This window comes from Myxococcus xanthus (genome assembly GCF_006402735.1).
Lineage (GTDB): Bacteria > Myxococcota > Myxococcia > Myxococcales > Myxococcaceae > Myxococcus > Myxococcus xanthus_A.
On the sequence record NZ_CP017174.1, the window covers coordinates 3108581 to 3222733 of the forward strand.

Genomic DNA, 114153 nt, shown 5'->3' on the forward strand with positions numbered 1-114153 from the left:
CCAGGGAGGGCGCCGGACGCCCACGAATCGGAAATCCTTTTCCCTTCAGGGCGTGTGAGCCCCCCACTTTTTACCGTCAGGGGGTACGGAGGCGCCGCGCAACCCCGCTCAACTCCTAAGAAACAGCTCCTGGCCAGGCACTTGCTACCGGCATCCGGCACGGGTGGCGGAAGGGGCGAATGGGGACTCTCGATTACTACGCGGCGATCGCTCGACTTGCACCAGGTGGACTGGCGCGCAGCGCTGTGCGGCGTGTCCAAGGTGTGGCGCGGCAGGCGCTCTATCGTCGGCGCGAGCGCGCGGACGAGGTGCAGCTCCTCGAGTGCTACGGCGCGACGGATGGCGTGGAGCTGGTGGAGCTGGCGCTGGGCCAGCGCAGCTCACGCATCTGGTGTGAAGTCTCTCAGCGTGCGTCGGTGCTGGAGGCGCTCGCCGCGGTGCCCGGCGGCCTGGAGCGCGCGCGGGCCCGTGCCCAGGCCGCGCTTCGCCAGGAGTGGGACGTCTTCGGCACCCCGGTGGTTTTCGGCGAGGGCCGTCCCGTGGACTGGTCCCTGGATCCGGTGAGTGGTCACCGCTATCCGGTGGAGCCCGTGGAGCGCCTGTCGCTCGCGGTGACGGGGAGCGACCCGAAGTACCCGTGGGTGATGGGCCGGCTCGACAGCGTCGTGGCGCTGGGCCAGGGCTACTGGGTGGAGACGGCCAGTGACGTGCGCGCGCGGCTGGCGGATGCCTTCGTGGCGCAGGTGTTGGACTTCCTCCAGGCGAACCCCGTGGGGCAGGGCGTGCACTGGACGTGCGCCATGGAGGTAGCGCTGCGCGCCGCGAACCTGGCGCAAGCGCTGGCCATGTTCTCCGCCGCGCCCGCGGTGGCCCGGCCGGACTTCCTGGTGCCGGTGCTGAGCGCGCTGGCCGAGCACACCGCCTGGGTGGAGGCCCACCTGGAGGATCGCGGCGCGGTGCCCAACAACCACCTGGTCTCCAACTACGTGGGCCTGTTGGTGGTGGGCCTGCTCTTCCCGGAGCTGCCGGGCGCGCCGCAGCAGGTGTCGCTGGCGGTGGGGGGGCTGCGCGAACAGATGGAGAAGCAGGTGCACCTCGAGGGCACGTCCTTCGAGGGCTCCATTCCCTATCATCGCCTGTCGGTGGAGCTGTTCACCCTGGCGTACCTCGCCGCGCGGGGCGCGGGTGTGCCATTGGGGCCCAAGTACGAGTCCCGGCTGCGCCGCATGTTCCACGCCGTGCGCGCGTGGTGTTCCGAGCAGGGATTGGCGCCACAGATTGGCGACAACGATTCCGGCCGTGTCTTCCCGCTGCGCGATCGCGAGGACAACGCGCACGGCTATCTGGTGGGCCTGGGCGCGGCGCTCTTCGGCGATGCGGGCCTGGGTGGTGGCGAGTTCGTGGACGAGGCCGCGTGGCTGCTGGGCCGCGCCGGGCAGGCGCGTTTCGCCGCGCTCGCGCCCGCGCCGGAGCCCGTGTCGGTGAGCTTTCCGGAGGGTGGCTTTCACATCTTGCGCGGCGCGGGTGTCGTTATCACTGTCAGCGCCGGCAGGCAGGGACAAGGCGGAGTCGGGGGACACAGCCACAACGACAAACTCTCTTTCGAGCTCCACGTCGACGGGCGTCCCGTCATCGTGGATCCGGGCACCGGCACCTATACGCGAGAGCCCGCGCTGCGGAACTGGTTCCGCGGAACGGCCGCGCACAACACGGTGCAGGTGGACGGCGCGGAGCAGGCGCCCCTGGATTCGGCGCGGTTGTTCGCGCTGCCGGAGGAGGCTCGGGCGCGGGTGGTGGCCTTCCTGCCGGGGAAGTCGGTGGACAGGCTGTTGGTGCGGCATGACGGCTACCGCCGGCTGCCCGCGCCCGTGGGAATCGAGCGCACGTTCCGGCTGGACCGGGGCGAGCGCGCTCTGGCCGGACGTGACCGCTTCGTGGGCACGGGCCGGCATGACGTGGTGGGCAGATTCCATCTGCCAGATGAACAGGCGCGAGTGGTGTCGCCTCAAGTGCAGGTCCTGTCACGCGCGGGTCGTGTGATGGAGGAGCCGGTGTCGTTCGAGCCGCTCGTGGTGGAGCTGGGGCCGGAAGGGGCCCCGCTCGCCTGGGTGGTGCTGGAGAAGGGACTGACGGCGCGGTTGGTGCCGTCGAAGTATTCGCCAGGGTACGGGCGGGTCGTGCCGTCGCTGGCGGTGGAGTTCCGGGGGCAGGTGACGCCTCCGGCGTGGCTGAGGTGGGTGGTCGTTTTCCGCTGAGTGTCGGGTCGGGACGTGACCGTCTTAACGGCACGTCGCATCAGGAGAGGTGAGGACGATGAGGGTGATGGTGAGCAGCCCGCTTCTGGATCGCATCAAGAAGCGGGACGCGAGGGTGGGTGTTGTCGGGCTTGGTTACGTCGGTCTTCCGCTGGGCATGGCTTTCGCGGAGGCGGGCTTCCCCGTCATGGGGCTCGACATCGACAAGCGGAAGATCGACAAGATTGAGAAGGGGGAGAGCTACATCAAGCACATTCCCAGCGCTCCGCTGGCGGAGCTGAGCAAGTCGGGCAAGCTGAAGGCCACCACGGACTTCGCCAAGGCGAAGGACATGGACTGCGTCATCATCTGCGTGCCCACGCCGCTCACCGCGTCGCGTGAGCCGGACATGAGCTACATCATCCAGACGGGGGAGGCGCTCGCGCCGCACGTGCGGCGTGGACAGCTGTTCATCCTGGAGTCCACCACGTATCCGGGGACGACGGAGGAGGTGCTCAAGCCGCTGCTGGAGAAGAACGGCCTCAAGGCGGGCGAGGACTTCTACCTGGCCTTCAGCCCCGAGCGTGAAGACCCGGGCAACAAGAGCTTCAACACCAAGACGATTCCGAAAATCGTCGGTGGCTACTCTCCCGCGTGTTCCGAGGTGGCCGCTGCCCTCTACGGCAGCGCGTTGAAGGAAGTGGTGCCGGTGTCCTCCACCCGCGTGGCGGAGCTGACCAAGCTGCTGGAGAACATCTTCCGCTGCGTCAACATCGCCATGGTCAATGAGATGAAGATGCTCTGCGACCGAATGAACGTGGACGTGTGGGAGGCCATCCAGGCGGCGAGCACGAAGCCCTTCGGCTTCATGCCCTTCTTCCCGGGCCCGGGCCTCGGTGGGCACTGCATCCCCATTGACCCGTTCTACCTGACGTGGAAGGCGCGCGAGTACGAGTTCCACACCAAGTTCATCGAGCTGGCCGGCGAGGTGAACTGGCAGATGCCGTACTACGTGGTGCAGCGCACGATGGAGGCGCTGAACAAGAACAAGCAGACGCTCAACGGCGCGAAGGTCCTCTGCCTGGGGGCGGCGTACAAGAAGGACATCGACGACATGCGTGAGAGTCCGTCGTTGCGCGTCATGACGCTGCTGGCGGAGAAGGGCGCGGAGCTGTCGTACCACGACCCGTACGTCCCCGAACTGCACAAGGGCCACGGCTTCAACATGGAGATGAAGTCCGTGCCGCTGAAGCCGGAGACGCTGGGCCAGTACGACGCGGTCCTCATCCTCACGGACCACTCCGACATCGACTACGCCATGTTGGTGGACCGCGCGAAGGTCGTCGTCGACACGCGCAACGCCACCAAGGGTGTCAGCAAGGGTCGTGAGAAAGTGACGAAGGCCTGACAGTCATACGCCGCCCGCCCGGAAACCGACCCTCCGGGCGGGGGGCCCCTCGCTCACGGATTCCGCCTTCGCGGCATCCGTGAGCGTGGAGCTGCTCGTATCGTGGAAGGGATGGGCTAGTGTCGGGGCCGTGCAATCCCTCCTTCGAACCGTGTTTCCCCTGCTGGCACTCTCGGCGCTGCTGACGGCGGCGGCGCCCGTGCCGGATGCGCGCGTGAAGCTGCTCGAGGCGATGTCCGCAGAGCTGGCGCGCAACCACCAGCAGCTGAAGATGCAGAACCACGAACCCCCGTATTTCATGAGCTACCAGCTCAAGGACTACGAACAGCACGCGATTTCCGCGCGCTATGGGGCGCTGTTCATGGACGACGGCTACCGCGAGCGGAAGCTGTACGTCGACGTGCGCGTCGGTGACTACGACTTCGACAGCTCGGTGGCGGAGGGGCTGGAGTTCAGCTTTTCGACCAAGGGCACCAGCTATGTGTCGCGCAAGGAAGGCCCGCTGGACGACTCGCCGCTGGCGCTGCGCACCTCGCTGTGGCTCATCACCGATGAGAAGTACAAGTCCGCGCTGTTCCAGTACCTGAAGAAGAAGGGCGAGGACGTCTACGCGGTGGAGGACCCGAAGCGTCCGCCGTCCTTCACGCGTGAGAAGCCGGTGAAGCACGTGGAGCCGCCGGTGGAGGCTCCGTTCGACCGCGAGCGCTGGGTGAAGGTGGCCCGCGACGTGTCGGCGCGCTTCAACGCGCACCCGGAGCTTTTCGACTCGGAGGTGCGCGTCACCAAGGACAAGGTGACGCGGCTGTTCGTGTCCTCGGAAGGCAGCCGCATCATCACCGAGGAGACGCTGTACGGCCTGCATGTCTCCGCCGTCACCCGGGCGCCGGACGGGCAGCTGCTGGACAACTCGCGCAACTTCTATGTGCCCGCCGAAGCGGGGCTGCCGGACGTGGCGCGCCTGAACAAGGCGGCGGATGACGTCATCCAAGAGCTGCTGGCCCTGCGCGCGGCGCCCGCCATCGACCCGTACACGGGGCCCGCCATCCTCGCGCCGGAAGCGGCCGGGGTGCTCTTCCACGAAGCGGTGGGGCACCGGCTGGAGGGAGACCGGCAGGAAGGTGACAACGAGGGCAAGACGTTCAAGGGCCAGGTGGGCAAGCAGGTGCTGCCGTCGTTCATCTCCATCCACGACGACCCGACGCGGCGCGTGCTCCAGAGCGAGCCGCTCAACGGCTACTACCTCTTCGACGAGGAGGGCGTACGCGGGCAGCGGGTGACGCTGGTGGAGAAGGGCGTGCTGCGCAACTACCTCCAGGGGCGCCGGCCGGTGGAAGGCTTCCTCCAGTCGAACGGCCATGGCCGCAGCCAGGGCAACCTGAAGCCGGTGGCGCGCATGGCGAACCTGATGGTGGAGAGCACGAACGGCGTGAGCGACGCGGAGCTGAAGAAGCGCCTGATTGCCGAGGCGAAGCGTCAAGGCAAGCCGTTTGGCCTCATCATCCGCGACATCACCGGGGGCAACACCAACACGTCTGGCTACGGCTACCAGGCCTTCAAGGGCGTGCCGCGCATGGTGTACCGGGTGGACGTGAAGACGGGGAAGGAGACGCTGGTGCGCGGCGTGGAAATCGTGGGCACGCCTCTGTCGGCGGTGAACCGCATCCTCGCCTCGGGGCAGAAGCCCGGCATCTTCAACGGCTTCTGCGGCGCGGAGAGTGGCAATGTCCCGGTGTCCACCGTGGCGCCGGCCATGCTGCTGCAGGAGCTGGAGCTCCAGCGCACCATGGAGGGGAAGGACCGCCCGCCGATTCTCACCAGCCCGGCGGCGCTGGAGTCCCCGGCGGCGAAGCCGTAGCCGCGCGCCTCAGTGCCCCAGCCGCTCGTGGGCGGTTTCCAGCACGCCGTGGAACCGCTGGGAGAGTCCGATATGCACTTTTGAAAGATGCAGGGGCGCAGCAGCGCCTTACTGAGGGGGAGGCGAGGGGGCGATAGGCATGGGGCTCGCGGGCCGGGGGCGCGCCGGGTGGAGCTGCCTGGCGCCCTTGAAGCCGCGCAGGCGCACGTATCGGCGGAAGTCCTGGAGGAAGCTCTCCTGGGTGACGCCCACGGCACGCTGGAAGGCGCTGTCGAAGTCCGGGCCCTGGCTCATTCCGCGCAGCACCTTCCGGATGGTGTCCTCGCCATAGCGGCGCGCCAGGAAGGTGAAGGCGTGGTGGGCGGCGCCATACACGACGCCGCTCTCGGACTGGTAGAGCGCGTCGGCTTGCGACAAGGGGTCGGCGTTGGGGTGCTGGCGCCAGTAGTGCTCCAGGTCGTCCAGGCTGGAGACGCGGTAGCCCTGTTCGGCGGTGTAGGAGGCCATGCCTTCGCGGAACCAGAGGGGAATCCGCTTGCGCGTCCAGCCGAGCCGGTCCGAGGCCACCTGGTACATGAGGCTGTGCGTGAGCTCGTGCAGCAGCAGCTCGTCCACCTGGCCCTGGCTGGCGCCTCGGGACGTCCAGGTACGAGGGCTCTGCAGCTCGATTTGCTCGTAGCGCGCCCAGGCGCGGAGGAAGTCATGCCCCGGGCGGTTGGCGGCGCGCTCCAGTGCCGCGTGGTTGGGGTGGACGACGATGGTGACGGTGTCGTCGAAGGTGCCCCAGCGCTGGAGACGGGGAATGGCGCGTTCGACAGCGAGCTTCACCTGCACGGCCGCTTCGGTGTCGCGAGGCTGGTATTCGACGTCGATGCCGGCGCCGGTGCCCTTGCCGACGAGCACGCGGGCGCTCTGGGAGGCGTAGCAGCCGGAGAGCAGACCCAGGACGAGCAGCACGGCTGCCCAGCCGGGGCTGTCGCGACGGCACTTTGTTGCTGGTGACTCCTGACTCACTCCGCACCCAACCAGCGAACCACAGCGCGTCCGACATCGGCCACGGTGGAGAAGGACTCCACCTCGGGCGCGGGCGGGCCGAAGTAGAGCACGGGCACGGGGTGAAGCGTGTGTCCCCGAGTGGAGAGGTCTTCCACGTTTCCGTGGTCGCTGCAGACCAGCACCCGGGCCTGGGCGGGGCGCGTGGCCACCAACGCGCGGGTGAAGGCGTCGAACGCGTCCAGCGCGGCCAGGGCGGCCGTCCAGTCCTGGGCGTGGCCGGCCTCGTCCGCCAGGTAGTGCTCGAAGAAGGTGAAGTCCGCGCCTGAAGCAATGTCCCAGAAGACGGCGGCGGCTTCCTCGGGCGAGCGCTCCGGCGCGGGCAGTCCGTAGGCACGGGCGCTGGCGCCGGTGATGTCGTGGGTGAGGCCGTCCCCGGCGCGGGCGTCATCGAGCGTCCGCAGGGGGATGCCCCCCGCGGCGAAGGCCAACTTGGAGGCGGAGGGCTTCACCTTGCGGCGCGACTCCGGGGACAGGACGAACTCCGGCGGGGAGGTGCTGGGCCGGCGGGGTACCCCCAGCGCGTCCAGATAGGGGGCGGGATAGGCGTTGGCGAAGGTGGCGGTGCGGCCCGCCGCGCCCAGCCGCCGGATGATGGAGCGGTCCGCCATCAACCCCCGCAGCGGCGCGTTGGGGTAGCCGAGGACGTGGCGGCCCAGCAGCACGGGGGCCGGGTCCCCCGTCAGGATGGCCGTCTGGTTGGACGCGGACTGGGGCCGGCCGGGGACGCCGAAGGTGGTGTCCGTGGGGATGCAGCGGCCGCCGTAGGGGAGGGGCGGGCTGGGGGTGTCCTCGAAGTGGGATAGCAGGTGTTCCCGGTGGGCGAGCGGATTCACGGCCGGGTCCTTCCGGCCAATGCCCACACCATCGATGAACAGGAGCGCGACGCGCACGGCTGGGGACTGTATCCTCGAATCCGACACGCATGGCCCTCCACGGCGACCTCTTCAGTTATCCGCTCCCCGAGTTCCTTCAATGGCTGGACAGCTCCCGCAAGACGGGAACGCTCCAGCTCTCCTGGGAGGCCGGCGAGCGCAAACTCTTCCTGCTCTCCGGCCAGGTGGGTGCCACCGCGGCCGAAGGACTGCGCGGACGCGTCGCGCGGCTGCTCACCCTGTCCAAGTTGGCATCGGGGACGAAGGTGCTGGCTGGCTTCGACGAGCTGGCGCGCACGCCGGACGTGGACGCCGCGTTCGACATCCACGGCATCCAGGCGCGGTGGATTCGGGACCTGGGCCGTGAGGAGCTGTTCGCCGCGATGACGGACCTGACCATCGCCGGCCGCGGCACCTTTCACTGGACGGAGGACGCGGACCGCTCCGGTGAGGACTGGGTGCCGTCCGACATGGGCATCCGCGAGCTGCTCTTCGAATCGCTCCGGTGGGTGGATGAGCAGCCCGACGTGGACAAGGCGCTGCCCATCGACGCGCTCAGCGTGCGCGCGCTGGCGCCGCCGAGCCCGAGTCAGCCCCTGATGCACCGGATCATCCTGGGGCTGTGCACGTCGCCGCAGAATCTGGGACGGCTGCGCCTGTCCATGGGCGTGTCCCGCTCCTCGGTGACGCGGCGGGTGCACGAGCTGTTGCGGTCGAAGCTGGTGGAGGTGGATGGGGCGCCGCAGGTGGAAGCGGATCCGGTGGCGGAGATGCTGGAGAAGGGCGCGGTGTTGATGCGCGAGGGCCAGTACGACGCCGCGGGCATCGTCTGCGCGTCCCTGTTGGCCAGCGACCCGGCGGACCGGCGCGTGCGCGAATTTGCCCGGCTGGTGCAGCGCGAGCACGTGGCGGCGCTCTACTCGGACATGCCGCCCCTGATGGTGCCCCTCATGATTCACGACCCGCAGGGGCAGGCGCTGCTCAAGCCCGAGGAGCGGCAGATTGCCGGGCTGGTGAATGGCACCTGGGACGTGTCCACGCTGGTGCTGGCCAGTCCAGCGCGAGAGCTGGAGACGCTGAAGACGCTGGCGAAGCTGCAGCGCATGGGGCTGCTGCAGCTCGTCTTCCCTCGCTGAGCGGGGCGGAGGCTACTCCCCGTTGGGCAGGCCCACCGCGTTGAGGCGGATGAAGACCTGCATCATCACGTACAGGGAGAAGGCGGCGTCATCCACGCGCAGGTGCTGCTGCGTGGCCAGTCCCTGGAGCCGGAGCAGATCGGCGCCGTCCACGCGGAGCAGGAAGGCCTGCTGCCCCAGGGAACCCTCGCCCGCGAAGGCCAGCGCGCGCCGGATGGCGTCGGTGCAGGCGGTGACGCAGGTGGTGTAGTCCCCCGTCATGAACGCAGCCTCGGCGGCGCGGGCGTGGTCGAACATGTCGCCCGGTGCCAGGGCGCTGGCGGCGCCCAGCAGCTTGGGTCCGGGCTGGGGCGCGGGGATGGGAGCCGGCTCCACGCGCGGCGGCGGTACCACTGCCACCGGGGCCACTCGAGGCACCGGGCCGCCTCCCTGCATCGGCTGGGGCGCGGGCGCGATGGTGCCGGGCTGCTGCCGGTGCTGCAGATGCTGGGTGAGCTGGGCCTCCAGGCCCGCGGGCTGTGCGCCGGCGGTAGGGCGGGGCGGCGGGACGATGCGCTTGGCGCGCAGGTCCTTGATGACCAGCCGGGTGATGGCCTTGAGCGTGTCGAGCACCCCGCGGCCATTGGCGGCGGACGTCTCCAGCTCCGGGACGCCTCGGGGATTGAGCTCCTTGCGGAGCACCTCCACCGGCAGCACGCCGTCCAGGTCCCGCTTGTTCCACTGCATCACCAGGGGGAAGCGGTCCAGGCGGATGCCGTGCTCGAAGAGGTTCTCCTCCAGGTTGGCCAGGGACTCGCGGTTGGCGTCCATGGCCTCCGGCTGCGAGTCCGCCACGAACACCACGCCGTCGGCGCCCTGGAGCACCAGCTTGCGGGTGGCGTTGTAGAAGACCTGGCCCGGCACGGTGTAGAGCGCCAGTCGCACGGAGCAGTCGCCCACGCGCTCCACCTTCACGGGGAGGAAGTCGAAGAAGAGCGTCCGGTCTCCCTCCGTGGCGATGGACATCATCTCGCCGCGGTGTGCGGGGCGGACCGTCTCGTAGATCTTCCTCAGCGAGGTCGTCTTCCCGGACAAACCCGGTCCGTAGAAGACGATTTTCGCGGCCACTTCACGGGCCATCAGATTGACGCTGCTCACGGTGTCAGCTTACCTAGTCCGACTTGACACCTCGCGCCAGTCGACGGCGAGACATTCGCCCCGGGTCCGCGAGGCTCAGCGCTGGAGGTGAGGCCACGGGCTCAAGGCAGGCTCGCCAGGATGCGCGCCCGCAAAGCATCCGCGACGGCTCACACCGCTTCCCTGAAGAGGAATACGGCACGAACCGCACGAATGGCGGCCAATACGTCATGCCACCGGCGAACCACCGCGCTGCTCGACAATCAAGCAGGGATGCGGCGTCCGCACGGAATGAAACCGCTCGTGGGGGGCAGTCGCGGTGGTGAGACGCGCGTCATGCCCTCCCTCGAGCGAGAGGACCTCAAGCGGCCTTCGTCACCTTGCCCGCCTTGATGCAGCGGGTGCACGCGAGAACGCGCTGGGTGCTGCCCTGAACGCTGGCCCGGATCTTCTGGAGATTCGGCAGGGTCCGCTTCTTGGTCTTGTTGTTCGCGTGGCTGACGTTGTTACCCACCAGCGGACGCTTGCCACACAAGTCACACTTCCACGCCATGACCTCTAACTCCTTGAAAACTGGGGCGTTGGACGCCTGCCGATTAAAAGAGCGGCGGAACCTGCCAGATAACGGCCCGGAAATCCAGCCTTAGATCCAGGATCAGCCCTTGAGCGGATCCTTCTTCTTCAACATGTCCTGCACCAGCCGCGCGGCCCGGATGCCCGCGAGCAGCTCGCCTTCCAGCCCCAGACCGGGGAGGACCTCGCGGTTGGCGAGCAGGATGTTCTTGGCCGGCGTGCGCTGGGTCAAACCCGTGACGCCCAGGACGGCTTCCGACTCGAAGCTGAACAATGGGTGCGGCATCAGCCGGCTGCCACGGACTCCGTCGGCGTCCAGGTAGGGGGCCGAGCGCAGCACGCGGTGCTGGGCGGTGAAGGGCATCAGCGCGTCCAGGTGCTCGTCGATGCGCGTCGCCAGGCCCTGGAGGTGTTCCTCGCCCAGATCCCGCGCCGAGGCCGGGACGAAGGCGCCCGCGCACACCACGCGCAGCCCTTCCGTCGCTTTGGCCTCCTTGCCGCCGTGCGCCGGCGCCGCGCGCGCGGGGTGGACCTGGATCAGCACGGGCCCCAGCTCCGCGTCGCCCGTGTCCAGCAGGGCCAGCTCACCCAGGCCGCGGGGCAGCGCCGACTCCGGCACCACCCAGTTCACGGTGAAGAGCAGGGCCTTGGTGTTGGACTGGTCCAGGTGCTCCAGCAGACCGCGGTGGTGCTTCTTGTCCGTCACCAGCCGTCGCAGCGCGCCCGCGTCCGTGGCCGCCACCAGGCAGGACGCGCGGTACATGGTGTCCGAGCGCATCAGCTTCATGCCCGCGAACTTGCTGCCGTCGAAGGCCAGCTCCTCCACGATGAAGCCCGCCGGGTTGTCGCGCCCGAGCACATCTCCGCCCAGCTCCGCCACGCGGCGGGCGAGCAGCTCGCGCAGGCCCTCATTCCCCCCGGGGAAGAAGGAGGGCGTTGACAGCACCTGTGACATGGCCCGAGTCAGCGCCAGGTGCGCCTCCGGACGGTCCAGGTGGGTGACGAAAGGCAGTAGCCCCCGCACCAGGGACACCGAAGCGCTGTCTCCCGTGAGCCGGGGCGGCGCCTCCAGGCCGGGATGGGCCCGGATGAGCTTCTTCAGGCCCCATCCCTCGAAGAATCCGTCCGGTGGCAGGGCGGGGCCCGCCTTGAAGAAGGCATCACTGGCTTCGTGCTGCGCGGCGGCGCCGGCCAGGGCGCCCAGCAGGGATTCGCCTTCCTCGCCCAGCTCCCGCGTCACCTCGGCCTTGCGGCGGGCGGCGTCGCCGTGGAGGTCCAGGCGGTTGCGGGGCATGAGGAGCTGCAGCTCCGGTGCGTGGGGCCGCAGCGTGCGCTGGACGTTGGCGTTGAGGCCCAGCTCCGTGAGGGCCTCCTCCACCGCGGGCATGGCCTTGAGCGGCGGAGCGACGAAGGGGGCATAGGGGAGCACGTAGCCGCCGTGCTCGTAACCGGGCCCCATGCCGTCGTGCTCCACCAGCAGGACGCGGTGGTTGCGCTTCGCCAGGAGTGCCGCCGCGAGCGCACCGCCCAGCTGACTGCCGAGCACGATGACGTCGTAGACATGCCGGGACGGCCCGGCGGGAAGCTTGAGCTTGGCAGAGGACGTCGCCATGAGGCGGGCAACACTACACAACGTGCCCGCCGCTGGCGCCCTTTTCACCACGGCGCGCCCGCGGAGGGCGGATCAGCGGGCCTGGGCGCTGAAGAGGCGCTGCTCCAACTCGGGGGGCAGCTGGATGAAGTCCTGGACCACCCAGTGCGCGCCGGCCTTGCGGAGGTCGGCTTCCGGCGCGGCGGTGGTCAATCCCACCACCGTCATGCCGGCTTCGCGGGCGGACATGATGCCCAGGACGGCGTCCTCGAAGGCGAGGCACTCGGTGGGGGCCACGCCCAGCGCCTTGGCGGCGGCCAGGAAGATGTCCGGGGCGGGCTTGCCGCGCGTCACCTGTTCGGCGCCGACGATGCTCGCGAAGAGGGGACGGATGCCGAGCCCGTCCAGCACCAGCTCGCGGTTGCCCTGGGGCGCGGCGGTGGCGATGGCCGCCGGGACGTGGGCCTCCCTCAGGCGCTGGATGAAGGCCTCCGCGCCCCGGTGCAGTTTCATGTGCGGCCGGTACAGGGTGCGGTAGTGATTCTCCTTCTCCTCGGCGATGCGCTCCACTTCGTCCGGGGCCACCGGGCGGCCGAGCAGTTCGGGGATGATCTCCTCGTTCTTCCTGCCGGCGAAGTGGCTCTGGAAGTCGTCGGCGGTCAGCGTCAAGCCCAGCTTCCGGGCGAACGAGACCCAGGCCTCGTTGTGGAACTGCATGTTGTCGACGAGGGTGCCGTCCATGTCGAAGACGACGGCACGCAGGGGGGCCAGTGCGGAGGTCATGCGTTCCCCATAGCGCGTCTGCCCCCGCGGTGGGCCAATGAATCCACCCAAGGGACTGCTCGCCTGATATCCCCGGCGCCATGACGGACGACCTTCTGCTCGAGACGCGTGGCGCGGTAGGCGTGATTACCCTGAACCGGCCCAAGGCCCTGAACGCGCTGAACCTCGGGATGTGCCGCAAGCTGCACCCGGCGCTCGACGCCTGGGCGGCGGACCCGGCCATTCAGGCCGTGGTCATCCGGGGAGCTGGTGGCCGAGCCTTCTGCGCGGGCGGAGATGTGCGCGCGGTGGCGCTGTCGGTGGGGGCCGCGTCCGTCAACGAGAAGGAGCGGGTGTCTCGCGAGTTCTTCCGCGCGGAGTACGGGCTGAACCACCGCATCCACTATTTCGGCAAGCCGTTCATCGCGCTGGTGGACGGCGTCTGCATGGGCGGTGGGCTGGGCCTGTCGATTCACGGCACCCACCGGGTCGTCACCGAGAAGCTGGTGCTGGCCATGCCGGAGACGGCCATCGGGCTCTTCCCGGATGTGGGCGGCGGCTGGTTCCTGCCGCGCTTCCCGGGTGAGTCGGGCACGTACCTGGGCCTCACGGGGGCCCGATGCAGCGCGGCGGACGCGATGTGGCTGGGCTACGCCACGCACCACGTGGAGTCCGCGCGGCTGGAGGCGGTGCTGGACGCGTTGGTAGGCGCGCCCTGGGGCACCGGCGCGGCGAGCACGGTGGTGGACACGGTGCTGGCAGGCTTCCACGCGGACGCGGGCACGTCGCCGCTGGGCGTGCAGCACGCCGCCATCGACCGGTGCTTCGCGGCCGAGCGCGTGGACGACATCCAGCAGGCGCTGGAGGTGGAGGGCACGCCGTGGGCCCAGGAGACGTGGGCCACGTTGCTTCACATGTGTCCGGCCAGCTTGAAGGTGACGCTGCGCCAGCTCCGGATGGGGCGCACCCGCGACTACGACGAGATGGCCAACGTGGAGTACCGGCTCAGCCAGTCGATGACGGTGCGGCCGGACTTCCGTGAGGGCATTCGCGCGGTGCTCGTCGATAAGGACAACAAGCCGCGCTGGCAGCCCACGACGCTGGCGGAGGTCACCGAAGACATGGTGGAGGCGCTCTTCGCGCCGCTGTCTCACGACACGTGGACGGTGCCGGCGCGCGGGTAGGGGCCGTCGCTAGAGGTCCTCGTCACTGAGGACGGTGATGCCCTTGGCGCGAAGCAGCGCCGTGGTGATGCCTTCGCCCGTGCGGAGCTGGCCGGACTCGTAGACCCGCTGGCTGCCGCACGACGGGCTCTTCTCCTTCAGCAGCGCCACCGTCGCGCCGAAGCGTTGAGCCGCTTCGAGCGCGAGCCGGGCGCCCTGCTGGAAGGCTTCCGTCCGGTCGATGCCCGCGTCGCGCTCCACTGCGACGGCTCGCCCGGCCCAGACGTCCACCCCCGTGCCTCCGCGCAGGTCGACGGGAGGACGCGGTACGGGCAGGCCCGAGGCCACTTCCGGGCACACGGGGATGACGTCCTTGTCCGCCAGCGCCGCGAGGACGCGCTCGGAGCGCTGGGAGCGGCCGTCGTACCGGCAGGCCTCGCCCAGTAGACAGGCGCTGACCAGCACCACGCGGGCTTCCTGGACCGCGGTGACTCGTTCGGCCTGCGAGGGCAGGGCGGTTGAGCCTTGCCCGTCTCGTGGCTGCGCAGGGCCGCTCATGGGCCCGGTGGACTGGCGCTCGTCGGTCAGCCCTTCGTTGCTCAGCCCCAAGGCGGCCTCCGTTGGATGGACAGCGCCAGCATCTCCCGAGGAGACGCCGGGGCGCGCCGGCTCTTGGTCAAGCGCCTTCGGTCCGCTCACGCCGATTCGACCGTCGCGCCGGGATTCCGAAGCGCCAACTCACCCTCCGTGGCCCGCGCCTCCACGCGCGTCCGCGCCGCGTCCAGGGTGACCTTGCCCGTCACGGCGAGCCGCACGGCCAGCGGATAGAGCCGGTGCTCCTCCGCGAGGATTCGCGAGCTCAGCGCCTTCTCGTCGTCGTCCGGCAGCACCGGCACGGCCGCCTGCGCGATGATGGGCCCCGTGTCGGTGCCCGCGTCCACGAAGTGCACCGTGCACCCGGCCACCTTCACGCCGCGCTCCAGCGCCTGTCGCTGCGCATGCAGGCCCGGGAAGGCGGGCAGCAGCGACGGGTGGATGTTCAGCACCCGCCCCGCGTAGTGGCCCAGGAAGTCCGCGCTCAGCAGGCGCATGAACCCCGCCAGGCACACCCACTCCACGTTCGCCGCGCGCAGCGTGTCCAGCAGGGCCTTCTCGAAGTCCGCCTTCGCGGCGTGGGCCTTGTGGTCCACCACCTTGGCCGTCACGCCCGCCTTGCGCGCCCGCTCCAGCGCGAACGCGGTGGGGACGTTGGACACCACGCAGGCCACCTCGGCGGGGAAGTCCTCCCGCGCGCAGGCGTCCAGCAGCGCCTGGAGGTTGCTCCCGCTGCCGGACACGAGCACGCCCAGGCGGACCCGCTGGCCGCTCATGGGGCGATGACCGCCGTGGCCTCGCCCTGGCCTGCTTCCACGCGGCCGACCTCGAAGGCCTGCACGCCCCGGCCGCTCAGCACGCTCAGCGCCTGGGCGACGTCTTCCTGCGCCACGACGAGGATGAGCCCCAGGCCCATGTTGAACGTGCTGAACATCTCGTCGCGGGCCACGCTCCCCAGCTTCGCGATGAGGTCGAAGATGGGCGGCTTGGGCCACGTCTTCTCGCTCAGCACCGCGCGCGTGCCGTCCGGCAGGCAGCGGGGCAGGTTGCCCGGAATGCCGCTGCCGGTGATGTGCGCCAGGCCCTTCACCTTCACCGCCTGGAGCAGCGCCAGCACGTCCTTCACGTAGATGCGCGTGGGCTCCAGCAGCGCGTCCACGAGCGGCCGGTCCAGGCCCTCGGGCGTCGAGTCCAGGGCCAGCTTCCCGTCGTCCAGCAGCACCTTGCGCGCAAGCGAGTAGCCGTTGCTGTGCAGGCCAGAGGAGGGGAGCCCGATGAGCGCGTCACCCGGCTTCACGCTCTTGCCGTCGATGATGGCCGCGCGCTCCACCACGCCCACGCAGAAGCCCGCGAGGTCGTATTCGCCGCGCGCGTAGAAGCCCGGCATCTCCGCTGTCTCGCCGCCCAGCAGGGCGCACCCGGCCTGCTCGCAGCCCAGGGCGATGCCCTTCACCACCTCGGCGGCGTCGTCGACCTCCAGGCGCCCGGTGGCGAAGTAGTCGAGGAAGAAGAGGGGCTCGGCGCCGCAGGTGAGGATGTCGTTCACCGACATGGCCACCAGGTCGATGCCCACCGTCCCATGGCGTCCCGCGGCAAAGGCCACCTTCAGCTTGGTGCCCACGCCGTCCGTGCCGGCCACCAGCACCGGCTGCTGGTACTTGCCTGGCGGCAGGGCGAACAGGCCGCCGAATCCACCCACTCCGCCCATGACTTCAGGGCGCATGGTGCGCGCGGCATGGGGCTTGATGCGCTCGACGAACGCGTCGCCGGCCTCGATGTCTACTCCGGACTGCTTGTAGGTCGTTCCCACGGGCGGCCTTCTACCCGGCCCCCGCGCCGGTGTCTCGCGTGGCGTGGCGGCTGTCCCACCGTCGCGCACAGAAAAGGGAATTTGACCGGGCGAGTGTGGGCTGATTGACTCCTTTGCAGGATGGGCGCCGAGGAAACCCTCTTTCAACGTTTCGGCAAGGAGTTCCCCCAGGGCACCGAGCTCTTCCGCGAGGGAGAAGCCGGCAAGGAGATGTTCGTCATCCAGGCAGGACGGGTGGCCATCTCCAAGCGGGTCCGTGACGTCGAGAAGGTTCTCGCCGTCCTGGGCCCCGGTGAATTCTTCGGGGAGATGGCCATTATTTCCAACAAGCCGCGCAATGCGTCGGCCACGGTCAACGAGGACGCGAGGCTGCTGGTCATCGACCCCAAGACGTTCGAGGGGATGATCCGCGGCAATGCGGAGATCGCCGTCCGGATGATCAAGAAGCTGGCCGAACGCCTCTCCGAGGCGGACGCCCAGATCGAGAACCTGCTGCACAACGACCCGGCCAGCCGGGTGGTGCACCAGATCATCCATGCCTGCCAGCACCGGGGCCGTCCCCTGGACGAGGGCGTGGAGTTCGACTTCGCGGTGCGGGAACTGCCGCGCCAGATTGGTGTGGGCGAGCCCGCGGTCCGCGCCGTGGTGGACCGGCTGGAGCGTTCCGGTCTGGTCGAGCGGAACGGGGACCGGATGACCGTGCCGGACACGGCCAGGCTGCACGACTTCCTCCAATACCTGGAGATGAAGTGGAAGTTCGGAGACCTCTAGCGTGAAGCTGCGAGTCCTCGGCTGCCACGGCGGCGAGCTACCCAACTGCAAGAGCACCTGCTTCCTCGTCGATGACGTGCTGGCGCTCGATGCGGGGGCGCTCACGGGGACGTTGTCGCTGGATGAGCTGTGCCGCGTGGACCATGTCCTGGTGGGGCACAGCCACTTCGACCATGTGAAGGACCTGCCGCTGATGGCGGACCTGGTCATCGGCCGGCGCGACACCCCGGTCACCATCCACGCCTCGCGCGAGTGCGCCCGGGCCCTGCGCGACAACATGTTCAACAACGCGCTCTGGCCGGACTTCACCCGCATCCCGACGAAGCGGCAGCCCGTGCTGCAGATCAAGACGTTCCGGGCCGGGAGCACCTTCCAGGTGGGCCCCTACACCGTACGAAGCGTGCCGGTGAGCCACCCCGTGGAGTCGTGCGGCTTCATCATCTCCAACGGCAAGAGCGCCCTGGCGATGAGCGGCGACACCGGCCCCACGGACAAGCTGTGGAAGGCGCTGAACGAGACGAAGAACCTCAAGGCGCTGCTGCTGGAGACGTCCTTCCCCAACAAGCTCCAGTCGCTGGCCGACATCTCCGGCCATCTCACGCCGCACACGCTGAGCCTGGAACTCCAGAAGTTCGAGCGCAACGGCGCCTCGGTGCTGCTGTATCACCTCAAGCCCGCCTTCGTGTCGCAGCTCAAGAAGGAGCTGGCCGAGCTGCCGGTGGAAGTGCTGGAGCTGGGCGATACCTTCGAGCTGTAGACGCGTCGCGCCATACGGAGGGGTTGACGGCCGAAAGCGGCCGGATTAACCCCGCCCACCCCATGGCCTGGTTTTCGAAGAAGCCGCGCATCGCTGTCGACACCGAACCGCAAGCCGAGCCCCGCCCGTCCCGCATGGAGGGCCTGTGGGCGAAGTGCGAGACGTGCGACGAAATCATCTACCGCCAGGAGCTGGAGAAGAACTGGATGGTGTGCCCGCACTGCGAGCACCACCACTACTGGACGGCTCGCGCTCGGCTGGCGGCGCTGCTGGACCCCGACAGCTTCGAGGAGTTCGACAAGGAGCTGGAGCCGCAGGATCCGCTCGGGTTCAGTGACTCGAAGAAGTACAAGGACCGGCTGAAGTCCTCCCGGAAGAGCCTGGGCGAGCCGGACGCCTTCATCTCCGGCGTGGGCCGCATCCAGGGCCACCAGGTGTCAGTGGGCTGCTTCGTCTTCGAGTTCATGGGCGGCTCCATGGGCTCGGTGGTGGGCGAGAAGGTGGCCCGCGTCTTCGAGCGCGCGCACGAGCTGAAGTGCTCCGCCATCGTCTTCTCCGCGTCGGGCGGCGCGCGCATGCAGGAGGGCATCTTCTCCCTCATGCAGATGGCCAAGACGTCGGCGGCCATCGCCCGCTTCCGCACCGGCACGCGGCCGTACATCTCCGTGCTGCTCAACCCCACCACCGGCGGCGTCGCGGCGTCCTTCTCGTGGCTGGGCGACGTTATTCTCGCCGAGCCCAAGGCCCTCATCGGGTTCGCCGGTCCGCGCGTCATCGAGCAGACCATCCGCCAGAAGCTGCCGGAAGGCTTCCAGCGCTCCGAGTTCCTGCTGGACCATGGGATGATTGACGCCATCGTCCACCGCAAGGACCTGCGCGCGAAGCTTGGCCAGATTCTAGGGCTGCTGGGCTGAGCCCGCCCCGGACAGCTGAGGAGGCGCTGGCCTTCTTCACGAAGCTCAACCCCTCCGGCATCAAGCTGGGGTTGGAGCGCGTGCAGGAGGCCCTGGCCGCGCTGGGACATCCGGAGCGGCGGTACCCGGCGCTCCACGTCGCCGGGACGAACGGGAAGGGCAGCACCTGTGCCATGACGGCGGCGTCGCTTCATGCCGCCGGGCACCGCGTGGGCCTCTACACGTCTCCGCACCTGGTGCGCGTCAACGAGCGCATCCGTGTGGACAGCGAGGACATCTCCGACGCGGACTTCGGTTTGCGCATCCTGGAGGTGTTGGAGCGCTACCCCAGCGCCGTGTCCTCACCCATGACGTACTTCGAGTTCGGCACTGTCGTGGCCTTGTGGCACTTCGCCCAGGTCTGCGTGGACGTGGCCGTTCTGGAGACGGGCCTGGGCGGCCGGCTGGACGCGACCACCGCCGCCAGCCCGGTGGTGACGGCGATTACCCCCGTGTCCTTCGACCACATGGAGTACCTGGGCGACACGCTGGCGGCCATCGCCGGCGAGAAGGCGGGCATCCTCAAGCCCGGCGTGCCGTGTGTCGTCGCGCGGCAGGCTCCGGAGGCCCTGGAGGCCATCCTCCGCAAGGCCGAGGAAGTCGGGGCCCCGGTGCGGCTGGAGGGGCGCGACTTCGTGGGCGAGCGTCAGCCAGATGGCGCGCTGTCGTACCGCGGGGCGACCTGGTCCCTGGATGGGCTGTCCGTCGCGCTGCGGGGGGCCCATCAGCGGCAGAACGCGGCGGTGGCGCTCGCCTGCCTGGAGGCCTTGCAGGAGCGCCGCGTCACCGTGCCTCCCGAGGCCGCGCGTGCGGGCCTGGCGTCGGCGTGCTGGCCAGGGCGTCTGGAGGAGGTGGGGCAGCAGCCCATCCTCCTGCTGGATGGCGCACACAACCCGGCGGGCGTGGAGGTGCTGCTCGCGTCGCTGAAGGACCTCTACCCGGAGCGTCGCATCCACCTCGTCTTCGGGGTGGTGGGGGACAAGGACCGGGAACCGATGATGCGAGCGCTGTTTCCCGCGTGCGCCTCGGTGCAGCTCACGCCTTTGGAGACGCCTCGCTCGCTGTCTCCCGAGGCCTACCTGGCAGAGGCGCGCGCGCTGTGCGCGGACGTGACTGCCTGGCCGGATGCGGACGCGGCCCTTGCCGCGGCGCGCAAGCGGGCAGCCGCGAACGACCTCGTCCTTTGTACAGGTTCACTGTTCCTTGTCGGGATGATGAAGGCTCGCATGTATCGAAACCTTGGCGCGATGCATCAGCCGCCGTAGATTCAAGACATGCGCCTGCCGGACTGGAGAGCCGCCGCGACATCGGGGCCGCCCATCCCCTCCATCGACGAAGTCGATTTCAGGGCGCTTTATTCGAAGACGAAGTACGTCGTGGAGACGGCGGACGGCTGGTCGCTGGTCATCACCCGCTACCGTCCGGTGAAGCAGCCTTTTCCGCAACCGTTGTTTGGTGAGCCCCTGCTGCTGGTGCACGGTTTCTCACAGAACCGGCACACCTGGACCAGCGGGCAGTTCGTCAAGAACCTGCTCTTCTTCGGGGTGGACATCCACATCCTGGAGCTGCGTGGCCATGGCAAGAGCTCCATCGCGTTCCAGAAGGAGCGCACCGAGCGCTTCAAGCGCCCCCTGCCGCCGGACATCGACTACGGCTGGGATATCGACAGCTACTTCCTCTACGACCTGCCAGCGGCTGTCTCCGGCGTGAAGCGCATCACCCGGCGCGAGCGCATCTTCTATTGCGGCCACTCCATGGGCGGGATGCTGGGCTACGGCTACGCCGGCATCCACAATGACTTCGAAGGCCTCATCACCATCGGCTCCCCGGCGGACCTGGGACGCGGCTTCATGCTGCTGCGCCTGCTGGCGCACGGCGCGCCCATGCTGGCCGGGATGATCGACCTGACGCTCGCCAGCCTCAACGTGGGCGGCAAGGTGGAGGGGGCGGGGCGCTCGCTGCTCGCGCGGGGCGTGGGCGTGTTGAACAAGGGCCTGGGACGCCGGCTGTCACCCCAAGCGCGGCGGACGCTGCGCTTCGACGCTGTTCCAGTGGACATCATCCTCAAGACGCTGGAGCGACAGCTCGCGAAGGCCGAGGACTCACCGCTGTATCAACAGCTCACCACGCGGTTGAACCGTCTCATCAATCCGGAGCGGGTGAGCGCGGATGACATCCGCTGGTTGCTCCGCGAAGGCGGGGAGCGGGAGCCGCGCCGGGTGCTGGAGCAGTTCGCGCGGTGGATTCGCCGGGGAGAGATGGTCTGCTACCGCACCGGCTTCGACTTCAAGCGGGGCTTTGGTCGCATCGAGGTTCCCATGGCCATCATCTTCGGAGACCTGGACCCGCTGGCCTCGCTGGAGTCGACGCGCAGCGTGTATCGCGCCGCCAAGAGTGAGTATCTGCTCTGGCGTCCGGTGAAGGGGAACAGCCACATCGAGCTGACGATGGGGCATGACATCCGGCAGATCTGCTACGACATCAAGAACCTCATCGAGTACGCGCGGACCCACCGGTATCGCTCGCCGAGCCTTCCGCGGCTCCGCTAGACGCGTCTGGACGGAAAGTTGGAGGCACGTTGGTGCGTGATAGCCTCCACGCTCTTTTGTCAACGTGAAGGGGTGTGGTCGATGAAGCCGTTTGCCGCGTGGCTGCTCGGTGTGGTGCTCGTGCCCTTCGTGGCGCTCGCGCAGGCGCCGGCCACGAACCTGAACACCATCACCGCGGTACAGGTGAACGGTGGGACGGTGACCATCTCCGGCTCGCAGAAGGCCAACTTCACCACGTTCACCATGACGGACCCGCCGCGGCTCGTCATCGACATCTCCGAGGCGGTCTTCTCCGACGTGCCCGAGGAGATCCAGGTGGGCAATGGCACGGTGACGGCCATCCGCACCGCCAGCTATGGCTCCGAGGCGTCCTCCATCGCTCGCGTGCTCATCGGTTACGAGCGCGAGGCGGAGGCGGACATCCAGGCCAATGGCAACCAGCTCGTCGTCCGCGTCGCGGGCGGCGGAGGCCCGGCCGTGGCGCAGGCGCCGGGCACCGAGCAGCCCCAGGCGGGAAGCAGCGCCGCGGATGCCGCCGCTGCCGCCGCGGCGGAGCGTCAGGCCCAGGAGAAGGCCGCCGCGGATGCCGCCGCCGCGGCTCGCGCCGAGCGTGAGGCCCAGGAGAAGGCCGCCGCGGATGCCGCCGCCGCCGCGAAGCGTGACGCGGAGGCCGATGCGAAGCGTCAGGAGGAGGCTCGGGCAGCCGTTCAGCGCCAGCAGGAGGAGCAGGCTCGGGCCGAGGCGGACCGCAAGCGCCAGGAGGAGGCTTCGCGTGCCTCGGCGCAGGCCGCCGCCGACGAGAAGCGGCGCCAGGAAGAGTCGGCGAAGGCGTCCGCTCAGGCCGCTGCGGAGGAGAAGCGGCGCCAGGAGGAGGTCGCGCAGTCCGCCGCCGACGAGCGCCGGGCCCAGCAGCAGGCCGCCGCCGAGGAGCAGGATCGGCGCAAGGCCGCGGCCCGGGCCGAGGCCGAGCAGCGGAAGGCCGCTCAGCAGTCCGCCGCCGAGGAGCGTCGTGCCGCCGCGCAGGCCGCGGCGGAGGAGCGCCGGGCCCAGCAGGAGGCCGCCGCCGAGGAGCGCCGTCAGCGTCAGGCCGAGGCTCGTGCGTCTCGGGAGAGCCGTCAGAAGCAGGCGGTGGAGCCCTCCCGGCCGAGCAGCTCCGGCTCGGAGGCCTCGGTGTCCTCGCGTCGCAAGACGCTGACGCTGGTGGGTTTCCAGCAGCAGTCGGGGGCCTCGCGCGTGTTCATCCGCACCAACGAGCCGGTCAGCTACTCCGTGTCGGAGCGGGGCCGCTCCGTGGTGCTGGAGCTGGAGAACACCCGCGTGGACGCCAGCAACAACACGCTGCCGCTGGACACGTCCTACTTCGCGACGCCGGTGCTCCGGGTGGACCCGAGCGCGTCCGGGCGGGATGTGCGCATCACCATCCAGCTCCGGCAGTCCGCGCCGTTCCAGGCCCGCCAGGAGGGCAACGTCATTTCATTGGACTTCCAGCGTACAGGCCGGTGAAAAGGGCGGGCCGCTCGGCCTGGGCGCGGCATACCCTGCACCCCTGAATGAGCTTCCTGGTTCCGCTCGCCGCCGCGCTGCTGGTCTCCACGTCGCAGGTGCCACTCGCCACCCCGCTGGCTCTGCCCAACGGTGAGACGGCGCAGCTGGCTGCGGACCTGGTCGTCTACGAAGCGGACACGAAGGTCGTCACCGCGCGCGGCAACGCCGTGCTGCGCACGGAGACGATGCAGCTTCGCGCCGACGAGGTGACGTACGACGAGGGGAACCAGCTCGTCACCGCCTCGGGCGGTGTCATGTTCGTGGGCCCCAGCGGCCTGGCCGCGGTCGCCGACACCGTGAAGATGGATGTGCGCACCTACGAGGCGAACCTCGAGGGCGGCCTCTTCATGCAGAAGCAGGGCGTTACGCAGGAGTCCCTGTTCACGGCGAAGACGCCCCAGGAGCTGCGGGCCATGGGGGAGACGCCCCTCCTCATGAGCGGCTCGCGCATCCGCCGGACGGGGGAGAACACCTTCCTCGTGGAGGACCTGGCCTTCACACCGTGCAACTGCAGCCCGGGGGAGCCCGGCTGGCGCATGGAGGCCTCGTCGGCCACCGTCATCCTGGGCGAGCGCGCCACGATGACGCTGCCCGTGGTGTACGTGAAGTCCGTGCCCGTGTTCGCGCTGCCGTGGCTCTACATGCCGCTGTCACAGCGGCGCACCGGCCTGCTGATTCCCAAGCCCACCATCTCCGCGCTCAACGGCTTCTCCCTGGAGCAGCCCCTCTTCATCACGCTGGGGCCGAGCTACGACGTGACGCTCACGCCGGGGTACTTCAGCGGCGGCACGGACGAAGTTCACCGGGTGCACAATGGTGCTACCAGTCTGGACGAGGACGTTCGTGAGCCTCGCTACCTGGGCGTGAAAGGACCCCGGTTGCTCACTGAGTTCCGCTATGCGCCCAGCGAGCGGACCCGGGGACGGGCCACGCTGGGGTTCCTCTACGACTTCCGGCCCATCCGAGACCCTCGTTCCGGCGCGTTCTTTCGGCGGACGGTGGACGGTATTGCCACGACGGAGTTCGTCGACGAGCGGCGAGGACTCCGGGGCGAGGCCTCCTGGCAGCACACCCAGGACATGGGGGGAGGGTGGCACAACCGGGTCGACGCCTCGTTCGTCTCCGATGGCTTCTACACCCGCGACCTCACGGCGGACCTGGTTACTCGCGAGTTCACCTACCTGCGCAGCACGGGCACGGTGTTCCAGCGCCAGGACGACCTCTATGCGGGGCTCGACGTGGCGCTGCGCCAGGACATCCGGTGGGGGTACCGCTTCTTCCAGGACAACCGCGTCCCCGCGGCCACGGACCCAGCGCGCCCGGACCTGAAGGGCCCCACCACGTTCCAGCGCTTGCCGGCCATCACCCTGGCCCTGCCGGAGCGGCCCGTGCTGGGCGGAATCATGGGGGGCCTGTCGGTGCAGTACCTGCGGCTCGCGCCCCTGCGAGGCGGGTACGGCGACGAGGGCACCGACGGCATCTTCCGGCCTGGGGGGGACTACCTCCCGTTCGGCTCCTCCGAGTGGCCGAAGCCCGTGGACACCACGCAGTCCGACGGCATCTTCAATTCGAACGACCGTGAAGCCCGCGACCGGGTGGACTTCTTCCCCCGCCTGTCGACGTCCTTCGGCCTGGGCAGCCTGATGCGCGTGTCGCCCTCGCTGGGCCTGCGCCAGGACGTGTGGCTGGGCGAGGTGTCGGGCCGGACGTGGCAGCGGGGCTATCCCATCGCCGGGCTGCTGCTTGAAAGCCAGGTGGCGCGCGTCTTCGAGGGCCGTGAGACGAGCTTCCGCCATGCCATCACCCCTTCGCTGGAGCTGCGCTACGTGCCGGGCGGGTGGGGCCGGCTTCCCTCGGCCGGGGGCTCCAGGGAGGACCTGGCCCGCCCCTATGACGAAGTGGACGCCGCGGTGCCGTTCCAGGCCGACGGCCGCACCCGGGGCTTTCTCCACGCGGTGCTCGCCGTGGACCAGACGCTGCGCTTCAAGCTCGGCAACGACATCCGCGAGCCGCTGCGCCTGCGCATCGGACAGGGCTTCGACCTCACCCGGCACGTGCCCGCGGCGGGGAAGGTGGACGACCCGGGGCCCGTGCTGCGCGACACCTTCGCCCGCCTCAGCGCCACCGCTGGAATCTTCACGGCCGCGGGCACCGTTCGCTACGACCCCAACGCGGGCCGCATCTCCGGGCTCTCCGCGGAGGTGAACGTCGACAACGGCAAGGGGCACGCCGTGTACGCGCGCTTCGACGACCTGCTGTGGGCCGGGGGAGATGCGCTCAACCGCGGCGCGGATCCCCGTTCCGTGGGCCCAGATGTGCTCCGCCGCTCGCTGGATACCTTGGTAGGCGGACTATCCCGAGTAGAGCCCGGCTTCCCTCCGGCCGAACGGGCTCAAGCCCTCATCGCGGGTACGCGTTTGAAGCTCGGATTTGGGCTGGGAGTGCGGTACGAAGCAATTGTGCAACCGCTTTACCAGGATCTAGTAACTCAAGAAAATCGCCCTCTTGCGCAGCAGACATTCGGCCTCTCGTATGGGCCTGCATGCGACTGCTGGCGGGTAGAGGGGGTGGTGACGTTGCGGCGAGAGTTGGGGCTGGAATTCTCCGGCATCAACCTCATCGTGGCGGATTTCGGATCCTTTGGTTCCGGAGGCTAGGAATCACCAGCGGTGGGTGGTGGTTCCTCCAACCCCGAAACAGCCAGGAGAAGTACTTCGTGTCGGACCTCGGAAAACGAATTGGGCAGCGCATCCGCGAGCTTCGGACACAGCGGCCGGAGCGCTGGACGCAGGAAGAGCTCGCGGAGCGGGCGCAGATCAGCGTGTCGTTCCTTTCCATGATCGAGCGTGGCGAGCGCGTCCCCCATGTGGAGACGCTGGCGGCCCTCGCCAACGCCCTGGGCGTGAGTCTGGGCGAGCTCTTCACGGGAACGGAGCAGACCCTTGCTCAGACGGAGGACCTCCTGCGGCCCCTGTCTGACTTCGCGCGCGCCCGTGGCCTCACCGCCCGGGACGTGGACCGTCTACTGGGTGTGGCCCGGGTGATGTTCAGCGGCACCGCCGCCTGACGTGACCCCCTGGGATTCCAGGCCCTGGACGCAAGAGGGCTCCGGTCCACCTGTCCTGTCCTTGACTGGACGGTAGGTGGCCCGGGAAGATGCGGAAGATGCGCTGTGCGCTGCTCGCGTACAGCCCGCTTCCTTCATCGCCTTCAAGGAGTTTCCACTGATGCGTCCGGGTCTGGCCCCGTGGGTGGCCTTCGCGAGCTTGCTGTTCGTTGCATGCTCGCCGTCGGCCCCCGCCACACTTGAATTCGTGGACCAGTCACCGGCTCAGCCGCGACTGGGAGAAATCACCACGCTGCGCTTCCGCGCGGTGGACTCCCGTGGCCAGCCGCAGGCCGGTACCCCGGTGTCCTTCACGCTGGAGTCCCCGGTTCCGGGCGTCGAGCTGTCGCCCACCGAGGGTGTCACCAACACGGGTGACGGCATCGTGTCCGTGCAGATGACCGCGCGCGGCGGCCGGGTGGCCTCCGCCGTCGTCATCGCCACCGCCGGCACGGGTGCCGAGATGAAGCGGGCCGTCTCGCCGGTGGTCAGCTTCGCGGGCACCAACTCGAACTCCCGTCAGTTCACCTTCCAGTGCGGTTCGTTCTCCGGTAACGGCTCCGGTCTGCACCACGCCGTTGGCGCCTGGGACGAGACGCGCGCCCTCATCGCGGGCGTGAAGGTCCGGTGCATCGCCCACGTGGGTGATCGTAACGGTGACGGCGTGGTGGGCGCCCAGGTGTCCTTCCTCACCGAGGCGGGCACCATCGGTCCCAGCGCCGTGTCCGTCACCGACGTGGTGGGCAACGCGGAGGTCCTCTACAAGACGTCCCTGCCGCTGCCGCAGGACGTGGAGCCGGGCATCTTCAGCTGGAATCCGCAGAAGGACGCGACCCACACGGGCGAGTACCTGGCGCCGCTGTGGATGCACCCCTTCCTCTGGGACGAGAACCCCATTGCCGCCTACGGCAACGCCGCGCAGCCCCAGCAGGACCGTCCGGAGCCGCGCCGTCCGGACCCCATCCGCCCCGGCATCGTCCTCAACCCGCGTGACAACCTGGTCTCGCTGATCGCCATCACCAGCGGTGAGGAGGCCTTCGACGACCTCAACAACAACGGCGTCTGGGACACGGGCGAGCCGTTCGAGGACCTGACCGAGCCCTTCGTCGACAACAACGACAACGGCACGTGGGATCCGGGTGAGCGCTACGTGGACACCAACGGCGACGGCCGCTGGACGGGCAAGAATGGCCAGCACGACGCCAGCACGCTCATCTGGGTGCAGGAGCGCATCCTCTGGACGGGCATGCCCCACGGGCTGGACAAGGACCAGACGCAGCGGCAGCTCGACCCGCCGCCCAACGCGCCGCCGCCGCTCATCAGCCACTTCGGCGGCATCTCGATTTCGTTCATCGTCTCCGACCCCTGGTACAACCGCATGGCGCAGAACAGCGGCAATGACGGTTGCAGTGGCGGCGCGTCCGGCCCCGTCACGGTGTCCCCGGCCAACACGGGCATCGCGTTGACCTACCCGTCCTTCAACTTCGAGACGTACCTGGTCCGCGATGCGCACGAGCCGCCCACCGAAGGCCCCCCGCCGCCGGTCTTCAACCCTCCGGTTGATTGGCGGGTGACGCCCATCTGCAAGTACACCGCGGCACAGCTGGAGGGCCACGAGGCCATCGTCCAGGGGCCCGTCGTCCGGGGCACCGTGGAGTAAGTCGTCGTCGTTTCGCCGGGCGGGCCCACGAAGGCATTGACCCCAGGGCCCGCCCTCCGTAGGTTCTCCACTGGTTGACTGGCGAATCACCCGCCGGTGGAGGACAACCGTGGGTCAGCAGAGCAAGCCGGCGGCGGAGAGTGGCACGCGCGAAAGCGAGCGCCGCCGCACCATCCTCCGCGCGGCCATCGACGTGTTCGCGCGCAAGGGCTACCACGGCTGCCGCATCGCGGACGTGGCGAAAGAGGCCGGCGTCGCATACGGGCTCGTCTACCACTACTTCAAGAACAAGGATGAGCTGCTCGAGACGGTGTTCGACACCGGCTGGAGCGGCTTCGTCACGCGCGTGCGCGCGGTGGTGGAGGGCGAAGGCTCGCTGGCGGAGAAGGTCCGCGGCATCGTCGAGGTGGCCTTCGAGGCCTACCGGGTGGACCCGCGCGCGGTGAAGGTGCTCATCCTGGAGATTGCGCGCAGTCCGGCGGGCTCGCGCATCAACCGGCAGACGGCCTTCGTGGATGCCATCCGGCTCAGCTCGGCGCTCTTCAACGCCGCGCAGGAGCGGGGCGAGCTGCGGCCGGGGTTGGACCCGCACCTGGCCTCCGCGCTCCTCTTCGGCAACATCGAAATGGCGCTCACCGCCTTCGTCGTGGGGCTGGCCGACGCGCGCGACCCCGACGCCCTGGAGCGGGCGAAGTCGCAGATTGCCGACTCCTTCCTTTACGGCGTCCTCACGGGTGCCCAGGCAGCGGAGGTGTCCGAATGGAAGCCGGAGAAGTCCGCTACGAAGTCCAAGGCCCCCAAGCGCTCCTGACCATTGACCGGCCCAAGGCCCGCAACGCCTTGTCCCCGGGCGTGGTGCGCGAGCTGATGGCCGCGCTGGAGCGGGCCGAATCCGACGCCGCGGTGCGCGTGGTGGTGCTGACGGGCGCCGGTGAGAAGGTCTTCTGCGCGGGCGGGGACCTGGGAACCATGGCTGGTGACGAGGGCTTCCTGTCCACGCACGAGGGCCGCCGTTCCTACGGGAAGCTGCTGGCGCGCTTCCAGGAACTGCGCAAGCCCACCGTGGCGCGCGTCAACGGGCACGCGCTGGCGGGAGGCCTGGGGCTGGTGCTCGCGTGTGATTTGGCCGTCGCCGTGGAGGGCGCGGACCTGGGCACGCCCGAAATCGACGTGGGCCTCTTCCCGATGATGATGATGGCGCTGCTCCAGCGTCACCTGGGCCGCAAGCGCGCGCTGGAGCTGGTGCTCACCGGAGACCGGCTGCCCGCGCGCGAGGCGCTGACGTTGGGGCTGCTCAACCGCGTGGTGCCGGCCGCGGAACTGGACGCCGCGGTGGGCGCGCTCGCGGGAAAGCTGGCGGGGAAGAGCCAGGCGGTGCTGGCGCTGGGGCGCCGTGCCTTCTTCACCGCCGAGGACCTGCCGCTGCCCGCCGCGCTGGAGTACCTGGCCTCGCAGCTGTCGCTGAACGTGCTGGCGGACGACGCGGGGGAGGGCATCTCCGCGTTCCTGGAGAAGCGTCCCCCGAAGTGGAACGACCGCTGACGCCGGCTACTGCGTGCCCAGCTCGGCGTTGCCGCCCTGGGCGACGCTGGGCGGCAGGTGCGGGAAGAAGTCCAGCTTCAGCAGGCGCTCTCCGTCCACCCACAGCCCGTCCACCTTCACGCCCCAGTGCAGGTGCGGGCCGGTGACGCGGCCGGTGCTGCCCACCTTGCCCAGCAGCTGGCCCTGCTTCACCTGTGTGCCCGTCTTCACGTCGATGCGCGACAGGTGGAAGTACGCCGTGTAGAGCCCCGCGCCGTGGTGCACCAGCACGGTGTTGCCCGCCGCGTAGTTGTCGCGCGCCATCACCACCGTGCCGTCGTTGGCGGCCTGCACTGGCGTGCCCGGGTCCCCGTCGATGTCCACGCCGAAGTGCTGACTGGACAGCTTTCCGTTGAAGGTGCGGCGGTCGCCGAAGGGCGCGGTGATGCGGTCCGCCCTGGGCCACGCGAAGTTCTGCGAGAAGTGCGGCGCGCTGAAGTCCTGGGCGAAGGCTTCAGCGAAGGCGCGGCGGTCCGCGGCCATGCGCTTGCGCACCGACGCGGGCGGCTTCACGTACTTGCCGGCCACGCGCAGCTCGCGCGACGGGTAGCCGGACTCCACGACGTCCAGCGTGCCCGTCAGCTCCACCTGCGGCGCGCCCGGCGTGACGGGGCCCATGGCCGTCACCTGCGCGGTGCCCGGCGTCATCTCCACCGGCAGGCCGGAAACGGCCAGATAGCCATCGCCCCAAGGGAAGAAGCGCAGCGCGCGTCCGGCGAGCGTGCCGGTGGGAGGCGCCGTCATGCCGCTCACCGTCACCAGCACCGGGTCTCCCGGCTTGGCTGCGCCGGGCTGCAGCGTCAGCTGGGGAGGGGCCTCCAGGGAAGCGTCCTCTCTGGACGCGCGCACGGGCACCGAGGCGGTTTCGGTCGCACCGGCCTTCGCTCCAAGTGCGAGCAGGGCGAGTAGCAGGAAAGGGGACTTGGAATACTTCCGGCCGGGTGCGTGCGAAGGCATGGGCCGTTTTTACACCACGTCGCGCGCAACTCTTCCCGGAGTGTGGTGTCGGTCCGCCGCATGCTTGCTCCGCCCCTCGAAAGCGCTTGGCTCGTCGCCTGGGTGGGAGAATGGCCGCACGCCTCCTCTGCGCGAAGCCGACCCCAGAGGTTGTCGGTACTTGGACGACGCATCTTGTCCGCATGCCGCCTGCCTGTCCGCAGGGCAGGCGGGCCACCAGGGCACATTCCGTCAAGGCGTACCCGGGGGACTGGGGGCTTCCTAGCTTCTGAACGGACTCGTTGATTGGGAGATTCGCGGATGCCTCGTCCCTATAGCTTTGACCACTACCAGGTTCCGAAGACGCTGCCGGCGCCGAAGCGAAGCCTGCGTCGGCAGGACAAGGCGCGGCTGGCCCATTCCAAGGCGCATCCCGAGGCCATGGAGAGCCACGAGGGCGTTCACTACGGCAAGCGCTTCGCGGAGACGGAAGAACTCTACATCGCGCATCAGATGGAGGCGCAGCTGGAGGAACTGGCGCGGCCCGAGCCCGACGCCAAGTTCTCCCACGGCCCGGAATTCAAGGCGGCACGTGGCACGTCGAAGGGCAAGGCGCGCCCGACCTCCGCGCCCGTCGTGGGAGGAACGGCGCCGATTGGCGCGCTGCCACCCACGCGCGAGCAGCCGCCGCGCGGGCGGCTGCCGGAGATTCGCGACGAGGTGGAGCACCAGCTCCAGGCCCTGCGGGGTGGACTGGGCGACGCCGTCAAGGCCGTGTCCCGGCTCATCCTGCTGCCCGTCACGGTCGTCCGCATGGCCGCGGGCCGCATCCTTCCTCTGTCCTGATTGGGTGAGCGACGCGCGTGGAGCTGAGGCTCGTTTCGTACAACATCCATAGTGGTATCGGAACGGACGGCCGCTTCGACCTGGGCCGCGTGGGCGCGGTGCTCCGCGAAGTGGGCGCGGACATCGTCGCTCTCCAGGAGGTAGGCGACTTTCGCGCGGTGACGCCTCGGGAGGACCAGCCCGAACACCTGGCGGACATGCTCGGGCTGCACATGGCCTTTGGTCCCAATGTCGTGCGCAACGGCCGGCGCTACGGCAACGCCATCCTGTCGCGGCTGCCCATCCTCAAGTCGAAGAACTACGACTTGAGCGTGGGCCGCCGCGAGCCTCGCGGCGCGCTGCGCTGCGACCTGGACATCGGGGGCGGGCAGCAGCTCCACGTCTTCTCCCTCCACCTGGGCCTGCGCCTGGGGGAGCGGCGCAGGCAGGAGGCGTTGCTGTTGTCCTCGGACATCCTCCGCGATGCCGCGCGGAAGGCCCCGTTGGTGGTGTGTGGAGATTTCAACTACTGGGGCAATGGCCCGGTGCCCTCGCTGGTGCGCCAGGCCATCCACGACGCGGCGCTGGAGCTCGGCGCGCCCGCTCGCACGTATCCCACGCGACTGCCCCTGCTGCGGCTGGACCGCATCTTCGTGGACGCGGGCGTGCGCCCGCTGTCCATCCACCCTCACCGCACGGAGTTGAGCCGGGTGGCGTCTGACCACCTGCCCCTCGTGCTGCGCTTCGAGGCCCCCATCGCCGTGGAGCCTTCCGTCTCTCCTCCGGTGCAGCTCATCGGGTAGACTGGGCGGATGGGCCGACGCGCGCGTTCACTGGCCGACGCTTGCGTGCGCCGGACAAAAACTCCGTGACGTGGTTGTCGCGGAACAGGTGCATGCCTAGGTTGGCCCGCACCTGAGAGGCCGTATGCGTCGGCCGGAGAGCGCATGCACGTGGGAAGTGAACAGGCAGAGCGCGGGATTTCCGCGCTCGTCGGGCGCATGGCCGACGGCTTCAGCCGGCTGGTGACGCAGCACCTGCAGCTGGCGCGCATGGAGCTGGCCGAGGATGTCAAGGCCACGGGCCTGGACGTGGCGATGATCGTGGCCTTCGTGCCCTTCATCCTCGTGGGTTATGGCTTCGTGTGCGCGGCGCTGGCGGCGTGGCTTTCCACGTGGTTGGGATGGTCCGGAGCGCTGGCTGGAATCGGCCTGCTGAATCTGGTGGGAGGCGCGGGCGGCGCGATGTGGGCGGTGAACCGGCTGAAGGCGCGCCGGATGATGGACGATACGTCGCAGGAGCTCTCGCTCAGCGTGGCCGCGCTCACCAACGCCGTCCCCAACGCGTCCGTGAACGCGCTCCAGGGGACGAACCGTGAAATCTTCAAGGAGCCCCCGCATGGCCGGTAGCAATGGACAGCCCAAGGCCTACAGCCCCCGCAGCAGCGCGGACCTGCGTGCCGAAATCGAGCGCACGCGCGCCGAGCTGGCCACGTCGGTGAGTGCCCTTCGCGAAGAAGTGGCAGTGGCCGCAGACTGGCGCCAGTGGGTGAGCCGCAATCCCTACGCGTGTGTAGGCGCGGCGTTCGTGGTGGGCCTGTGGTTGGGCTCGCGCGACTGACGACTGCCGTAGTACCCCCAATTGAGGAGATGGCTTCGATGGAGATGAATCCGCAGCAGATGGCCGACAAGGCGCGTGAGTTCCAGGACCGCGTGGTGCCGCAGATCGACGAGGCCCGTCAGAACATCGTGGACCTGAACAACCGCGTGGTGAGCTTCATCCGCGCCAATCCGGGCACGTGCCTGCTGGGCGCCGTGGCCGTGGGTTTCCTCGTCGGACGCATTGCCTCGCGCCGCTGAAGACGCGCGCTGGAACCACACGAGAGGGTGAACGCATGACGACGTTTCCAGGTGCATCGGGCAATGGCACGCCGCAGGACCCGCAGGGCGGCGGCTTCGGGCAGCGAGTGGACCACATTGGCAGCGACGCGCAGCAGCTCTGGTCCGACGCGCGCGGCGCGGTGACGGACTTGGGGCAGACGCTGGACCTGCGGGGGCGCGTGGAGCGCAACCCGTACGGGATGATGGCGGCCGCCGTGGGCGTCGGCTATCTGCTGGGCGGCGGGCTCTTCACGCCGCTGACGGCGCGCATCCTCCGGCTCGGCGTGCGCCTCGCGGCGCTGCCACTGGTCAAGGATGAACTGTTGGGCATGGCGGAAGCGGCCTTCCAGGGCTATCAAACTGGACGTGGTATGGCTGGTCCGGGCCCGCAGGGCTCCGCCTCGGCGAACGCCACTTCCGCAGGCACTCCTCGCCCGCCGACGTACTGAGGCCGGGCTTTCCTCCACCCCACAACCCCCGGAGTCTCAAATGGTGAACTTCAACAACCTCAAGAAGCTGGACAAGGACGACCTGCTGCACCTGGTGGGCCTGGAGACGCGTCGGGACACGGTGGACACGCTCCTGCCCGTCGTGGGCGCCTTCGCCGCGGGCATCCTCGTGGGCGCGGGCCTGGGCCTGCTGCTGGCGCCCAAGCCGGGCAATCAGTTGCGCGATGACCTCCGTCAGCGCCTGCACAGCGGCCAGGAGTACCTGTCCAACGCGGTGGGCCGCTCCTCCGAGGGCGCGGCGCAGACGGGCCCGCAGGGCACCGTGTCCCGCACCGCCTGATTCGCGGCATCCGCCGCACACGGCCCCGGACGGGGCCAGGGGCCTCCATTCGCGCCGGCAACGGCCGCGGGTGGGGGCCTTCCCGTTTGGAGCCGGTTAGAGTCCACGGCCGTGAGTGAGACGACGCAGGGTGGGATGGTGAAGCACGCCGGGGCCAGCGAGGGCGTGAGCCCGGACGCGGCGCTGGCGCGGCTGCGCGCGCTGGAGACGCTGGAGTCCGGGTATGAGGCGTGGCTGGAGCTCCAGGTGGAGCACGCGGCGTCGCGACTGCGCTTCCGTGAGGAGCGCGAGCGGCTGGAGCAACAGGGCTCGTTCCTGTTGGGCGCGGTGCGCGCCGCGGGGCTGACACCTGCGTCGGGCGCCGAGCCCGCGCTGGTGACTCCGCCCGCCGCTCCAGGGGATTTCCTGCGGGAAGCGGAGGACAAGCTGACGCAGGCCCGCGACGCGCTTGCCCGGCGAGAGGCGGAGAGCGAGGCGAAGCATGCCGAGGCCTTCGCGGAGATTCGTGCCACGCTCAAGGATCGCGTCCAGCGCTACCTGAGCGCGAGCCGTCCGTCCCTGACGTTGCTGCTGCGCCGTGTGGGGACGGAGCGCGCGATTCTCCATCTGGAGCGCGTGTCCGGAGACACGCCCGTGCTGCTGTGCTTCCTGTTCGCGGCCAGGATTCCGTCCCGGTACGGCTTCCTGCTGGATGACGCGACCGAGGACGTGTCACTGCCGCCCGCGCCGCTCTATGCAGACGCGGGCGTGGCCGCGGACGAAGTGCGTCCGGACGCGGTGGGGTTGGAGTCGCGCGTACGGGGGGGAGGGGAGGTAGTGCCGCTGAAGGGCTTCCTCCCCGTGTTCGTTCCACGCCCTTCGGGAGGCGAGGACTTCTTCCGGCTGCTTCAGCGGGGCGTGGTGCTGGAGGTGGAGGTCGCGGACGGGACGGCCTTCCGCAACGTCCTCTCCCGCGAGGAGTCCGAGCGCTTCGCGGGGCACCTGCTGCGCCTCAAGCTGGAAGGGCGCATCGGGCTGGACATCGAAGTGGGCTGACTCGCCTCGCGTCGGCAGATCCGTCCTAGCGCGTGCGCACCACGCCCACCTCGGCGGTGCCCGCCAGCAGCGCGCTGCCGAGGAACAGGTTGCCGGATTCGGCGCCGCCCATTCGCACGGCATGGAAGATGACCAGGTAGGTCTGCTCGCGCTGGGGGAAGGCGGTGCCCGGAATCGTCACGCGGGCCTCACGGTACGGGCCCGGCAGGCCCACCAGTTGGAGGAACTGGACCGGCGTGGAGGGCAGGTTGGTGTACGTCGGCTCGCCCTGCGCGCCCTCGGCGCTCAGGGGCACGACGGTGACGAAGCCGAGCGTGCGGTCCGTATTCGCCGGGGGCGCCGGCCGGTCGAAGGACAGGGGCGTGCTCGCGTCGATGCGCAGGAAGCCTTCGGGCGGGTGCAGCGCGGCGATGGTCTCCTTCATCGGCGCGTTGTCCACCTGGCCCACGTAGCGCGTGCCACCCCGGTTCGCGATGAACTGGTAGGTGGCACCGGGCTGGTAGGTGAAGTCGGAGGCGCCCACGCTGGTGCGGCGGTAGTTGCCGGAGCCCTCGTCCGCGAGCGCCGTGGCCTGGCCACCCACCGGCTGCACCGTGATTTCGGCCCCCGCCAGGCCGGAGGGCTGCGAGTTCTCACCCGTCCGGCTGCCAAGGAAGACGATGGCGGCCGTCTGCGCGGGCAGGGCGAGCACGTCGCCACCGTCCGGGCTGAAGGTGCCCGCGTCATAGCCGGCCAACGCGGAAGCGGAGACCTCCACCTCCGGGGTGGAGAGCAGCGTGCCCACCATGACGTGGTCGGCGGTGAGCTGGTCCAGGTCGCAAGCCAGGAAGGCGAGGGAGGAGGCGGCGAGCGCCGCGGACACCAGGGTGCGTTTCATGGGAACACGAGCATAGCAGGCACCCCCGCAACGACGACCGCGCTCGGGCCCATCTCGGGGTATCCTCCGGGCCACCCGTGCAAGGTCACCGTGTTCACTCCGCAGGCCGGCGCTTCCTGAAGCGGCTTGGCGTCTCCCTGTTGATGGCCCTCCTCTTCGGAGGCGTGCTGGGGCTGCTCGTGTACCTGCGCCCCACCAGCATCGTGCCGCCCAAGGACCCGCCGTCGGCCTGGGTCCCCTCCGCGGCGGTGGATGCCGCACAGGCCTGGCTGGAAGGCTGGGAGCGTGTCACCTACGACTGGCGCGTGCGGGAGCTGGGGGAGCGCTCCGAGCGCCCCGACGAGGCCGTCGTCATCGCCATCGACGACGAGACGCTGGCCGAGGCCCGCCAGGACGTGCGCCCCGGCGTCGCCACGCAGCCCTGGCCGCGCCAGCTCGTGGGCCGCATGGTGCACCGGCTGGTCCAGGAGGGGGCGCTGCTGGTGCTCGTGGACTTGCCCTTCACGGACCTGAGCCCCAACGCCTGTGCCGAAGCCTCGTCCGCGTCGGCCTCGTCGCTCTCCTGCGACGACGCGGCCTTCGCCGCGCAGCTGGCGAAAGATCCGGGCCGGGCGCTGCTGTCGTTCACCTGGGAAGCGCAGGGGCCCCGGGTGCTGCCCCCCGCCAGCCGCCTGTGGCCGTACCGCGTGAAGCTGGGCGTCTATGACGCGTCCGAGGCGGCCTCCCTGCGCGCGCAGGCCGTGCTCGCGGCGCAGCGCCCGGCCTTCATCATCCCCGCGGGCAGCCAGGTAGAGGTCTGGGGCGGCGCCATGGACGAAGCGGACGGCAAGGCGCTGGGCTCGCGCCTGGGAGCCACCGCGCATGTCCTCGAGGAGCGCCGCGCAGCGGACGACAGCTACCGCGTGGGCCCCACGGAGCTCTTCATCTCGCTGGCGGAGGTCCAGGTGGAGGGACTGGACGCGGCGAATCTCATCGAGCTGCGCCAGGTTCAGCACCCCGTGGTGCCGCTGTTGAGCGGAAGCGCGGGCTTCGGTGCGTCCACGCTCGTGGCGGGCCAGGACGGACGCGTGCGCGCCGTGGCGCACCTCATGAGCTACACCGTGCGCGGCAAGCGCCACATCCTGCCGTCGCTGCCCCTGGCCGCGGCCATGCGGTTGGCCGGTACGCGCTCGCTCCGCTACGAGGGCGGCAAGCTGCACGTGGGGGACCAGTACGCGTTCCCGATGAGCGCCTCGGGACTGAGCCTGCTGCGCTGGGATGCGCCCAACGCGGGCCGGGGCTCACGCGGCTCGCTGGCGCGCTCCATCCGCGCGTGGAACGTGCTCCTCAACGTCTTCGACGTGGCGGACGAGCGCCCCGCGCGCTTCGAGAATGACCTGGAAGGCCGCACCGTCGTCCTCACGCGGACCGCCGGCGAGTCCGCGCACCTGCGTTCCACGCCCCTGGGGCCGGAGACGCCGGGGGGCGCGATTCTGGGGCAGGCGCTGGCCAACATCCTCCGCTCGGAGGGCATCACCCGTGCGGCGCCCGATTTGGACCTGCTCCTCACGCTGGGGCTGGCCTTCCTCGGCGCCTTCCTGGCGCTGTCGCTCAGCTTCCTGCTGCGCTCGGTGCGCGGCGCCGTGCTCTACGTGGGCTTCCTGGTGGCGGCGGGCGCGGGCTACGCCTTCGGAGCCGCATACGTCTTCGTCGAACAGCGGCTGTGGGTGGCCATGGCCGGGCCGCTGCTGGCCATGGTGGGCGCCTTCGTCGCCACCATTCGCTACGCCTACGGCACGGAGCGGCAGATTCGCGACTTCGTGCACAACGCGCTCGGCCGCTACGTCAGCCCGGACGTGGCCCGGCTGGTGGCGCGGGACTTGAGCCTGATGCGCCCCGAGCGCCGGCAGATGTCCGTGTACGTCTGCGACATCGAAGGCTTCACGCGGCTGTCGGAGGGCCTGCCGCCCGAGCAGCTGGTAGGCCTCTTCAACGCGTACCTCACGGAGATTTCCGCGGTGGTGCGGTCCACGGCGGGGCAGGTGGACAAGTACATCGGCGACTCGGTGATGGCCTTCTGGGGCGCGCCGGTGCGCACGGACCGCCACGCGCACCTGGCCTGCGAGGCGGCGCTGAAGATGCGGGAGGTGCTGACCGAGCGTCAGTCCGCCTGGGAGAAGAAGTATGGCCACCGCCTCAGCTTCCGCGCGGCCGTGGACACCGGGGAGCTGGTGGTGGGCGACCTGGGCAGCGAGATGAAGTCCAACTACACCGTGCTCGGAGACGCGGTGGGGTTGGCCTCGCGGCTGGAGGCCATCAACAAGGTGTACGGCACCTACGTGCTGGCCGGGGACACCACCGCGCAGCTCGCCAGCGGCAGCTACGTCTTCCGTGTGGTGGACCTGGTGCGCTTCAAGGGCCGCCCGCAGCCGGTGCGCGTGCATGAGTTGGTGGCGCGCCGCGGAGAACTCACGCCCCGCATGCAGGAGCAGCTCGCGCTCCACGAGCAGGCCCTCACCGCCTACCACCAGCGCCGCTTCGCGGAGGCGCATGCCCTCTTCGAGCGTGCTTCACACGAGTACCAGGACACCGTCGCCGCGCTCTACGCCGGCCGCTGCGCCCGCTTCCTCGTCACGCCGCCGCCCGCGGACTGGGACGGCGTGCACGGCATGGAGGAGGGCGAGCCCACCGCCGCGGCGGCGTGAGTCACTCCTCGCCGTCGTCCGAGTCCGGCTGGCCGAAGAGCTCCTTCACGGGGGCGTCCTTCGCGATGTGCTCCGCCACCACGCGGCGCATCTTCTCCGCCGTCATCGCCGAGTAGTACACCTCTCCTGGCCAGCCCATGAGCTGGTAGTCCTCGGGAGAGAGCGGATCTCTCTTGCGGCCGGTGTCCTCGCGGACGACGACGTTCGGCCCCATGTGGCAGAAGCCGTAGCAGCCGCCGCGGTACAGCTCGCAGCGCGGCACCAGCCCCTGGCCGGAGAGGGTGTCCCGGGCCTCGGCGTAGACGGCGTCCGCGCCGCCCGCCTTGCAGCTGGAGCCCTTGCACACCGACAAGCGGTAGCGCTTCACGGTGGCGTCTCCTGGAGGCCGCCATCAAGCGTATTGAAGAGGTTCAGCTTCACCACCAGCCCCCTGAAAAAGCGCCGGCCCGCCTTCCGCTTCAACGCGGGAGTGCGGGCCGGGAATCCGGGTGAGGCCGATACGGCCTCACTGGGAATCTGGATTCACTTGATGAACTTCGTCACCTGGATGGGGCCCTGCTGCGTGACGACCGTCTGGTGGCCCGCATGGGCCCCCGCGGGCAGCGCCTTGCCGTGGCCGCCGTGCTCGCCGTGCGGCAGCTTGAGCTCCACCAGGCCCTCGCCGATGCGCGTGTGCGCTTCCTTGTGGACGTGGTGCGGCTCCTCGGAGCCCTCGCGCTTGTTCCACGGGTCCGACGGGTGGGACACCGGCGCGCCCTTGAGCAGCTTCGGGATGTCGTAGACGAAGTTCTGCCGCGTGTACTCGGGCGGGGTGTGCGTGTAGGTGTCCATGCGGATGGCGTCCTTGGGGCACGCATCCACGCAGAGGCCGCACACGATGCACCGCAGCTCGTCGATGACGAACTGGGTGGGGTACTTCTCGATGACGCGGTCCTCGGAGTCCGAGGCTTCGTCCTCGTACTCACCCGCCTCGATGTAGATGCACTGCGCCGGGCAGATGGTGGCGCACATGTAGCAAGCCACGCAGCGCGGCTTGCCGTCCTCGCGCGGAACCAGCCGGTGCAGGCCGCGGTAGCCCTCGGGGTAGATGGGCTTCTCCTCGGGGTACGCCACCGTCGTCATCAGGCTGGCGCCGGTGCGGTCCACCACCTGCGTGTTGGTGTCACGCGTCCCGAAGAGGTTGCGGAAGAAGTGCTTCGCGGTGATGCCCAGGCCGCGGAGCAGGTTGGGCACATAGGTTCGCTCGCGGATGTCCGTGCGAGGGTCCTTGCTTACCTTGTAGGCCATGATGGTTCTCGATTCCCGGATGCTGGGGCCGAAAGGTGCGGCCTAGTGGGTGGACGCCGGGGCCGCGCCGTGGGCGTGCGCCGGCAGGTCATGGGCACCGTGCCCACCGTGGGCGTGGCCATGTCCGTGGTCGTGACCATGGCCGGCGTGCGCCCCGTGCGCACCGCCTGCGGGGACCTTCGTCGTCGTGGTCAACACCACCAGGAAGCCAATCTCCGCGATGCCGAGGACCGCCAGCGCCCGCAGGGACGGATCCCAGAGGACCAGCGCACCGGTCACGAAGATGTTCACCAAGCCGAGGGGGAGGAGGATCTTCCAGCCCAGCGACTGAATCTGGTCGTAGCGGAAGCGGGGGAACGTCCAGCGGATGAGCAGCTGCACCCAGATGAGGAACAGCACCTTCAGCCAGAACACCGTGCCCAGGATGGTGCCCAGCAGCCAGCCGTGCTCCTGCATGATGGGCAGGTTGGCCAGCCACTCGTTGCCGAAGGGCAGGTGGTAGCCGCCGAAGAAGAACGCCGTCGTCACGCCGGCCAGCACCACGACCTCCACGAACTCGGAGATCATGAAGAGGCCGAACTTCATGCCGGAGTACTCAACGAAGTAGCCGATGATCTCCGACTCGCCTTCCGGCAGGTCGAACGGGGCGCGCTTGGTCTCCGCGAAGGACGCGGCGAAGAAGAGCAGGAAGCCCAGCGGTTGGATGAAGATGCCCCACGCGGGCAGCCCCAGGTCGAAGGCGCCGTCCGTGCGCCACAGGTAGCGGCCCTGGCCGGTGCCGCCGGTGAGCGCGTTGCCGATGTCACCAATGATGGCCGGGAACTGCACCGAGGAGAAGGTGAGGAAGATGCCGACCAGGGACAGGCCGAGCGCGACCTCGTAGGCGATCATCTGCGAGGTGGCGCGCACGCCGCCCAGCAGTCCGAACTTGTTGTTGGAGGCCCAGCCGGCCAGCGCGGTGCCGTAGACGGCCAGCGAGGCGATGGCGAGCACGTAGAGGGCGCCGAAGTCCGGCGTGGCCACCACCATGTCCACGTTGCGGCCGAACACCTGCACCGACGGACCGGCGGGCACCACGGCGAACAGGGCGAAGGTGGGGGCGAAGGCCAGGATGGGGCCCAGGTTGAACATGAACCGGTTCGCGGCGGCCGGAATCAGGTCTTCCTTGGTCAGCATCTTCAGCACGTCCGTGAGGATGTGCGGAAGGCCGCCCAGCGGGCGGTTCTTCAGGCCGGGCAGGGCGATGCGGGCGCGGTTGGGACCCATGCGGTCCTGGATGAACGCGCTCCACTTGCGCTCCGCCATGGTCAGCAGCGTGGCGATGACCATCACGAAGATGAGGACGAGGAACAGCACGTTGGTCAGCCGGCTCGCGCCAGTGAACCAGTGCTCCTCCACCAGGCCACCCACGAGGTAGGCCGACGCCATGCCACCCGCCATCAGGAAGACGATGGTGAACATGGCGACGAGAATCGTCAGTACGCGGCTCATGACTAGATACCCCTCACCCGAGGCGTGCCGAACTCACGGTACCCCGCGGGGCGACCGTCGGCACCTGCCGGCAGCGGATTGATGCCCGGCTTCTCCCGGTCCGCCGGAGACGCCTTCTCCCAGTTGAACTCCGCGAACTCGGCCACCTTGCCAGCCAGCTCGCGCCACACGTCGACGGCGCGCTTCCAGGTGGACTCGCCACCCAGCTCGCGCGTCAGCTCCCTGACCCACTCCCAGCCCGGGACGACGTCGCCCTTGGGCGGGTACGCCTTGCGGAAGCGCTGGATGATGCCGTCCTGCTGCACGAACGAGCCCTCGTCCTCGACGGGGACGGAGGCCGGCAGCAGCACCGTGGCCTGCGCGGTGATGGCGGACTCTGTGAAGGCCTGCGCCACGAACACGTCCAGGTGACCGGCGGCCTCCGCGAAGGTGTCCACGTCGCCCGGCACCTCGGTGCCGATGGCGTAGAGCGCCTTCACCGTTCCCGCCTTCATCACGGTGGTGAGCGCGTCGAAGGTCTCCAGCTTGAGGCCCAGCGCCTTCGCGATGAACTCCAGGCCCTTGCGGTTGGGGTTCTTGTCCGCCGTCATCAGGAAGTGGTCGGCGGGGCCCGAAGCGCGGCCGCCCACGTACACGGTGGACACGCCCAGCGTGGTCTTGGCGAAGTTCAGCCCGGCCAGCAGGTCCTCGTTGGAGGCCAGAGGCGAGGCCAGCACCGCCAGCTGCTTGCTGCCCTGCACCGAGCGCAGCGCCTTGGCCGCGGCCTGGACCGCTTCCTTGCGCGTGGTGACGGGCACCGCCTCACCGGCGCGGTTCGCGCGGCGGCCCACCTGCGCCTGCAGCACGCGGCCCAGGTTCAGGTACTTGTAGGTGAGCCGGCCCTCGTCGCACATCCAACTCTTGTTGATGGCCTCGTTCTCCCGCGGGCGGTAGCGGTACGAGTCCTGCGACATCCAGTCCACGTAGGTGGAGCAGCCGCGCGAGCAGCCGGTGCACACCGACGGGGTGGCGGACAGGAACCACGCGCGCGCCTTGAAGCGGAAGTCGCGGCTGAGCAGCGCGCCCACCGGGCACACGTCCACGGTGTTGAGCGAGTAGTTGCTGTTCAGCTCGCTGCCCGGGAACACGTCGATGCGCTCGTGGCTGCCGCGGCCGAACACGCCCAGCTGCGGCTCCTTGGCCACCTCGTTCATCACGCGCACGCAGCGGGTGCACATGATGCAGCGCTCCTGGTCAATGACGACGCGGGGCCCCAGCACCTTGCGCTTGTTCTTGAGGGCCTTGGTGCCCTCCAGGCGCGAGGGCCGGTAATCGTACTTCATGTAGTAGTCCTGCAGCTTGCACTCACCGGCCTGGTCGCAGATGGAGCAGTCGACCGGGTGGTTCAGCAGCAGGAACTCCATCACCGCGCGCTGCTGCTCCTTCACCTTGGGCGTGGTGGTCTTGATGGCCTGGCCTTCGGCCATGGGCGTCTGGCACGCGGGCACCATCTTGGGCGCGTTGGACGCCTCGATGAGGCAGATGCGGCAGTTGGCCGCGATGGAGAGGCGCGGGTGGTAGCAGTAGTAGGGGATGTCCGAGCCGACCGCCTTGGCCGCCTCGATCATGTTCGTCCCCGGCTTCACCACGACTTCCTTGCCGTCGATGGTGGCGGTGATGAACCCCGGGTTCTTCGGCGCCGGCTTGGGCGGCGGGCCGGAGGGCGGCTTGGGCGGCGGCGTCCCCGTAGGGCCGCTGGCGGCGGCGGGCGGGTTGTCCAGCTTCGCGCCGGCGGGCGGGTTGGACGGCTCCGGGCCAATCTTGGCCGCGGGCGTGTCCGTGGGCGCCCCCTTCGGAGGCGGCTGCGCATCACCGGTGGGCTTCTTCGTGTCGTTGTCGCTCACTGCTCGACCTCGCCGCCGATCATGTTGATGGTGTCAAACGTAGGGATGAGGTCCGCCAACATCTTGCCTTCGATGATGTGGGGGACGGCCGCGAGCACGGGGAAGCCCGGCGCGCGAACGTGGACCTTGTACGGACGGCCGCGGCCGTCGCTCACCAGGTACCAGCCCAGCTCGCCGTTGGAGGCCTCGGTGGCGTCGTACACCTCGCCGGCGGGCACCTGGATGCCCTCCATCACCAGCTTGAAGTGCGACATCACGCCTTCGATGGTGCCGTAGACCTCGGGCTTGGGTGGCAGCGCGATGCGCCAGTCATCCACAATGATGGGGCCCGCGGGGATGGTGTCCATGGCCTGGCGCAGGATGCGGATGGACTGACGCATCTCCTCGAGCCGGACCAGGTAGCGGTCGTAGTTGTCGCCGTGCTCGCCCAGCGGGATGTCGAAGTCGAACCGGTCGTAGACCCAGTACGGCTTCGTCTTGCGGATGTCGTAGTCCACGCCGCACGCGCGCAGGGCGGGGCCGGTGTAGCCGTACTCGATGGCGTCCTCGGCGCTGATGACTCCCGTGCCCTTCGTGCGGTCCACGAAGATGCGGTTGTTCGTCAGCAGGCCTTCCATCTCGTCGAGCAGCGCCAGGCCCTGGTCCAGCGTCTTGTGGACGCGGGCAACCCAGCCCTCGGGCAGGTCGCGGTTGCTGCCGCCCACGCGCCCGAAGCTGGTCGTGAGGCGCGCGCCCGTCAGCTCGGCGGTGCGGTCATGGAGCAGCTCGCGGAACTCCATGGCGAGGAGGAACGGCGCGAAGCCGCCCATCTCCAGGCCGGTGGCGCCCACGCACGTCAGGTGGTCCGTCAGCCGGTGCAGCTCGGAGCCGATGACGCGGATGTACTGGGCGCGCTCGGGAATCTCCAGGCCGATGAGCTTCTCCACGGCGTTGAGGAACCCGAAGTTGTTCATCATCGCGGACAGGTAGTTGAGCCGGTCCGTGTAGGGCAGGCACTGCGTCCACGTGACGTTCTCGCAGCTCTTCTGGAAGCCGCGGTGCAGGAAGCCGATCTCAGGGTCGATCTTGACGATCGTCTCACCCTCGAGCTCCACCTTCAGCCGCACGGTGCCGTGCGTGGCCGGGTGGGAGGGGCCCATGTTGATGACCATCCGCTTGGTCTGCAGATGGGCTTCCAGCTCCGACTCGTGGGCGTACGCGTCGGTATCGGGGTTCGGCGCTTCGGGCTTGAGGGTGTCAGCCATGGATGTCCTCGCTCAGGAGAGCCCGCTAGTGCCGGGGCCGCGGAAGATGTCCTTGATGGGGCGCTCGGGGATGAGCGGCTGCCGGTCGCGCAGCGCGTAGTCCTTGCGCAGCGGATGCCCCTCGAACTCGTCGTAGAGGAGGATGCGGCGCAGGTCCGGGTGCCCGTCGAAGCGGATGCCGTAGAAGTCGAAGGTCAGCCGCTCCCACCAGTTGGCGCCGCGGAAGAGCGGCACCAGGGTGGGGACCACCGGGTTGGCTTCGCTCACCCGCACCTTGAGCCGCACGTGCTCGTGCCGCTTGAGGGAGTAGAGGAAGTAGACGACCTCGAAGCGAGGGTCGTTCTCCGCCAGGTGCAGCCGATCCACGGCGTCGATGGAGCCGAACAGCTTGAACTCCAGCTCCGGGTCGTTCTTCAGGAACGCGGCGACCTTCGGGAGCGAGTCTGCATGGATGACGGCCCAGGCGCCTCCGGTCCGATCCACGTAGCGATCCGCCACCGCCTCTGGGAGCTGGGCGGAGACCCTGTCCAACGCGAAAGTGCTCAAGGGGGCCCCAATGACTAAGGGAGAAGAATCCGCGGCTTTATAAGGAGCCCTCGGCGGGTGCGTCAACGTAAACCCTCAACCATGTAGCCCACTTAGGAGGCCCAGAAGCGGGCGTTGCGCGAAACCGGGTGGGAGGGTGGGCAGCGGCCCGGACAGGGGGTGGATCAGCCGACTGCGAGCGCGACCCCGGGTTGTCCTACACTCGGTGCAAAGGTAGCCACGGGCAGTCGCTTGCCGGGCACCAAGGTGGGGTTCACCGGCACCCAGGCGAAGGCCTCGGCGCAGTGCTCGCGGGTGGCCTGGGAGGCGAGGACGGCGACGCCGGCCACCTTGGTGAGCTGCTCGATGCGGGCCGCCACGTTCACCGTATCTCCAATGGCGGTGTACTCCAGACGGCGGGTGGTGGAGCCGATGTTCCCCAGAACGACGGGACCGGTGTGGACGCCCACCCCCATGCGCAGGACGGGAGCACCCCGGGCGGCCCGGTCGGCGTTGACGGCGTCCAGCTCCACCACCATGTCCAGCGCGCAGCGCACCGCGCGGAGGGGGTGCTCCGCGTCTTCCAGCGGCGCGCCGAAGTACACCATGAGTGCGTCCCCGATGAACTTGTCGAGCGTTCCACCGTGGCGGAACACCACCTCCACCATGCGGCCGTAATACTCGTTGAGGACCTCCACCACCTGGCCCGGCGGCATGCGCTCGCTCAGCGCGGTGAAGTCCCGGAGGTCGGCGAACAGCACCGTGACTTCCCGCAGCTCCGGCGCCATCGAGGTCTGTCGTTGTAGTCGTTCTGCTACTGAGGGCGAGAAGTAGCGGCCCAGGCGGGCGCGCTTGAGCTCCTCCCGGGAGACGGCGACGGTGAGGGCGCGGATGCGACCGAGCAGGTGGTGGGCGCCGGCCGCCATGATGCCCAGGAGGACGACCGCGGCCACCTGGGCGCCCATGCCGATGCCCGCCTCGTGCTGCAGCCGGACCAAGCCGATGGCGGCGACCGTCATGACCACCGCGGTGACGGAGCGGCGCAGCGACAGGGCCGCCAGCAGCACCAGCACGGTGTAGATGCCCAGCGTGAAGCCGGCCACGCCGCCCGGGGAGGGCGACACCGGAATGGCCAGGTGCTGCATCCAGTAGACGGCGGGTGCGTCCACGAAGGCCAGCGTCAGTCCGGCCCATAAGGCACTTTGCCGCCAGCGTGACACCGCGACCCGTCCGGCCACGGTGCACAGCCAGTAGATGCCCAGGGGCGCGAGGTAGACCTTCCAGTCCGCCATGTCCCGCGCGACGCCTTGATACAGCGCGACGCCCAGCAGCAGGGTGACAGCCACCAGCCGCAACCGCGCCATCTGCCGTGCGTTGTGATGGCGTTCGACATCCAGCGCCCGGTTCACCAGGTCCTGGCTGTCATCGGGATGGGCGCCGTGCGGTGATGCAGGGGCCTCGCTGGCTGCCAGTCGAGGCGGAGTCAAGGCCATCGATTCTGCAATGCCCTCGCGCGGAGCGCACGTTGGCGGGGGTCGGTCGTCCGGCCGGCACACGCCTGTTTCAATCGGGTATAGAAGAGGAGGTCATGCCCGAATCCCCCCCTTCCGGCATTCTCCGTTCCTGGTGGCCGCGCCTGCTCGCGGGGGCCGTGCTGGGTGTGTTGCTGTTCGCCGCCGAGTCGTGGCTGCTGCTGCGCTCGGGTGTCGTGGGCATGGACATCCCGGTGGATGGCCCCTACGCCGCGTTGATGGCGGCCGTGCGGCCTGTCATCCCAGGCCTGCTGTTGAGAGTGGCGGCCGTGTACGCCGTGGCCGGCATGGTGCTGGCCGTGGCGGGGACATTGCTGGCGCGTGCCTGGGGACGGGGCGGCGCCTGGGCGACGTTGGGGCAGGGGCTGCTGCTGTTCGTGCTGCTGGCGTGGGACCGGGCCATCGCGCGTCCGGCCCTCTTCGATGACCTGCCCGCGCTCCGGTCGCTGCTGGCCTGGCTGGTGGCACATGGCGAGCCCTGGCATCCACGCGCGGTGCTGGTGGCCTGGCTGGTGGCGCACGCCGCGGTGTGGGTGGTGCGCTCGCGGCAGTGGCGGCTCGCGCTGTGGGGCGGCGCGGCCCTGGCGGGCGTGGCGGGGCTGTTGGTGGTGGGAAAGGGGATGGCTGGACGCGGCGCGCCTGGGCATCCGCTGGTGGTGGTCATCGGCATCGATGCCTTCCGGCCGGACCGGCTGAAGTCGCAGGGAGGCTCGGGCGAGGTGGCGCCCCACGTGGAGCGCCTTTTGGAGGACGCCACGCTCTTCACCCGCGCGTACACGCCCATCGCCCAGACGGAGCCCGCGTGGCGTTCGCTGCTCACCGCGCGGTGGCCGCACGAGACGGGCGTGCGCTACTCGCTGACGTCCGACTCGCGGATGCAACTCCAGCGCACCTTCGCGGAGTCCTTCGCGCAGGCGGGGTGGCGCACGGTGTTCTCCACCGACTGCTCACGCTTCCACGCGGAAGGGCCCGCATCCGGCTTCGAGACGCGCCTGCAGCCGCCGCGCGGGGCGGTGAACTTCCTCCTGGAGAAGCTGCGCTACCGCGCGCTGGGCCTGTTCGCCGACCACGCGCTGGGCGCCGCCTGGTTGCCCGAGTTCATCGACAACCGAGCGCTGGCCGGCATCCATGACCCCATGGGCTACGCGGAGCGGCTGGCTTCGCGGCTGGTGGACGAGGCGAGCCAGGGCCCCACGCTGTTCGCCTTCCATGCGACGGCGGCGCACTTCCCGGGCGACCCGGTGCATCCCTTCTACCGTCGCTTCGTGCCGGCCTCGGAGCCGCTGGAGCGCCGGCTGCGCATGCACTTCGCCCCGGTGTCTCCAGGCGCGAAGGGCGGCTGGAACCGGGCGGGCGCGGAGGCGCTCTACGACGAGCTGATTGCACAGGCGGACGCGCAGGTGGGGATGCTGCTGGACGCGCTGCGCCGCTCGGGGCGCTATGACGACGCGCTCATCCTCCTGCTGTCGGACCATGGCGAGAGCTTCCACGCGGACCGCGCGGACCTCGCGGGCGCCACGCCGGTGCATGGCGCGCGGCTGTCGGAGGAGGAGAACCGCATCCTCCTGGCGGTGAAGCCGCCCAAGGGGCGGGGGACGGCGCCAGCCCTGGTGGATTCGCTGGTGCGGTTGGTGGACGCGGGGCCCACGCTGCTGGAGTTGTCCGGGCTGCCGCGGCTGTCGGATGTGGACGGCGTGTCGCTGGCGCCGCTGCTGCGCGGCGAGGACCTGGGGCCGCTGTCGCTGTACGCGGAGACGGGCTTCACCCATGTGCTGCCGGAGGTGTTCGACCCGGGGCACTGGCCTGGGGCGCCTCGCTCGTTCGACGCGTACCGCATCCGTCCGGATGGCGTGGTGGAGATGGGGCCCGCGGCCCACACCCGCATCCTCCAGGAGAAGGACGTGGGCGCCTTCGACGGCCAGCGCTGGTGGGTGGACCGGCCCCAGGCCAACAGCACGGTGCTGCGCGCCTGCCAGGGCGACTGTGAAGGGCCGGACGCCCTCGCGCTGGAGGCGTGGTTCGACGGCGTGCAGGGCCGGACGGCGGCGGGAGGCTGGCGTAAGGTGGCCGGCCATGTCGATGACTCCGGACACCCCGAGCCTTCAGGAACGCTACGCTCCCCAAAACAGCTGCTTCGGCTGCGGCCCGGCCAACGCCCAGGGCCTGCGCATCCGCAGCCGCGTGGAGGGTGATGCCGTCGTCGCGGAGTGGACGCCGCAAGAACACCACCACGCCTTCGAAGGCGTGCTCAGCGGCGGCATCGTCGGCACGCTGCTGGACTGTCACTGCAACTGGACGGCGGCGTACCACCTGATGCGCGCGCAGGGCGGGGACGCGCCGCCGTGCACTGTCACCGCCGAGTACGCCATCACCCTGAAGCGTCCCACGCCCATGGCCGGGCCCCTGCGCCTGGAGGCGAAGCCGGTGGAAATCCAGGGGGACCGCGCCATCATCGAAGGCACGCTGACCGCAGGCGGGAAGGTGACGGCCACCTGTCGGGGCACCTTCGTCGCCGTGAAGCCGGGCCACCCCGCGTACCATCGCTGGTAGCAGCGCCAGAAATACCAAGGCCCCGGCGCTTCCACCGACTGAGGCGGGAAGCGGGCGGGGCCCTGGCGGTACCGCGCGTGGGGCGCGTTACTTGTTCATGGACAGCAGCAGGTTGTGCCGCGCGGCCGTGGGGTTGGCCTCCTCGCGGTCCGCGATGCGGTGGACCTGGTTGCCAATCTTGTCCTGCAGCAGCATCAGGCCGTCCAGCACCTGCTCCGGGCGCGGCGGGCAGCCGGGGATGTAGACGTCCACCGGGATGATGCGGTCGATGCCCTGGAGCACCGCGTAGTTGTCGTAGAAGCCGCCCGAGGACGCGCACACGCCGAAGGCCACGACCCACTTGGGCTCGGCCATCTGCTCATAGACGCGCTTGAGGATGGGGGCCTGCTTCAGGTTGATGGTGCCCACCACCATCAGCAGGTCCGCCTGGCGCGGCGAGAAGCGGGGGAACTCCGCGCCGAAGCGGGAGATGTCGTGCCGGCTGGCGGCCACGGACATGTACTCCATGCCGCAGCAGGCCGTGGCGTACGGATAGGTGAAGAGCGAGTACTTGCGCGCCCAACCCAGGCCCTTGGAGACGATGGACTGGAGCCAGCCCATGGAGTCGTCACGGCGGGTCGTCACGATGTTTGCGAGGTCTGCGTCAGCCATGATGTCTCAGCTCTCCCAGTCCAGGGCGCCCTTCTTCCAGATGTAGATAAGGCCGACCACCAGCGTCACCGCAAAAACCAGCATCTCCACGTACCCGAACCAGCCGAGCGCCTGGAAGTTCACCGCCCAGGGGTACAGGAACACTGCTTCCACGTCGAACACGATGAACAACAGGGCCACGACGTAGAACTTCACCGCGAAGCGCTGCCGTGCCGGGCCGCTCGACTCGGAGCCGGCTTCGAAGCTGGTCGCCTTGATGGCGCTCGGGCGGCGAGGACCCAGCCGCGTGGTGATCTGGGGAATGAGCATCGCCATGCCACCCGCCAGCAGCAGGACGACGGCCAGCGGCAGGTATGGCGTGAGGGGAGTCGGAGTCATCGCGCGCGGAACCTAATGACACCGCGCTCGCCATGTCAAAGGGAAAGTCCAGGGGGCGGCGCGCCAACCCCTTGAGATGACGGCGAAAAGCGGTGTTCATGGTACCCCAGGGCGCGTCTGGCGTGGATCAGCCGCTCGCACGGCCCCAGTCCCACCTGCCGGTTTGACGCTCCGCGAAGGGACGCCTACCGTCGGAGAACCGCCGGCATCCATCCGGCGTGAAACTTTCTCACCGGGGAGATGGCAAGCATGTGGGGCCGGCTCGGCTTGTGGATGCAGGTGGCCATCGCGGTGCTCGTGCCCTGCCTGGCGGTGGTGAGCTTCTGCGTCGTGTACTTCCCCATGCACCAGCGGGAAGTCACCCTGGAGTTGCTCCAGAAGCGGGTGCGGGTGGTGGCGCGGCTGATATCGCAGCACCCCGCGCTCCTGTCCGCGGACAGCACGCCGGAATCCACGGCCCGGGTGCGGGATGTGTTGTCGATGCTGGAGTCCCCGGAGGCGCTCAACGAGCGCAGCGGCTTCACCCTGCGCTACCAGGGGTTGGTGTCGGCGGAAGGCACCGTGCTGCATGGGCGCGGCCCCATTCCCACGGCCATCCGCTCGCTCGGCGTGGAGGGGCTGGAGGGCTGCATCACGTCCACCCACCACGACGAGGTGTCGGTCCGCTGCGCCAGTGGTGACCGCATCTACGTGGCGGGCTTCGGCGTCCAGGAAGCGCTCAGCTCGGTGGATGACATGCGGGGCGCGGTGCTGGCCGGACTGGCGGGCGCGCTGGTGCTGGGGCTGGCCTTGTCGTTGTTCATCAGCCGCGCCATCGCCGAACCGGTGGCCCGGGTGACGGAGGTGGTGCGGGACGTGGCCCGGGGCGACATGTCGCGCGGGGAGCTGGACGTGCCGGCCACGGGCGAGGTGCGCCTCATGGCGCAGTCCTTCAACAAGATGCTGGGCACGCTGCGCACCTCGGTGATGGAGATGGTTTCGCGCACGGAGCAGCTGTCCGGCGCGTCGCGGGGCCTGTTGGGGGCGTCCGCGGACCAGGAGCACGTCATCAGCCAGCAGGCGGCGTACGCGCAGCAGATTGCCGCCACGTTCGAGGAGCTGAGCCGCACGGCCGAGCAGATCTCCAGCTCCACGGAGGTGGTGGAGTCGAGCGCGCGGCGCACCCACGAGGCCGTGGCGGAGGCCATGGCGGTGGTCGCGCAGGTGGTGGCGGGCATCAACGACATCCGCACCGAGTCCAAGGGCGTGGCGGACGCGATTGTCGGCCTCAACCAGGACCTGCAGCAGGTGTCGAAGATTGCCCAGGTCATCAACCAGGTGGCGGAGCGCTCCGACTTGCTGGCGCTGAACGCGGCGCTGGAGGGCACCAAGGCGGGCGAGGTGGGGCGGGGCTTCTCGTTGGTGGCCGCGGAGATGCGCAAGCTGGCGGAGAACGTGTCCGCCTCCGCGCGTGACATCGCCCGCATCGTGGAGAAGGTTCAGGACTCCGGCGAGGAAGCGGCGGCCAAGGCCCGCGTGGGCATGGCCACCAGCGACCGGGGCGTGGAGGTGGCCGAGCAGGCCTCCTCCGTGTTCCAGCGAATCGTCGAGCTGGCGCGCGGCACCAGCGAGGCGGCGCGGCAGATCACCATCGCCACCCGTCAGCAGCGCCAGTCCAGCGAGCAGGCCGTGCAGGGCGCCCGCAACGTCGCGGAGCTGGTGAAGCAGGGCGTGGACGCGACGGGACGCACCACGCGCATCGCCCAGGACCTGCAGGCGGTGGCCGAGGGGCTCACCGCCGTCACCAGCCGCTTCAAGACGACGCGGAACTGAGGCTCACTCCCGCTGCCAGCGCAGCTGGAACTCGACCTCGTCCACGCCGTCCTCGCGCTCGTGCTCGATGTTGAAGAGCGCGTCGGCGGGGATGCGCAGGCGCTCGCCTGCGACCTGGATGCTGAAGGCCTTGCCCTCCTCGATGGCGTCCGCCAACCGCCGCAGCTTCGCGACGAAGTCCTTGCGCGGGTACGTCTTCTCCAGGTCTCGGTTCGCTCGCTTCGCCTTCTTTTGCGCCATCGTTGAGGGCTCTTTCGGCCAGGGTTTCCCCGGATGATGACATCGCCCGCGATGGACGCGCAGCCTGAATCAGCGCGGGGCTCATGCGTGGGATTGCTGGGTCCGGTCGATGAGCCGCTCCACTTCGTTGGCGAATCGGAGGACCTCGTCGCCCACGGAGGGCTTGTCGTCCTTCATCGTCTTGCGCATCGCGTCCTTCACGCGCTCCTTGAGGGGGCCGATGCTGAGACTCCCCGGTGCCTGGCTGGGCGGGTACTCGATGAGGCTCTCCGCGAACTTCTTCACCAGTCCTTGCGCGGGGACGAAGAGGAACATCCGCTGGCCATACCAACGCGTATAGAGGCCCGAATGGAGCCCCTCCTCGAACGGGTCCGAGCGCAGGTTGATGAGGTAGGGCCAGGACGGATTGAAGCGCTTGCCGCTGAACCAGAGGTCAGGGCCGTCGCCTTCCTGGTAGGCGAAGATGACCTTCCAGTCGTCGTACCGGACCGCGGCGAGCTGGCCGCTGTCGAGCACGTAGATGAACTCGTGGCGCCGGCTGGGCTCCTTTCCCACGAGCAGCCCGCGCTGGTCATACCCATCCAGGCACACGCGGAACGTCTTGTCTCCCGCGCGGTAGCCCTGCCGGCACTGCTCGGCGAGGTCATCGGGGCCACCCGCCGCGGCCACCATCGTCGGCATCCAGTCCTCGTGGGCGAAGATGTCGTTGATGACGCGGCCCGGCTCGATGACGCCCGGCCAGCGCGCGACGCAGGGCACGCGGACACCGCCTTCCCAGGTGGAGCCCTTCTCCCCGCGGAACGGTGAGTTGCCTCCGTCCGGCCAGCCCATCTTCTCCACGCCGTTGTCGGTGCTGAAGATGACCAACGTATCGTCCGAGATGCCCAGCGCGTCGAGCTTGTCCAACAGAATGCCGACGTAGTCGTCCAGCTCCGCCATGGCGTCCGCGTACAAGCCCTTGCCCGTCTTGTTGCGGTACTTCTCCTGGAGGAATGTCCACACGTGCGTACGCGTGGTGTTGTGCCAGATGAAGAAGGGCTCACGCGCCTTCACCGAGCGCTCCATGAAGGACAGCGTCGAGGCCAGGAACTCCTCGTCCACCGTCTCCATGCGCTTCGTCGTGAGCGGTCCGGTGTCCTCGATGCGCTGTCTGCCCACGCGGCCCCAGCGCGGTTCATCCGTGGGGTCGTCCCGGTCCGTGGCCCACGCGTGGAGCACGCCTCGCGGCCCGAAGCGGGCCTTGAACGAAGGGTCCTTCGGGTAGTCCGGGCACTCGGGCTCGTTCTCCGCGTTCAGGTGGTACAGGTTTCCGTGGAACTCGTCGAAGCCGTGCACGGTGGGCAGGTAGCGGTTGGAGTCGCCCAGGTGGTTCTTCCCGAAATGCCCGCAGCGGTAGCCCAGGGGCTTGAGCAGTTCCGCGATGGTCGGGTCCGACGCCTGAAGTCCGTAGTCAGCGCCCGGCATGCCGATGGTGGTGAGGCCCGTGCGCAGGGGATTCATGCCGGTGATGAATGCCGCGCGGCCGGCGGTGCAGCTCTGCTGGCCGTAGCAGTCCGTCATCAACGCGCCCTCGCGGGCGATGCGGTCGATGTTCGGCGTCCGGTAGCCCATCATCCCCTGGTTATAGGCGCTGATGTTCCACAGTCCGATGTCGTCACCCCAGATGACGAGGATGTTCGGCCGCTGTCCCGCGCCCCTGCCGTCCTGCCCGTTGCCTTTGCGTTTCAGTCTGTCGATGAACGACATGCGCCGTTGCCTCCTCCACGTGGCCCGGGCGAGGTGCCCTGGGCGACACCGCGAAGGTGCTCAGCGGGGAATGGACGCGGACCTGCCCTGGAGTCGCAGCCCGGGGAGGCAGCCCAGGCGGACAGGTGGCGCTCGCGTCAGCTCATCAGCCGGTGGAGGCTGAGGTCCAGGCGGCTCTGGACCAGGCCCAGGAGGCTCTCCACCTCGCGCCCGTCCAGCTTCAGCCGGGCGGCCAGCTCGCGGTGGGTTTGCTTCAGGAGCCGCTCACGGGCCTGGGCCACGTGGCGTGCCACACTGGAGCGGGGCTCCGCGTACAGCGTGGCGATGCGGTCCATGGTGAGGCCATGGAGATGGTGCAGGCGCAAGAGCGCGCGCTCCCGTTCGGACAACATCGCCAGCGCGGCCTGGAGGGATTCGGACAGGGCTTGCCGCGAGTGGGCCTGGAGCACGTTTCGCTCGGGGTTGTCCCGGGACAACAGCTGCTCCAAGGCCTCCGGGGGCGTGGATGACTGCTCGTGGCGGCCGGTCTGCTCCAGCAACTCGCCGCCGATGCGCGAGGCGACGATTCGCACCCAGCGGCCCAGCGAGCCCCGGCCCGAGTACTCCGCGATTTTCGGCGCGCCGCCGTGAACGCCCAGCAGGAGCCGCTGGCGCGTCACCTGGAGCACCTCGTCCACCATCGCCGTGAGGTGCCGGGACAGCCGTGCGGCGGCTTTCTGGAGGACGTGCTTCTCGAAGAGCTGCAACGCCTGGGGCTCTCCCTGGGCACAGGCACACGCCAGGTAGACGTCCGCGGCGTGGAGCTGCTTGAGCGCATCCAGGGGTGTGCCTTCCGCGCGCAGGTGCCGACCCACGTGGTGCAACAGGGCCGCGGGCGCCAGCGTCACGGTGGGCCACGCCGCACGGCCTTGGTCGAGCAGCTCCGTGAGCAGGGCCTCCAGCGCGGGCGCGGAGCGCAGCGTGTCGTGCAGCGACTCGGGTGCCCCCGCGAGCAGCAGCGGCGTCAGCGTTTCCGGAGCCTGGCTCATCGGGTGACCTCGCTCACACGGGGCAGGTGCCGCGCCTGCCATGCCACGAGCTCGTCGTGCTCGCGCCGGGCGCGCAGACCCTGGGCTTCCAGCCACGCTTTCGCCTCGCGGATGAGGGCCGTGGCCTGCTCGCGTCCATCCGGGGCGGGCCGTTCCCACAGGGCCCGTGCGAGGAGGAAGGACACTCGCGCGGCTTCCTTCCGGTCCAGCCACACGCGCGCATGGATGCGCCGTGCGCGCTCGAGCAGCGGGACGGCTTGCTCCGGCGCGCGCAGGCTCAGGTGGGCCTCTCCGAGGCAGGCGAGGTCGAGCGCGACGTCCGGGCTGTCGTCACCCTGCGCGGCTTCATCCAGGGCCAGGGCGCGCTGGCAGCGGGTAAGTGCCGCCCGGAATGCGCCCGTCTCCAGGTCCACCCGGGCCAGGTCCCGCTCCACGCCACACGCCACCACGCTGTCGGTGCCGTTCGCCTTCTGAAGGAGGCCCAGCGCCTTCGTCAGGTTGCGCCGCGCCACCGCCGGTCGGCCCGCGCGCAGGTGAATGAGGCCCAGGTTGCGCAGCGACATCTCCAGGCGCGGCGAGTCCTGGCCCACGCTGCGTTGGATGCGCTCCAGCGCCTGCTGGTTGTGGGCGAGCGCCTCGTCGAGCCGGTCGGAGTCATAGGCAACCATGCCCAGCCCGCCGAGCGCGGTGACGGTGCTGGGGTGGTCCGTCCCCTTGCTGCGCTCGAAGATGGCCAGGGCTCGCTCATAGTGGCTCCGGGCTTCCCCCAGGCGCCCCTCGCGGCGCAGCAGTCCGGCCAGGTTGTTGAGGGGGGCGGCCAGGCTCGCGTGGTCCTTGGAGCGCGCGGCCTCCAGCAGCGCCAGCGAGCGTTGGAACGTTTCGAGCGCTTCTTGCGTGCGGCCCAGGGCGAGCAGTTCGGTGGCGATGTTGTTGAGGTTGAGCGCGAGCACCGGGTGCTCGGGGCTCCACTGTCGCTCCTGGAATGCGTAGGCCTGCGCCTCCCGGTAGAGCGCCAGGGCCTCCTCCGCGCGAAGCTGCCGCGCGCGGACGCGCCCCAGGCCGGTGAGGAAGTACGTCACGCGAGGCCGTGAGGGGCCCGCGGTCCGCCGCGCCAGCTCCAGGCCCTGGGTGAACTCCGCGTCCGCTTCGTCCAGCTTGCCCTGCACCAGGAGCAAGCCGCCCATTCGCAGGTGCAGGTCGGTGGCGATGTGCGGGAAGCGCTCGCGGCCCAGTCGCTCCACCGCGGCGCGGGCATGGTGCACCAGCCGGTTCGCCTCTTCCATGCGCGCCATCTGGTCGCCCACCACCCACAGGAGGAGGTTCCAGACACGGGCCACGGTTTCGTCGTCGCGGCCCGCCTCGGCGGCCCAGAGCGCCTTGTAGAGGTGCTCCTCGGCTTCCTTGGGCTTGCCGGCGAGCCCATGGGCATAGCCGTGCAGGGTGAGGACCTCTGCCTCCAGCGGGCGGTAGTCCAGCCCCTGGATGTCCTGGAGCAAGGCCGTCGTCTCCTTCAACGCGCCGGGGTGGTTGCCCGCGTCCATGTGGGCCCGCGCCTCGGCCAGCTTGCGCCGCGCCGCGTCCACGCGAGGCCGCAGGGCATCCGGAGGCTGAGGCCGGTTCGCCAGCTCCGGCGCGTCCCGGCAGCCGGAGACTCCCTCCAGGGACGCCACCATCTGCGGCGCGTTCTGCACCGTGCGCGCGTCCGCCTCCTCCAGCACGTCGACGACGGCGGCCAGGTGCCACAGCCGTGTGTCCAGGCACGCGGCCGTCTGCCATGAGTCCTTGGTGTCATCGCGCGAGGCCGTGCACGCGTCGGTGCGCAGCTCGCGCCACGTGTCCGCGTGTCCGTCCAACGTGCTGGCGACGGCTTCCCACGCGGCGGCGGCGAAGGGCTTGCCCGTGGCCAGGAAGGCCGCATGGATTCGAGCGCGGCGCTCCGGTCCCCAGATGGTGGTGAGCCGCTCCGCCTCCAACTCGCAACGGGCCTGCCTCCGATGCGCCGCCACGTAGCCCACGGTGAGCCCTAGAAGACACGCCACGGCGGCGGAGGCGCCCACCCAGGCAAGGCGCCTTCCTGCGCGGGGGGCTAGCTCGGTCAGCAGCGCCTCCATCGATGGGAAGCGCTCTTCCGGCTGGGCTCGCAAACCCCGCAGCACCGCGCGCCGCACACGGGCCGGGATTTTCGATTCGCGCTCTGGCGCGCGGATGCGTCCTTCCCGCGCGGCCTGACCCAACGCTTCCAGCGTCCGGCCCTCGAAGGGGCGCACGCCGTGGAGCGCTTCGTACAGTGCCACGCAGAAGCTGAACTGGTCCGAGCGCGCGTCCACGCCGTGTCCCTGAAGCTGCTCGGGCGCCATGTACGCCGGCGTGCCCAGCAGCGCGCCCGAATGGGTCAGCGGCGAGTCCACCAGCGAGGCCGGCGCCGTCACCGTGTCCAAGCGCGCTGGCGTGGCGTGGCCCAAGACTCGCCGGTGGGAGGGCCGGGCCAGACCGAAGTCCGTCACCCGCACGCGCCCATCCTTCCCGACCAGCACGTTGCCCGGCTTGAAGTCGCGGTGGACCAGCCCGGCGGCGTGGGCGGCCGCCAGTCCCCGGCCCGCGTCCACGAACACGCGCACCACGTCCTGCCATGGATGCGGCGTCTCCAGCCACTCCGCCAGCGACGCGCCCTCCACCAGCTCCAGCGCCAGGAAGACGCAGTCATCGCAGACGCCCACGTCGTGGACGGTGACGACGTGCGGATGGGCCAGCCGGGCCAGGGCCTGAGCCTCGCGCAGCAGCCGCAGGCGCAGCTCCTCCAGGTGCCGGCCCTCGGGGCGCAGCAGCTTCAGCGCGACCCTTCGGTCCAGCTCCGGGTCATGGGCCGCGTACACCTCGCCCATGGCGCCCCGGCCAATGCGCTCCTGCACCACGTAGCGTGAGAGCTGGGTGCCCGGGGTCACCAGCGGGCCATCGACGGGCAGGGACGCGGCCTCCGGCGCACTGGCGCCCAGGGCCAGGTGCTCCTGGCAGCGCTCACATCCCTCCACGTGGGCCAGTACGCGCGTGCGGTGCGCGTCCGGGAGCGCCCCTTCGAGGAAGTCGCTCAGTGTCGTCTCGCTCGGGCACCCCATGGCGGCCCGGAGACTAACAAAATCCCGGAATTTTCACTTTTGCCCGCCTGTGACGGCTCAGGCCTGGGCGCGTGACTTGAGGCGGGCGAAGAGCTCGGGAGGCATGGAGGCGGTGCCCAGCCGGTGGTCGGCGGAGATGGCCTCGCCGTGGAAGTCGCTGCCAGCGGTGGGGACCAGGTCCAGCTCCTTGGCCAGGCTGAGATACTTCTGGCGCACGCTGGGGTTGTGGTCCTCGTGCAGCACCTCGAGGCCCGCCAGTCCCGCCAGGGCGAGCGCGCGGATCTCCAGCCGCTCCATGCGCGATGAACCCGGGTGGGCGAGGGTGGCCGTGCCGCCCGCGTTGCGGATGAGGCGGATGGCGTCCTCGCCGGCCAGCTTGAAGCGCTCCACCCAGGCCGCGCCGCGCATGCCCAGGAAGCGGTCGAAGGCCTCCTTCACGTCCACCACCCAGCCGCGGTCCACCAGCACGCGGGCCAGATGGGGACGTCCCAGCTGCGCGTCGCCGGCCACCGCCCGGACGTGCTCCATGCGCACGGGGTAGCCCAGCTGCCGCATGCGCTCCAGCAGGGCTTCCATGCGCTGCTCGCGCTCCAGCCGGAGCCGGTCGGCGAAGCGAGCGATGTCCTCGTCGTCCGGCCTCAGGAAGTGCCCCAGGATGTGGCACTCGCGTCCATGAATGAACGCGGAGATTTCGATGCCTGGCACCAGCTCCACGCCGTGGGCGCGCGCCGCCACCTCGGCCTCGGCCAACCCCGCGACGGTGTCGTGGTCGGTAATCGCCAACACCGTCACCCCGGCGGCGGCCGCCCGCGCCAGCAGCTCCGTGGGCGCATATTGACCGTCGCTGGCGGTGGTGTGCGAGTGCAGGTCAATCACGGCGGGCTCCAGGGTGTGGGGGGAATGTTTCCCATACGCGACCTATGCCGGGTTTCACACCAACTTGCGGCATGGGGGGTGCCGCCGCCACCCAGGGTGTGGCTACTGTCCGAGCCCTATGGGCAAGAAGTCCGATACGACCATCGAGAACCGGGTCTACCTCTTCGAGTCATTGGCGAGCAGCTACGTCGCGTCCGCCACCGAGGTCTTGTCCTCGGAGGACCCCGCGGTGCGGCAGCGCGCGCGCCGGGCCCTGGCGGAGCTGGCCTTCGTGTCCTGTGTCATGGCGGACACTTCGCATCTGCCGGCCGAGCAGGTTCGGGCCCAGGTGCTCGGCGCGCCCGAGCGCGTCCCGGAGGCTCCTTCGAAGGTGTCCGGCGGCGCGGCCCGGAAGCGCAACAAGTAGCGGCCCCTAGCGTGGTTCGGGGTGGTATGTCGGCGGAGCCCTTTTGCTTCGAGGAGCGCCGACATGAGCCCGCCGCAGACGCCCGCCACGGGCGTGGTGATGACGCTGGTCAGCCAGCCCCAGTTCAAGACGCAGCTCACCCATGGCCCGTCGGGCACGGTGAATCAGACGGAGGCGCCGCGCGACAACGGCGGCACCGGTGGCAGCTTCTCTCCCACGGACCTGGTGGGCGCGGCGCTGATGTCATGCGCGGTGACGACGATGCACCTGTTCGCCTCGCGTGAAGGCATTGCCCTGGGCGAGGTGAGCGCTCGGGTGGAGAAGCGGATGTCACCGCCGCCGCGCCGCATCGCCGAGCTGGTGCTGGACATCCAGATGCCGGCCGGCCTGTCTGCCGAGCACCGGGCCACACTGGAGAAGGTGGGCCGCGAGTGCCCGGTGGCCCGCAGCCTCCACCCGGACGTGAAGCTGCCGCTGACGTTCAGCTATCCGGACTGAGGACGCCAGGCCGCTTGCCCTCCAGGGGGCCTGCCCGCGAATGCTGCGGGTGGGCCCCTTCGTGTTCATCCTCCCCGGCTGCGGGGCTCGTCCTGGAGGACATGGCATGCATGCGAAGCGGCTGGGCATCTACCTCAATGACCACCTGGCGGGCTCGGTGGGCGGGCTGGAGCTGGCAATCCGCACGGAGGCGGAGAACCACGGCAACCTGCTGGGCCGCTACCTGGCGACGCTCATCCCCGAGCTGAAGGAAGACCAGTCCACGCTGCTGTCGGTGATGGACGCCCTGGCGCTGAAGCGGGATGGGCTGAAGACGCGCGCCGCGTGGGCCGTGGAGAAGGTGAGCCGGCTGAAGCTGAACGGAACGCTGGTGCGCTATTCGCCCCTGAGCCGGCTGCTGGAATTGGAAGGCTTGTGCTCGGCCACGGAGGGCCGCTTGTCTCTCTGGCGCACGCTGGCGCGCGTGTCGGTGAAGGACGCCCGGCTCGCGGTGTTTCCCTTCGAGTCGCTCGTGCAGCGCGGCGAGGCGCAGCGCTCCGTGCTCCAGCGCTTGCGGGCCCAGGCGGCTGACGTGGCCTTCGCGGAGGAGCCGCAACCCTTCGGCTCGGGGGAGCCCCTCGTCGCGGACCACTGATGGACACCCGGGCATGAAGAAGCCCCCTGCCGCGGTGAGCGACAGGGGGCGGGACTTCATTCTGGCGCGGGGCTCAGGTGCCCGACGTTCCCGACGCGCCAGGAGCCGGCGTCGTGGGCCGGGCGGCCGAGGCGTCCGGCGTGGGCACCAGGCGCAGCTGGCTGGCGCTGCCGCCGAAGCTCGCGTCCACCTCGCGCTCCAGGTACGTGTAGCCGGACAGGCCGTCCTCGTACATGCGCAGCAGGTTGCGCGACTCGTCCAGGGTGATGCGGCCCTGGCGCAGCGCCGCCTCGGTGAACTTGCGCAGCTTCGCCACCAGGTCGTCCTTGGTGTAGCTGACGTAGTTGAGCACCTCCGTCACCGTGTCGCCGGCCACCACGTTGTCGATGAGGTAGCCCCCGTTGGGCCCCAGCGACACCTGCACGGCGTGCGTGTCGCCGAACAGGTTGTGGAGGTCGCCGAGAATCTCCTGGTAGGCGCCCACCATGAAGATGCCCAGGTAGTAGTCGTCATCGTTGAGCGCGTGCAGCTCGAGGGCGTCCTTCACCTCGCGCTTGTCGATGAAGTGCTCAATCTTGCCGTCCGAGTCGCAGGTGATGTCCGCCAGCGTCGCGCGGCGCGTCGGCTTCTCCGCCAGCCGGTGGATGGGCATCATCGGGAAGAGCTGGTCGATGGCCCACGAGTCCGGCAGCGACTGGAACACGGAGAAGTTGCAGAAGTACGTGTCGCTGAGCGCCTTCTCCAGGGAGTCCAGCTCCTCGGGAATCTCCCCCTGCTCACGCGCGATGCGCATGATCTTGTGGCAGGCGGCCCAGTAGATGTTCTCCGCCGCCACGCGCTGCTCCAGCGACAGGTGGCCCAGCGAGAAGAGGGTGAGGCTCTCCTCCTTGGCGTCCTGCGCGTCGTGCCACGCCTCCAGCAGGTTCTTGTTGGTGACCTCCCGGTAGGTGGACCAGAGGTTGCGCACCACGGAGGGCGCCTTCTCGTCCACCTTCTCGGGGACCTGGGCCGGGTCGAACTCGCTGGTGCCCAGCACGTCCACCACCAGCACCGCGTGGTGCGCCACCACGGCGCGGCCGGACTCCGACACCAGCGTGGGGTGCGGCACGCCGGCCCGGTCACAGGCCTCCATGACGCCGAACACCACGTCGTTGGCGTACTCCTCCGTGGTGTAGTTCATGGAGGAGGCGAAGTTCGTCTGGGAGCCGTCGTAGTCCACGCCCAGGCCGCCGCCCACGTCCAGGTACTTCAGCGGCGCGCCCTGACGGGCCACTTCCACGTAGAAGCAGCCCACCTCGCGCAGCGCGTTCTTCACGTTGCGGATGTTGGAGATCTGGCTGCCCAGGTGGAAGTGCAGCAGCTCGAAGGAGCTGAGCAGACCGGCGTCCTTCATGAAGCTGATGCAGTTCATCAGCTCGGAGGAGGACAGGCCGAACTTGGAGCGGTCACCGCCGCTGGCCTCCCACTTGCCGGCGCCGCGCGTGGACAGCTTCACGCGCATGCCCAGCCGCGGGACGATGCCCGTCCGACGGGCGACCTCCGCGATGAGCGGCAGCTCGCTGGGCTTCTCCACCACCAGGATGACGTTGCGGCCCAGGCGCGAGTAGAAGAGCGCCGTCTCGATGTACTCCTCGTCCTTGTAGCCGTTGCAGATGACGAGCGCGTTCTCGTTCTCCAGCAGCGCCATCACCGCGAGCAGCTCCGGCTTGCTGCCGGCCTCCAGCCCGTAGTTGTAGCCCTTGCCCGCCTCGATGAGCGTTTCCACCACGAAGCGGTGCTGGTTCACCTTGATGGGGTACACGCCGCGGTAGCCGCCCTTGAACCCGTGCTCGTTCATGGCCTTGCGGAAGGCCTCGTTCAGGTGGACCACGCGGTGGCGCAGTACGTCCGTGAAGCGGATGAGCAGCGGCAGGCCAATGCCCCGGCGGCGCACTTCGTCGACCAGCTCCTTCAGGTCCATGTTCGGGGCCTGAGGACCGTCCGGGTGGACGATGACATGGCCCTTCTCGTTGATGCCGAAGTAGGGGTTGCCCCAGTTCCGGATTCCGTACAGCTCGTGCGCGTCGGCGAGGGTCCAGCGGTGGGGAGGGGCGTTTGCGGGCATCGGCGTCTCGAGGCTCCCAGGGTGGGGGGTGGACTCCCATGAACAACGGAAACGGTCACGGGAATCGCGCGGGAACTATCGGAAAGCCCCTCGGTATTCAACAGCCGCCTGTGCGGAGGGCAAGCGGGCTGGCGGGGCGGCCGCCCGGTGCTCCTCCTCCCTCGGGCCGACCCTCCATTCAATTCCTACCCTTTTCCCGTGAGTCCTGAGGGACGCGTGGAAACAAGGGGAGGGTACATGGAGTCGTCCGCACGCAGGGAAGAAGCGGTGCTGACCCCGCGGGAAATCTACGAGCGGCTGGATCGCTTCGTCATTGGCCAGGACGCCGCCAAGCGCGCCGTGGCCATTGCGGCCCACAATCACCTCAAGCGTCTTCTGGCGCGAAGGCTGCGCCGGACGTCGCTCATCAAGAAATCCAACATCTTGCTGATGGGGCCCACTGGGAGCGGCAAGACGCACATCGCCCGCAACCTGGCGGACATCCTCCACGTGCCGTTCACCACCGTGGACGCCACCGAGTACACGGAGGCCGGCTACTACGGGAAGGATGTGGAGGTGATGATCTCCGACCTCCTCTTCAAGGCGAACCACTCCGTGGAGGACACCCAGCGGGGCATCATCTTCATCGACGAGGTGGACAAGATTGCCCGCCGCTCCCAGGGCGCCCGCAACGGCGCGGGCAGCCGCGACATCGGCGGCGAGGGTGTCCAGCAGTCACTGCTGAAGCTGCTGGAGGGCCGCGAGGTGTACGTGCCCCTCAACGTCACCCAGGCCTGGAACAAGAGCGACTTCGTGCAGGTGGACACGCGCGACATCCTCTTCATCTGCGCGGGCACGTTCAGTGACTTGCACGACGACGGGGATGAGGGGCGCCGCGCCATGGGCTTTGGCGCGGAGGACACGGCGAAGCGCAGGCAGAAGCGCATCAGCACCCGCCAGTTGACGGACTTCGGCATGCTGGCGGAATTCCTCGGCCGCCTTCCGGTGATGGTGCAGCTGGAGCGGCTGGGCGAGGAGGACCTGATTCGCGTGCTCACCGAGCCGCCGGACTCCATCGTGCGCGAGTTCCGCGAGCTGCTGTCCATGGATGACCTGGAGGTGGACTTCGCCGACCCGGGCCTGCGCGAGGTGGTGCGCTATTCCGTGGAGCGCGGGCTGGGCGCGCGAGGATTACGGTCCATCCTGGAGCACGTCATGGCGGACGTCATGTTCGAGGCGCCCGAGCGGCGGCGGCGCCAGGTGACGGTGGACGCGGGCTTCGTGCGAGAGCGGCTGCGAGGGCTGGATTCGACGCAGCTGAACGTGTGAGTCAGGGCTCGCGCTCGGAGGCACGGGCCGCGGCGCCCAACCGGGCCGCCACGTCCGGGTCCTGGATGAGCTGGAGCACACCGTCGTGGCGCAGCAGCGCGGCGGTGTCTCCTCGCGCCAGGGCCTGCTTCAGCTTCGGGTCCTGCAGCAGGCGCTGGAAGCGAGGGTCCTTGCGCAGGGCCTTGTAGGCCGGGTCGTCCTGGAGCTTCCCCGCGCGCTTCGGATCGCTGGCGGCCTTGGCGACCTCCACCAGGTTCTTCACCGGGGCGAACTGCGTCATCTCGAAGAGGTTGTAGCGGCGGGCGACCTCGATGGAGAGCGACTCCTTCGGGGACAGGCCCACGCGGCGGCCCGCGATGACGACGTGCTGTTCGAAGAAGGCGATGGCGCTGAGGACGACCCAGGCGATGATGCCCATCTTCGCGCCGCCCAGCACGAAGCCGAGGAAGCGGTCCACGCCCCGGTTCTCATTGTGCTGACCGGTGGAGAGGATGCGCAGCAGCAGCGCGCCCAGGGCGTAGCGCACCGCGAGCCACGTGCAGATGAACAGGAGCACCGTGCCCACGATGGCGCCCAGGAACAGTGGGCTGCCCAGGGCTTCGGCCAGGTGTGGGGCCGACACGGGTCCCAGGCGGCGGGAAGCGAAGTAGCCCACCGCCAGGCCCACCACGTTGGCGACCTGACGCGACGCCCCGGTGATGGCGCCGATCATGGCGAAGAACAGCACCAGTCCGAGGATGATGAGGTCGATGACCATGGGCGCAGCCGCCGTCAGCGGATCTTGAACGAGCCGCCCTTGTCACGGGACTCGTCCTGGGACTGCTTCTGGACCTCCGCCAGCCGCTCCTTGTAGCGGGCGTTGGAGGGCTCATAGGTGAGCGCCATCTTCAGGTTCCGCTCGGCGGCGGACCAGTTGCTTGCGTCCGCGTCCTTCTGCGCCTGCTGGAAGAACTGGCGTCCCTTGGGGTGGGTGCCGATCTGCTCTTCCTGCTCCTTTTTGGCGGCGGCCTTGGTCTCCGCTTCGGAGGCCTCGGTGAAGCGCAGCTTCTGGGCGCGCTCGGGGCCCGTCACGTCGACGACGTACTTCTTGCGCTTCGTGTCATCGCGCAGGACGTAGTAGGCCTCGGTGACGCGCTTGTAGAGCTCGTTGATGCGCTCCTTCAGCTCCTTGGAGTCCATGTGGAAGAAGCGGTCCGGGTGGTAGGTGCGGCTCTCCCGGTAGAAGGCGCGCTTGATGTCCGCGGGCGTGGCGGTCCGCTCCAGCATGAGCACTTCGAAGTAGTCGATCTGGTCCAGCTTCGCGCAGCGCGATTCCAGGTCGGCGAGCTGCTGGATGTCCAGGCCCGGGCTCGTTGACGCAGCAGGCGCCGGCGGTGGCGTGACCGCCGTGGCCGCGGCAGGGGCGACGGGCGGGACGATGGGCGCCACGGAAGGAGTCGAGGGCACCGCGCCGGATGGAGCGCGTGGGGCCGGCGTCAGCGGTGCGATGCCTGGGACGGCGGGCGCGACGGACGGGGGAGGGCGCGGCGGCGTGGCGCCGGCGGGCACCAGCGCTGGAAGGGACATGGTGGGCCGTGCCCCGGGCTTCTGCTGTGGGGCCGTGGAGGGCGCCACGGGAGGAGCGACCTGTCCCAGCGCGAGTACGGGAGGCGGCCTCGACGCCGGTGCTGTTCCTTGGGGGCGCGCCGGTGCGGAAGGTACGGCGCCTGCCTGCGGCGCGGCTGCGGGGATTGCCGGGGCGACCGTCGGGACCGTCCTCGTCTGGACCGGTGCGCGGGGCGCTACCGGGGCAACGGAGGGGACGACGCCTGTTGATGAGGGCGACGCCGGAGCGCCCACGGGGGCGATGGATGGCACTGCTCCCGCGACTGGGGACGCAGCGGCTCCAACGGGAGCGACGGGGGGAATGACTCCGGCCGAGGATGGCGATGCTGTCGAGCCCACGGGCGCGATGGAGGGCACTGCGCCCGCGAGTGGAAAGGCGGCCCCCACGGGAGCAATGGGGGGAGCGACACCAGCCGAGGATGGCGACGCTGTTGCACCCACGGGCGCGATGGCAGGGGCAACGGCGGGGATGGCGCCCATGGTGGGCCGCTGCGCCGGAGGAACAGCACCGGCCGGACGCGGAGGAGGCGTGTTTCCTCCTGCTGCTGCCGGGCGAGGCGCGGGCGTTGGTGCTCCCGCGGCATTTGGATTCGAGCCCTGGCGCGGGGCGGACGTGTGGGCTCCAGTGGCAGTGGCGCCAGCCGTCGCGACGCGTGGCACAGGCGTACTCGCGCCAGCGGCGGGGGAGGCCGGTGCCGGTCGCGAAGCGGGCGTGGTGGTGCCTGCGGGGGCCACGCGGGGGACAGGTGTGTTGGCGCCTGCGCCCGTCACCTGTCTCGGTACGGGCGTGGCGGCGCCTGCCGCTCCAGCGACCGGACGCGGTACGGGCGTGGCAGCCCCAGCTGCTCCGGCAGGTGGGCGCGGCACGGGTGTCCGAGCGTCAGCACCAGTTGCACTCGCACGAACCGCCGCCGTACCCGGCGCGGACGCCGAGATCCCTGTGCCAGCTCCCGCCGGGCGCGGCACCGGAGTCGTGGCGACCGCGGCGGATGGCGCATCTCCAGCAGCACTATGTTGCCCCGGCACTGCGCCAGTTGCCGGCTGCCTCGCGGAAGTGCTCGTCGCGGCGCCCACAGCTGGAATCGCCGGCAGCGCCGCGGGCGTGCCTCGCGGCGCAATCACCGAACCCGGCACCGACGGCACCGCACCCGACGCCGGACGTGCCGGCGTCGCCGCGGGACTCGCACCCGGCGCCGTCGCACGTCCAGGAGTGGAAGGCGCACCCTCTCCTGTGCCCGTCCGCACCGTGGGAATCCCTGTCGTCGTGGCCCGGGGTGGCACCGGGGGCGTCACGCCGGTGGGACGTGCGACAGGTGTTCCCTGGGGCCGAGGCGGCGGAGTCGGCGCGCTGGCGGCGGGCGACGACGGAATCGTCCCGGGCGTGACGGGGCCGGGCACGGCGGCCGTCACGCGCGGGACGGCGGGCCGGGCGGGCGTGGCCGGTGTCTCGGGCGTGGCTCCCGGCGGTTTGCCGGCGCTGGGGTCTGAAGGCTCGGACATCGGCGTGGTCGAGTCGCGGCCTTACTGCGCCGCAGCGGGCAGGTCGTTGCTGTTGTGGCCGGCAAGCCGGGTGTTCCGGTTGGCCTGAATGGACTGCTGGATATCGGCCTCGCTCATGCCGGAGGACAGGGTGATGGAGGTCGACGTCTTCTGACCCGTCTCCGTGTCGCACGCGGACACGTGCACCAGTCCATCCGTGTTGATTTCGAAGGTGACCTCGATCTTCACCTCGCCGCGGTAGCCGATGCGGAAGCCCGCGAACTCGAACTCGCCGAGCATCTCGCACTCGTCGGCGCGGTTGGACTCGCCCTGGTACACGCGAATCTTCACCTTCTCCTGGCCGTCGCGGCTGGTGGTGAACGTCTTCGAGCGGTCGATGGGGACCGGCGTGTTCTTGTCGATGATCTTCTCGGTGTACCCACCCACCGTGCCGATGCGCAGCGACAGCGGCGTGACGTCCACCAGGAACGTCTGCGCCGTGCTGTCCAGCAGCGCGTGCGACTGGAGCGCCGCGCCCATGGCCACGACCTGGTCCGGGTTGATGCCTTCCATCGGCTCCTTCTGGAAGTAGTGCTTCACCGAGTTGCGGATGATGGGCAGCCGCGTCGGCCCGCCCACGAGGATGACCGCGTCGATGTCGGCGGCCGTCAGGCGCGCGCTCTGGAGCGCCTCGTCGCACACCTTGAAGGTGCGCTGCACCAGGTCCATCACCATGCGGTTGAACTGGTCCTGGTTGAGCTGCCCACGCAGGTCCATGATGTTGCCGTCCGCGTCCTGGCAGATGCCCTGGCAGAGAATCTCCGCGGAGCCCGTCTGGCCCACGTCGATCTTCGCCTTCTCCGCGGCCTCCTTGAGCATCTGCAGGCAGAACTTGTTCTGCCGCACGTCCAGGCGCGTCCGGGCCAGGAAGTCATCCGCCAGCCACGTCATGATGCGGTCGTCGAAGTCGTCGCCGCCCAGGTACGTGTCGCCCGCGGTGGCCAGCACCTCGAAGACGTCCTTGCCAATCTCCAGGATGGAGACGTCGAAGGTGCCACCGCCCAGGTCGTAGACCACCACGCGCTGGTTGACGTCACGCCCGAAGCCGTACGCGAGCGCCGCGGCGGTGGGCTCGTTGAGGATGCGCAGCACCTCCATGCCGGCGATGCGGCCCGCGTCCTTGGTGGCCTGGCGCTGGTTGTCGTTGAAGTACGCGGGCACGGTGACCACGGCCTTGGTCACCTCCTGGCCCAGGTACGTCTCCGCCACCGCCTTCATCTCCTTGAGCACCAGCGCGCTGATCTCCGGGAGCGAATAGGAGTGGTCGTTCATCGCGATGCGCACCGAGTTGTTGTCGCCCTCGACGATGCGGTACGGCATCACCGCCTGCGCCTTCTTCACCTCGTCGGAGAAGTAGTAGCGGCCGATGAGGCGCTTGGCGGAATAGACGGTCTGCTCCGGGTTGGTGATGATGTTCTTCTTGGCCGCGTTGCCGACCAGGACCGAGCCATCCTCGAGGAACGAGACGCAGGAGGCGTGAGTCGTCTCTCCCCACTCGTTGGGGATGACGATGGGCTGGCCGTCCTGGACCACCGCCACGCACGAGTACGACGTGCCCAGGTCGATGCCGATTGCGATGTCGTCCGCCATTCCGTCTCCGGTGAAGACCTTCAGCAGAGGTCCGTCGGTGAAGCGCACGGAGGTTAGGCACCCCCAGAAGCGGGTGTCAACGTTCCCGTGTCAATAAAGCCTAGCCATTTCAAGGGCTTAGCGAGGGTGCAAGGGAGCATGCCCGCTGGCTTGAGGGGGCGCTCCGAGGCCATTATCTCTCATGGCGAAGGGGGTTTATTCATCCATGTCCGTCATCCTCGCCGCTCTGACGTCCGACCCGAACCTGCTGCGCTGTGAGCTGCACCGCCTCAAAGGCCAGGTCCTGCTCCAGGGAGAGCCGAGGGCGAACGCCTTGGGGGTGGGAGCCTACGCCCAGGAGGAGGTCCTGTTGCGGCGCTTCTCCAGCGGGGAGGAACTGACCCTGGACTCGCTCGCGCCTCCGCATGAATCGGAGGCGCTGCTGTTCCACGCGGGCCGGCTGCCCGTGGGCTTGTCGCTGGAGGAGAACACCCAGCCCTTCCGCTCCCGGCGCTGGTTGTTCGCCCTTCATGGCGGCGTACAGGGTTTCGAGCTGCTTCGTGCCCCGTTGCTGGCGTCTCTGCCGGACCACCTGCGGCGTCAGGTGCGCGGCGGAACCGAGGGGGAGCTGCTGTTCGCCGTCTTCCTCAGGCGCCTGCGCGACCTGGGACGCACGGAGGATCCACGGCTGGAGGCCGAGGTCGCTGGACGCGTGCTGGCGGACACGGCGCGCGAGGTGGCTCGGGCCGCGGCCCAGGCCGGCGTGACACGCACGCCCACGCTCAACCTGGTGGCCACCAACGGCACCATCCTGGCGGCGACCCGGTACGGCGAACATCCCTTGTTCTGCACGCGGCTGGAGGGGGCGGCCGAATGCGACTTGTGCGAGGTGACGCCCGCGACGCCAGATACGCAGCCCGCGGTGGGAGCGCACCGGCGCCGTCGCACCGTGGTGGTGGCCAGCGCGCTCAAGCGCACCACGGGATGGGTGGAGCTGGCGCATGGCCACACGCTCACGGTGGGGCCGGATCTGCAGATGCACGAGCTGTCCGGCACGTGAGCGACGTGCGCGAGGAAGGCGCCTGGAGGCCACTCCCGAAGGGGATGCGGGCCTCGGCGCCACCTCGTGGAAGTCCCGGCGGTCCCGCCGTGACGCGCTGAACTCCCGACCGCGCTTCACGAATACCCCTCATTCACATCCAGGCTTTCCCGAGATGGGCGCTCGGGGTCCGGGATGACCGCGGACCGCTTTACATCCCCAGAGGGGAAGTGCTTCCATTGGAGGGGTTTCATCGAAATATTGAAGACTTGCTGGATTTCAGTGCTCGTGTCTCCCATGTTCTCAGAAGTTGAGCCGATGTTCAGCATCGAGGTCCGCTTGAGGTCGGATGCGGCGGTCGCCGCCGCGTTGAGCCGCTGCTACGCCCGCGACCATGGCCTGACGGCGCAAGCCAGCGCCGAGGTGGCGGTGGTGGTGAGCGAGCTGGCCACCAACCTGGTGCGCCACGCGGGTGGCCGGGGTTGGGTGGAGCTGTGGCGCGAGGCGGAGTGGCTCTTCATCCGCTCGCGCGACCGCGGCCCCGGCATGGCGGACCCATCGATGTTCTTCGCTGGCAGGGAAGGGCGTCCGGGCCCGCTGCCTGGAGAGAGCCTGGGCGAAGGCGGGGCCGCGGTGCGACGGCTCACCGACGACGTCCAGGTGGCCAACCGCGAAGGCGGTGGGTTCGAGGTGCTGGCGCGCAAGCGGGTGGTGGTCCAGGCGAAAAGGAGGCACGGTTGAGCGGTGGTTTGGTGTGGGCGCTGTTGCGCGTCTTGCAGCAGTTCATGTCGGAGACGGCGGCGCGGTTGGTGCTGCGAGGCACCGTGGAGTCCCTCCGGCTGTCCCTGGACACGGCGACCTCGGCGGACCTGCCACGCATCATCGAGGCGCTGGAACCCGCCACCCGCCACTTCGTGGACCCTTCTCGCCGGCCGCAGATGATGGCGCAGCTTCGCGCGCAGCTCGCGCCCTCGGCGGGGCCGGAGAGCGCGGCCACTTCCGCCGCGGCGGAGGGGCGGGCCACCGCCTATCTGGTGCGCACGGAAGCGGACGCCAGTCACGCGCGGCTCGCCGCCTGGATGCTGTGCGAGTCCCTGGGCGGGCGCGGCTACGAATGCCAGAAGGTGGCCACGGCGGTGAGTGAGCTGGCGCGCAACCAGATTTCGTACGCCGGGGGCGGCACCATCCAGCTCGCGCCGCAGCTAGCGCCCAAGCGGCTGCTGCGTGTCAGCGCCGAGGACTCCGGACAAGGCATCCCGGACCTGGAGCGCGTGCTGTCGGGGACGTACAAGAGCAAGACGGGCATGGGCCTGGGTTTGTTGGGCGTGAAGCGGTTGGCGGACCGCTTCGACGTGCGCACCGGCCCGAAGGGCACGCAGGTGGACTTCGAGGTGTGGCTGTGAGGCTCGCGGTCGCCCACCGCTCCCGTCCCAAGGTGGGGGAGCTGTGGCATGGGCATCCAGCTCGAAGGCGTGGAGACGGCGTTGGGGCTGGAGGAAGGCCTGGCGTTGCTCGGCATCGAGGTCACGGGCGCGCGCAGCGCCGCCGCGGAGCGCGAGGCCGCGCAGTTGCTGGCGGAGGAGATGCTCGGCCTGGTGGTGCCCGCGCCCACGAAGTCCTCTGTTCGATTGCCCACGGAGCTGACAGGGAAGCCGGGTGTGCCAGAGCGTGCCGCGAGGTGTGAGGGCACTGCTCTCGCTCCCACGCGTGGCGCGTCGACGGCTGTGTGTTCATGCCGCACAGTCGGGGCATTGTACGAAGGTGGGGCATGGGAACTACGCTAGGGCTCCGTCTCACGTGGGGGCTGTGTCCACCTCCGCGCAGATGCTCGCCGTTGACGAATCGCCGTGGTGGCATTCCATTGGGTGAGGTCTGATGGTGCGGCTTAATCGGGACCGGATGGAATCAAGGAGCGGGTCGATGGCCGGCAACTCAGGGGAAGACAACGCCAACCCGGGACACGCCCGGGAGGTCGCCCCAGAGCGCCCTGACGAGGGCGATTCGCCCGTGCTGGATGGCGTGTCGGATGCGGAGCTGGACGCCATCGTGGGCCAGCTGCGCACGGACAAGAGCCTTCGTGTCCGGCCCAGCGCGCAGCCGCGCTATCGCGAGGCCACGCAGTCGGAGCGACTGCATCGGGGCGCGGGCCGTTCACGGGCGTCCACCTTGGGCGAAGAGGAGGCGCCGCCGAAGGAAGCCGCGCCCGTCGTGAAGCATGCCTGGTACTTCGTCACGGGCGGCGCGGCCTACGGTCCTCACGACCTCGCGGACCTGAAGGCCCACGTGGAGCGGGGTTTTCTGGGCTTTGATTCCCTGTGCTGGCGCGAGGGGTTCAGTGAGTGGCTGCCCCTGGGGCACATCCCGGAACTCGCGTCCGCGCTGCTGCCGCCGTCCGTGCCCGCGGGACCTCCGCCCGTGCCACCGGAAGCATCCAGGGCCTTCATGCCCCAGGCCGCGCGCGCGGTGGACGTGTCCGAGGCCACCACGGAGCGGGTGATCCTGAACGCGCCGGGCACGGTGGTGCCCCCCTTCGCGGCCATTGCACCGGCCGCCGTCGTGGCGGCTCCCGCGGTGAGCGCGGCCGCCATTCCGCAGGCGACTGGCGCACTGCTTCCCGTGGAGGGCCCAGGGGCTCCGGCCGCGAGCGGCTTCGTTGGGACGGAACCGGAAGCGGTTGTCGCGACGCTCGCACCGGAGCCTGTCACCGCGCCGGCCGCGAGTGACTTCGCCGCGTACGGAGCACCAGTGTCGGACCCGATGCCCGTGGCGGAGCCCGTGGGGACCCACGCCGTGCTCGCGTCGCCGTCGTCCGAGGAACGCGCGCGTCGCAAGCGCAGGCTGGGTTTCATCCTGGCGGGTGGTGCCATCGGCGGTATGTCGGTGGCCCTGGCGCTGGGCGTCTTTGGTGGTGGGGGCGGCCGTGGTGCCGCGAGCCCCGGTGATGCCGTGGACACGACGCGTGGCACCGGTGCGCCGCCGCCCGCGGAACAGCCGGTGGCCGCCGCGCCCACGCCGGAAGCGGTCGCGGCTGCGAGCCAGGGCGGCGCGGCGTCTGGTACCCCCACGTCAGCGGGCGGCACTGGCAGCGCGAGTCCGGGCCTCAGCGGCGCGGGCGTCGCGACGTCGGCCGCCGAGAGCGCGCGCGACCCGAGCCCGGTGCGGGAGCCCACACGCCCGTCGACGCCCTCGCTCTCGGCCGCCTCGGTCGATCGCGGAGGCCGCGTGCCGGAGCTGACCGGCACGGAGAGCACGGCGCGCGCCGCGACCGGCGGCGGACGGCCGTCGCCGGAGGAGCGCGTCTTCGAGCGGCCCACGGGCAGTCTCTCCTCGCGAGACGTCGCCGTGGCCTTCGTCATCGGGAAGCACTCCGTGGCGCCTGCTCCGGAGCCGGAGCCCGCCAAGCGGCCCGCGACGACTGTGGCGGAAGCCGCGACGGCTGGCAGCTCGGAGGACGACCTGGGGCCCGACGCGGACTTCGACCGCATGCTCTCCGGCCCAGGGCCCAACGCCACCAAGCACCACAAGCCGACCGTCTATGTTCCGCCCGACCCGACGGCGCCGCGCGAGTCGCTCGACCTGGCCACCGTCTTCGCGGTGGTGCATGCCCGGCGTTCGGAGCTCTCGGCGTGTGCCCGGGAGCAGTCCGCGCCGCCGCAGGAGGGGGACCGGGCAGTGCTGCGCTTGAGCGTCCTGCCGAGTGGGAAGGTGGAGTCCATCACCACCGAGACGCCGTGGCTGCGAGGCACGTCGCTCGTGCGTTGCATGCAGCAGAAGATAGGCGCCTGGACGTTCCCCAGGCATCGAACGCAGGGAGCGCCCGTCGTCTTCCGATACGAGTTCTGAGCCGCCGCAAGGAGCGCCCATGCCTGCGTATGTCCTGGTCGAGGTCTCGGTGCACGACGCGCAGACCTACGAGCGGTACAAGCAGCTCGCGCCTCCGTCGCTCAAGCCCTACGGGGGCCGCTACCTTGTCCGGGGCGGTCCCACCCAGGCCCTGGAAGGCACCTGGCAGCCCCCGCGCTTCGTCCTGCTGGAGTTCCCCAGCGTGGAGCTCGCCAGGGCCTGGTGGGCATCCCCGGAATACGCCGCCGCCAAGGCGCTCCGCCACGAAAGCGCGCACTCCATCATGTTGCTGGTGGAGGGCGTGCCGGCCACGACGCCCGTCACTGAAATAGGGGAGTCGCCGGCCTGAGAAGCCGCTGGAAAGCCGAAGCCCGGCGCCAGTCCGCGGTGTGTCGCGGGCCGGGCCGGGCTCGGGTGTCTTCAGTGAAGCGGGAGGACTAGTTCACGCCGACGGCGGTCCAGCTCTCCTTGACCTTCGCCACTTCGGCGGAGTCCGCGCCGTAGAGGTCCGTGGCCGCGTTGATGGTCGCGGTGCGGGCCTGGGCGAACGTGGTGCTCGGCGTCATGTAGTGGGCCAGGGCGCGGTAGTAGATCTTCAGGCCCTTCTCCATGCCGATGGCGTCCTTCACCTCGACGCCGGACGTGCGGTTGGTGCCGCCGTTGGTCAGCAGGTAGAAGGCGTTGTTCGCGATGCCGCTGGAGCCGTGCACCTCGGTCTGCTTCGGGTAGTTCTTGTAGTTGTCGATCGAGTACTTGTCCTTCGTCGGATCGTCCATGTAGCGCAGACCGTCGGTGGGGTCGCCGTCCGTCGGCGTCCAGGCCGTCTCGCCCACCGTCCAGTTGAACTTCACGTCGGGGTTCTTCTGGGACGCGTACCACTCGAGGCCAGCGCCCATGATGTCGCTCATCGCCTCGTTCAGACCACCGGACTCGCCGCGGTAGATGAGGCCGGCGGTGCGCTCGGTGAGGCCGTGGGCGATCTCGTGGCCCGCGATGTCCAGCGCGGTGAGCGGACCGGAGTTGCGGCCGTCGCCGTCGCCGTAGCTCATCTTCTCGCCGTCCCAGTACGCGTTCACGTAGTTGTTGCTGACGTGGACGTAGGACACCAGCTTCTCACCCGCGCCGTCGATGGAGTCACGGCCGAGGATGTCCTTCATGTAGTCGTACATCATCTGGCCGCCGTAGTGCGCGTCCACCGCAGCCTTGTTGCGCTCCGGATCCGTGGCCTCGCCCCAGACGTCGTTGTTGTCCTTGATGGGCGTCTGGCCGCTGGCGCGCTCGCGGTTCATCGCGTCGTAGGTCGCCACGCCCTTGCCGCGCGTGCCGTCCTCGAGCGTGTACGTGCCGTCCGCCTGCTTCTTCGTTTCCAGCGCGACCTTGCCGCTGTACATGGACGTGTCGTCCGCGATCTTCTCGCCGGGACCGGGCTCGTTGGGCTCAACGGCCTTCGGGGTGATGGTCAGGCCCCAGCTGTTCAGCGTGCCCGTGTCGCGGCGCGCGTTGTCCTTCACCGACAGCGTCCACTCGCCCTTCGCGGACTCGCCCGCGAAGCCGCTCAGGTCGAAGCTGCCCTTGATGTGGTCCGCGCTGCCACCCTTGCGGTTGTGCACCGTCTCCGACTTGCCGGAGGGGCTGGTGAGCGTGACCGACAGGTCGCCCTTGAACGTGTGGTCGATGTCCAGGTCCAGCTTCAGCTGGTCCACGGTGCCGTCCTGGGTCACGTTGATCTTCGACGTGACGGTGGTCAGGTCGGCGATCTCCGCCTTCGGCGTGGCCGAGGCCTTGATCTCGGAAGGCGTCGCGGCAGCGCTGTGGGCGTGGTCGGCGTGGTCCGCGCCTTCGGCGTGGCTGTGGCCGTGCGCGGCGCCGCGCTGGCGGGCGAAGCCGTCAATGGCGTTGAACTGCTCGAAGAGCTTCCCGGTGTTGGCGTCCACCAGGTAGTTCATCTTGCGCGGATTGTCGGTGCCATCCACGTTGGTGACTTCCACCCGGTAGGCGGAGTGGTACTCACCGGAGATGTCCTTGTAGATGACGCGCTCGGAGTTCGGCTGGCGGTCCGGCTTGCCGTCGAACGCCTTCATCGCGATGTCCAGCGCCTGGCTGTGCGTCACCTTGGGCTTCTGCGTGCCCAGGCCGGCCGGGATCTCAGACTGGTCGCCGGTGGTGTTCTTGACCTTGCCCTCGGAGTCGAGGTGCGTGACGACCTGCTCGCCGAAGACCTTCACGCCCTCGTGCTGGCGGTCCAGACGCACGTGCGTCATGCCCAGCGAATCACGCTCCACGCTCTTCGGCGTGTACGCCGGGAACTGCACGCCGCCGATGATGCCGGGGTTGCGGATGGAGGTCTGGGTGGTGGGGGCCAGGTGCGCCAGCGACGCCTGGATGGCGGTCTGCGCCTCGCGGCTGTCCAGGGAGAGCCGGCCCACGGGAGGCGGCAGCGGCTTCAGCGTCTTCTCCGCGCGCGCCAGGTCCGACGTCTTGGCCGCGGGGCCGAACCCATCCTTGATGACGTTCGGGGTGATGGTCGCGGGCTTCGCAGCCGTCTTCGACTGAGCCTCGGAAGCAGCAGTGGGGCGAATCGTGGGCTTCGGACCTTCGGTGCGGCGAATCGTCATTGGGGGTCTCGAACTCAGTGCAAGGGGGTTGAAGAGTTATCGCCGCAGTGTGGCTCGGAGTTTCTTGTGATATTTTCGACGCAATAAGCCATTCCCGGAAGGCAAGTAAAACCTTGTCGAAGTTCCGTTGAAATCAGGTTACGGGCGCGTAAACACGCCCGTTTTTCACGGACGGTGGGCGCGGTGCTGTTGCACGGAGTGGGGGCGCGGCGAAGCTCGGCGAAAATCAGCCGAAAAAAGAAACCTCGAGAAACCGCACATAGAGGTTGCAAGCCGCGTGAAACAAGGCGGCGCCGATGACGGTGCCGGTGCGCTCCCGCATCCACCCGAAGATCAGCGCCGGGAAGAACACGGACAGCCGCCACGCCTGGAAGATGGCCAGGTGGCCCAGGGCGAACAGCAGCGCCGTCAGCCAGAAGGCGGGGCCCAGCCGGCCCCCCAGGAACTTGCGGCCCTGGGGCCAGGCGTCGCGCAGCCGCGTCTGGAGGTAGCCCCGGTAGAAGAACTCCTCCGGCAGCGCGACGACGAAGAGCTGGTCGATGAACCACTCTCCGAAGCGCGGGGGCAGGCGGGGCTGGAAGCGGGCCTCGCCCATCAGCGGCGTGAGGTGCTTGGCCAGCGCCGGGGGCAGGTGGGGCAGCACCTCCACGAACGCGGCGAAACCCAGGAAGAAGAGGGGGCCCACCACCGCGGACAGCAGCAGGAACAGGCGCAGGTCCTCGCGCCACGCGCGCAGCGACAGGCCGTAGTCCCCGTAGTCCTCGTCCCGCCAGCGCATGGGGATGAGCGGCAGGTAGAGGAAGCCCACTGTCGCGACCAGCTTGGGGATGCTGGTGCCGCCCAACAGGAGGAAGGCGGCGATGATGGACAGGAAGCCCACCGCCCACAATCCCACCGCTTCTTGCACGGCGTTCGGTCGCCAGGGAGTCGTCACGGCCTGGGTCATGGCATGTCCACCGACGCCAGCTCCACCTTCACCGCGTTCAGCGGCAGCACCCGGCAGCCGCGACGGTGCTTCTTCACCACTACCGCCACCAGCCGCCCCTCCGCGTCGAAGACGGGGCTGCCCGCGGGCAGGGCCAGGGGGATGTCATAGAAGGGGGCCTGGGTCGCCCGGGCTCGCGCCGGCACGGGGCGCGCGGGCTGGCCCTTCTTGGCGGGGAGGACGCCCACCAGCCAGCGGCCGTCGAGGCTGTCGCCGTCCCGAAGCACCTTCACGGGCGCCGCCGGGTACGCGCCATCCGGAGCGGCGAGCACCGCCACCTGGAGGTCCTGGCTGGCCATCACCACCCGGGCGGGCAGCGTCTTTCCGTCGTGCTCCACCGTGGCGGCATTCAGGCCGGTGAAGCTGGCCCCCACGGGAGTGACGGAGGTGAGGACCTGCCCCGCGGACCCCACGAAGACGCCGGGCCCCGCGTTCCGAGGACCCTTGACGAGCACCACCGAGCGTCCGTGTCGCTCCAGCACCCGTTGGAGGTCGGCGCGCGAGGGCTTTTCGGCCTCCGCTGCGGCGGAGGCGAAGGGGAGGAGGCAGAGGAGGAGCAGCGGCGGCAGGCGGGACATCGGCGGGTGCCGCAGCCTATCACCGGCGCTCGCGCAGCGCGGTGACGAAGCGGTCCGCCGGGAGCGTGTTGAGCACGTCCCCCTTCCGGGCCCAGCCCCGGCGCGCGGTGGCCACCGCGAAGGCCAGGTTCCTCAGGTCCTCCTTCTGGTGCGCGTCGCAGCTCACCACCAGTCGGACGCCCCGCTTCACGGCCTGCCGGACATATTCGGCCTTGATGTCCAGGCGCGCGGGCTTGCCGTTGACCTCCACCGCCACGCCGCGCTCGGCGGCCCGCTCCAGGACCTCGTCCATGCGGACGGGGTAGGGCTCCCGGCTGTTGATGAGCCGGCCGGTGGGGTGCCCCAGAATCTGGAGGCAGGGGTTGTCCAGCGCGGCCAGCAGCCGGCGCGTCATCTGGTCCTCGTCCATGCCGTGCCGGACGTGGATGGAGCCGATGACGACCTCGAGCTGCTCCAGGACGCTGTCGGCGTAGTCGAGCGCGCCGGACTCCAGGATGTCGACCTCAATGCCCTTGAGCAGCCGCACGCCGGAGACGGCCGCGTTGATGCGGTCGATCTCCTCCCACTGGCGCTTGAGGTCATCCACCTTCAATCCGCCTGCGTAGATGGCTGCCTCGCTGTGCTCGGTGACGGTCAGGTACTTCAGGCCCAGCGCCCGCGCCGCGAGCGCCATCTCCTCCAGGCTGTTGCGCCCGTCGGACCAGGTGCTGTGCGCGTGGACCGCGCCCTGGACGTCCTCCAGCGTGAGCAGGTCCTTGGGGAGCTGTCCCTCGCGTGCGGCCTCCACCTCGCCGTTGTCCTCCCGCAGCTCGGGGGGCACGTACTGCATGTCCAGCAGGGCGTAGAGCCCGGACTCCTCCGTCACGGGCACCTTGGTGCCGTCGTCCCGGTGGACGCCCCATTCGGAAATCTTGAGGCCGCGCTCCTGCCCCAGGTTGCGCAGGCGGATGTGGTGCGCCTTGGAGCCGGTGAAGTGGTGCAGGGCGGTGGCGAAGTCCTCGTCGGGCAGCACGCGCAGGTCCACCTGGAGGTCACCGGCCTCCAACCGCACGGAGCATTTGCTTTCGCCCTTGCCCAGCACCGCGGCCACGCCGGGTGCGTTCGCCAGGGCATCCAGCACTGGTCCGGCCTCCGGCGCGGAGGCGATGATGTCCACGTCCGCCACGGTCTCCGCCTGCCGGCGCACGCTGCCACCCAGGCTGGCGCGCACCACGCCCGGCGCGGCCTTCACCCGCTCCAGCAGCGCCGTGGCCACCGGCAGCACCTCGCCCAGCAGCTTGCGCTCGCCGCGCGCGCGCCGGTACAGGGCGATGCCTTCCAGCATCTTCGCTTCGCTCTTCGCGCCGAAGCCTCGGAGCTGCCGCACGCGGCCCTCACGGCAGGCCCGCTCCAACTCCTCGATGTTGCTCACCTGGAGCTCACGCCAGAGCGTGGCCACCTTCTTCGGCCCCACGTCGGGCAGCTGCGTCAGCTCCAGCAGCCCGGGAGGAAACTGCGCCCGCAGCTCCTCCAGGTAGCCGAGCCGGCCGGTGGACACCAGCTCGGAGATCTTCTCGGCGAGCGCGCGGCCGATGCCTGGGAGGCTCTCCAGCCGGCCTTCCGCGACCAGGGGGCCCAGCTCCTGGGGAAGCCCGGCGATGCGGTCCGCCGCCATGTCATATGCGCGGACGCGGAACCCGCTTTCTCCCTGGAGCTGGAGCAGGAGGGAAATGTCACGGAGGACCTGGGCGACGGTGGCCTTGTCGACAGCAGTGGGGATGGTCACGTCGGGAGTCACGGGGAGAAGGTAATGCCCGGGCATCGGGAGTGCAGCCAGTCCCGCGTTGTGGGAAAAGGGGCCGCGATGACGAAGATCAAGCTGGGACCGGCGGACTTCGCCGAGAGGGAAATGCGGGGCTACGAGGTCGGCAAGCGCAACGTGTGTATCGCGAAGATCCACGGGCGCTACAAGGGCTTGGATGACTGGTGCAACCACGCCGGGTGTCTGCTGTCCGGAGGTCGCATCGAGGACAACATGGTCGTCTGCCCGTGTCATGAGGTCGGTTTCGACATGGACACCGGGCACAACGCGACCTCGCCGGGGGTCTGTGACGACCAGCCGACGGTGCAGGTCGCGGTCGAAGACGGCGCGCTCGTCATCGATTGGCCCGACACGCCCTGAAGTCCCTCTCGCACTCGGGAGTACCTGCCATGGCACACGACGGACACGACCACGACCACGACCATGGGCCTCACGGGCACCATCATCACGACCACGGGCCCCACGGGCATCATGGTCACGAGCACGACCACGGGCCTCATGGGCACCACGGTCATGACCACGACCACGCGCATCATCACCACCACCACCCGCACGGCCAAGACCACGGCCCGGCGGAGGAGCACAAGGCGCGAGCGCCGGTGCATGTCAGCACCTTCATCGTGACGTGCTCGGACAGCCGGGACGAGGCGCGCGATGACAGTGGCCGGGTCCTGCGTGAGGGCCTGGAGGCGGCGGGGCATGGCATAGCTGGCACCCTCGTGGTGAAGGATGACCCGGAAGCCATTCGCGGCGCACTGGAATCCGCGCGCGAGGCGGGAGCCCGGGCCGTGCTGTTCACCGGAGGCACCGGCATTGGCCGGCGCGACTGCACGGTGGAGACGCTGCGCCCGCTGTTCGAGAAGGAACTGCCAGGGTTTGGTGAACTCTTCCGGATGCTGTCCTATCGACAGGTGGGAAGCGCGGCGATGATGTCCCGCGCCACGGCGGGCACCTATCAGGGGATGATTCTCTTCGCGCTGCCGGGCTCGCCCAAGGCCGTGCGGCTCGCGTTGGAGGCGCTCATCCTCCCCGAGTTGGGCCACGCCGTCCGTGAGCTGTCGCGTTAGCGTCCGCTCCGCGCTTGTCTCAAGCCACGAGAATGGCTGAGGCCGGCGTGTTTCGTCGCGAGCAGTGTCCCCTGTTTTCGCGGGAAGTGTAAGTTGACGGTGAAGGCAGGGACTTCTCTCCCTGCCATCTCAACCGCACGTCCCCGCCTGGCAGTGGAGAAACGTATGTACATGAAGCGCCTCGCTTCAGTCCTCCTGGTGCTCTGTAGTGTCTCGGCGTTCGCGAAGGCGCCCCCGGCGAAGGCTCCCGACCACGAGGTGTGGATCACCCTCGGCTCGGATGCCCTCGAACACGTCAACGCCGCTTTCGCCAGCGCCGGGCATGCGGCGCCCTCGCTGCGCGGGCAGAAGGCGGACGTCACCGCGCTGCGCGTGCGGGAGTCCCAGCTCAACCTCATCTCGCGGATGATGCACGAGAAGCTCAACCGCTGTGGTGGCTTCATCTACCACGACACTGAAGCGGCCGCGCTCGCCGCCCTGGACCCATCGGTCGCGGCGAAGGCCGCCAAGGCCACGGCCGTCACGTACAGCCTCGACAACGCGTCGACGGTCAACGCGTTGCAAGCGGGGATTCAGGAACTCGCCATCCGAGGAGTCATCGACCACCTGTCCAGCTACGCGACGCGTTACTACACGTCGACGACGGGCGTGACGTCCGCCAACTGGCTGAAGGGCTACTGGGAGTCGCTGGTTCCGGCGACGCGCTCCGACGTCACCGTCGAATTCTTCAACCACGCCTCGTGGGCGCAGCCCTCCGTCATCCTGACGATTACCGGCGCCACCATGTCGGAAGAGGTCGTCGTGCTCGGTGGCCACCTGGACTCCACCAGCAACGGCAGCACGGCTCCCGGCGCGGACGACGATGCCTCGGGAATCGCCACGCTCACCGAGGTGATTCGCGTGGCCATGCTCCAGAACTACCGCCCGGAGCGCACCGTGAAGTTCATGGCCTACGCGGCCGAGGAAGTGGGCCTGCGCGGCTCTTCGGCAATCGCCACCAAGTACGCGGCGGATGGAGTCGACGTGGTGGGCGTGCTCCAGCTCGACATGACGAACTACAACCTGCGGTCGAACATCGACGTGGCCTTGGTGAGCGACCGGACGAACGCGGCGCAGAACACGTTCGTCACCAACCTCATCGACACGTATCAGCCTGAACTCGAATGGAGCACGACGGTGTGTGGCTACGCGTGCTCGGACCATGCGTCTTGGACGAGCGCGGGCTTCGCGGCCTCGATGCCCTTCGAGGCGCCGCTGAGCGCGTCCAACCCGTATATCCACACCGTCAATGACACGCTCCACAACAGCGGGGGCGATGCCCGTCACGCGCTCAAGTTCGCGAAGCTGGCCGCCGCGTACGTGGCGGAGCTGGCGAAGGGTGGGGTGGTGATTGACCAGACGCCGCCGGAGGTCGCCATCACCGGCCCTTCGGCTGGCAGCACGGTGTCTGGAGTCACGACCGTCACGGCCTCGGCCACGGATGCTTCCGGTGTGAACCGCGTGGAGTTCTTCGTGGACGGCGAATTGAAGGCGACGGACACCACGGCGCCGTACGCGTTCAACTGGGACACAGCCGCGGTGCCGAATGGCAGCCACACCGTGACGGCGCGGGCGGTGGACCTCGTGGGTGTCGCGGCGACCAGCGGCGGGGTGTCCGTGACGGTGAGCAATGCCACCAGCACGGCGGGCTTCGATTCGGTCCTGAGGGCGCCGCGGTGTGTCTCGGCCTCCAACGCGTGTGATTCCGGGACGCTGCTCAACGGCCGCGCCGGAATCGGGCCCGAGTCGAACGCGCCCAACACCATCAAGAATTCCTGCCGGGATGGCGTGTCGGGTGCGTACCTGTTGGACCAGTCGAACGAGCGCATCGTGGTGTCCACGCTGGATGGGACGAACTTCGCGCCGGGCAAGTTGGTGCGCATCGATGCCACGGTCTTCGCCTTCAACAAGCTCAACGACAAGCTGGACCTGTTCTACGCGGCCGACGCCAACAACCCCGTCTGGCAGGTCATCACCACGCTGCCCGTTCCGTCCAAGGGCCTCCACACGCTGACCGTCACCTACACGCTGCCGGAGGGCAGCAGCGCCCAGGCCGTGCGCGCGGTCTTCCGGAACCGCGGAAGCCAGACGCCTTGCATGGAAGGCAACTACAACGACCACGACGACCTCATCTTCGCCGTGCAGCCGTCCGCGTTGCTGCGTTAACGCTCCCGGTGCGTCGGGTCTCCAGGCCGCGTCGCTGCCTGGGCCTGGAGACCTCCGACGGAGCGCGCACCTTGAGTCGCCCCACGCGCGTCGATAGGGTGCGCACATGCGAACCGTGGATGAGTGGAAGGCGGCACTGCGCGCTGCATTGAAGGAGGCCATGCGCACACGGAGCACGCAGGCTTCAGCGGTGCTTCGTGAGACGCTCGCGGCCATCGACAACGCGGAAGCACCGGACATGCGCGTGGCGCCCACCGCCGTCGGTGGCGAGTTCGCCGGAAGCGCGGGTGGGCTGGGACGTGGAGAAGTGCTCCGGCTGGCGTTGACGCCGGAGGCCGTGAAGGCCGTCATCGACCGCGAGCTCCAAGAGCGGTGGGATGCGGTGGCCCTCTACGAGAAGCTGGGGAAGCACGACGAGGCGAGCGCCGTGAAGGCACAGCTGGACGTGCTGCTGGCGCTTTGAGGGAAGACGGGACGGCGGCCCGCCGTTCTCGCACCATGTGGGAGTCCCTGTCGTGACAGCGCGCTCGAGGAGCCGCACCGCCCCGGCCACTGGCCTTTCCCCGCGAGCCGCCGAGCACCTCCGGCCACGGCTGGAAGCCGTGCTGACGTCCACTGACGCGCGCGCACGCATCGCCTTCGATCCGGTGGAGTTCCCGCATCGCTACGAAGACCCGCGCGACATCGAGGTCAGCGCGTTGCTGGCGGCCGGGTTGGCGTACGGCCGCGCGGACTTGTTCCGTCCCAAGGTGGACGCACTGCTGCGCCGCATGGGCGCGTCTCCCGCCGCCTTCGTCAAGGCACTGGACGTGGTGGGCGCGCGGGCGCTGCTCGAAGGCTTCGTGTACCGCTTCAACGTGGGCACGGACGTAGCGGTGCTCCTGCTGGGCATGGGCCGCGTGCTGCGGGAGCTGGGCAGCCTGGAGGCATTGTTCCTCCAGGGGCTCCAGGCGCGTGACACCCTGCACGGCGCGTTGGACCACTTCACGACGGGCCTGCGCGCCATCCCCATGGAGGCCTTGCGCAAGGCGCTGGGGCCAGAGCGCGGCCTGCACCACCTGCTGCCCTCGCCGCTGGGTGGGGGAGCGGCCAAGCGTCTCAACCTCTACCTCCGGTGGATGGTGCGGGGGCCGGACACCGTGGACTTCGGCATCTGGAGGGGCGTGCCACCTTCCGCGCTCCTGATTCCTTTGGACACCCACATTGGCCGCATCTCGCGGCACCTGGGACTGACTCACCGCAATGATTTGACGTGGCGCACGGCGGAGGAGGTGACAGCCGCGTTGCGCGTGTTGGACCCGGCCGACCCCGTCCGTTACGACTTCGCACTGTGTCACTACGGCATGAGTGGGGCCTGCCCTGCCCAACCCATCGCGGAGAATTGCGGTCGCTGCCCGCTGCTGCCGGCGTGCGCCGTGGGGCCACAGGTGGTGGCGGCGGCGACCCGCCGGGTCCAAGGAACCACCGCTCGGAAGGGCAGAGAACTGTCGGCGACGCGACGACGTTGACCGTGGAGCGCCCGGGCGCTGCAATGGGTACGTGGCTCCGGCTCCCGCGCGCGGAACCCGGGGCTCATGGGGCCGGAGGATTGACGCCGTGTTTGTGACGCTGGTGGCATTACCTCCCGAGGTGTCGGAGGAGGTCGAGCGAGGGATTCTCGAGTCCGACGCGGGACGGAACTGCCAGATCTTGCGTGTGCCCCTGGCGGGTACCTTGCCCGAGGCCATCTCCGAAGGACTCATCGTCCTGTGGGACGACGGCGGCCCGTTGTCGGAGCTGTGCACGAGTTGTCAGCGGTTGAATGCCCTGCGCGGCGTACCCCGCACGCACCTGGTCGTGCTCACGGGGCGCGTGCCCGAGGAAGCCGACGCCCTGGCCGCAGCCGGCGCGGATGAGTGCCTGCCCGCGCCCGGGACGCACTGGGGCGTGCGGCTCTCGAGTCTTCGCCGGCGCCAGTCGGCGCTGTCGGATGGAGACGCCACGCCCACGCCGGGCCTCCACGCGGCCTCGGACCGCGCGCAGTTGGAGTCGCAGTGGGTGCTGGCGGATCGGATGGCGTCGATTGGCACGCTCGCCGCGGGCGTCGCGCACGAAATCAACAACCCCCTGTCCTACGTCAGCTCCAATCTCTCGTACCTGCGCGAGCTGCTCGCCCAGCCGGAGCTGTCCCACGAACAGCTCATGGAGTTGCGTGAGGTGGTGGCCGAAGCGCAGGAGGGCGCAGGCCGCGTCAGCGCGATTGTCCGCGACCTGCGCACCTTCTCCCGCGCGGATGAAGAGCTGCATGGTCCGGTGGACATGGTGCACGTGGTGGACGGCGCGCTGCGGCTGCTCCGCAACCAGATTGGGTTGGTCGCCCGGCTGACGTGCACGTTGGAGCCGGTGCTGCCCGTTCATGGCAACGAAGCGCGCCTCACCCAGATTGTCGTGAACCTGCTGTTGAACGCGCTCCAGGCGCTGCCGGACCGTGCGCCCGAGGAGAACCGGGTGCGGGTGTCCCTGCGCGCCAGCAGCAGCCGGCACGTGGAGCTGGAGGTTTCCGACAACGGCCACGGCATGGCGCCGGACGTGCAACGCCGCATCTTCGACCCGTTCTTCTCCACCCGTCCCGTCGGAGAGGGCACGGGGCTGGGGCTGTCCATCAGCCTTACGCTGGTGCAGGCCATGGGCGGACGCATCGAGGTCTCCAGCGCGCCCGGCTGGGGCAGCACCTTCCGCATCGTCCTGCCCACGCAGGCCGCGGGCTGGACGGATGGCGTGGAGCCGGCGCAGGCCCTGGAGCCGGCGCCCGCTCGCCTTCGCCGGCGTCTGCTGCTCATCGATGACGAGCCCTCCGTGGGCAACTCGGTGAGCCGGCTGGTGCGTGACGTGTATGAGATTCACGTCGTCCAGGACGCGCGCGAAGCCCTGCGCTTGCTCTCCATGGGGGAGCGGTTCGATGCCATCCTGTGCGACGTGATGATGCCGGGCATGAGCGGGCTGGACTTCGTGGTGGAGCTGGAGCGGCTGGCGCCGGACCTCGCGCTGCGCACCGGGCTCATGACGGGGGGCGCCTTCACCGCGCAGGCGCGTGAGTTCGTGGGCCGCCGCACGCGCGGGCTGCTGGAGAAGCCCTTCGAGCGCGAGCGTCTGTGCACCTTCGTGGAGCACCTCTTCCAATGAGCCGGGCGGTGCGGCGGAGTCTGGCGGCGTCGCTGGTGGCGCTGCTGGCCGTGGGCTTGTGGGTGGTGCCGGGGTGGCTGCAGGGCCTGTCGCTGGTGGTGCGCGCGGCGGGCATGCAGGGCCGCATGGAGACGGCGCTCGCGGACTGGCGCACGGTGCCCTTCGACGTGAGCGACTTGCGCGTGCCCACGCGGCACGGGCTGGTGCGCGCCCGGTTGTACCGGCCGGTGACGCAGCGCGGGCGCACGGTGGTGCTGACCTCGGGTGTCCACGCGGATGGCATCGACGAGCCCCGGCTGGTGAAGCTGGCGGAGGACCTGGCCATGGGCGGCCAGCCGGTGCTCACCCCGGAGCCGCCGGACCTGCTGCGCTACGAAATCACGCCGCGCCTGCCGGACATCATCGAAGACGCCGCCGTGTGGGCCGCGTCGCAAGCGGACCTGGCGCCCGACGGCAAGGTGAACCTGTTCGGCATCAGCTTCTCTGGCGGTCTGTCGGTGGTGGCGGCGGGACGGCCTGCCTTGAAGGACCGGGTGGCGGCCACGCTCTCCTTCGGCGGGCATGGGGATTTGCCGCGCGTGCTCACCTTCTTGTGCTCGGGCGAGCTGCCGGATGGAAGTCACCTGGCCCCGCATGACTATGGCGTGGTCATCATCCTGCTCAACGTGGCGGAGAAGCTGGTTCCTCCCGAACAGGTGGAGCCCCTGCGCGCGGGCATCCGGACCTTCCTGCGCGCATCGCATCAAGCCATGGTGGATGGCCGCCTCGCGGCGGAGACGTTCGCCAAGGCGCGTGCCCTCCAGGCGGAGCTGCCGGAGCCAGCGGCCACGTTGATGGGCTACGTGAACACGCGCAACGTGGCGGCGCTGGGCCCACGCTTGCTTCCCTTCGTGAAGACGTTCGCCGCGGACCCGGCGCTGTCACCGGAGCGCTCGCCGCCGCCCTCCGCGCCCGTCTTCCTGCTGCACGGCGCGGGGGACACGGTGATTCCCGCCATGGAGTCCAGCCGGCTGGCCGCGGCCCTGCGCCCCCACACCGAGGTCCACGCGCTGGCCACGCCGCTCATCACCCACGCGGAGATGGATGGGCCGCAGGCGTTGATGGACGTGTGGCGGCTGGTGCGCTTCTGGGCGGACCTGCTCGACGCATGAGGGGCGCCGGCCTCAGCTTCGCGAGGTGATGCTCGCGGCGGTGCGCACGCCGCCCACCGCGGTGGCCAGGGTGCTCTGTCCGGGGAACACCGAGTCCCCCACCAGCCACAGTCCCTCCCGGACGTGGAAGGGGCCCAGGTGTCGGTAGTTCTCCAGTCCCGCGCGCCGGGGCACGCCGCCCACCGCGCCCGCGTCGCGCTGCGTGAAGCGCTGGTACGTGCGTGGGGAGGCTGTCATCGCGTGTGTCTGACCCTCCAGCCACTCCGGCGCGAGCTGTCGCAGCCCCTGGTCCATCCGCGCCTGGATGTGCTCCATGTAGCCGCGCTGTGCCTCCACGGGGAGCGCGGAGAGCGTCGTCAGTGGCACATGGGTGGACACCGTCACGGTGCGATGTCCCGGTGGCGCCCGGCCCGTGTCGGCCTCACCGCTGATGGACATGAACAGGTGATTGCCTTCGATGAACGGCGCGGACGGGTCCTCCACCAGCTCCAGGTGATGCGCCTGTCCATCCGCCCCGTCGGGCGTGCGCACCACCAGGTATCGCATCGCCGCGCCCCAGCCGGACTCGACGCGCCGGGACAGCCTGTCCAAGCGGGGCATCGTCTCCAGGGGAACGTCCAGCAGCCGGCTCAAGCTTCGCGGCAGCACGTTGGCCACCACGTGGCGTGTCCGCAGCTCGCCTCGACGCGCGCTCACGCTCCATCCTCCGGCGACCGGCGTCACGGCCTTCACCCGGTTGGCCAGCAGGACGGTGCCTCCCTGGGCCTCCACCGCGCCCGCCAGGGCCCGCGCGAGCTGACCGATGCCGCCCCGGACATGGCCCGTGCCGCGCCAGTAGTAGTCCATGGCGGCCAGGGCGAAGGGGGCCTCCGCTTCGGCCGCGCTGCACTGGACGGTAATTTGGCAGAGCGCGTCCAGGTACGTGCGCAGCGGTGCGAACGTCGTCAGCCCCAGGTGCTCCAGCACCGCGCCCAGGGGGCGTCCCAGCCATCGCAGCAGTGGGGGATATTGGAGCGCCCGGCCCGCGTGGCGCAGCAGGGCACGCAGGTCCAGCGGGGGCAGCAGCGTCGGGTCGTCGAAGAGGGGCCACAGGGCGCCGGCCACCTGGGCCTGGAGCGCGAAGAGACGCCGCACCGCGGGCGCGGGGGCATCGGGCAGGGCGCACAGGGTTTCGATGAAGCGCTCGCGGTTCCGATACACGGGAAGCCGCGCGGTGGAGGTCCGCAGCTCCACCACGGGGTCCAACCAGTCCACCGTGATGGGCAGGGCGAGCTCCCGAATCCACCGGCCGAAGAGCTGGTGTGGCTCGAAGCCCGAGAAGAGCGTGGCGCCTGATTCGAAGGCATGGCCGCCTCGCTGGAAGGTGCTGGCGCAGCCGCCGGGGTAGTTCAGTGACTCGCAGAGCGCCACGCGCGCGCCTCGCCGCGTCAGCTCCAGCGCGGTGGCCAGTCCGCCAAAGCCCGCGCCCACCACCACCGCGTCGTACCAGGTGCTTGGCATCGTCCCTGCCCCGAAACCCGGGGCGGCTTGGAGGACGGCCGGGAAGACCGTGCCCTCGCCGCCTGGCGCCGCGGTCCGGGCGGGGCGCGGCGCTTGGGTCCTAACGAAGGCGCGCCAGCCCCGCGAGCCCTTTCAAGCCACTTTCGGAGTGCTTGCCTGGCGGTGGACATCTCCCAGCCGAAGGGGCTCGGGACATGTCGATGTGTTTCGAGGCTCCGGATGGAGGAGCTCCCGGGCATAGACTGGTGGCCGTTGTCCTCGCATCCTTCGAAGGGGCCCTCGCGCGTGCGCCAATTCTTCATTGTCCTCGGCTGTTCCTTCGTCCTCGGGTGCGCGTCCACGCCGAAGCCCGTCCCAGCAGCGCCTCCCGATGCCGCCGAGACGTCCCAGGCGGAGCACGAGACACCGGGGTACCTCTCGCCCTCCGAAATCGTGAAGGTGCTGGAGGATTCCAAGGTCGCCTATCGGGTCGAAGGCAAGGACTCACCCCCGGGCGGGTGGGGCGACCAGCTGTGGCCTCAGCGCGTGGCCCTGATTGACGTCCCCCAGGTGGAGGTGGAGGACGGCCGCCGTACCATCCGCGAGTGGCCCACGCCCGCCGGGCTGAAAGCCCTGCTCGATGAGGTCGAACCCCACTTCCAGGCGAAGCGCTACGACGAGGCCGCGAAGCTGTACGCCCAGGCCACGGACCTGTGTCCCGAGTGCTACGTGGCGTGGGTCTTCCGGGGCGACGCGGACTACTTCGCCGGAGACGCGGCCACCGCGCTGGAGCACTACGTCCGCGCCACCACCCTCAACCCCTATGACCACCGTGCCTGGTTCTTCCAGGGCAATGCCCTGGCGAAGCTGGGGCGCTTCGAGGAGGCGCTGGATGCCTGGGCGCAGTGCCTGGCGCTGAGCCCGCGCTACCCCGTCATCCGCCAGTTCTTCCGCACCAACGCGCACCTGGGGTTGGTCATCCGCGGTGACACCATTGTTCCGCGCGGGTACGCCGAGCGCGCCGCGGAGGGCGTCTCCATCCAGTTCGACCCCAACCACGACCCGGCCTGGCTGGCGTTCGCCAACTGCAAGGCCCTGTGGCTGGGCGAGCCGTCACACCGGGCGAAGATGACGGGCTCCACCGAGGAGCAGTTCACCTCCGTGGAGGAGATGGAGTGCCTGGCATCGGCGCTGGCGGTCCATGAGAGCCAGAAGGCGGAGGGCAAGACGGATGCCTCGGACCCCACGCTGGACCGGCTCTTCGCCATCGCCCAGGAGGGGCTGCTGCTGGAAGCGGTGTTGTTCGAGGTGGGCGCGCGCGTCCACCCTCAAATCGCGCTCACCCTGGATGATGAGCTCCGCCGGCGCCTCAAGAAGTACGTCCTGACGCACGTCCTGGTGCCGGCGGGAGGCCACGGGGGCTGAGTCGCCCTAGCGGGGCAGCTTGAGCCGCAGCGTGAACACGTAGGACACGCTCACCGTCCGGCCCTGGTACTGCACTGGGGTGTAGCGGCGGGCGTGGAGCGCATCGAGCACGGACTCGTTCATGTGCGGCAGGCCCTTGATGATGCGGCAGTCCGTCACGTCGCCGCGCACCGTGATGACACACTTGGCAATCATGGTGCCCTCCACTCGGGCGGCGAGCGCCTGGTGCGTGTATTCGATGCCAGGGCTTCCCATCAGCCTGGGCGGCGTCATGCCCGAGCCGAACGGCATGATGTCGGTGCCCGTTCCCTCCTGCCCAGGGCCCAGGCCGGGCACGTACTGCACGCCAACCACGTTGCTGTCCTCGTAGCCCTCCGGATGCCCACCCGGCACGCCATCCCCCGGGTCCGCCAGCTCGTCCGTCGAGGTGCTGGTGTCGATGCTCGCCACCGCTTCCACCGGCTTGGGCGGCGCATCCACCACCGGCGGCGGCACGCGCGCGGGCACTCGGTCCCGGTTGCGCGGGCGAGGGCGTGGCGCGGTGGCTGCCTTCGGCTGCGCGGGGGCGGGGGAGCCCTTCGCCACGCGCGGGGGCTGCGCCACGCGGAGCACCAGCTCCTTCGGCTCCGGCGGCTCGCTCGGACTCGGCGGCCTCGCGGAGATGAAGAGCACCGCCCCGAACAGGGCCGCATGCAGGGCGATGGACATCCACACGCCCGTGCCAAGACGTCCAGCCCGCTGCCGCTCGATGACCGAATTGAACATTCCGGATGGCCTCCCTCAGCGTCAGGCGCTCCCGGTGATGGCCGTGCAAGACGGACGGCACCGACGGGGACGGGTGGCTGCGGAGCGCCCTGTCCACGCAAGAGTCAACCTACGGAGTCGGCGTTCTCGAATGGCGGTGGGGCGGCCATCGCTTCGTCATGGTTGTGTCATGACGAAGCGACCTCCATGCGGTAGCCCACGCCCCGGATGGTGTGGATGGAGAAGCCGGAGGTGCTCGTCCACCCCAGCTTCTTCTTCAGGCTGGAGACGAAGTTGTCCACCGTGCGTGGGTCCACCACCACGTCGCGGCCCCAGACGGCGTCCAGGATTTCGCCTCGGGGCAGGGCCCGGTCCTGGTGCCGCAGCAGGAAGGCCAGCAGGTCGAACTCCGTGCGCGTCAGCTCCACCACTGAACCGTCCGCGCGCGACACCTGCCGCCGGCCCAGGTCCAGGGTGAAGCCGCTGAATCCCATCTGCTCCGGCGGCGCCGTGCCGGAGCGGCGCACCAGGGCGCGTACCCGGGCCAGCAACTCCCGCAGCCGGTAGGGCTTGGTGAGGTAGTCCTGCGCGCCCACCTCGAAGCCCCTGAGGATGTCGTCCTCCAGGGAGCGCGCGGTGAGCATCAGCACCATGCTCTTGTTGCCCTGTGTCCGCAGCCGGCGGCAGAAGCTGTAGCCGTCCTCGCCGGGCAGCATGACGTCCAGGATGAGCAGGTCGAACGCACGCTCTTGCAGCAGCCGCTCCGCGTCGCGGGTGCTGGGGGCCTCGGCGACGAGGTAGCCCTCGTCCAGCAGGTTGTCCCGGAGGCCGACGCGCAGGTGGGCGTCGTCCTCGACGATGAGGATGGCGGGACGGAGGGGCGGGGTGGATGTGGCGGTGTTCATCGAGCCGGCTCGTTGAATATCAGCGCGAAGGTGGTGCCGTCGGGTCCCGAGGAGGCCACCTGGATGTCGCCCCGGTGCAGCTTCATGATTTTGCGGCACAGGGCAAGGCCCAGCCCGCTGCCATGGACCTCCGTCCCGGGCACCGTCAGCCGGTAGAAGTCCAGGAAGGCGTTCTCCCATTCGGACTCGGGGATGCCGATGCCGTTGTCCTGGAAGAGCACCGTGCAGCCGTAGCCGGGAATCATCTGCGCGCGGATGGAGATTTCGACGGGGCTTCTCCGGTTGTAGGCGCACGCGTTGCGGCCCAGGTTGGAGAACAACATCCGCAGCAGGCCCGGGTCCGCTTCCAGCTCCACGCCTTCCAGTTCCGAGGTGATGTGGACGGGGACGTTGGTCGCGACGGCCAGGTCGTCGCGCAACGGGTGGATGAGCTCCTCCAACCGCACGCGCGAGGTCCGCAGCGTCCAGCGGCCCTTGTCGATGCGGTTGAACGACAGGATGTTCTCCACCAGGAAGTGCAGCCCGTCCGCGGCCTGGACGATGCGCGCCGGGTAGTCGCGCACCTCCGGCGCCTGCGCCAGCTTCCGCTCCAGCGTCTCACCCAGCAGGCGGATGGAGGCCAGGGGCGTGCGCAGCTCGTGGGAGACGGTGGCCACGAAGTCGCTCTTGAGCTCCAGGAAGCGGTACTTGCGCTGCTGGGCCACCACCGCGAGCGCGACGATGGCCACCGCGAGCCCGCCGCACACGGCCACCAGCAGCGTCTTCAGCCCGTAGCGCGCGTCGATGTCCGCCTCCTGCCGCGCCCACTGTGGCATGTCCACCGCCAGTTTCAGCGTGCTCAGAGGGAGGACGGCGCCGCCCGCGCGCAGTCGCAGGCGCCCCGTCGCGTCGAAGAGGCCGCGCGCCTGCATGTCCTGGGTGATGGGCTGGAGCATCGCCTCCATGTCCACCGCGATGCCGTACACCGCCTCGCCGCGCAGCGCCACGTACCAGGACTCGCCCAGGAGGGTGGGCTCGTAGATCTCCTCGGGAATCACCAGCATGCCCGCGCCCGCCTCGCCCACTCGGGCCAGGAAGTCGCCCGTGGGCTCGTCCAGCGCGGCGCTCACCCGGACGATGCGCGCATGGAGGAAGTCGAAGTCCGCCTGTGTGAAGCGTGAACGCTCGCGCAGCACGTCCCGTTGCAGCCCCGACGCCCGGGCGAAGCCGCCCAGGTCCTCCGGGAGGCCCTCTCGCAGCAGGGCCCGCACCAGCGGCGTGGTGGTGGGGCCGCGCTGGAGCCGCTCCACCACCAGCAGCAGGAAGGGCAGCTCCTGCTCGGGTGTCAGCCGGTTCGCCGCGTGGTAGCGCAGCAGCTCCTCCACGCGGGTGGCCGCGCCCCGCGCGTCCTGGGCCGCCAGCGCGGCCTCCACCGCGCGCAGCCGCGTGAGGCGGGGTTCCCATTCCCCCGCGGGGGCGCCGTCCTTCAGCCTCGCGCCCAGCCGGGCATGCACGTCCCGCGCGGGCGTTCCGGTGCCCGGCATGGGGATGGTGAGGCGCGGCAGGAACTGGTAGCCGCGGAAGTTGATGTAGTAGCCCTCGCCAGGCTCGAGTGGGTCTCCCACGGCGGCGTGGAGGGTGGGGATGCTCTCATCGAGCTTCTTCGCCAGGTTCTGCCGCAGGGCCTCTTCGGCCGCGTGGGCCAGCGCGTCCCGGCGCGAGCGCAGCTGCGCGTGGGCGTCATCACGCTCCTGGCTGAAGATGCGCTGGAGGCTGACCAGCCCCCAGCCAAGGGCCAGGAGGCCACAACCCAGGGCGACGAGCGTAGGAAGGAGCCGGCGCAGCATGTGGAGCCGCCGCTGACTATCGCACAGCCGCCTTCCCCCAGAGGCTTTTCACTTCAGCCTCCTGGCCGGGGCGAGTGTCCTGGGCCGGTGAGCGGGCGGACTTCGGGTCCACGTCCGGACAGCCCCCGTGCCGCGCGGCTGGCGTGGGACGTCCCCACCGGGGAGGTTGGGGATGGAGGTTCACGCATGCGCGTCGTGTTTCCCTTGTCACGGCCCTGGCCGGGGGGGCCGGTGGTGCTCTGGGGTGGAGCGCTTCCGGCGGGCAGTCTGAAGTACCTGACGTTCTCCCATCACCTCCAGTCCGCGCCCGCGGAGACGAAGGGCCTGGTGGAGCTATCCGGCGCGTCGTCGGCGCTGGCGCTGGATGCGCTGGGCCGCGAGCGCGGGCTGCCGGTGGTGGCCCTCACGGACACGATGGGCACCGCGTACCTGCGCGCCAACGGCTTCGGTGGGGAGGTGCGCACCGTGCACGGCTTCACGCAGGCCTGGGAGCTGGCGCTGGACTACGAGCGCCAGGGCTGGTTCTGGCCCCGGCAACTCGCCAATGGGGCGCTGGTGGAGAGCGTGGAGTCGTGGACCACGCGGCTGCTCGACATCGTCCGGGACGTGTATCCCGCCGTGCGCTGCGTGGTGTGTGGCTTCGGCACGGGGGCCACCGTCGCGGGGCTGTACCGGCCCTTCTCCGCCGCGGGCTATGAGGTGGTGGGCTTGCAACCCGCGTCCGGCAGGACGATGCCCGGCTGGCGGCGCTGGGCGGAGCAGAGCCTGGGCTCCAAGGACCTCTTCTACCCGTACCGCGAGGATGTGCCCCTGGAGACGGCGGACGCGAAGGCGGTGGACGCGCTCGCCGCGCTGCTGGCCTGGGCACGCTCGGAGCGGCGGCCAGAGGAGGTACTCGTCATCTCCCACAACGCGAGGCCCCCGTTCGAATGACGGGGGCCTCCGTCACGGCACTTCAGCGGCCGCGGCCCTGGCCACCGCGCTGACCGCCCGGAGGGCCACCCACGGTCCGGTCCTCGCGGCGCAGCGACTGGTACTGGGAGCGCTGGCCCTCGTCGAGGATGGCGTTCATCTCCTGGTCGGTCTGCTGGCTCTCGGTGCGCAGCGCCTGGCGCATGTCGCGCACGGTCTTCGTGCCGGCGCGGACCTCCTCCATGAGCGCCTGGCGCTTGGTGGACTCGGCCTCCAGCCGGCGCGTCAGCGTCTGCTCCTGGGTGTAGTTCAGCCGAGCGTCGGTGACGAACTTGCGCACGCGCTCCTTCTGCTGCGCCTGCTGCTGAACCTGCGCCTGCTGCCACTGCTGCTGCCGCTCGGCGCGCTGCTCGTTGCGCATCTCGTCCTGGACGTTGCGCACCGCGTCCTTGAGGTAGTCGCGGCCGCCCTCGGAGTTCAGCGCTTCGCCGGCGACCATGCCGCGCACCTCGGCGCGCAGTTGCTCCACCTCCGCCGCGAGCGCCGCGGGCGGCGGAGAGGCCACCACCTTCCCATCCGCCGTCAACGTGGGGCGCCGCTCCACCTCCATCAGCCGCCGGGACAGGCTGATGGACGTGTCCTCCAGGGCTTTTACCCGGCGCTCCAGGTTGATGACGTCCGCGGCGACGCTGGTGGGCTGCTCGGGCGGAGGGGACGGGGGCGGAGCCTGCACCGTCTCTCGTGGACTCCAGAGGGCCACCACGAGCGCCGTGGCGGCAAGGAAGAGGGCGGCAATGCTGGCGAGCTTGTTCACGTCTACTCCGACGGAAGCTGGAACGACTTATTCCATATCAGGAGCTGTCCAGCCCCGTCCGCCCACCTGTCGGGAGGGAAATCGCCCCGGAGAGGCCCCGATGGGTCGCCCGGATGCCCGCTTCCCGGCCGCCCCCGGCGCGAGGCCTACTCCGCGCGCAGGGACACCGACGGCGGGACACGGCTTGCCCGCAGCGCGGGCAGCCAGCAGGCGACCAGGGAGATGACCGACAGCGCCACGGCCACGCCCAGGAAGATGTCCGGAGCGAAGGGCTCCACGCCATAGAGGGTCGCCGCCATGAGGCGGGTGCAGCCGAAGGCCGCGATGAGCCCCACGCCCACGCCCGCCGCGGTCAGCCGCAGGCCCTGGCCGAGCACCAGCCCCAGCACCTGCTGGGGATGGGCCCCCAGCGCCATCCGGATGCCCAGCTCCCGCGTCCGTTGGCTCACCGAATACGCCAGCACGCCGTAGACGCCGACACCGGCTAGGAGGACGGCGAGCACGGCGAAGGCCGCCAGCAGCCGTGTCGTGGCCCTGGGGCGGAGCAGGATTTTCTCCACGCGCTCGGTGAAGGGCAGCAAGTCGTAGATGGGCTGTTCGGCGTCCACCGCCTTGACTTCCTCGCGCAGCGCGGCCAGCGCCGATGCAGACGGGCCTTGGGTGCGCACCAGCATCGTCATGGCCCGCAGGGGAAATTGCGCGAAGGGCACGTAGCTCTCGGGTTCCGCGGGCTCCGTGAGCGTCTGGTGACGGACGTCCTCCACCACGCCGACGATTTCCCGGAAGGGCTGCTCTTCAGACCAGCTCAGCTGCACCCGCCGGCCAAGGGCCTCCCCGCCACCGAGGAACTTCCGGACGAAGGCCTCGTTGACGATGATGATGGGCGCGCTCTTCTCCGTGTCCTGGGGCCCGAAGTCGCGGCCCTGTCGCACGCCAATGCGCATCGCGGAGAAGTAGCCGGGCGAGGCCACCCGGTACTCGGTGTAGTACCGCTCGCTAGGCGAGGCCGAGCCACCTTCCAGGAAGAAGTCCCCGCCGGAGCCCGAGCCCCCCAGCGGCGCGTCGTTGATGAAGCCCACCGCCTCCACCCCGGGTCGTGCCATCAGCCGCTCCGCGACGCCTTCGAAGAAGGCCCGCTTGCGCGCGTCCTCCTGGTACGCGTCGGGGGCGAGCGTCAGCTGCGCGGCGACGACCCCCTCCGCGTCGAAGCCAGGGTCCACCGCCTGGATGTTCTGCAGCGAGCGCACGATGAGACCCGTGCCCACCATCAGCACCAGCGCGAGCGCGAGCTGCACCATGACGAGCGCGCTGCGCAGCGGATGCCCGGAGCGCGCGCCCACGGCGCTGCCGGATTGCCGCAGCAGCGGCAGCACGTTCATCCCCGACGCATGCATCGCGGGCGCCAGGCCGAAGAGCAGGCCGGTGCCCACCGATAGCAGCACGCTGAAGCCCAGGACGGTGCCGTTGAGCTCCAGCGGCGCCACGCGCAGCATGCTGGCGGGCAGCAGGGTGCGCACCAGCTCCATGCCCCACAGCATCAGCAAGAGCCCCAGCACGCCGCCGAAGAGGGACAGCAGCACGCTCTCCACCAGGGACTGCTGGAGCCGCCGTCCCTGGCTGGCGCCCAGCGCCGCCCGGATGGCGCCGTCCCGCTGCCGGGACAACGTGCGTACCAGCATGAGGTTGGCCACGTTGGCGCACGCGATGAGCAGCACGAAGCCCACCGCCACCCACAGCATCCACAGCACATCCCGCGTGTTCGTCGTGAGGTGGTCCTGCCAGCCCGTCACCCGCACGGTGTGGCGCTTCTGCCCTGGCTCGGGGTGGCCAATGCCCTGCGCCGCGCGCTCCAGGTCCGCTCGGGCCGCCTCCAGTGAGACGCCCGGTGCCAGCCGCCCCAGCACCGACTGGTAGTGGTTGCCATGCCGCTGCGGGTCCTGCCACTCGGGGACCCACACATCCGTGTCCTCGGCGAACTCGGGGAACGAGAAGTCCTCCGGCAGCACGCCCACCACCGCGTGGCTCCGGCCGTTGAGCACCAGCGTCTGGCCCACCACGTCCGGGACGCCGCCGAGCGCCCGCTGCCAGTAGCCATGGCTCACCAACACCACGGAGGTGTCACCTCCGGGCGGCGCGTCCTCTTCACGGAGGTCGCGCCCCTGCGCGGGTTGCACCCCCAGCACGGAGAAGAAGTTGGGGGTGATGCGCGCCGCCCGCACCCGCTCGGGCTCGTCCGTTCCCGTCCGGTTGAGGCTGGTGCGTCCGAAGCCCGCGAGCTGGCTGAAGCCCTTCGAATGCTCACGCCAGCCGAGCAGCTCCGGTGCCGCCACCGAGGCGTGGCTCACCGACTCCTGCACGCACCAGATACGGACCAGGGATTCGGGGAGGGGAAAGGGCAGGGGCCGCAGCAGCATCGCGTGGATGGCGCTGAACAGGACGGCGTTCGCCCCGATGACCAGCGCCAGCGTGAGGCCCGCGGCCAGCGTGAAGCCGGGGGTTCGTGTCAGGGTGCGTATCGCGTAGCGGAGGTCTTGGAGGAGCGAATCCATGGCTGCGGCCATGAGCGAAGGACATGCCAACCGCCTCGCGGGCGCAACCACTGGGCATGTGGAGGGTGGCCTCCCCGGAGCACGCCCTGGGAGTGCGCGGATGCGGGAAGGCCCGTCCCGGAAACGGACAGGCCCGCGACGGGACGCCCGCTCACCGGCGCGTCAGTGGACGTCCCACCGGGCGGCGATTTCCTCGCACGCCAGCCGGACGTCGTTCATCCGGCGCTGCTGGGCCTTGGGCGCCTGGAAGAGCCGGCCCGCGAAGACGTCGAACACGCCCACCAGCCGCGGGTCCACCGGGCCGCGCTGCTCCAGCCGCTCCTCGGCGTAACGCTGGAGCACCGTGGCGATGTATTGCCCGGAGCGCTCGTCCAGCGGCGTGTGCTTGGAGAAGTAGAGCTTCAGCAGTCCGGAGCGCATCAGCCCCTGGGCATCCACACTGCGCAGCAGCACGTCCGGGCGCACGCTGATGTCCACGCCCGCCAGCGCCAGCGGCGGCAGGTCCGCGTCCACGGGGCTGGCAATCGCGCGGGTGGCCAGACCCCCCGCGGACACCAGGCAACGCTGGAGCGCCTCCGCGCACAGGGCCAGCCGGTGCGCGTCGTAGTCGGATTCCGGCTGGGCGTTGAGGAGCCGCCGCTGGTGGTAGCGGAGGATGACCTCGTCCCGGCCTTCACACAGGAACTCGATGATGGCCTGGGCGGCGGCGGGGTAGCGCAGGTACTGCGGGTCCACCGGGTGCTTCTGGCCCTGGATGATGCGCTTTCGCAGTGACGGCGTCGCGGTGAGGTACTGGCCCAGCTTGTTGACGGAAACGCGCGGACTCTCACGGGTGACGGTCATGGTTCGGCCTTCCTTTCCGGCTTCGGGAATGAAGGCAGACTACCGGAAGGGTCTGACATTCCCGGGGCGGCCAGACGGGCCGGCCGCCCCATGGAAATCACACCCGTGGGGTAGGCCATGTCAGGCCCGTCGTGGTGGGCCCCGGTTGGACATGGAGGCGATGACGGCCATCAGCTCCACCGGTTCAATGGGCTTGGGCACGTGGGTGGTGAAGCCCGCGAGCAGCGCGCGCGTCCGGTCCTCCATGCGGGTGTAGGCCGTGAGGGCCACCGCGGGGATGCCGCCGCCCTGTTCCTCGGGCAGGGCCCGGACGCGGGCAATGAAGCGGTACCCGTCCTCCTCGGGCATGCCGACGTCGGAGACGAGCACATCGAACGATGCCTTGCGGAGCTCGGCCAGCGCGTCCTCCGAAGAACTGGCCGTGGTGACGATGCCGCCACACGTCTCGATGATGCTGCGAAGCAGCTCGCGCGTGTCCTCCTCGTCGTCCACCACGAGCACCCGAAGGCTCGCGAGCTGGGGCGGGCAGGGGATGTCCTGCTCCTGCAACGGGCCGCGGAGGGTGGGAGGCACCAGCATCTCCCGCCTCAGCGCCACGGCCTGCGGCAGGCTGACGATGAAGGTGGCCCCCCGGCCCTCGCCCTCGCTGGTGGCCATCACGGTGCCGCCGTGCAGCTCCACCAGGTGCCGGACGATGGCCAGTCCCAGCCCGAGCCCCCCGGCCTTGCGCGTGGTGCTGCCGTCGGCCTGTCGGAAGCGCTCGAACACGTGCGGCAGGAACTGCGGGGAGATGCCCTGGCCCGTGTCGGCCACCGTGATTTCCACCGAGGAGTTGCGCCGCTCCACCAGCACCTGGACGCGGCCTCCCTTGGGGGTGAATTTCACGGCGTTGGACAGCAGGTTCCACACCACCTGCTGCAGGCGGCTCGTGTCGCCCATGATGGTGCCGCCCGAGTCGAGCGCGGCCTGGATGCGGATGCCCTTCGCCTCGGCGGCGGGCCGCAGTGACTCGAGCGCGGCCTCCACGACGTGGCTCACGTCGACGGACGACACCTCCAGCTTCAGCTTGCCCGTCATGATGCGGCTCACGTCGAGCAGGTCCTCGACGAGCTGCCCCTGGGCGCGGGCATTGCGCTCCACGGTGGCCAGCGCCCGCTCCCGCTTCTCCGGCGGCAGCGTGCCGGTCCGCAGCATCTGCACCCAGCCGAGCACCGCCGTGAGCGGCGTGCGCAGCTCGTGGGAGACGGTGGCGAGGAACTCGTCCTTGAGCCGGTTGGCCTCCTCCGCCTCCTCGCGCGCCACGCGCTCCCGGGCGAGCAACCGCTCCCGCTCCGCTTCCAGTCGCTTCTGTGCGCGGATGTCGCGGCTGACGGTGGCGATGCCCATCTGCCGCTGGGTGTCGTGCTCCACCAGGGCGAAGGTGTGGTACTGCGCCGCGATGGGCTCGCCCGTCGGGAAGTGCCGGAAGCGGAACTCTCCCTCCCACCGGCCGCCCTGGAGGATGGCGGGCGCGATGTGTTCGTCGACGTAGGTCTGGTCTTCGGCCAGGAAGAAGTCCCGCAGGTGGTACCGGGTGATGTCTTCATCGCGCCCCAGGCCCAGCAGGCGCCGCCCCGCATCGTTCACCCACACCGCCCGGCCGGATGGGTCTCCCACGCCGATGAAGTCGGGGGATTGCTCGACGATGGTGGCCAGCCGCTCGCGTTCCCGTTCAGCGCTCCGTCGCTCCGTCACGTCCTGCAGCGCACCGACGACGCGCTCAGGCTTCCCCCGGGCGTCGAAGTGCGTCTTCACCATGGCCAGCAGGAAGCGCTGCACGCCATCCCAGCCCTGCACGCGGCACTCCAGGCGAATCGCCCCCGCACCCGGGCGCAGCGCCTGTTCGATGGTGCGCCGGGCGCGGTCCAGGTCGTCGGGATGGAGCCGGGCCGCGGCTTCCGCCAGCGTCGGAGACTTGCCGGGGGGAAGGCCCAGGTGCTGCAGGGCCCGCTCGTCCCACGACAGCACGCCGCGCTCATACTGCAATTCCACGACGCCCAGCTGACCGGCGGCCAGGGCCATCCGCAGGCGTTCCTCGCTGGCCCGGAGCGCCGCCTCCGCCTGGGCCCGCCGGGCCACCTCTGCCTCCGCATGGGCCCGGGCCTGCTGGGCGTGTGCGTAAGCCTCGCGCTCGGCGCGCTTCTCCTGCTCCACGGCCAGGTGGGTGGCCAGCTCGCGCGCCAGGTCCTCGAAGAACTGGCGATAGGTGTCGTCGAAGCGCAGCCGGGGGCTGATGCCCAGGACGACCACACCCCGGAGGCTGTCCGTGCTGGTGCGGCGCAGGGGCAGCACCAGCGCCTTCTCCGTCGGCTCGGGCCAGGGGCCGAACTGGCGGGCTCCCAGGATGGACGGCACCGACTCCAGGAGGACCGGGACGTTCGCCGCCACGGCCTGCTTCGTGGCCTCCGTGATGCGTCCCAGGTCCATGACGGCGTGCTGCGCCAGCCCGTCGAGCCCCGTGGACTCCGTCAGCTCCAGCCGCTGTTCGCCCTCGTCCCAGTGGTAGATGAGCGCGAAGGGGATGTCCTGGGGGTTGTCCGCCAGGGCCCGGATGGCATCCGTGGTGGCGCGCTCGGAAGGCCCGTTCACCCGGGGCGCCAGCGCGCGAATCGTGGCCAGCCGGCGTTCGCTGAGCACGACGTCGGTGACCTCGAAGACGACCTGGAGGATGCCCGCGATGGTGCCCGCGTCGTCCCGCAGCGGACTGAAGTCGAAGGTGAAGTAGGCCTCTTCATTGAACCCGTAACGGGTGAGCATGAAGAAGGTCTTCGCCACCTGCGTCACTTCGCCCGTCGCCAGGAGCTTGCGCATCCAGGGCGAGATGACGGGATAGGTGTCGGGCCAGCACTCGCGGTAGGTGGCGCCCAGGTAACGGGGATGGCGCGGGCCCATGATGACCGCGTAGCCGTCGTTGTAGACCTGGATGAGCTCGTGCCCCCAGAAGATGATGGCCGGTGCCGGCATCTCCAGAATCATGGCGACGAAGGCCTTCAGCGGGCGGGACCACGATTCGTAGGGGCCCAGTTGGGTGCGGCTCCAATCGTGCGAGCGCAGCAGTTCGCCCAGTTCGCCACCAGGGACAGGGAGTTCAGTCTGGGAAGTGAGTTGTTTCACGCGGTCGGTGAGATGCAGGGCGGGTGCGTTATCTAGCTATGCAGCCTGCCGCGTCCTGGCCGTATGCGTCCGGCCGAATCGCGACGAAGCGGGGAGGCAAGCGCTTGAACCACGCCCAGCGTCGTGCCGTGAACAGCCCTCCGCCGCCCGGGCGCCATCCGTCCCCAGGGCAAGTTGATGGTGGATTCACGACGCAAGGCGCTGTGCAATGCCCTGACAGTCTCTGGCTGGACTTTGTACTTTTTATGCAGGGGAGCCATTCCTACGTTCGCGGGTGGAGGCGTTCTCGACAACGGGGCGCTTCGGCGACTCGCGCGGGCCGTGAAGGTCCGCGCCACAGCAACGCACGGAGGCGGCGTCATGGCGGATACGGCAGAGAACCCTCTTGGGCTGAATGGCTTCGAGTTCGTGGAGTTCACCAGCCCCCAGCCAGAGGTGATGGAGCGCCTCTTCGAGCGGCTGGGGTTCACCGCGTACTCCAAGCACCCGTCCAAGGAACTGGTCCGCTACAAGCAGGGCGGCATCAACCTGCTCATCAACCGCGAGTCCGCAGGACAGGCCGCTGAGTTCCGCGCGGAGCACGGTCCGTCCGCCAGCGGCATGGCCTTCCGCGTGGCGAACGCGCGCAGCGCCTACGAGATGGCCCTGGAGCGTGGCGCCAAGGCGGCGGACCCGGAGCGGGGCTCGCTGGGTGAGGGCTCCTATGTCCTGGAGGGCATCGGTGGCAGCCTGCTGTATCTGGTGGACCGCCACGGGGCGATGGGGTCGCTCTATGACACCTGGCAGGAGATTCCGGGCGCCGAGGAGGCCGAGGCGAAGAACAGCGTGGGCCTGGAGACGCTGGACCACCTGACCCACAACGTGCGCCGCGGGCAGATGCGCACCTGGTCGTCCTTCTACAACCGCATCTTCGGCTTCACCGAGCAGAAGTACTTCGACATCAAGGGCCAGGCCACGGGCCTGTTCAGCCAGGCGATGATCGCTCCGGACAAGGCCATCCGGATTCCGCTCAACGAGAGCCAGGACGACAAGTCGCAGATTGAAGAGTTCATCCGCCAGTACAAGGGCGAGGGCATCCAGCACCTGGCGCTCACCACGCCGGACATCTACGACACCGTGGAGCGGCTGCGCGCGCGCGGCGTGGCGCTGCAGGACACGCTGGAAACCTACTACGACCTGGTCGACAAGCGCGTCCCCAACCACGGCGAGGACCTGACGCGGATGCGCAAGAACCGCATCCTCATCGACGGCAGCGAGGACGAGGGCCTGCTGCTCCAGATCTTCACCGAGAACCTCTTCGGGCCCATCTTCTTCGAAATCATCCAGCGCAAGGGCAACGAGGGCTTCGGGAACGGCAACTTCCAGGCGCTCTTCGAGTCCATTGAGCTGGACCAGATTCGCCGCGGCGTCATCAAGGTCGACTAGTCCGCGCGCCGCGCTTGCGAGGAGAATCCGGTGACTACCCAGCCTTCCTCCGTGGTGTCGCCGGGGAGCGTCCTCAAGACGGCTCCCGGCGCCTATCTGTCTGGCTTCGGCAACGAGTTCGCCACCGAGGCGGTGCCCGGCGCACTGCCCGAGGGACAGAACTCACCCCAGCGGGCGCCCTTCGGCCTCTATGCCGAGCAGCTGTCGGGCTCGGCCTTCACGGCCCCGCGCCGGGAGAACCGGCGCTCCTGGCTGTACCGCCTCCGGCCCAGCGCCAACCACCCTGCGTTCCAGCCGCTGGCGCAGGGGCTCTTGCGCAGCGGGCCCTTCGACGAGGTGCCCGCCTCGCCCAACCGCCTGCGTTGGAGTCCCCAGCCCCCGCCGGCCCAGCCCACTGATTTCGTGGACGGGCTCGTCACCTACGCGGGCAACGGGGACGCGGCGTCGGGCGCGGGCATCAGCATCCACCTGTACGCGGCCAACCGCTCCATGGTGGACCGGGTGTTCTTCGACGCGGACGGCGAGCTGCTCATCGTCCCGCAGGCGGGGCGGCTGCGGCTGGTGACGGAGCTGGGCGTGCTGGACGTGGCGCCGGGCGAAATCGCGTTGGTGCCGCGCGGGGTTCGCTTCCGCGCGGAGCTGCCGGAGGGCCAGGCCGCCGGCTACGTCTGTGAGAACCACGGTGCGTTCTTCCGCCTGCCGGACCTGGGGCCCATTGGGGCCAATGGACTGGCCAACCCGCGCGACTTCCTGACGCCGGTGGCGGCCTTCGAGGACGTGGACCGGCCCACGGAGGTGGTGCAGAAGTTCCAGGGGCGGCTGTGGTCGGCCCGGTATGCGTACTCTCCGCTGGACGTGGTGGCGTGGCACGGGAACCTGGCGCCGTACAAGTACGACCTGGCCCGCTTCAACACCATCAACACGGTGAGCTTCGACCATCCGGATCCGTCCATCTTCACGGTCCTCACGTCGCCCAGCGAGGTGCCGGGCACGGCCAACTGCGACTTCGTCATCTTCCCGCCTCGGTGGATGGTGGCCGAGCACACCTTCCGGCCGCCCTGGTTCCACCGCAACGTGATGAGCGAGTTCATGGGGCTGGTGCACGGCGTCTACGACGCGAAGGCGGGCGGCTTCGCGCCGGGCGGCGGCTCTTTGCACAACTGCATGAGCGGCCATGGCCCGGACCGGACCAGCTACGAGCAGGCCGTCCAGGCGGACCTGCAGCCTCACAAAATCAAGGACACGCTGGCCTTCATGTTCGAGTCGCGCTGGGTCATCCGTCCCACGCGCTTCGCCATGGAGTCGCCGGCGCTTCAGCAGGACTACGACGCGTGCTGGGCGGGCTTCCAGAAGGCGAAGTTGCCTTGAGGGCCGCGTGAGCACGGGAGGGGAGACGGCGGGGCGCAAGCGCGTCTGGTCGACGCCGGCCAACGTGAAGCTGCTCCCGGTGAGCGCCCTGGAGGACCCCGGGGCGCGCAACCTCGTCCTCCAGATTGGGGACGCCTTCTTCCACGGCTTCCTGGTGCGCAAGGGTGACGCGGTCCACGGCTACGTGGACCGGTGTCCCCACGCGGGCCTGCCGCTCGCGCGCGAGCTGGACCGCTACCTGACGCCCGACAAGGGGCTCATCGTCTGTGCCTGGCACGGGGCCCTGTTCCAGGTGGAGGACGGGCTGTGCGTGGGCGGGCCGTGTTCGGGTGGCCGGCTCACGCCGTGGCCGGTGACGGTGCGCGACGGCATGGTCGTCACCGGCTGAGCACGCGGCTCAGGCGGGCGCGGCGACGGGCGCGGCTTCCGCCTCCGCGACGGGGGAGACCAGGGCCTGCTTCTCCCAGGCGCGGCTCTTCCAGCGCAGCCACATGGTGATGCCGCGCACCCATTCGTCCGCGGCCACCGCCATCCACACGCCGGCCAGTCCCAGGCCCATGTGGAAGACGAGGTAGTAGCCCAGCGGCAGGCTCATGCAGACCATGGACGCGATGCCCATGTAGACGGTGAACGTCGCGTCACCCGCGGCGCGCAGGGCGTTGATGAGCACCAGGTTGAAGCAGCGCCCCGTCTCCAGGGCCAGCCCGATGACGATGACCTGCGCTGTCATCCGGACGATGTCGGCGTTTTCGGTGAAGAGCGAGACGATGGGGACGCGGAGGAGGACGACGGCCACGTCCACCACCAGGGTGATGGCCAGGCCCCACTTCAGGCTGCGCAGGGCCTGCTGGAACGCGTCGTCGGCGCGGTTGGCGCCCACCAGCCTGCCCACGATGATGGACGTCCCCATGCCGATGGCCAGGCTGCACAGGAAGACATACTGGGAGATGGCGTGTGCGTACTGCCGGGACGCCAGCGCCACCGCGCCCAGGAACGTCACGTAGTACAGGAACACCGTCTGGCAGCCCTGGTAGGTGGCCTGTTCGAAGGCGGAGGGCAGGCCGACCTTGAGAATCTTGCGGACGTAGTCCTTGGAGAACGTCACGTAGTCGCGCGGCGCCATCTTCACCGGCATCACCCGGTACAGGACGTAGACGAAGACGCCCAGCGCGATGGCCCGGCTCACCACGGTGGAGATGGCCGCGCCCGCCACGCCCATCGCGGGGAAGCCGAAGTGGCCGGCGATGAGCACGTAGTTGCCACCCACGTGCAGCACGTTCATGCCCAACGAGACGAACATGGACGCGCGCGTGAAGCCGTAGGTGCGCAGCAGCCCGGCGAAGACGTTGATGAGGGCCTGGAGGAACAGGAAGCCGCCGACGATGTGCAGGTACGTCTTGGCGTACGCCAGCATGTGGCCCTGCAGGTTCATCCCGCCCAGGATGGCATCCCCGCTGAGCAGCAGCCCCGCGCTGACGGTGATGCCGAGCGCGAGGTTCAGGGTGACGGCGATGGCGGAGATGCGCGCGGCCTCTGTCTGCCTGCGCGCGCCCAGGTACTGGGCCACGACGATGGCCGCGCCGTGACCCACGACCTCCATGATGAGGATGCAGATGAAGACGTACTGATTGACGACGCCCACCGAGGCGACGGCGTCATCCGACACGCCGCTGAGCATCAGCGTGTCCGCCGTGCCCATCATCATGAAGAGCAGCAGCTCCAGGAAGATGGGCCACGTGAGCCGGAACAGCCCCAGCGACGGTGAGGCGTGTGGATCCGCATTCGGGGATGCTGCGACTTCCATGGGGCGTCGACTCCGAGAGGTGGGCGCGGCAATGCCTCGCCTCTCGCCAGCGTCTCGCATGTCGCGCAGAGCGCGTCGAGTGACATCGAGATGTGGGCACCGCTGCTTGATTTGTGTTCAAACAGCAGGGACCTCTTGCTCGTCTGCCCGACGGCCGTTGGCGCGGTGATGCCTGCGGATGATGGCCACGGTTTTCCGTGGCAACGCGGCCTCATCTTGGTCGCCAGGCGCCGCGAGCAGGCGGCTGACCGCTCGTTCGCCTCATGGAGTCCGCATCGTGTGCGGAGTGACACAAGGTGGGCGACAGCGGCCCGGACGACATCGGCGCACCCGGGGGCTCCAAGGCCTGCCGCTGACCGGTGACAAATCGCACCGTCCGGTGAAGATGACCCTCACCGTTCCGGCGCAGTCGTGGGCCCGGAACTCAGGGCCCAAGTCGCGCGTGTGGAGCGTCCGCCCGTTCCGTGCGCGTCGCCGTGGATGGCTCGGTGATGTCGTCGTTTTGCAGATACGCGGAGGCTTCGACGATGGCTTCCGCGGTCACACCCCGGTTGGAGCCCCGGCCGTTGACTTCACAGTCTCCGTCGGTGTGGACGCCCAGCAGGTGCCCTTGCCGGTTGAGTACGCCAGCGCCCGAGCTGCCGACCAGCGTGTCTAGGTCTCTGTAGAAGATGAGCTGGTTGCACGAGTCCAGGTACCGGCCCTCGGCAATGACCTTGGGCCGTCCGCGGGGGTGCTGGATGATGACCAGTTGCTCGGTGGCCTGGGCCGTCAGCGGGATGGGGGTGACATCCGGGATGACGTCGAGCTGGATGAGCGCATAGTCCGGCTCTATCGACTGCTCGATGACGGTGCCCTCCGTAATCAAAGGGTCGCCGTCCGCGTTGTCCTCGAAGTTGAAGACAATCAGCGGGATGTCCCCGGCGTTGACACAGTGGCCCGCGGTGAGCACCACGGGGCCCGCGCTTGCTTGAATCAGCGTGCCGGTGCAGCGCCCGTCAATGAACACGACGGCGTCTTCCCTGTCCTGGATGACGTCCGAGAACTCGCCCACGTAGCTGTTGATGGGGGTGAAGTCGAGCTTCGGACCGCACTGCGTGAAGGCACGCACCTCCGGTCTGGCGGGTGGCTCACAGACCGCAGGCTCGGTCGGCTCGGACCGTCCTCCGCAGGCGGTGAAGCCCAGGAAGACGGTCCCAGCGAGGAGCGAACCCCACAGCGTCACGCGGAAGTCTGAGGGGTGTCGCGCCATGACTCAGTACAGGTACTGGAGCGCCGTGACGTCGGAGCTCATGAAGTTACCCGTCTCGGACGAGCTGAAGCAGGAGTTCATGAGCGAGCCGCCGCGAGTGGCCGTGGACGGCGTGCCGGGGATGTGGATGGCGCCCACGCCCGCGGCGCCCTCGTTCTGGGCCGCGCCGCCGCAGCTGATGCTGCGGTTGTAGTAGTCAGAGTGGCGCAGGCCCACGGCGTGGCCCAGCTCGTGGGTCACGACGTGCTCGACCACGGCCACGCCGTAGGTGGCGGTGCCGGTGCCGATGTTGATGATGCCGTAGGGACGGCCGCCGGAGGGGAAGCCCGCCGAGCCGCCAGCGCCGGACGTGGTGCGCGCGGAGATGGTCGCGCTGCAGCCGGTGCCGCCGCGCTGCATGGTGAACGACAGGCCCAGCGCGTTGTAGTTGGCGATCGCCCGGTCAAGGGCGGACATCAGCGTGGTGTTGCCGGCGTACGCGGAGTTCGGGACGATGCAGATGCGGGTGATGGAGGCGGCGACGAGGTTCGTCGTGCGGAACTGCTCCTGCGTCTTCAGGTCCGTCTGGAGCATCTCGCGGGACGCCTCGAGCGTCACGTGCGCGTCGCGGCCCACGTACACCTGGCCGTCGGAGACCAGGATGTCGTCCGCCGGGAAGCCGGCCTCGACCAGGTTGGAGATGATCTCATCGTGCTCGTGCTGCGAATCGGCCTGCATGTCGGTGCCGCAGCCCGTCAGCATCATGCTGCCGGTCACCGCGAGGACTGCAGCTCCCTTGAACATCTTCTGGAACATGGGCATCGGAGATTCCTCGTCCGTTTTGACTGCGGGGGGACGCGCCGTCCGCCTGGTATCCACCAGCCGCGGCGAGACGCGTCCCGGCCCTTGAGCAAATGGTAGGCCAATGAGTCCCGCAGAATGAGAAACGCGAAATCGTTGACTAGCGTGGAGTACCTGTACTCCAGGCCCGCGTCACGGGCACGTAAACAGAGTTGACGCCAGCCGCCGCAAACCCGCGTGCCCACTTCAGATTCTCTGGAAACGGCCGGGCGTTTCGAAACCACACAGTGATGTCTGGTTATCGGTCACTTGCCCCATGGGGCAAAGACACCCCAGGCATGATCTGACACAAGTGAAAACAAACTACGGCCCTGTAATGGGGTGGGAATGGACACACTCGTCTGACGAGAGGTGCGCGTGAATACACTGTCGGTGTATCCAGTCGAATATGCAAATGCGCCACGTCACCTGTCCTGTCGCCGCGCTGCTGGGCGCGGCCCTGTCGTTCCTTCCTGGCTGTGGGAGCACGATGTCAAGCAATCCCTCGCCCATTGACGCTCAGAGCCAGACCTCCACTTCTCAGCAGGCCGCGGAGGCCTGGAAGCGTGCCCGCGTGGGCGATCGCGTCACCTATGCCTTCTCCGCGACCCAGGGCCCCACACCCGGTGAGGCTGACGCCGCGCGCACGCTCGATGGCCAGTTGACGCTGGACGTCGTGTCCGTCCAGCAGCCCTGGGTCTACGTGCGGGTCGCCTTCACGGACGCGGCGGGCAATCCGTTGACGCAGACGCGGCTGGCGCAGGACCTGGTGGTTCCCGTGCGCTCGGACATGACGCGCTCGCTGGACGTGCCGCGTCCAGGGCAGGTGACGGCGGAGCGTCCTTCCTTCTCCGGGCGCAACTGGGAGGCCACTCGCTATGTCAGCGATCAACGGCCCGTGGATGGTCCACTGCGCACGCGCGTGTATGCCAATGATTCGGCATTGCTCTACCTGACGCGCGGCCTGCTGGAGGCCAGCACCGAGTCAGCTGGGTTTCGGACGCCGGGCGGCGTCAGGCTGTCGCTGCGTGAGTTCCAGGAGGGCTCCACCGAGGCCAGTGCCCCCGCGCCCGCGCTGGAGCGGCCCCTGGGGCCCGGCGCGTACTACGACAGGAAGGTGGACATGGCGCCCACGCACGAGGTGCTGCGCGTGTGTTTCACCGCGGAGCGCGGCTACATCCTGCGCGCGGAGGGCCCCTTGGGCACTGGGAGCGAGCCGTGCGCCGACTTCTCCCAGGCGGAGCCTGAGGCCCTGGAGGAGGTGGTGATGGGCCTTCCTTGGGAGGCGCTGGTTTCGGGCGAGTGGCCTCCCTCCAAGGACGGCGCCCGTGGCACCTTCACCGTGGGAGACCGGAACGTGCCCTCCATCACGGAGCAGCGCACGGAGGACCTGGAGGGCACGCGGCACGTCTTCATGGACACCTACGCGGCGGAGACCTGGGCGCCGGGGCTCGCGGGCCTGCCGTATGAAGCGCGCTTCCAGTCGCTCTCCAGCGGCTCCGAGCGCGTGGGCCCGGGTGGGCAGCGTGAGTCCGCGGGCGGCAGTCGGATCGTCCAGTGGGGCCCGTGGCTCGGCGGGCAGCCGTGACGGCTCGGTAGTCTCCAGACAGATGCCCCATTTCGAGCGCGCCGGGGCAGGCGGCCGGAATGGGGCGCTGCTGGAGGTACCAGGCCTATCGTTGGAGACATTGGCCTGGGCCATGGGGGACAGCGACATCACGGCGGCGACAGCAGCAGCTCCAGGGCGCAGACGGCGCATGGTGACATCCCTTCTGGGAGTGGCGCGCGCAGCCTGATGATTGAATGAATGGCTGACAATTGTGTGTATCGCGTATGTGAGAGGGTATTCGGTGACCTGTTGAGGTTTCCCGAGGGGCCATTGCGCAGAGCGGAGCTACACTGGGTGCGGACTGGAGGCTTCATGCACCTTGAGAGATTTCGTCGGCTGCCCGCGCTCGTGCTTCTCGGACTTTCCTTCGCCGGTGGGATGGGGTGCTCGGAGGACGACGGGGGCGTGGATACGCCCAACCCCCTGACGAATCCCAAGGACGGGCCTCCCGCCGGGAATCAGAACCCGGAGGCCACGTGCGCCATCCCGGCCGAGGCCGGCCTCGCGGACGTCTCCCGGCCCACCACAGTCGTCGGCACGGGAAGCTCGGAGAGCTGTACCAGTGACGCGTTCATCCAGGCCGTGGCGAAAGGCGGGGTCATCACCTTCGACTGTGGTCCCGAGCCCGTCACCATCACCCTGAAACGGACGGCGAAGATCTTCAACGACACGGGGCCGGAGATCGTCATCGACGGCAAGGGGCTGGTGACGCTGAGCGGGGCAGGGCGGCACCGCATCCTGTACATGAACACCTGCGACCGGGACCAGGTGTGGACGACCGCGCACTGCCAGGACCAGGACCACCCCCGGTTGACACTGCAGAACCTGACGTTCGTGGACGCCAGCTCCAAGACAGAGACCGAGTTCGACGGCGGAGGCGCGGTCTGGGTTCGCGGCGGGCGCGTGAAGGTCATCAACTCCCGGTTCTTCAACAACGTTTGCGCGGACGTGGGGCCGGACGTGGGAGGCGCCGCGCTCCGTGTGTTCAGCCAGCACCGGAACCAGCCCGTGTACGTGGTGAACACGACCTTCGGTGGAAAGGCTGGTTACGGCGGTGCCTGCTCCAACGGCGGTGGCATCAGCAGCATCGGCGTGTCGTGGACCCTCATCAACAGCCTGTTCTCCCACAACCGGGCCGTCGGCAATGGCGCGAATCCCGCGCGTCCGGGGACGCCGGGTGGGGGCAGTGGCGGGGCCATCTACAACGATGGCAACACGATGACGCTGTCACTCTGTGGTACGCGGATTGAGCACAACGAGGTCAATGCACACGGCAGCGCCATCTTCTTCGTGAGCAACGACCACTCAGGGGACATCCGCATCGACCGCTCTGTGATTCGGAACAACGTCGGCGGATCGTGGTACCCGACGCATCCACAGATTTCGAATCACGATGACACGCCTATTGTCGTGACGAACTCCACGATTGAGTGACGAATCGCCCGTCTGCCTCACAGTCACTCCGCCTCGCGTCTGAAGAGCGCAGGGCGGAGAAGGGAGATGGTCCCTCCCGTCGTAGGCCATCCAGCCACAACAACCTTGACGCTCACTGCCTGGGGACTCAGCGCCGCTTCTTTCCCGTTGCCTTGCCGTCGATGAACACCGCCAGTCCATCGAGCACGCGCTCGAGACCGAAGGCAAACGCCCCCCTGGGGTCGTGCGCCCCGTAGGTCTCTCCCGCGGTCTTCCCGACGCGGGACAGGACGGGGTAGGGCGTGAAGTCGACGGTTTCGAGGAAGGGGGCGACGCGGTACCACCACTCCTCGTCCGTCATGCCGGTCAGGTCCTTGACCAGCTTCTCCCGGGCCGCGTTGCGGACCGCGCCGTGGACGTAATCGAGGACCAGGGTGATGATCCGGTCCATCTCAAGGTCCGTGAGCCCCAGGCCTTCAATGGCACTCAGCGCGATGTCGGCGGAACGGAAGGTGTTCGGGCCCAGCACGGTGCGGTGCGTCGCGAGTGGAATCACCCACGGGTGGGCCAGGTAGGAGTCGCGATAGTCTGTCGCCACCCGCGTCAGGTTGGCGCGCCAGTCGGCGGGCTTGAAGACGGGCCGGTCCTTCAGGATTTCGCCGGACACGACATCCATCATCAAGTCCAACAGCTCGGCCTTGCCGGGGATGTGCGTGTAGAACGACATGGGGGAGATGCCCACCGCCTCCGCGACGCGGCGCGTGCTGACCGCTTCGAGCCCCTCGGCATCCGCGATGGTGACGGCGGCTGACACCAGCTCCGCGACGCTGGCCTTCGCCTTCGGGCCGCGCTTCGGCGCCTCGGTCCGTCCCCATAGCAACTGCATTGATTTCAACGGGTCGCCCCGGCCGGAAATCTCGTCGCTCATCCGTACCTCATGATAACTATTTACAGTGTACGGGGTTGTTGTGCTAAACCTCGTGCGCCGTACGAAGTTACGGCGTGACTGAAAAGATGTCGAGCGATTTGCGGGAAGCCTGTTCGTGGGCGTGCCGCGTCCGCGGGCAGGGCGTCACTCTAAGGAGAAGCCAACCATGTACGGCTCCATCAAGATTCGCGGGGCACGCGAGAACAACCTGAAGAATGTCTCGCTCGACATCCCCAAGCGGAAGATCACCGTCTTCACGGGCGTCTCGGGTTCGGGCAAGTCGTCCCTGGTTTTCGGCACCATCGCGGCCGAGAGCCAGCGGCTCATCAACGAGACCTATCCGGCCTTCGTGCAGCAGTTCATGCCGCACTACGGCCAGCCGGACGCGGAGAGCCTGGAGAACATCTCCGCCGCCATCATCGTGGACCAGCAGCGGCTGGGCGGGAACTCACGCTCCACGGTCGCCACCGTCACGGACGCCGCGCAGATGCTCCGCGTGGTGTTCTCACGCCTCGCCGAGCCGCACCTGGGCAGCCCGGGCCTCTATTCCTACAACGACCCTCGGGGGCTCTGTTCCGAGTGCGAGGGCATTGGCCAGGTCGCGTCCATGGACATGGACGCCGTCATCGACAAGTCCAAGTCCCTCAACGAGGGCGCCATCCTTCCCAGGGACTACGCGGTCGACAGTTGGTATTGGGCCATCTACGCGCGCTCAGGCTACTTCGACGTCGACAAGAAGCTGTCCAAGTACACGAAGGAGGAGCTGGAGAAGCTCCTCCACCTGGACGACGGCCGGAAGATCAAGATCGACAAGATGAACCTCACCTACGAGGGCCTTGTCCCCAAGCTGCGCCGGACGCTGGGCTCGAAAGATCCTGAGACGGTCCAGCCGCACGTCCGCGCCGAATACGAGCGCATCTTCACCCGCGCCATCTGTCCTTCCTGCAAGGGTGGGCGGCTCAACCAGGCCGCGCTCGGCAGCCGCATCCAGGGCAAGAACATCGCGGAGTGTTCCGCGATGCAGGTGTCGGACCTCGCCGCGTTCGTCCGGAAGATTGCCGCTCCCTCCGTGGGGCCCATGTTGGAGGCACTGGCCCACCGGCTCGACAACCTGGTGACCATTGGCCTGGGGTACCTCAGCCTCGACCGCGAGAGTTCGACGCTGTCGGGTGGAGAGAGCCAGCGGGTGAAGATGGTGCGGCACCTGGGCTCCAGTCTCACCGATGTGACGTACATCTTCGATGAGCCCAGCGTGGGGCTTCACCCGCACGACGTAGGCCGGCTCGCGGGCCTGATGCAGCAGCTGCGCGACAAGGGCAACACCGTGCTCATCGTGGAGCACAAGCCGGACATGATTGCCATTGCGGACCATGTGGTCGACATGGGGCCCAAGGCCGGCAACAAGGGTGGACAGGTCGTCTTCGAGGGCACCTACGAGGGGCTGCTGACCTCAGGCACCCTCACGGGCAACCACATGAAGAAGCACCAGCCGCTGAAGACCACGCCTCGAAAGCCCACGGGGCAGCTTCAAATCAAGGGCGCCCGGCTCAACAACCTCCAGGACCTGTCCGTTTCGATTCCGCGGGGTGTGCTCACGGTGGTGACGGGCGTGGCGGGCTCGGGGAAGTCGTCGCTGATTCAGGGCTGCCTGCCCAAGGCGTACCCGGAGACCATCATCATCGACCAGAACCTGGCTCGGGGCTCGCGCCGCTCCAACACCGCCACGTACACCGGCATCCTCGACAACGTCCGCAAGGCGTTCGCCAAGGCGAGCAAGGTGGATGCCGCGCTGTTCTCCGCCAACTCGAAGGGGGCCTGCCCGGACTGCAGTGGCCTGGGCGTCATCTACACGGACCTGGCGCACCTGGACCCGATGGTGACCCTCTGCGAGACGTGCGAGGGCAAGCGGTTCACCGAGGAGGTGCTGGCGCACCGGCTGCGCGGCAAGTCCATCAGCGACGTCTACGAGATGGCCGTCAGTGACGCGGTGGCCTTCTTCACCGAACCGGCGATCGCCAAGATCCTCCAGGGGCTGGATGACGTCGGGCTCGGCTACCTCACGCTGGGGCAGCCGCTGTCGACACTGTCGGGCGGTGAGCGCCAGCGGTTGAAGCTCGCCGCCGAGCTGGGCCGTTCCGGGAACATCTACGTGCTGGATGAGCCCACCACGGGCCTGCACATGAACGACGTGGACACGTTGATTGGCCTGTTCGACCGGTTGGTGGACGCCGGGTCGACTGTCATCGTCATCGAGCACAACCTCGACGTGGTGTCCCGCGCGGACTGGGTCATCGACCTGGGG

Annotated in this window: 99 protein-coding genes (1 of these 99 running past the window's edge); 54 read left to right on the forward strand and 45 right to left on the reverse strand. The window is 69.3% G+C overall.

Annotation, left to right across the window (positions count from 1 at the left end; all coding sequences use genetic code 11):
* Window positions 1-263 precede the first annotated feature (263 nt).
* The 3 genes from BHS09_RS13210 to BHS09_RS13220 all read left to right on the forward strand — a co-directional run bounded on the left by BHS09_RS13210 (window position 264) and on the right by BHS09_RS13220 (window position 5497).
* A complete protein-coding gene (locus BHS09_RS13210; protein WP_140800670.1) occupies window positions 264-2255 on the forward strand; it encodes an alginate lyase family protein in 1992 nt (663 codons plus the stop codon).
* A gap of 67 nt (window positions 2256-2322) precedes the next feature.
* The gene (locus BHS09_RS13215) at window positions 2323-3642 is read left to right on the forward strand and encodes a nucleotide sugar dehydrogenase (RefSeq protein ID WP_140796441.1); all 1320 of its coding nucleotides are present in this window, start codon (window positions 2323-2325) and stop codon (window positions 3640-3642) included.
* 130 nt (window positions 3643-3772) lie between these two features.
* Window positions 3773-5497, forward strand: coding sequence for a TldD/PmbA family protein (locus tag BHS09_RS13220; protein ID WP_237078276.1), 1725 nt, complete (start codon window positions 3773-3775; stop codon window positions 5495-5497).
* 108 nt (window positions 5498-5605) lie between these two features.
* Here BHS09_RS13220 and BHS09_RS13225 read toward each other — a convergent pair whose 3' ends face one another.
* On the reverse strand, window positions 5606-6511 hold the full coding sequence (locus BHS09_RS13225; RefSeq protein WP_140790178.1) for a DUF6055 domain-containing protein: 906 nt from the start codon (window positions 6509-6511) through the stop codon (window positions 5606-5608).
* Window positions 6508-7443, reverse strand: a complete 936-nt coding sequence (locus BHS09_RS13230) for a metalloenzyme (protein ID WP_140790180.1) — start codon at window positions 7441-7443, stop codon at window positions 6508-6510. Before BHS09_RS13230 ends, BHS09_RS13225 begins: the two co-directional genes overlap by 4 nt.
* A gap of 32 nt (window positions 7444-7475) precedes the next feature.
* Between BHS09_RS13230 and BHS09_RS13235 the strand changes: the two genes are divergently transcribed.
* Window positions 7476-8561: a DUF4388 domain-containing protein gene (locus BHS09_RS13235; RefSeq protein ID WP_011552761.1), complete on the forward strand. Its 1086-nt coding sequence runs from the start codon at window positions 7476-7478 to the stop codon at window positions 8559-8561.
* Window positions 8562-8573: 12 nt separating this feature from the next.
* Here the strand turns inward: BHS09_RS13235 and BHS09_RS13240 are convergent, their stop codons facing one another.
* The 4 genes from BHS09_RS13240 to BHS09_RS13255 all read right to left on the reverse strand — a co-directional run bounded on the left by BHS09_RS13240 (window position 8574) and on the right by BHS09_RS13255 (window position 12624).
* A complete protein-coding gene (locus BHS09_RS13240; RefSeq protein ID WP_140790182.1) occupies window positions 8574-9698 on the reverse strand; it encodes a GTP-binding protein in 1125 nt (374 codons plus the stop codon).
* A 340-nt stretch (window positions 9699-10038) separates the two neighbouring features.
* Window positions 10039-10230 carry a 50S ribosomal protein L28 gene (rpmB, locus tag BHS09_RS13245; protein ID WP_011552763.1) on the reverse strand — a complete coding sequence of 64 codons (192 nt, stop codon included), beginning with the start codon at window positions 10228-10230 and terminating at the stop codon, window positions 10039-10041.
* Window positions 10231-10332: 102 nt separating this feature from the next.
* On the reverse strand, window positions 10333-11862 hold the full coding sequence (locus tag BHS09_RS13250) for an NAD(P)-binding protein (protein ID WP_140790184.1): 1530 nt from the start codon (window positions 11860-11862) through the stop codon (window positions 10333-10335).
* A gap of 72 nt (window positions 11863-11934) precedes the next feature.
* The gene (locus BHS09_RS13255) at window positions 11935-12624 is read right to left on the reverse strand and encodes an HAD family hydrolase (protein WP_140798036.1); all 690 of its coding nucleotides are present in this window, start codon (window positions 12622-12624) and stop codon (window positions 11935-11937) included.
* Window positions 12625-12704: 80 nt separating this feature from the next.
* Here BHS09_RS13255 and BHS09_RS13260 point away from each other — a divergent pair, with 80 nt between their 5' ends.
* Window positions 12705-13787 (forward strand): enoyl-CoA hydratase/isomerase family protein, encoded by a 1083-nt coding sequence (locus BHS09_RS13260; protein WP_140790188.1) that lies wholly within the window; start codon window positions 12705-12707, stop codon window positions 13785-13787.
* 9 nt (window positions 13788-13796) lie between these two features.
* Here BHS09_RS13260 and BHS09_RS13265 read toward each other — a convergent pair whose 3' ends face one another.
* The 3 genes from BHS09_RS13265 to purM form a co-directional block, all read right to left on the reverse strand.
* The gene (locus tag BHS09_RS13265) at window positions 13797-14375 is read right to left on the reverse strand and encodes a 2-thiouracil desulfurase family protein (RefSeq protein ID WP_237080342.1); all 579 of its coding nucleotides are present in this window, start codon (window positions 14373-14375) and stop codon (window positions 13797-13799) included.
* 86 nt (window positions 14376-14461) lie between these two features.
* Window positions 14462-15136 carry a phosphoribosylglycinamide formyltransferase gene (gene purN, locus BHS09_RS13270; RefSeq protein ID WP_140798037.1) on the reverse strand — a complete coding sequence of 225 codons (675 nt, stop codon included), beginning with the start codon at window positions 15134-15136 and terminating at the stop codon, window positions 14462-14464.
* Window positions 15133-16170, reverse strand: coding sequence for a phosphoribosylformylglycinamidine cyclo-ligase (gene purM / locus BHS09_RS13275; RefSeq protein WP_140798038.1), 1038 nt, complete (start codon window positions 16168-16170; stop codon window positions 15133-15135). The genes purN and purM overlap by 4 nt, the downstream gene beginning before the upstream one ends.
* Before the next feature lie 120 nt (window positions 16171-16290).
* Here purM and BHS09_RS13280 point away from each other — a divergent pair, with 120 nt between their 5' ends.
* From BHS09_RS13280 to BHS09_RS13330, 11 genes are all read left to right on the forward strand, one after another.
* Window positions 16291-16941 carry a Crp/Fnr family transcriptional regulator gene (locus BHS09_RS13280; protein WP_140798039.1) on the forward strand — a complete coding sequence of 217 codons (651 nt, stop codon included), beginning with the start codon at window positions 16291-16293 and terminating at the stop codon, window positions 16939-16941.
* Window position 16942: 1 nt separating this feature from the next.
* Complete coding sequence (locus BHS09_RS13285) at window positions 16943-17698, forward strand: MBL fold metallo-hydrolase (protein WP_140790196.1); 756 nt, start codon at window positions 16943-16945, stop codon at window positions 17696-17698.
* A gap of 62 nt (window positions 17699-17760) precedes the next feature.
* On the forward strand, window positions 17761-18612 hold the full coding sequence (gene accD, locus BHS09_RS13290; RefSeq protein ID WP_140790198.1) for an acetyl-CoA carboxylase, carboxyltransferase subunit beta: 852 nt from the start codon (window positions 17761-17763) through the stop codon (window positions 18610-18612).
* A 71-nt stretch (window positions 18613-18683) separates the two neighbouring features.
* Window positions 18684-19916, forward strand: a complete 1233-nt coding sequence (locus tag BHS09_RS13295; RefSeq protein ID WP_140798040.1) for a bifunctional folylpolyglutamate synthase/dihydrofolate synthase — start codon at window positions 18684-18686, stop codon at window positions 19914-19916.
* 9 nt (window positions 19917-19925) lie between these two features.
* On the forward strand, window positions 19926-21200 hold the full coding sequence (locus BHS09_RS13300; protein ID WP_140790202.1) for an alpha/beta hydrolase: 1275 nt from the start codon (window positions 19926-19928) through the stop codon (window positions 21198-21200).
* Window positions 21201-21218: 18 nt separating this feature from the next.
* Window positions 21219-22703, forward strand: a complete 1485-nt coding sequence (locus BHS09_RS13305) for an AMIN domain-containing protein (protein ID WP_140798041.1) — start codon at window positions 21219-21221, stop codon at window positions 22701-22703.
* Window positions 22704-22750: 47 nt separating this feature from the next.
* On the forward strand, window positions 22751-25402 hold the full coding sequence (locus BHS09_RS13310; protein ID WP_140798042.1) for an LPS-assembly protein LptD: 2652 nt from the start codon (window positions 22751-22753) through the stop codon (window positions 25400-25402).
* A 59-nt stretch (window positions 25403-25461) separates the two neighbouring features.
* Window positions 25462-25812, forward strand: coding sequence for a helix-turn-helix domain-containing protein (locus BHS09_RS13315; protein WP_002634858.1), 351 nt, complete (start codon window positions 25462-25464; stop codon window positions 25810-25812).
* A 160-nt stretch (window positions 25813-25972) separates the two neighbouring features.
* Window positions 25973-27511: an Ig-like domain-containing protein gene (locus tag BHS09_RS13320; RefSeq protein WP_140790208.1), complete on the forward strand. Its 1539-nt coding sequence runs from the start codon at window positions 25973-25975 to the stop codon at window positions 27509-27511.
* 109 nt (window positions 27512-27620) lie between these two features.
* Window positions 27621-28322: a TetR/AcrR family transcriptional regulator gene (locus tag BHS09_RS13325; protein ID WP_140790210.1), complete on the forward strand. Its 702-nt coding sequence runs from the start codon at window positions 27621-27623 to the stop codon at window positions 28320-28322.
* Window positions 28271-29053: an enoyl-CoA hydratase/isomerase family protein gene (locus BHS09_RS13330; protein WP_140798043.1), complete on the forward strand. Its 783-nt coding sequence runs from the start codon at window positions 28271-28273 to the stop codon at window positions 29051-29053. The genes BHS09_RS13325 and BHS09_RS13330 overlap by 52 nt, the downstream gene beginning before the upstream one ends.
* Before the next feature lie 6 nt (window positions 29054-29059).
* Here BHS09_RS13330 and BHS09_RS13335 read toward each other — a convergent pair whose 3' ends face one another.
* Complete coding sequence (locus BHS09_RS13335; RefSeq protein WP_140798044.1) at window positions 29060-30049, reverse strand: M23 family metallopeptidase; 990 nt, start codon at window positions 30047-30049, stop codon at window positions 29060-29062.
* A 300-nt stretch (window positions 30050-30349) separates the two neighbouring features.
* Between BHS09_RS13335 and BHS09_RS13340 the strand changes: the two genes are divergently transcribed.
* The 8 genes from BHS09_RS13340 to BHS09_RS13375 all read left to right on the forward strand — a co-directional run bounded on the left by BHS09_RS13340 (window position 30350) and on the right by BHS09_RS13375 (window position 34557).
* A complete protein-coding gene (locus BHS09_RS13340; RefSeq protein WP_174258758.1) occupies window positions 30350-30874 on the forward strand; it encodes a hypothetical protein in 525 nt (174 codons plus the stop codon).
* Window positions 30875-30891: 17 nt separating this feature from the next.
* Window positions 30892-31656, forward strand: coding sequence for an endonuclease/exonuclease/phosphatase family protein (locus BHS09_RS13345; protein ID WP_140790218.1), 765 nt, complete (start codon window positions 30892-30894; stop codon window positions 31654-31656).
* A 144-nt stretch (window positions 31657-31800) separates the two neighbouring features.
* Window positions 31801-32262 (forward strand): phage holin family protein, encoded by a 462-nt coding sequence (locus BHS09_RS13350; protein ID WP_140798045.1) that lies wholly within the window; start codon window positions 31801-31803, stop codon window positions 32260-32262.
* Window positions 32252-32473 (forward strand): DUF3618 domain-containing protein, encoded by a 222-nt coding sequence (locus BHS09_RS13355; protein WP_011552784.1) that lies wholly within the window; start codon window positions 32252-32254, stop codon window positions 32471-32473. Before BHS09_RS13350 ends, BHS09_RS13355 begins: the two co-directional genes overlap by 11 nt.
* Window positions 32474-32511: 38 nt before the next feature.
* Entirely contained in the window at window positions 32512-32712 is a 201-nt protein-coding gene (locus BHS09_RS13360) for a hypothetical protein (RefSeq protein WP_140790222.1), read from the forward strand.
* 35 nt (window positions 32713-32747) lie between these two features.
* Window positions 32748-33182, forward strand: coding sequence for a hypothetical protein (locus BHS09_RS13365; protein WP_140790224.1), 435 nt, complete (start codon window positions 32748-32750; stop codon window positions 33180-33182).
* A 40-nt stretch (window positions 33183-33222) separates the two neighbouring features.
* Window positions 33223-33522: a YtxH domain-containing protein gene (locus tag BHS09_RS13370; RefSeq protein WP_090489000.1), complete on the forward strand. Its 300-nt coding sequence runs from the start codon at window positions 33223-33225 to the stop codon at window positions 33520-33522.
* 111 nt (window positions 33523-33633) lie between these two features.
* Window positions 33634-34557: a hypothetical protein gene (locus BHS09_RS13375; RefSeq protein WP_140790226.1), complete on the forward strand. Its 924-nt coding sequence runs from the start codon at window positions 33634-33636 to the stop codon at window positions 34555-34557.
* A 25-nt stretch (window positions 34558-34582) separates the two neighbouring features.
* Here the strand turns inward: BHS09_RS13375 and BHS09_RS13380 are convergent, their stop codons facing one another.
* Window positions 34583-35434 carry a hypothetical protein gene (locus BHS09_RS13380; RefSeq protein WP_237078278.1) on the reverse strand — a complete coding sequence of 284 codons (852 nt, stop codon included), beginning with the start codon at window positions 35432-35434 and terminating at the stop codon, window positions 34583-34585.
* 143 nt (window positions 35435-35577) lie between these two features.
* On the opposite strand from BHS09_RS13380, the gene BHS09_RS13385 reads away from it, so the two are divergent.
* On the forward strand, window positions 35578-38118 hold the full coding sequence (locus BHS09_RS13385) for an adenylate/guanylate cyclase domain-containing protein (protein ID WP_140790230.1): 2541 nt from the start codon (window positions 35578-35580) through the stop codon (window positions 38116-38118).
* A gap of 1 nt (window position 38119) precedes the next feature.
* On the opposite strand, the gene BHS09_RS13390 is transcribed toward BHS09_RS13385, so the two are convergent.
* The 7 genes from BHS09_RS13390 to BHS09_RS13420 all read right to left on the reverse strand — a co-directional run bounded on the left by BHS09_RS13390 (window position 38120) and on the right by BHS09_RS13420 (window position 46041).
* Window positions 38120-38485, reverse strand: coding sequence for a (2Fe-2S) ferredoxin domain-containing protein (locus tag BHS09_RS13390; RefSeq protein ID WP_140798046.1), 366 nt, complete (start codon window positions 38483-38485; stop codon window positions 38120-38122).
* A gap of 155 nt (window positions 38486-38640) precedes the next feature.
* Window positions 38641-39405 carry a NuoI/complex I 23 kDa subunit family protein gene (locus BHS09_RS13395; RefSeq protein WP_140798047.1) on the reverse strand — a complete coding sequence of 255 codons (765 nt, stop codon included), beginning with the start codon at window positions 39403-39405 and terminating at the stop codon, window positions 38641-38643.
* Between the two features lie 42 nt (window positions 39406-39447).
* Window positions 39448-40896, reverse strand: a complete 1449-nt coding sequence (locus BHS09_RS13400) for a complex I subunit 1/NuoH family protein (RefSeq protein WP_140790236.1) — start codon at window positions 40894-40896, stop codon at window positions 39448-39450.
* A 2-nt stretch (window positions 40897-40898) separates the two neighbouring features.
* Window positions 40899-42779: an NADH-quinone oxidoreductase subunit G gene (locus BHS09_RS13405; RefSeq protein ID WP_140798048.1), complete on the reverse strand. Its 1881-nt coding sequence runs from the start codon at window positions 42777-42779 to the stop codon at window positions 40899-40901.
* The gene (nuoD, locus tag BHS09_RS13410; RefSeq protein ID WP_140790240.1) at window positions 42776-44023 is read right to left on the reverse strand and encodes an NADH dehydrogenase (quinone) subunit D; all 1248 of its coding nucleotides are present in this window, start codon (window positions 44021-44023) and stop codon (window positions 42776-42778) included. The genes BHS09_RS13405 and nuoD overlap by 4 nt, the downstream gene beginning before the upstream one ends.
* 12 nt (window positions 44024-44035) lie before the next feature.
* Window positions 44036-44554, reverse strand: coding sequence for an NADH-quinone oxidoreductase subunit C (locus BHS09_RS13415; RefSeq protein WP_020478794.1), 519 nt, complete (start codon window positions 44552-44554; stop codon window positions 44036-44038).
* Between the two features lie 179 nt (window positions 44555-44733).
* A complete protein-coding gene (locus tag BHS09_RS13420) occupies window positions 44734-46041 on the reverse strand; it encodes an adenylate/guanylate cyclase domain-containing protein (protein ID WP_140798049.1) in 1308 nt (435 codons plus the stop codon).
* 95 nt (window positions 46042-46136) lie between these two features.
* Here BHS09_RS13420 and BHS09_RS13425 point away from each other — a divergent pair, with 95 nt between their 5' ends.
* Together BHS09_RS13425 and BHS09_RS13430 are read left to right on the forward strand one after the other, a co-directional pair.
* On the forward strand, window positions 46137-48272 hold the full coding sequence (locus BHS09_RS13425; RefSeq protein WP_140798050.1) for a sulfatase-like hydrolase/transferase: 2136 nt from the start codon (window positions 46137-46139) through the stop codon (window positions 48270-48272).
* Window positions 48262-48630: a PaaI family thioesterase gene (locus BHS09_RS13430; protein WP_174260534.1), complete on the forward strand. Its 369-nt coding sequence runs from the start codon at window positions 48262-48264 to the stop codon at window positions 48628-48630. The genes BHS09_RS13425 and BHS09_RS13430 overlap by 11 nt, the downstream gene beginning before the upstream one ends.
* Window positions 48631-48717: 87 nt before the next feature.
* Here the strand turns inward: BHS09_RS13430 and BHS09_RS13435 are convergent, their stop codons facing one another.
* Entirely contained in the window at window positions 48718-49281 is a 564-nt protein-coding gene (locus BHS09_RS13435; RefSeq protein ID WP_140790248.1) for an NADH-quinone oxidoreductase subunit B, read from the reverse strand.
* A 6-nt stretch (window positions 49282-49287) separates the two neighbouring features.
* The gene (locus tag BHS09_RS13440; protein WP_011552801.1) at window positions 49288-49659 is read right to left on the reverse strand and encodes an NADH-quinone oxidoreductase subunit A; all 372 of its coding nucleotides are present in this window, start codon (window positions 49657-49659) and stop codon (window positions 49288-49290) included.
* Between the two features lie 240 nt (window positions 49660-49899).
* On the opposite strand from BHS09_RS13440, the gene BHS09_RS13445 reads away from it, so the two are divergent.
* A complete protein-coding gene (locus BHS09_RS13445) occupies window positions 49900-51471 on the forward strand; it encodes a methyl-accepting chemotaxis protein (RefSeq protein WP_140798052.1) in 1572 nt (523 codons plus the stop codon).
* Window positions 51472-51474: 3 nt separating this feature from the next.
* Here BHS09_RS13445 and BHS09_RS13450 read toward each other — a convergent pair whose 3' ends face one another.
* The 5 genes from BHS09_RS13450 to BHS09_RS13470 form a co-directional block, all read right to left on the reverse strand.
* Window positions 51475-51711, reverse strand: coding sequence for an amphi-Trp domain-containing protein (locus BHS09_RS13450; RefSeq protein ID WP_140790252.1), 237 nt, complete (start codon window positions 51709-51711; stop codon window positions 51475-51477).
* Window positions 51712-51792: 81 nt separating this feature from the next.
* Window positions 51793-53457 carry an arylsulfatase gene (locus tag BHS09_RS13455; RefSeq protein ID WP_140798053.1) on the reverse strand — a complete coding sequence of 555 codons (1665 nt, stop codon included), beginning with the start codon at window positions 53455-53457 and terminating at the stop codon, window positions 51793-51795.
* A 137-nt stretch (window positions 53458-53594) separates the two neighbouring features.
* On the reverse strand, window positions 53595-54485 hold the full coding sequence (locus tag BHS09_RS13460) for a sigma-70 family RNA polymerase sigma factor (protein ID WP_140798054.1): 891 nt from the start codon (window positions 54483-54485) through the stop codon (window positions 53595-53597).
* Window positions 54482-57598 (reverse strand): tetratricopeptide repeat protein, encoded by a 3117-nt coding sequence (locus BHS09_RS13465; RefSeq protein ID WP_140798055.1) that lies wholly within the window; start codon window positions 57596-57598, stop codon window positions 54482-54484. The genes BHS09_RS13460 and BHS09_RS13465 overlap by 4 nt, the downstream gene beginning before the upstream one ends.
* Before the next feature lie 57 nt (window positions 57599-57655).
* Window positions 57656-58474: a PHP domain-containing protein gene (locus BHS09_RS13470; protein WP_140790260.1), complete on the reverse strand. Its 819-nt coding sequence runs from the start codon at window positions 58472-58474 to the stop codon at window positions 57656-57658.
* Between the two features lie 118 nt (window positions 58475-58592).
* Between BHS09_RS13470 and BHS09_RS13475 the strand changes: the two genes are divergently transcribed.
* The 3 genes from BHS09_RS13475 to BHS09_RS13485 all read left to right on the forward strand — a co-directional run bounded on the left by BHS09_RS13475 (window position 58593) and on the right by BHS09_RS13485 (window position 60012).
* Window positions 58593-58880 carry a hypothetical protein gene (locus tag BHS09_RS13475; RefSeq protein WP_140790261.1) on the forward strand — a complete coding sequence of 96 codons (288 nt, stop codon included), beginning with the start codon at window positions 58593-58595 and terminating at the stop codon, window positions 58878-58880.
* 63 nt (window positions 58881-58943) lie between these two features.
* Window positions 58944-59378, forward strand: a complete 435-nt coding sequence (locus BHS09_RS13480; protein WP_011552807.1) for an OsmC family protein — start codon at window positions 58944-58946, stop codon at window positions 59376-59378.
* A gap of 106 nt (window positions 59379-59484) precedes the next feature.
* Entirely contained in the window at window positions 59485-60012 is a 528-nt protein-coding gene (locus tag BHS09_RS13485; protein WP_237078279.1) for a hypothetical protein, read from the forward strand.
* A 73-nt stretch (window positions 60013-60085) separates the two neighbouring features.
* Here BHS09_RS13485 and speA read toward each other — a convergent pair whose 3' ends face one another.
* Complete coding sequence (gene speA / locus BHS09_RS13490; RefSeq protein WP_140790265.1) at window positions 60086-62116, reverse strand: biosynthetic arginine decarboxylase; 2031 nt, start codon at window positions 62114-62116, stop codon at window positions 60086-60088.
* Between the two features lie 237 nt (window positions 62117-62353).
* On the opposite strand from speA, the gene clpX reads away from it, so the two are divergent.
* Complete coding sequence (clpX, locus tag BHS09_RS13495) at window positions 62354-63424, forward strand: ATP-dependent Clp protease ATP-binding subunit ClpX (protein ID WP_140790267.1); 1071 nt, start codon at window positions 62354-62356, stop codon at window positions 63422-63424.
* A 1-nt stretch (window position 63425) separates the two neighbouring features.
* On the opposite strand, the gene BHS09_RS13500 is transcribed toward clpX, so the two are convergent.
* Both BHS09_RS13500 and BHS09_RS13505 read right to left on the reverse strand, forming a co-directional pair.
* Window positions 63426-64181, reverse strand: coding sequence for a CvpA family protein (locus tag BHS09_RS13500; RefSeq protein ID WP_140790269.1), 756 nt, complete (start codon window positions 64179-64181; stop codon window positions 63426-63428).
* 14 nt (window positions 64182-64195) lie between these two features.
* Window positions 64196-64990, reverse strand: a complete 795-nt coding sequence (locus tag BHS09_RS13505; protein ID WP_140798056.1) for a J domain-containing protein — start codon at window positions 64988-64990, stop codon at window positions 64196-64198.
* Between the two features lie 1270 nt (window positions 64991-66260).
* On the opposite strand from BHS09_RS13505, the gene BHS09_RS13510 reads away from it, so the two are divergent.
* The gene (locus tag BHS09_RS13510; protein ID WP_140798057.1) at window positions 66261-66617 is read left to right on the forward strand and encodes a hypothetical protein; all 357 of its coding nucleotides are present in this window, start codon (window positions 66261-66263) and stop codon (window positions 66615-66617) included.
* On the opposite strand, the gene dnaK is transcribed toward BHS09_RS13510, so the two are convergent.
* Window positions 66551-68158: a molecular chaperone DnaK gene (gene dnaK, locus BHS09_RS13515; RefSeq protein ID WP_140796443.1), complete on the reverse strand. Its 1608-nt coding sequence runs from the start codon at window positions 68156-68158 to the stop codon at window positions 66551-66553. The genes BHS09_RS13510 and dnaK overlap by 67 nt on opposite strands.
* Window positions 68159-68363: 205 nt before the next feature.
* Here dnaK and BHS09_RS13520 point away from each other — a divergent pair, with 205 nt between their 5' ends.
* The 6 genes from BHS09_RS13520 to BHS09_RS13545 all read left to right on the forward strand — a co-directional run bounded on the left by BHS09_RS13520 (window position 68364) and on the right by BHS09_RS13545 (window position 73368).
* Window positions 68364-69197 carry a class II glutamine amidotransferase gene (locus BHS09_RS13520; protein ID WP_174260030.1) on the forward strand — a complete coding sequence of 278 codons (834 nt, stop codon included), beginning with the start codon at window positions 68364-68366 and terminating at the stop codon, window positions 69195-69197.
* A 276-nt stretch (window positions 69198-69473) separates the two neighbouring features.
* The gene (locus BHS09_RS13525) at window positions 69474-69917 is read left to right on the forward strand and encodes an ATP-binding protein (RefSeq protein WP_140798058.1); all 444 of its coding nucleotides are present in this window, start codon (window positions 69474-69476) and stop codon (window positions 69915-69917) included.
* A complete protein-coding gene (locus tag BHS09_RS13530) occupies window positions 69914-70579 on the forward strand; it encodes an ATP-binding protein (protein ID WP_140798059.1) in 666 nt (221 codons plus the stop codon). Before BHS09_RS13525 ends, BHS09_RS13530 begins: the two co-directional genes overlap by 4 nt.
* A gap of 48 nt (window positions 70580-70627) precedes the next feature.
* Window positions 70628-70960 carry a hypothetical protein gene (locus BHS09_RS13535; RefSeq protein WP_140798060.1) on the forward strand — a complete coding sequence of 111 codons (333 nt, stop codon included), beginning with the start codon at window positions 70628-70630 and terminating at the stop codon, window positions 70958-70960.
* Window positions 70961-71096: 136 nt separating this feature from the next.
* Window positions 71097-73019: a GYF domain-containing protein gene (locus BHS09_RS13540; RefSeq protein ID WP_237080343.1), complete on the forward strand. Its 1923-nt coding sequence runs from the start codon at window positions 71097-71099 to the stop codon at window positions 73017-73019.
* A 19-nt stretch (window positions 73020-73038) separates the two neighbouring features.
* A complete protein-coding gene (locus BHS09_RS13545) occupies window positions 73039-73368 on the forward strand; it encodes a DUF1330 domain-containing protein (protein ID WP_140790281.1) in 330 nt (109 codons plus the stop codon).
* A gap of 88 nt (window positions 73369-73456) precedes the next feature.
* On the opposite strand, the gene BHS09_RS13550 is transcribed toward BHS09_RS13545, so the two are convergent.
* The 4 genes from BHS09_RS13550 to polX form a co-directional block, all read right to left on the reverse strand.
* Window positions 73457-75634, reverse strand: a complete 2178-nt coding sequence (locus BHS09_RS13550) for a M4 family metallopeptidase (protein ID WP_140798062.1) — start codon at window positions 75632-75634, stop codon at window positions 73457-73459.
* Between the two features lie 226 nt (window positions 75635-75860).
* On the reverse strand, window positions 75861-76580 hold the full coding sequence (mrtX, locus tag BHS09_RS13555; RefSeq protein WP_140798063.1) for a myxosortase MrtX: 720 nt from the start codon (window positions 76578-76580) through the stop codon (window positions 75861-75863).
* Window positions 76577-77197 carry an MXAN_2756 family trypsin-like serine endoprotease gene (locus BHS09_RS13560; RefSeq protein ID WP_140798064.1) on the reverse strand — a complete coding sequence of 207 codons (621 nt, stop codon included), beginning with the start codon at window positions 77195-77197 and terminating at the stop codon, window positions 76577-76579. The genes mrtX and BHS09_RS13560 overlap by 4 nt, the downstream gene beginning before the upstream one ends.
* A gap of 19 nt (window positions 77198-77216) precedes the next feature.
* Window positions 77217-78962, reverse strand: coding sequence for a DNA polymerase/3'-5' exonuclease PolX (gene polX, locus BHS09_RS13565; RefSeq protein WP_140796444.1), 1746 nt, complete (start codon window positions 78960-78962; stop codon window positions 77217-77219).
* A 78-nt stretch (window positions 78963-79040) separates the two neighbouring features.
* Between polX and BHS09_RS13570 the strand changes: the two genes are divergently transcribed.
* The 7 genes from BHS09_RS13570 (at window position 79041) to BHS09_RS13600 (ending at window position 86583) form a co-directional block, all read left to right on the forward strand.
* Window positions 79041-79358 (forward strand): Rieske (2Fe-2S) protein, encoded by a 318-nt coding sequence (locus tag BHS09_RS13570; RefSeq protein ID WP_140790287.1) that lies wholly within the window; start codon window positions 79041-79043, stop codon window positions 79356-79358.
* Between the two features lie 239 nt (window positions 79359-79597).
* Window positions 79598-80065: a MogA/MoaB family molybdenum cofactor biosynthesis protein gene (locus BHS09_RS13575; RefSeq protein ID WP_140800671.1), complete on the forward strand. Its 468-nt coding sequence runs from the start codon at window positions 79598-79600 to the stop codon at window positions 80063-80065.
* Between the two features lie 165 nt (window positions 80066-80230).
* Entirely contained in the window at window positions 80231-82270 is a 2040-nt protein-coding gene (locus tag BHS09_RS13580) for a M20/M25/M40 family metallo-hydrolase (protein ID WP_140798065.1), read from the forward strand.
* A 106-nt stretch (window positions 82271-82376) separates the two neighbouring features.
* Window positions 82377-82733, forward strand: a complete 357-nt coding sequence (locus BHS09_RS13585; RefSeq protein ID WP_140798066.1) for a GatB/YqeY domain-containing protein — start codon at window positions 82377-82379, stop codon at window positions 82731-82733.
* 139 nt (window positions 82734-82872) lie between these two features.
* Window positions 82873-83778: a TIGR02757 family protein gene (locus BHS09_RS13590; protein WP_140790292.1), complete on the forward strand. Its 906-nt coding sequence runs from the start codon at window positions 82873-82875 to the stop codon at window positions 83776-83778.
* 88 nt (window positions 83779-83866) lie between these two features.
* Window positions 83867-85432, forward strand: coding sequence for a hybrid sensor histidine kinase/response regulator (locus BHS09_RS13595; protein ID WP_174260536.1), 1566 nt, complete (start codon window positions 83867-83869; stop codon window positions 85430-85432).
* Window positions 85429-86583: a hypothetical protein gene (locus tag BHS09_RS13600; RefSeq protein ID WP_174258763.1), complete on the forward strand. Its 1155-nt coding sequence runs from the start codon at window positions 85429-85431 to the stop codon at window positions 86581-86583. Before BHS09_RS13595 ends, BHS09_RS13600 begins: the two co-directional genes overlap by 4 nt.
* Before the next feature lie 12 nt (window positions 86584-86595).
* On the opposite strand, the gene BHS09_RS13605 is transcribed toward BHS09_RS13600, so the two are convergent.
* A complete protein-coding gene (locus BHS09_RS13605; RefSeq protein WP_140798068.1) occupies window positions 86596-88083 on the reverse strand; it encodes a phytoene desaturase family protein in 1488 nt (495 codons plus the stop codon).
* A gap of 285 nt (window positions 88084-88368) precedes the next feature.
* On the opposite strand from BHS09_RS13605, the gene BHS09_RS13610 reads away from it, so the two are divergent.
* Window positions 88369-89487 carry a tetratricopeptide repeat protein gene (locus tag BHS09_RS13610; protein WP_237080344.1) on the forward strand — a complete coding sequence of 373 codons (1119 nt, stop codon included), beginning with the start codon at window positions 88369-88371 and terminating at the stop codon, window positions 89485-89487.
* 6 nt (window positions 89488-89493) lie between these two features.
* Here the strand turns inward: BHS09_RS13610 and BHS09_RS13615 are convergent, their stop codons facing one another.
* The 3 genes from BHS09_RS13615 to BHS09_RS13625 all read right to left on the reverse strand — a co-directional run bounded on the left by BHS09_RS13615 (window position 89494) and on the right by BHS09_RS13625 (window position 92962).
* On the reverse strand, window positions 89494-90252 hold the full coding sequence (locus BHS09_RS13615; protein ID WP_140798070.1) for an energy transducer TonB: 759 nt from the start codon (window positions 90250-90252) through the stop codon (window positions 89494-89496).
* A gap of 167 nt (window positions 90253-90419) precedes the next feature.
* Entirely contained in the window at window positions 90420-91136 is a 717-nt protein-coding gene (locus tag BHS09_RS13620) for a response regulator transcription factor (protein ID WP_090488889.1), read from the reverse strand.
* Complete coding sequence (locus BHS09_RS13625) at window positions 91133-92962, reverse strand: sensor histidine kinase (RefSeq protein ID WP_140798071.1); 1830 nt, start codon at window positions 92960-92962, stop codon at window positions 91133-91135. Before BHS09_RS13625 ends, BHS09_RS13620 begins: the two co-directional genes overlap by 4 nt.
* Window positions 92963-93148: 186 nt before the next feature.
* On the opposite strand from BHS09_RS13625, the gene BHS09_RS13630 reads away from it, so the two are divergent.
* Complete coding sequence (locus BHS09_RS13630; protein ID WP_216620194.1) at window positions 93149-93895, forward strand: pyridoxal-phosphate dependent enzyme; 747 nt, start codon at window positions 93149-93151, stop codon at window positions 93893-93895.
* A gap of 22 nt (window positions 93896-93917) precedes the next feature.
* Here the strand turns inward: BHS09_RS13630 and BHS09_RS13635 are convergent, their stop codons facing one another.
* The 4 genes from BHS09_RS13635 to BHS09_RS13650 all read right to left on the reverse strand — a co-directional run bounded on the left by BHS09_RS13635 (window position 93918) and on the right by BHS09_RS13650 (window position 101233).
* Window positions 93918-94688: a hypothetical protein gene (locus tag BHS09_RS13635; protein ID WP_140798072.1), complete on the reverse strand. Its 771-nt coding sequence runs from the start codon at window positions 94686-94688 to the stop codon at window positions 93918-93920.
* A 146-nt stretch (window positions 94689-94834) separates the two neighbouring features.
* Window positions 94835-97237, reverse strand: a complete 2403-nt coding sequence (locus BHS09_RS13640) for an ABC transporter permease (protein WP_237078282.1) — start codon at window positions 97235-97237, stop codon at window positions 94835-94837.
* Window positions 97238-97399: 162 nt separating this feature from the next.
* The gene (locus BHS09_RS13645; RefSeq protein WP_140790306.1) at window positions 97400-98080 is read right to left on the reverse strand and encodes a hypothetical protein; all 681 of its coding nucleotides are present in this window, start codon (window positions 98078-98080) and stop codon (window positions 97400-97402) included.
* 120 nt (window positions 98081-98200) lie between these two features.
* The gene (locus BHS09_RS13650) at window positions 98201-101233 is read right to left on the reverse strand and encodes an ATP-binding protein (protein WP_174260537.1); all 3033 of its coding nucleotides are present in this window, start codon (window positions 101231-101233) and stop codon (window positions 98201-98203) included.
* A 360-nt stretch (window positions 101234-101593) separates the two neighbouring features.
* Here BHS09_RS13650 and hppD point away from each other — a divergent pair, with 360 nt between their 5' ends.
* Genes hppD through BHS09_RS13665 form a run of 3 tightly spaced genes read left to right on the forward strand, consistent with a single transcriptional unit; the run spans window position 101594 to window position 104414 of the window.
* Entirely contained in the window at window positions 101594-102658 is a 1065-nt protein-coding gene (gene hppD / locus BHS09_RS13655; protein WP_140798073.1) for a 4-hydroxyphenylpyruvate dioxygenase, read from the forward strand.
* A gap of 30 nt (window positions 102659-102688) precedes the next feature.
* A complete protein-coding gene (hmgA, locus tag BHS09_RS13660) occupies window positions 102689-104026 on the forward strand; it encodes a homogentisate 1,2-dioxygenase (protein ID WP_140790308.1) in 1338 nt (445 codons plus the stop codon).
* Window positions 104027-104033: 7 nt separating this feature from the next.
* Complete coding sequence (locus BHS09_RS13665) at window positions 104034-104414, forward strand: Rieske (2Fe-2S) protein (RefSeq protein ID WP_140798074.1); 381 nt, start codon at window positions 104034-104036, stop codon at window positions 104412-104414.
* 9 nt (window positions 104415-104423) lie between these two features.
* Here BHS09_RS13665 and BHS09_RS13670 read toward each other — a convergent pair whose 3' ends face one another.
* The 3 genes from BHS09_RS13670 to prtB all read right to left on the reverse strand — a co-directional run bounded on the left by BHS09_RS13670 (window position 104424) and on the right by prtB (window position 107883).
* Window positions 104424-105830, reverse strand: coding sequence for an MATE family efflux transporter (locus tag BHS09_RS13670; protein WP_140798075.1), 1407 nt, complete (start codon window positions 105828-105830; stop codon window positions 104424-104426).
* Between the two features lie 424 nt (window positions 105831-106254).
* Window positions 106255-107082: a trypsin-like serine peptidase gene (locus tag BHS09_RS13680; RefSeq protein WP_140798076.1), complete on the reverse strand. Its 828-nt coding sequence runs from the start codon at window positions 107080-107082 to the stop codon at window positions 106255-106257.
* A 3-nt stretch (window positions 107083-107085) separates the two neighbouring features.
* On the reverse strand, window positions 107086-107883 hold the full coding sequence (gene prtB, locus BHS09_RS13685; protein WP_140790312.1) for a M57 family metalloprotease PrtB: 798 nt from the start codon (window positions 107881-107883) through the stop codon (window positions 107086-107088).
* A gap of 433 nt (window positions 107884-108316) precedes the next feature.
* Between prtB and BHS09_RS13690 the strand changes: the two genes are divergently transcribed.
* Together BHS09_RS13690 and BHS09_RS13695 are read left to right on the forward strand one after the other, a co-directional pair.
* The gene (locus BHS09_RS13690) at window positions 108317-109489 is read left to right on the forward strand and encodes a DUF6068 family protein (RefSeq protein ID WP_237080345.1); all 1173 of its coding nucleotides are present in this window, start codon (window positions 108317-108319) and stop codon (window positions 109487-109489) included.
* A gap of 333 nt (window positions 109490-109822) precedes the next feature.
* Window positions 109823-110944, forward strand: coding sequence for a hypothetical protein (locus BHS09_RS13695; protein WP_174260538.1), 1122 nt, complete (start codon window positions 109823-109825; stop codon window positions 110942-110944).
* A 127-nt stretch (window positions 110945-111071) separates the two neighbouring features.
* Here BHS09_RS13695 and BHS09_RS13700 read toward each other — a convergent pair whose 3' ends face one another.
* Entirely contained in the window at window positions 111072-111851 is a 780-nt protein-coding gene (locus tag BHS09_RS13700) for a TetR/AcrR family transcriptional regulator (RefSeq protein WP_140798079.1), read from the reverse strand.
* A 166-nt stretch (window positions 111852-112017) separates the two neighbouring features.
* Between BHS09_RS13700 and BHS09_RS13705 the strand changes: the two genes are divergently transcribed.
* Window positions 112018-114153, forward strand: partial view of an ATP-binding cassette domain-containing protein gene (locus BHS09_RS13705; RefSeq protein ID WP_140798080.1) — the 5' portion only. Its footprint extends 114 nt past the window's final position; the window shows 2136 of its 2250 coding nt (coding positions 1-2136); the start codon lies at window positions 112018-112020; the stop codon falls past the right edge of the window.

What these genes read in the sequence shown, in the direction of transcription:
- BHS09_RS13215 (WP_140796441.1), top strand. Translation starts at nt 2,323, where the DNA reads ATGGTGAGCAGCCCGCTTCTGGATCGCATCAAGAAGCGGGACGCGAGG.
- BHS09_RS13235 (WP_011552761.1), top strand. Translation starts at nt 7,476, where the DNA reads ATGGCCCTCCACGGCGACCTCTTCAGTTATCCGCTCCCCGAGTTCCTT.
- rpmB (WP_011552763.1), bottom strand. Translation starts at nt 10,230, where the DNA reads ATGGCGTGGAAGTGTGACTTGTGTGGCAAGCGTCCGCTGGTGGGTAAC.
- BHS09_RS13250 (WP_140790184.1), bottom strand. Translation starts at nt 11,862, where the DNA reads ATGGCGACGTCCTCTGCCAAGCTCAAGCTTCCCGCCGGGCCGTCCCGG.
- BHS09_RS13255 (WP_140798036.1), bottom strand. Translation starts at nt 12,624, where the DNA reads ATGACCTCCGCACTGGCCCCCCTGCGTGCCGTCGTCTTCGACATGGAC.
- BHS09_RS13260 (WP_140790188.1), top strand. Translation starts at nt 12,705, where the DNA reads ATGACGGACGACCTTCTGCTCGAGACGCGTGGCGCGGTAGGCGTGATT.
- purN (WP_140798037.1), bottom strand. Translation starts at nt 15,136, where the DNA reads ATGAGCGGCCAGCGGGTCCGCCTGGGCGTGCTCGTGTCCGGCAGCGGG.
- BHS09_RS13280 (WP_140798039.1), top strand. Translation starts at nt 16,291, where the DNA reads ATGGGCGCCGAGGAAACCCTCTTTCAACGTTTCGGCAAGGAGTTCCCC.
- accD (WP_140790198.1), top strand. Translation starts at nt 17,761, where the DNA reads ATGGCCTGGTTTTCGAAGAAGCCGCGCATCGCTGTCGACACCGAACCG.
- BHS09_RS13300 (WP_140790202.1), top strand. Translation starts at nt 19,926, where the DNA reads ATGCGCCTGCCGGACTGGAGAGCCGCCGCGACATCGGGGCCGCCCATC.
- BHS09_RS13310 (WP_140798042.1), top strand. Translation starts at nt 22,751, where the DNA reads ATGAGCTTCCTGGTTCCGCTCGCCGCCGCGCTGCTGGTCTCCACGTCG.
- BHS09_RS13320 (WP_140790208.1), top strand. Translation starts at nt 25,973, where the DNA reads ATGCGTCCGGGTCTGGCCCCGTGGGTGGCCTTCGCGAGCTTGCTGTTC.
- BHS09_RS13330 (WP_140798043.1), top strand. Translation starts at nt 28,271, where the DNA reads ATGGAAGCCGGAGAAGTCCGCTACGAAGTCCAAGGCCCCCAAGCGCTC.
- BHS09_RS13335 (WP_140798044.1), bottom strand. Translation starts at nt 30,049, where the DNA reads ATGCCTTCGCACGCACCCGGCCGGAAGTATTCCAAGTCCCCTTTCCTG.
- BHS09_RS13340 (WP_174258758.1), top strand. Translation starts at nt 30,350, where the DNA reads ATGCCTCGTCCCTATAGCTTTGACCACTACCAGGTTCCGAAGACGCTG.
- BHS09_RS13350 (WP_140798045.1), top strand. Translation starts at nt 31,801, where the DNA reads ATGCACGTGGGAAGTGAACAGGCAGAGCGCGGGATTTCCGCGCTCGTC.
- BHS09_RS13355 (WP_011552784.1), top strand. Translation starts at nt 32,252, where the DNA reads ATGGCCGGTAGCAATGGACAGCCCAAGGCCTACAGCCCCCGCAGCAGC.
- BHS09_RS13360 (WP_140790222.1), top strand. Translation starts at nt 32,512, where the DNA reads ATGGAGATGAATCCGCAGCAGATGGCCGACAAGGCGCGTGAGTTCCAG.
- BHS09_RS13365 (WP_140790224.1), top strand. Translation starts at nt 32,748, where the DNA reads ATGACGACGTTTCCAGGTGCATCGGGCAATGGCACGCCGCAGGACCCG.
- BHS09_RS13370 (WP_090489000.1), top strand. Translation starts at nt 33,223, where the DNA reads ATGGTGAACTTCAACAACCTCAAGAAGCTGGACAAGGACGACCTGCTG.
- BHS09_RS13380 (WP_237078278.1), bottom strand. Translation starts at nt 35,434, where the DNA reads ATGAAACGCACCCTGGTGTCCGCGGCGCTCGCCGCCTCCTCCCTCGCC.
- BHS09_RS13385 (WP_140790230.1), top strand. Translation starts at nt 35,578, where the DNA reads ATGGCCCTCCTCTTCGGAGGCGTGCTGGGGCTGCTCGTGTACCTGCGC.
- BHS09_RS13395 (WP_140798047.1), bottom strand. Translation starts at nt 39,405, where the DNA reads ATGGCCTACAAGGTAAGCAAGGACCCTCGCACGGACATCCGCGAGCGA.
- BHS09_RS13400 (WP_140790236.1), bottom strand. Translation starts at nt 40,896, where the DNA reads ATGAGCCGCGTACTGACGATTCTCGTCGCCATGTTCACCATCGTCTTC.
- nuoD (WP_140790240.1), bottom strand. Translation starts at nt 44,023, where the DNA reads ATGGCTGACACCCTCAAGCCCGAAGCGCCGAACCCCGATACCGACGCG.
- BHS09_RS13420 (WP_140798049.1), bottom strand. Translation starts at nt 46,041, where the DNA reads ATGGCCTTGACTCCGCCTCGACTGGCAGCCAGCGAGGCCCCTGCATCA.
- BHS09_RS13425 (WP_140798050.1), top strand. Translation starts at nt 46,137, where the DNA reads ATGCCCGAATCCCCCCCTTCCGGCATTCTCCGTTCCTGGTGGCCGCGC.
- BHS09_RS13435 (WP_140790248.1), bottom strand. Translation starts at nt 49,281, where the DNA reads ATGGCTGACGCAGACCTCGCAAACATCGTGACGACCCGCCGTGACGAC.
- BHS09_RS13440 (WP_011552801.1), bottom strand. Translation starts at nt 49,659, where the DNA reads ATGACTCCGACTCCCCTCACGCCATACCTGCCGCTGGCCGTCGTCCTG.
- BHS09_RS13445 (WP_140798052.1), top strand. Translation starts at nt 49,900, where the DNA reads ATGGCAAGCATGTGGGGCCGGCTCGGCTTGTGGATGCAGGTGGCCATC.
- BHS09_RS13450 (WP_140790252.1), bottom strand. Translation starts at nt 51,711, where the DNA reads ATGGCGCAAAAGAAGGCGAAGCGAGCGAACCGAGACCTGGAGAAGACG.
- BHS09_RS13455 (WP_140798053.1), bottom strand. Translation starts at nt 53,457, where the DNA reads ATGTCGTTCATCGACAGACTGAAACGCAAAGGCAACGGGCAGGACGGC.
- BHS09_RS13460 (WP_140798054.1), bottom strand. Translation starts at nt 54,485, where the DNA reads ATGAGCCAGGCTCCGGAAACGCTGACGCCGCTGCTGCTCGCGGGGGCA.
- BHS09_RS13465 (WP_140798055.1), bottom strand. Translation starts at nt 57,598, where the DNA reads ATGGGGTGCCCGAGCGAGACGACACTGAGCGACTTCCTCGAAGGGGCG.
- BHS09_RS13475 (WP_140790261.1), top strand. Translation starts at nt 58,593, where the DNA reads ATGGGCAAGAAGTCCGATACGACCATCGAGAACCGGGTCTACCTCTTC.
- BHS09_RS13480 (WP_011552807.1), top strand. Translation starts at nt 58,944, where the DNA reads ATGAGCCCGCCGCAGACGCCCGCCACGGGCGTGGTGATGACGCTGGTC.
- BHS09_RS13485 (WP_237078279.1), top strand. Translation starts at nt 59,485, where the DNA reads ATGCATGCGAAGCGGCTGGGCATCTACCTCAATGACCACCTGGCGGGC.
- speA (WP_140790265.1), bottom strand. Translation starts at nt 62,116, where the DNA reads ATGCCCGCAAACGCCCCTCCCCACCGCTGGACCCTCGCCGACGCGCAC.
- clpX (WP_140790267.1), top strand. Translation starts at nt 62,354, where the DNA reads ATGGAGTCGTCCGCACGCAGGGAAGAAGCGGTGCTGACCCCGCGGGAA.
- BHS09_RS13500 (WP_140790269.1), bottom strand. Translation starts at nt 64,181, where the DNA reads ATGGTCATCGACCTCATCATCCTCGGACTGGTGCTGTTCTTCGCCATG.
- BHS09_RS13505 (WP_140798056.1), bottom strand. Translation starts at nt 64,990, where the DNA reads ATGTCCCTTCCAGCGCTGGTGCCCGCCGGCGCCACGCCGCCGCGCCCT.
- dnaK (WP_140796443.1), bottom strand. Translation starts at nt 68,158, where the DNA reads ATGGCGGACGACATCGCAATCGGCATCGACCTGGGCACGTCGTACTCG.
- BHS09_RS13520 (WP_174260030.1), top strand. Translation starts at nt 68,364, where the DNA reads ATGTCCGTCATCCTCGCCGCTCTGACGTCCGACCCGAACCTGCTGCGC.
- BHS09_RS13525 (WP_140798058.1), top strand. Translation starts at nt 69,474, where the DNA reads ATGTTCTCAGAAGTTGAGCCGATGTTCAGCATCGAGGTCCGCTTGAGG.
- BHS09_RS13535 (WP_140798060.1), top strand. Translation starts at nt 70,628, where the DNA reads ATGGGCATCCAGCTCGAAGGCGTGGAGACGGCGTTGGGGCTGGAGGAA.
- BHS09_RS13540 (WP_237080343.1), top strand. Translation starts at nt 71,097, where the DNA reads ATGGCCGGCAACTCAGGGGAAGACAACGCCAACCCGGGACACGCCCGG.
- BHS09_RS13545 (WP_140790281.1), top strand. Translation starts at nt 73,039, where the DNA reads ATGCCTGCGTATGTCCTGGTCGAGGTCTCGGTGCACGACGCGCAGACC.
- BHS09_RS13550 (WP_140798062.1), bottom strand. Translation starts at nt 75,634, where the DNA reads ATGACGATTCGCCGCACCGAAGGTCCGAAGCCCACGATTCGCCCCACT.
- mrtX (WP_140798063.1), bottom strand. Translation starts at nt 76,580, where the DNA reads ATGACCCAGGCCGTGACGACTCCCTGGCGACCGAACGCCGTGCAAGAA.
- BHS09_RS13560 (WP_140798064.1), bottom strand. Translation starts at nt 77,197, where the DNA reads ATGTCCCGCCTGCCGCCGCTGCTCCTCCTCTGCCTCCTCCCCTTCGCC.
- BHS09_RS13570 (WP_140790287.1), top strand. Translation starts at nt 79,041, where the DNA reads ATGACGAAGATCAAGCTGGGACCGGCGGACTTCGCCGAGAGGGAAATG.
- BHS09_RS13580 (WP_140798065.1), top strand. Translation starts at nt 80,231, where the DNA reads ATGTACATGAAGCGCCTCGCTTCAGTCCTCCTGGTGCTCTGTAGTGTC.
- BHS09_RS13585 (WP_140798066.1), top strand. Translation starts at nt 82,377, where the DNA reads ATGCGAACCGTGGATGAGTGGAAGGCGGCACTGCGCGCTGCATTGAAG.
- BHS09_RS13600 (WP_174258763.1), top strand. Translation starts at nt 85,429, where the DNA reads ATGAGCCGGGCGGTGCGGCGGAGTCTGGCGGCGTCGCTGGTGGCGCTG.
- BHS09_RS13605 (WP_140798068.1), bottom strand. Translation starts at nt 88,083, where the DNA reads ATGCCAAGCACCTGGTACGACGCGGTGGTGGTGGGCGCGGGCTTTGGC.
- BHS09_RS13615 (WP_140798070.1), bottom strand. Translation starts at nt 90,252, where the DNA reads ATGTTCAATTCGGTCATCGAGCGGCAGCGGGCTGGACGTCTTGGCACG.
- BHS09_RS13620 (WP_090488889.1), bottom strand. Translation starts at nt 91,136, where the DNA reads ATGAACACCGCCACATCCACCCCGCCCCTCCGTCCCGCCATCCTCATC.
- BHS09_RS13625 (WP_140798071.1), bottom strand. Translation starts at nt 92,962, where the DNA reads ATGCTGCGCCGGCTCCTTCCTACGCTCGTCGCCCTGGGTTGTGGCCTC.
- BHS09_RS13630 (WP_216620194.1), top strand. Translation starts at nt 93,149, where the DNA reads ATGCGCGTCGTGTTTCCCTTGTCACGGCCCTGGCCGGGGGGGCCGGTG.
- BHS09_RS13640 (WP_237078282.1), bottom strand. Translation starts at nt 97,237, where the DNA reads ATGGATTCGCTCCTCCAAGACCTCCGCTACGCGATACGCACCCTGACA.
- BHS09_RS13645 (WP_140790306.1), bottom strand. Translation starts at nt 98,080, where the DNA reads ATGACCGTCACCCGTGAGAGTCCGCGCGTTTCCGTCAACAAGCTGGGC.
- hppD (WP_140798073.1), top strand. Translation starts at nt 101,594, where the DNA reads ATGGCGGATACGGCAGAGAACCCTCTTGGGCTGAATGGCTTCGAGTTC.
- BHS09_RS13670 (WP_140798075.1), bottom strand. Translation starts at nt 105,830, where the DNA reads ATGGAAGTCGCAGCATCCCCGAATGCGGATCCACACGCCTCACCGTCG.
- BHS09_RS13680 (WP_140798076.1), bottom strand. Translation starts at nt 107,082, where the DNA reads ATGGCGCGACACCCCTCAGACTTCCGCGTGACGCTGTGGGGTTCGCTC.
- prtB (WP_140790312.1), bottom strand. Translation starts at nt 107,883, where the DNA reads ATGCCCATGTTCCAGAAGATGTTCAAGGGAGCTGCAGTCCTCGCGGTG.
- BHS09_RS13690 (WP_237080345.1), top strand. Translation starts at nt 108,317, where the DNA reads ATGCGCCACGTCACCTGTCCTGTCGCCGCGCTGCTGGGCGCGGCCCTG.
- BHS09_RS13695 (WP_174260538.1), top strand. Translation starts at nt 109,823, where the DNA reads ATGCACCTTGAGAGATTTCGTCGGCTGCCCGCGCTCGTGCTTCTCGGA.
- BHS09_RS13700 (WP_140798079.1), bottom strand. Translation starts at nt 111,851, where the DNA reads ATGAGCGACGAGATTTCCGGCCGGGGCGACCCGTTGAAATCAATGCAG.